The organism is Methanocorpusculum labreanum Z, from assembly GCF_000015765.1.
Lineage (GTDB): Archaea > Halobacteriota > Methanomicrobia > Methanomicrobiales > Methanocorpusculaceae > Methanocorpusculum > Methanocorpusculum labreanum.
Genome location: NC_008942.1, coordinates 449,429 through 560,775, shown reverse-complemented (window position 1 = coordinate 560,775; position 111,347 = coordinate 449,429). Strand labels below are relative to the sequence as shown.

The following is a 111,347-nucleotide window of genomic DNA, read 5'->3' as shown; positions in this document are numbered from 1 at the left end:
GAGCAGCTGCCGCCGCGGCAGAAAACGCGGACATTATGGTCATCATAGACGGCGTCTTTTTCCAGGACGAGGCAGTAGGTCACCGGGAACTTCTCGGCGTTATGAAATCCGGCGTGAAAGTCTACGGCTCCTCCTCGATGGGGGCGCTACGTGCCTCCGAACTGGATACACTTGGAATGATCGGTGTTGGCAAAATCTATCATCAGTACAAATCCGGGGAGATCATCGCCGATGACGAAGTCGGTCTCGTGTATGACACGGAAACGGGTATCGCCCTCTCCGAACCGATGGTGAACATGCGGGCGAGTTTTTCCAAAGCATTTGAAAAGAGTGTTATCACCGGCGAGGAGGAAAAATCGCTTCTCAAAGCATGCAAAGCGATCTATTATCCCGACCGGACATACCGGCGGGTCATCAAGGATGCAGACATCTCCGCAGAGACAAAAGAGACGCTTTTGTCCTGGATCAAAGATAATGCCGTTGACCAGAAACGGCTCGACGCTCTTGAATGTCTGAACACCGTGAGGGCTCTCTTATGAATGAACGATATGCCAGACAGGAAGCCCTTCTTGGAAAAATGGGGCAGGATAAACTTGAGGATACTACCGTTTTTATCGCCGGTGCCGGGGGACTTGGATCTCCCGCATCCATGTACCTTGCCGCGGCAGGGATCGGCAATATCCGAATCTGCGATATGGATGTGATCGAACTCTCGAATATGAACCGGCAGATCCTCCACACCGAAGAAAGAATTGGGACCTCCAAAGCGGAATCTGCGAAAAAAACCCTTGAACATCTCAATCCCGAGTGCAGCGTCACGGCGTTCTCGGAAAGAATCGATGACACTTCTGTTCTCCGGCTGATAGAGGATGCCGACATAATAGTCGACTGTATGGATAATTTCGATGCGAGATTCACGCTGAACAAAGCGGCTCTGGACTTAGATATCCCGCTGATGCACGGAGCGGTCGCCGGATTCACCGGGCAGGCGACCCTGGTCCTCCCGGGAAAAACCCCATGCCTCTCCTGTATATTTCAGAATGCCAAAACCACGACCAAAACGCCGGTGCTTGGGGCATGTGCCGGAGTGATCGGGAGTATAGAAGCCGCAGAGGTCGTAAAGTATCTCACCGGGACCGGCAGCACGCTTGCCGGAAAACTTCTCCTCTACGACGGGGCGGAAAACACGATGGAGATCTTTACCGTGAAAAAGAGTCCACGCTGCCCGATGTGCGCAACCTTATAGGTTCCCAGAAAAAACATATAGAGTAATGGTACTCGAAACATTTCATCGGTCCCAGACCGACAAACTTCTTGGCGGCGTCTGCGGAGGGGTTGCTGAATATATTAATGCCCCAACGTGGCTTGTCAGGCTGATCTGGGTAGTTCTGACGTTCATCCCGTACCTGACCGTCCCAAGTATTTTGATCTACATTCTGATGTGGATTTTTGTCCCGCTTGGTCCAAAAGCCCTTGATCCAAATGTGATCGACGCAGAGTTCGAAGTAAAGGAATAATCATGCGCCCGCCTGAGGATCCAGAGGATCTGACAGATCCGCCGTTTTATCTGCCGCAGTTCGAGGAGGCATATCAGTACATCATTAATGAATATTATATTGCTCCGCGGGATATCGCGGTTTTTATCCCTTGTGCGGTACGAAAACCCTACAGTACGAGTCCGAGCCATAAACTGTTTCACGCATTATTCAACGAAGTATTTCCCGATAAGGCAAAGTATCATGTGGTGATTTTCGGGACATGCGGGACGGTTCCTGCCGAACTTGAACTGATGTATCCGTTCGCACATTATCATTACATGCTTGGAAACGTAAAAGATCAGAAGATCAAAGACGACTTTCTGAGAATCGAGACGGCACGTCTCGCCGGTTATCTGGAAAAAACAAAGGATACCTATACACACAGAATAGCCTACTGTATCGGTCTGTTTCGAAAAGCGATGGAGGCGGCCGTTCTGCAGACCGGCATTCCCGTCGAGATCTATCCGACAAATCCCATGATCGACAAACTCTATGATGCCGACTGTCCGTTTCCGGAAGGAAGCCTTTCCATGCAGGAGTATCTGAACGAGTTCAGAACTGCGCTCTGCGAGATGCGGGATCGATAGATGGGCGTCCGCGAAGCTGCTGCCGTCAGACTGGATGAGAAGAAATCGAAGTTTTACGCACATCTTTACGAGATCGATTCAGTGGAGGATGTTTCAGTTATTCGGGATATCCATGAAAAACTCTACAAAAAAGCCGCCCATCACTGTTATGCGGTCGTCTGCGGAACGTATGCCGACAGCCGGGCGGACGGCGAGGTCGGATCTCCTGGAAGGGTCCTTGCCGAGATTTTAGAGAGAAATAATCTCTCCAATCATGTTCTGATCGTCTCGAGACTGTTCGGCGGGATCAAACTTGGTCCGGCAGGTGTTGCCCGGGCTTTTCGCGAGGCGGGAAACGGGGCCGTTACCGAGTATCTGGAGAGAAGAAAGGCATTATAATCCTGCAGTGACAAGTAATGGATTATGAGTAATGTGCGATTTTGTCCTTTGATCCGGGAGACCTGCATACGGGAAGCCTGCCAGTGGTGGGATGCGGAGTGGAAGGATTGTACGATGAATGTTATGGTGAAATATCTCCGGGCACAGGATATAAGAGCAACCTTCGAACATAATGTCCCGGCAGAGTTTCTGGATGGGGAACGGACCTGAAATACAATCCTATTTTTCACGAACCTTTTTGGAGCTTGCAAGCCCGCGTAAAAATTTCGAAAAAAGTTAGTTGGAATTTCCCCGAATAAATGCAACGATCTCATCCAGGTTTTCCGGCCTCACAAAGTCTCCGCCGATTCGAAGAACATCGATCACTTCCCGCTCGCCTTCATTTTTCGGTCCGGCTTTTTCCACGGTATTTGCGATCATGTTCAGGAGCTTTCGTTTGATAGCACTCAGTTTCTCGGGAGCGACACCTCCACGCAGGAAAAAGAGCGGGAGGTCTTTGATCTTGTTGTTCTCTCTCAGCTGGGGGATCGTAGTCTCATCCGGGAACATGATCCCAACGGCCGCCGTGCCTTTTACCGAATAGATTTTCGCGGCTTTCGCATACCCGCTGATCTTTCCTGCACACACCCATCCGAGGAAAAATATCTCATCTCCTTTATGGAGTTCATTCTTTGCATTCTCCAGAAGATATGCCGGAAGCCCGGTTTTTTCGCTCAGCATAAACGCATACTTCTGCGTAAATCCAGTGTTTGATTCGTAAACAATTGCTTTCATGATTCACCTTGCGTATCCGGCACCTCGAAATATCATCCAAAGGGGAATACGGATCTTACGTACATCTAACAATGTTGTCTAAGAGATTTATCTTTACGCTGCCTGCCCAGGACATTTCATGTACGAGATCATCTTAGAACTCGAAGAGCGTCTTCTGCTGTCTGATATCCTTAAGCAGGCCCATTTTCGGGATCCAAAAACCGGTCCCGAGTTTTTGCGAAGCCGAAGTCACGGCCTCACCGAGTGTGCCGACCCTGTCCGGGGGGTGGGAAAGGGATTCGTGGGCGGCTTCCCTGATGACCCAGGTTCCAAGCGGAGCCCAGTACTCACCGGAAATGTCCCGGATGCACAGAACGCGTGCACACCTCCCGATACTTTTCAGATACTCGAGAACGGCAAGTCTTGCCGAATAATAGGCCCCGGCGATCGGAGAATATTTGGATTTGTTTAGACCCTTCTCTCCGTCGACAACGATCGTTTCCTCGTCTCCTGACCAGAGAGAATGCTTCTGCCAGCGTTCGAGCATCTCGAATCTCCAGTCGTTTGACGGGATGAGAATGAAACAGATGGTATTTCCATACAGTGTCCCGCAGAAAACCTGATACTCGGGGAGGGGCGGCATTTTTACGACCTCGCGCTTGATCGAAGTGGAGATCATGTCATCCGTGGCGGTAATCGCCCAGCGGGTAGGGACCACCCGGCGGTTTACCCCAAGAAGGCCGGCGGTCAAAAGATTCGTGATCTTGTAAACATCCGTCCCGTTTTCGAACATTATCCGTGCGGCTTCGGTCGCCTTGAGATCGGTGTCGGAGGTACACCTATCAACGATCCGGGATACCGAGGCATTGTCGATGACATCCAGTTTTTTCATCGCACCCGACATGCCAACCGGTGTTACGGTCCCGTCAAAGTTGATATCGAACGAGACCGGTTTTTCAAACGCTACCTCCACATCGAGCGGTTTAGCCGAAAGGGCGATCTCCTGGACCTTGCCGATTTCCGGGATCTTTACATCCAGATCGGAACCTCCGCGTATCGTTCTGGAACGGACCGAAACGATATCGTCGATGGAAAAACCCTGTCTGACCCAGTCAAGGGGGTTGTCGGTATCGTTGATCATAAGCGGCCCGCCGACGACCCGCGGGTATCCGTAGCTGCCGACAAAAACCGAGGGGGACGCCCCCATGTATTCAGAAACGGGCCGCGTGTCTTTCAGTGCGTGGAATCGCCGGGTTATCGGACAGCTGGGAAGACCGCAGAGTCCTTTTCCTTTGCATACGGCACACTGGGAAGGCATTATATGTACATATATGTGCGGTGGAGATTAGGTATTTTGTGTCCGGGCAATCGATGAGATCCCATCCCAGGTATGGAAAAATTTGCGGAGGTGTTCAGCGTTTCCAGAAGGATTTGTTCTGGGAAGCACGAAGGAATTCTTCCAGGGCTGCGATCTGATCCCAGAGGGTGTGGACCTGCGCTTTTAATTCGGCAACTTCTGCAGAGACAGAAGACACCGCATCCAGAATGGCGGCGGTATCGTCAGCGGATTTTTCCCGGAAGGCGGAGAGGCGGTGTTCCATTGCGGCAATGCTTGACTCGGCGGATCGAACGGCGAGGATCAACTCTTCTTCCGTCTCGGAACGGGGAATGGGTTTTGGTGCTTCCTTTTTTGGTTCGTTAGAGATATCCACCCCCATCTTTTTCATATCCTCGATGGCCCGTTCCTGCAGGGATTTTCCTCCGCGGATCGCCGGGATGATCACTTCTTTGGGGAGTCCCTGTGCCTGAAGGTCGGCGATCTTTCTGAAACGGTCGACGGTATTGTCCTCATACACGTTGACTTTCCCTATTTTTTTGCAGGGAAGGATCTCATCATACTCTTTTGCGATCGTCCGGCAGGTTTGCTCGTCGATACCGAGAATAACTGCGATCTCGGCTATTTTTTTGGTATTTTCCGCCATAATGCTCTTCTCTGATTTTATTGCACCGATATAATAAAAGGTTTGGTACTCGCTGTCTTTCAAAAAAATAGTCTGTACAATCGATATGTCGATCCGTTGGACAGAGTAATTTTATATTGACAAATCCGTTTTTGTTGTACATCGATTTCGTGTACGGGATTCTTTGGGTGGTACCACTCATCACACGAAATGCACGAAAACACTACGAAAGCACGAAAAAGAAAAAGATGAGAAAGGGTGGATACCTATAGTATCTTCCCCCTTCTCTCGCAAGTATATCGACTTGCTCGGCTAAGATCTCCCGCTGCGCCGTCGATCCGCCTCAGCTAAGGGCGAGCCTGACGGCTCACCCCGCCCACACTAAACTATCGAAAATCAACGAAATTCACGAAAAGGGGGGGCTGGTTGAAGGGCAAATTGGCGGATCACTCTGCCGACCTGCCTGGACGGGCGATATCTCAATATTGATCGTTACATAAAAGAGAGAGCAGTACTTACTTCCAGGTGATGGGAGCTGCCGTATTATTTTGAATGACATAAACTCCAATACACTCACCTATTTTTGAAAAATAGAAGATCTCCTTTCTTCCGCCCCTGTCCCCCTTTTCGTGCATTTCGTTGGTTTTAGAAAATTTCGTGTGGGCGGGGTGAGCCGTCAGGCTCGCCCTTAGCCGAGCAAACCGAAGGTTTGCGTGGGGGACGGGGGAGGGTATTACATGGAAGCCATCCAACGAACTTTTCTCTTTTCGTGCTTTCGTAGTGTTTTCGTGCATTTCGTGTGATGAGTGGTACCACCCAAAGAATCCCGTACACGAAACCGATGTACACCCAAAAAGGTCAAAATATGATAAATGGAGAATGATGCATGTCACTGAATCCACAATTGGACAAACTCGAATAAACAAAAAAAGAAGAAATCAGTTCGTCACTTCGGACATGAATTTTTTGAACATGATTCCTTCGATCAAAGCGACAACGCCGCCGAGGATGAGGAAGATACCCACAAGGAGGATAAGTAATTCGGCACCGATTCCCGGCTTAAGGAGGAAGATCAGACCGATAATAAGAGTGATCACTCCTAAAATGAAGGTCAGAACACGGATACCTGCGGAGAGTCCCTTGCCGAATGCAAGGATGATATCGGTCAGACCCGAGAGAAGAGCGATGATTCCTACACAGATCGTGCCGAACGTGATCATAAACGCCGGGTTCAGGAAGGAGTAGGCGGCTATTATGATACCGATGATACCAAGCACGATCATCCACCACGTGGTCTTCGGCTCGCCGAATGCGGCAAACCCGGAGAACAATGCAGCGATCGATACAAACAACAGGATGAATGCTACCAGGTAGGCACCCAGGTTGAGAGACGAGAACGGAAAGACCAGACAGAAGATACCAAACAAAACAAAAATGACTGCTTTGAGGATCTGGAATTTCCAGGCATTTGGATTGAGCTCCTGCTCAATCAGAATTACACTTGTCATATTGAAGTAATATCGCACAAAAAGATGATAAAGGTATGCTTAAAATACAAGAGTTTGACCCAAAATCTCAAAATTCAGGTAATTGAATTAATTGAACATCAGGAACTGAAAAAGTGAAGAAAGATGTTATCTCCATACCTTCTGCATGGCGATAAACTTCTGCTGGGAACTCAGATTGCCGGGTTTTCGTTCCGGCGGATGGTAGCGGCCGTAGGCGTCGAGCGTATGGCCCTTCACCGAATCATACATGAACTCGGGGATGAGCTTTTGTATGAACACCTTCTTTATCCGTTTGTCAAGGATCGGGCAGAGAATCTCGATACGCCGGTGCAGGTTCCTCGGCATCATATCGGGACTGCCGATATACAATTCCGGATCGCCGCTGTTTTCAAAGTAATAGAATCTGGCGTGTTCCAGAAACCGGCCGACAACGGAGATAACGCGTATCGTTTCGGACAGACCGGGAACGCCGGGCCTGAGCATGCAGACCCCTCGTACCGCGAGATCGATCTGAACTCCCATCTCCGAAGCTGCATACAACGCATTGATGATCTCCCTGTCGGTGAGAGTATTCATCTTCATGATGATCCTGCCCTGTTTTCCGGAAACCTCTGCTTCACGCATGATTTTTGCGATAAGCTGCGCGTTCATCGAGTGGGGACTGACGATGAGACGCCGGTATGCGGGGGCAGGAACTGAGCCGGAAAACATCGAAAACAATGCTGCGGCATCGGTACAGATATCTTCGTCTGCAGTAAAGATCGAGATATCCGAGTAGATCTTTGCGGTCTTGGCGTTGTAGTTTCCCGTCGAGATGTTGGCATATCTGACGATCTGCCCGTTTTCGATTCTGGTCACCAGACAGCATTTTGCATGGACTTTGACACCCGGGTATCCCATAATGACATTGACCCCGCCTTCTTTGAGTTTTGTTGCCCACCGGAAGTTGGTCTCTTCATCAAAACTTGCTTTCAGTTCGACAACGGCGGTGACATCTTTTTTATTTTTTGCCGCAGCCAGCAAAGCATCGATCACCGGCGATTCTGAACCCAGCCGATACAACGTCATCTGGATCTTAATGACCGTGGGGTCCTCCGCCGCCGCGTTCATAAAACGGATCAGTCCGTCGAAACTGTTGTACGGCGTGAACATGAACCGGTCCCTGCGGGCGATCGCGGAAAATATCTTTCCCGAAAGACCGGAGGGAAGTGACGCCGTATAGGTTGGAAACTTCAGGGCCGGACGCTTGACCGGGAAATCTTTCAGATCGGCGAGACCAAGGGGTGCCTCCATATCATACACCAGTTCGGGAACCAGCGAGAGGGCATCCACCAGGGGGGCCATATAGCCAAACGGCATCGTATCGAGCGTTTCAAGTCTGCTCGGCAGCCGTTTCGCCAGGGTTTTCGGTGCATCGATGATGGCGCTGATCAGATCATCGGCATCATCGCCTTTGAGGTCCAGATCGGAATCACGCGTCAGACGGACCGTCATTACGGCATATACGGTCTCGTCGGGAAACAGAGACGGGATGTGTTTTCTCAGGATATCTTCGCGGAAGATGAAGGTATTTTTCCTCACGCCGACCGGAACGATCCTCCCCCGCTCATCGATGATCCGCTGAACCGGAATGACTGCTCTGCCCTTGTTTGTCTGAACCAGCATGGCAAATCCGCGAAGATACTCGTCGTGATGGATATCTGAGAACCGGTCGCCGCGGAGAATGGTGAACTCCTCGGCTTCGAACTCCTGTTTGAAGGCTTTCTTCTCTTCATCGGTACATTCCGAATACCGGATGAAAAATATCCCTTCGGCGGCAAGTTTCGGCAAAAGATCACTGTTCCAGACCTGCGCCATATGACGCATCAGAACGATCACACGGGAATAGATCATCTCGAGCTGCGTGCTGCTCCCGATCACTTCGCTGAATTCATCGGCCGAGTAGGTAGCACCTTTCTGATAGGCAGGCACCCTGACCATAAAAAATTCGTCCAGGTTTCCAGCAACGATCCCAAGAAATGTTACCCGTTCAAGAAGAGGATTGTCGGTATTTTCCGCTTCATATAATACCCTTTCATTGAATTTGAGCCAGGATAATTCTCTATTGAAATATCTGCCCGACTCTTTGGGAAAGCGTGTGGATTTTTTCAGATACTTGTTTTTGTCTGTTTTACCGGATTTCTGTATCTTTCCCATATGGATTCTCCCGTTCTAAAAGATAGTTGGAATACTATTTAATTATTTATCTGTGGGCAGATATAGTAAGGTATACATGGACGCAGAAACCGCCGAGTCGCTGAAGCTTCTCAAAAATATATCCCTCTATACGGAAACCTACGGGTGTACCTACAATGCGGGAGATACCGAGAAACTGATGGAGATCGCCAGAAATCAGGGATGTGTTCCGGCATCGTCCGCAGAGGAAGCGGACGCAATACTCATTAATACCTGCGTGGTGATCGACAAAACCGAGCAGCACATGTATGAACGTCTCGATTTATACGCGGGCAAACTCCTTTTCGTCACCGGGTGTCTGCCGCCGGTCGCCGCGGACGTGCTCCGCACACGGTACCCCAAGATCCATATCATCGACCCTGCCCTTATCCATTCCTGCTATATGGAGGTCGGAACGGCTCATGTTGGAACAAATGCCGTCCTCCAGATCGCCAGGGGATGCAATGGGCACTGTACGTACTGCATCACGCGGCTCGCACGGGGAAAGCTGGTAAGTTTTTCAGCCGAAGACATCGTTCGTCAGGCAAAAAGTATCGTTGAAGCGGGAGCAACCGAAATCCAGCTGACGGCACAGGATACATCGTCGTGGGGCCTCGACCGAAACGACGGTCTGAGACTCCCGGATCTTTTACGGCAGCTCTGCGCGATCCCCGGTAATTTCATGATCCGGATCGGGATGGCAAATCCCGATACGCTTCTCCCGATCCTCGATGATTTTCTTGACGCACTCAAAGACCCAAAGATATTTCTGTTTCTGCACATCCCGGTCCAGTCGGGATCGGATTCGGTCCTCAGGCTGATGGGGCGGCGCTACACCTCGGCCCAGTATGAAGAGATCTGTCAAAGGGCACGCAAAGCGTTCCCGGAGATCAGAATAAGTACCGATTATATCGCGGGATTTTCCGGCGAAACGGATGAAGACGCTGCAAAGTCCGCAGAACAGATCAGGCGGACAAGACCCGGAAAGGTGAACATCACGCGTTTTTCCGTTCGCCCGAACACGCCGGCCGCTAAGATGAAAAAAATCCCGGAACCGATCAAAAAGCAGAGGTCGCGGGAGCTTACCGATGCGGCAAACGAGGTGTATGACGCCAATAACGAAGCACTGATCGGCCATATCATGACGGCTGTCGTGACGGAAGTGGTAAAAGCAGGAAGTGTTACGGCGCGTGACAGGACCTATCAGAATATTGTTATCATGGAAAATCTCGAGATCGGAACCGAGATAACGGTAAAGATAACCGGACACCGCCGCCATTATCTGATCGGCGAACGGATCGTGCCCTGAGCTCTCTAACTATACTATTTTAGAGGAGTTACGCGGTGTTAGTCTCAATCGAATCCGGAAGGAGTCTGTTGAGTGTGGAGACAAGAGATTATTTTACCGCGAATCTCCGCGAATTCTCGCGAATCGCATTTTTCTTGCGCCGTCGTGCTCTGCTCCGGCTTATCGCCTACGCAGGAATCGCACGTCGTCTGGAAAAATGCTGGGAAAAACCGGCGTGCCGGTTTTTCTCTCCGTAAACATCTCTTTTTTGTGTAATCAAAAATATAATGAAACAACAGAAAAACCCGCACGCGGGTTTTTCCGATAGCATTTTTCAAGTGAGGGTGCGATTCCTGCGTAGGCGATAAGCCGGAGCAGAGCACCCGAACGTAAGGAAAATGCGATTGGCGTTTATTCGCGGAGATTCGCGGTTGGTTTTTCTCTTGTGTCTACACTAATGCCGTACACAAAATCGAAGTACGTCTCAAATTACGTCAGTTTTTTTCATTTGAGATCACACTGCGTAAGTCCTCTTTTAATTCTCGCAGCGGCTTGAAAAACACCCAAGATTTTGCCGAAAAGGAAAACTGTGAAATCAAAATTCGAAAAACAAACCTGATTTTACAAACAAGTGAAAAAGAATGACGCGGGATATTCCGCATCATGTATTGATGATTAAGAAAAATTGATGTGAAATGTTAACGCTTTGCTTTTGCTTTTGCGCCCATCATGGATTTCTTCGAGCGGCGGATCCGGCGGCGGATACGCTGATCGGCGATCTTTGGACCGCGTCCACGTCCACGTCCCTGCTGCGGATTGTTTGCCATGCGGCTCTCAATCTTTGAGACGATGCTTGCTCTCTTGAATCTCTGATTCGGTCCGGGCTTTTTGACCTCTCCCTCTTTCTGCGGGACAAGGCGAATCTGACCGTTGACACCTTTTACCTGGTGCCAGTTGATACTTCCTGTCTTACCCATATTGAACTCCGTATTTTGTTAGTGCCCTATTCACTTAAACATATCTCTACGCCTCACCCGTATATCCTCAGAGGATACGGCCGAGTTCCTCATCCAGTACTTCGGAAACTACTTTTCCATCGATCCGTCCGCGTACTTCCTTCATAACTACCCCCATAACGGGGCCGAGAGCGGCCTTCCCGCGGGTACGAATGAACTCCATACGATCATTCACGATACCGTGCACCAGATCCTGAAGTTCTTCGCGGGAGAATGCCGGGGCAACACGGCTGACGGCATCGGAGACGGACATTCCCTTGGCGCATGCCGTTAAAATATCCAATACGGCTTCTTTTGCCGCATTTCCTGCTTCAACGGTCTTCATCACCGAAATAATCGAGTCATCGGATAAAGCGTCGGGAGAGATTCCTGCCCGCGACAACTCCTTGAGCGAAGCAAGGATCGTTCTTGCCGCAAACACCGGCCGGATTCCTTCAGACACTGCGCGCTCGAAGAGCGGAAGTTTTTCAGAGAAAGCCATCTGTCTGGCCATGCCGGCATCAAGGCCGTACTCGCTGACGAAACGCTCCGCTTTCACCGACAAAAGTTCTGGGGTCGCGATACTCTCCCAATACTCTCTCGTGACCGGGACCGGCAGAATATCGGTCTCCGGATACATACGTGCAGCACCCGGAAGCGGACGCATGTACGCGGTCGAACCGCCCTCAAGCATCTTTCTGGTCTCTTCGGGAACACCTTCAAACGCCATCTTCGCACGGCGAATGATCATCTGCATGGCGCAGCGGCATTTCTGTTCCGTGGCGGCGACGATAACGACGGCATCATTCGGTCCTGCGCCGAGTGTTTCTTTCAGGACAAAGACCTCCTCTTCGGTAACACCGTAGGCAGGCAGCTCGTCGGTGTGGAAGAGTCCGCCGACACCGCATTTCTTTGCGTAATCGGACATCTCCGACCCCAGACGGCGGCCCGTCTGGATCTCAAGACCGACAAGACCGTTGAATCCGTGAAGAACGGTTCCAAGGATCACGCGGGCTTTTTTCAGGACCTGGGACTGGGTCTTGGCAAAGACGGAGGTGACATCATACACTTCTCCGTTCACCATGGCATTTCTTGCCAGCAGTTCATCCCGGATGGCAATAAGGGAGAGCTGTCTCTGGACCTCGCGGCGGACGACCTCTGCGATGAGATCAAGCTCCTGAACACCTTTAATCTCAACCCGGGCGCCGTCTCTGATCGAGACGTTGACATCCTGACGGATCGTGCCAAGCCCGCGTTTGACCCGGCCGGTCGACCGAAGCGTCATGCCGATATACTGGGCAATATCATGGACCTCCTCGGGAGTTTTCATGCATGGAGATGTGGTGATCTCAATCAGAGGAATTCCAAGTCTATCGACGGAGAAGATCGTGTCTTCGACACGCTGACATGCCTCCTCTTCTACTGCGACCGTCTCGACCCTGCATGCATGCTCGATCGCTCCGTTCAGCGCGACCAGGGCGGTTCTCTGGAAACCGCTGGTTGCCGAACCGTCGACGATCATCTTGCGCATCGTGTGGATCTCCGGAAGAGGGGTCATGTTGAACATCTTGGCGATCGTTAAGACAACATCGAGTGCATCCGGGTTGAGGGGGGCCGGCGGCTCTTCGTCGATCTCGACAAGACCTGTCGTATCGTATGTGTAATACGTGAAAAGACGCTGATTCATCAGCTCTTCTTTTGCCGCACGATCCACGTCGCCCATCTCGGAGGTCGCGATCCTGAGATATCTGCTTACCTCGCCGGTGTGTTCGGCTGAGTCGCAGACAACCGTCGGGGAGTGACAGAAGAGTTTTTCTTTGGTGTTGAGCTGCTGGTGGATCTCCAGGCCGGCCTTCAGACCAATCGCTTCATAATCCATTATGCATACCTCCAGAGATCATACGCAAGTTCACCCTTGAGATTCGTCTGCATAAGGCGCTTGATATCCTCTTTTCGGGTGGCATTTCCAAGGACCCACATCAGTTTTACGAGTGCGACTTCGGGAAGCATACTTCCTCCTTCGATGACTCCGGCATCCAGAAGATCACGTCCGGTCTCATACACGCGGTCGCAGACGCTGCCTGCCTGACACTGAGAAGTCATGACAACCGTCGTACCGGAGGTGGTAAGACCGGTGATACTCTTGATACAGTCGGTTCCAACATGCCCGAGACCCGTTCCTGCGATCACGAGACCTTTGTACCCCTTGAATGCATCGATGACGGCAGGATTCATTCCCGGATAATACTGAATCAGGCCGCAGTTCGATGCAAGATTGTCGGAGAGACGAAGCTCTTCTGTTCCGCGAAGGACCGCATCATTTGCAAGAACAACCGTTCCATCGGGATACCCGATCCCTCCGACCGGCTCACGTCCGATGCTTTGGAATGCATCACGGCGGGAGGTGTGGTTTTTGCGAACACGGGTCGCCCGGTGAAGAGCACAGGTCGTATCGCTTTCGGTCGCATGCATGCATACAACCACTTCGCCAAGATCGCTGACCGCGGCTTTTGCCGAGCAGATTGCATTCATCGCGTTATCACTGCTCGGACGGTCGGCACTCCGCTGAGCTCCGACAAATACGATCGGGACCGGCGTATTCAACATAAAGGAAACGGCGGCAGCGCTGTAGAGCATCGTATCCGTCCCGTGCGTGACAATGATTCCCTGTGCACCTTTGAGAATTTCATCGTGAATCGTCCGGGCAAGTTCCTGCCACATGGCCGGATTCATATTCTCGGAGAGGACCTGGAACGGCTGAAGCGTATGATATCGGGCAATTCCGGCAAGTTCCGGGATGCTGCGGAGAATATCTTCGGCCGTGAACTTGGAAGATACGGCGCCCGTCCGGTAATCGACCGTACTTGCAATTGTTCCGCCGGTCGAAATTATTGAAAGAAGCGGCAGGGATGCATCCTGCTTCAAAGGAGATACGACTGGTTTTTCTGCAGGGGCCGTCTTTTCCTTAGGCGAGCAGAAGGATTCGGGGACACAGATGTTGTAGCCGCTCGAAAGTTTTACGATCGCATGTTCGCCGGAACGGTTGATGTAAATACCGTCCATCTCGATCCCCGCAAACATTACGGATACCGGATCACTATTATTGAAAGTCATAAATCTAGTTCCTGTATAGCTGTTTTCATTTTTTCGTCGGCATCTCTCAGCTGATCCTGCAGGATATCTCCCGTCACCTGATCCTGGACCAGGCGGATATCGGCCACCTTTACGGCTTTTTTCATCATCTTCGGATTCGGCGAACCGAAACTCTGCTTCTGCCGGAGAATGGTTACCGGGTGAAGGACCTTCTTGATCGTTTCTTCGGTCAGTCCCTTTTCTTTGAGGGAAATGTTTGCAAGCTCTTTTGCCACACTGTCCACTATGTCAAGATCAAGGGATCCGAGTTTGACTGCCCTGCCGACTATGTTGTGGGCGGTTCTGAACGGAATATTATACTCCCGCACAAGGAAATCGGCAAGCTCGGTGGCGGTCGTATTGCCGACCACGGCCTGCTTTTTCATCACAGGCACATTGAACTCGGCAGTAGAAATGATTTCTGCTAGAAGAGGAAGAGACATATTTGTCTGACGGAACGCATTCCATAAATGCGGATTCAGATCCTGCAGATCGCGGTTATAGCTCATCGGAAGGGATTTGATCAGCGTAAGAGCTGCGGTAAGTTCACCGATCACGGCAGCGCTTTTTGCACGCATGATCTCGAGCGTGTCAGGATTTTTCTTCTGAGGCATGATGCTGCTCGTCGAGCAGTAGGCATCGTTCAGATTGACGAACTTAACAAACGAGGTAGACCAGAGGATCAGCTCTTCGCAGATACGGCTGATGTTGGTCATCAGGATCGCAAGATCGCTCAGAGTTTCGACAATAAAATCGCGATTCGCAACAGCGTCCATGCTGTTTTCCATCGGGTTGGCAAATCCGAGATATTCGGCGGTCAGACTGCGGTCGATGGGAAAACCCGTTCCGGCAAAAGCAGCCGACCCCAGCGGGGAAATATTCACACGCGTATATGCGTCGAAGAGACGGGACGTGTCACGGGCAAAGAGACTTTCGTAGGCAAGAAGATAATGGGCGAGCGTTGTCGGCTGGGCATGCTGAAGATGCGTAAAACCGGGCATTATTGTGGTTGTGTGCTCCTCTGCACGGGATATAAGCGACTGACGCAGTTCAAATAATGCCGTCAGGGTATCGATAAGCAGTTCGCGGGTCCGCATGCGAAGACAGGTCGCCACCTCGTCATTTCTGCTGCGGCCAAGGTGCATCCGCCCTCCGGCATCCGAACCGGCATCGGCGATGAGTTGTGCTTCGATCCCGGCATGGATATCCTCGCGGGTCATATCGAATGCATTCTCGGGAAGTCCGTTTTCCAGGTATCCCAGCAGAGCCGTCAGCAGTTTTTTGGCGGATGCTCCGTCGATCAAGTTCTGTTTTCGAAGCATCAGAATATGCGCGATGTCAACTCTGATGTCGCTTTCTGCTATCTGTTTGTCCGCTTCCATAGAGGATAGATACTGCTCGATCAAGGCAGATCTTTCCCCCTCCAGCCGTCCGTTACGTATCTGATCTTTTGCCATGTAAACGTTAAACCTGTTTATATATTTGGTTCGGAAGAGTTAAAATGGTTGAGTGCATGACGAAGAGTTGTGGAAAAGCCACACGCATTTCCTCTTCAAATTAGGATGAAAAAAAGGGATCTTTTCAAATCCGATCGAATGATCCGACCCGAAGGGTTCCTTTCGGATTTCGGTGTGCCATATCGCCTTTGAAAACCGTAAGTGTATGCCCATTGTCAGTAACTTTACCTGTCTCTACGAAGGTGGGGAGAAAATCCGTTACATGCCCGTACACCATAGCCTCTCCGTCGAACATGTCCCCGCAGGGCATCAGACAGTCACCTTCGATCAGAAGTTTTCCGCCTTTCATGTTGCATCCGGCGTGAATCCCTGCATTTCCTTTTACGTGGACCAATCCGCCAAAAAGACACTCGGCGCAGTAGTCTCCAACATCTCCCTCAACAAGGATCTCTCCCCCGCGGACGCCTTTTCTTCCTCCGCGATACCCGGAGCCGCAGTAATTTCCGGCATTTCCGTGACAGAGGATCTTTCCGCCGAGCATCTCGCGGCCGAGCCAGTGGCCGGCATTACCCATGATCTCGATAGTGCCGCCGCTCATAAAATCCCCGCAGTGCATACCTATGTCCCCCTCGACAATGATCTTCCCGTCGGTCATGTATTCACCAACGCGTTTGACCTGATGACAATCCCCTGCCAAAACGATTTCGGTTGCCGAAGGGCCGGCTGCCTCACCGTCGACTCTGATGTAAAACACATCCTTGAGCATCTTCTGCTCGTTACCCACATACACCGGCACATCGATCCTCTTCGACAGCGTCTCCGGACATATTGACTCGGCTTCGATCGGCAGATACGGATTGATCTCTTCACGTAAAAAAAGAGTTATCCGTCTCATAGCTTCGTCTCCGTTTCGATCTTCACGCTTTTTGTCAGATAAAACTCTTCGTCAACCGGATAATTTTCCATGCGGATCGAGTAGTTTTCATCGAAGGTCCGAACGAGTTCAGGATCATGCGACATGTCGTACTTCTTTGGGACTTTTGGACTGCACCAGAAGATCCGGTTCTGCTTATCCGCCAGAATCTCGTCATCCTTGGAAATCAAAACACCCTGCTTCATGGTGTATTTCGTCTGGGCAAATCCTCTGATCACTTCTACATACTGTTTTGACGGATCGATCTTATCCGGTCTGAACGGATAGATCGCAATATCCGCCTCTGCCCCCGGACCGAGGTGACCTTTTCCTCTTTCGATAAGGCCAAGAGCACGGGCCTGACCCGCACGCGTCATCACGGCGATCTCTTCGAACGTCAGCTCACGGTCAAGGGACGGAAGAACGACACGACTTTCGGTCTTCGGATGGACGGTGGCAAACTCCCAGTCACGGTATTCTTTGCTCATCAGAAGGCCGATGATCTCCGGATACTTGACGAACGGAGCGCCGTTTGGACTGTCGGTCGTCAGCATACATTGCCACGGATTTTTCACAAGGAGGGCAAGTTCCAGACCGATCGACCACATGATGCTGTTTACCAGATTCTTCCGCCGGTAAATCACCGGGATAACGCCGGAAGCGGTCTCCATTTCGACATCATGATTACTCCATTTATCCTGATGGAGACGATACAGGTTGAACTCCATAGGACCGTCTGCCGTCATGGTCGTGGTCCGGCCAAACATTACCTGGCCCATGTCGATCGTGATCTGCGGACGCAGATTCACCATATTTGCAACCGGCTCGGCCTTTGAGCAGAAATCGTTCCAGCCGGTCCCGCCGTACGAGTGGAACTGGACGTGGGTGAGATAGCATGTCTGTCTCTTTTCGTTCAGATCGGGGACAAGGCCCATCGTGCCGATCGTACAGGTAAAGTTCCCGGGTTTCCCCAGATTATTACAGTGAAGATGCACGGAGTGCGGAAGACCCAGCATCTCGTTTGCTTCGATAACTCCCTTGATATACTCGGCAGAACTGAGGTCGAACTCGGGGATCGGTTTTCGGATGCACTCAACGTTCTTTCCCCAGCTCCACATCTCGGCGCCGAGGGGATTGGTCAGCTTCACGCCGTATCCTTTCACTGCATCGAGACGCCAGGCGATCAATGCTGCGGCCCGCTTTATGTCGCCTGCCGCAACGGCACGCATTACTCCCCAGTCACCATCGAAAAGCGTGAGAATGAGACCATCCTGCAGAGGCGTATGTTTAAACTCCTCGTGTGTGTGACGTGCTTCAAGCGGGGCCATGGCCCCTTCGGTGAGGGTGGTGTAGCCCATCTGGGCATACCGATAACTGTTTCCAAAGGTCGTCGGAATACTGTATCCGGAAACGGCACGCATACCTCTTCTTCTGGGGGCCCTGCCTGCCCGCATATCCTCCGGACTCATGTATCTGCCGAAGTTGACCTTTGTCCCGCAGATATGCGTGTGGGAATCTATTCCTCCGGGAAGAGTCAGAAATCCCCCAGCGTCGATGACTTCGGCTCCTTTTGGCTCCTCGTCGGTGATCCTGCCGCCTGAAACAAAGAGGTCCATCTTTTCACCGGATATTCTGTTGATCGGATCGACAACAAAGGCGTTTTTGATGATGTAATCCATTTATGTTTCCTCCTGAAGAGCGACGACATTCCGGATCACGTGGATCGCACCGTTCGGGCAGGTTTCCATACAGACTTTGCAGCCTTTACAGCGCTCATTGTGCATAACTTTGTTTTTCCCAAACTCGACACGGATAACGCCCTCTACGGAGTTCGAAGTCCCCCCGGCACTGATCTGCGGATCGAACTCATGGTTGGCCGGACACGCCGTCGAGCAGTTCCCGCAGCCGGTACAGAGATTCGTATCGATTTTGATGATGTATTCATGCGTAAATACGAGACCCTGATCTTTTTTTCTCGCCAGAAGATCCCCGCTGGTCAGAACATCTTCCGGACAGGCTTCCACGCAGTATCCGCATCGAACACAGTGTCCCTGCGTGATTTGGGGATTCCAGACGCCATCCGTCTGGACAACGTCGATCGCACCCGGACAGGGACAGATCATTTTACAGGCAAGACAGTGCGTGCATTCTTTTCCGGTAAGTTCGGGGAAGTCCCGAAAGTAGGACGGTTTTGTCAGCGGAGGTGTTTTCACGGTGAAAAACGCCTTAAGCCAGGAAAGACGGCAGAATTCCCTGAGATACGTGAAGACCGTCATTCTACCGCTCCGCACAGGCAATACAGGGATCCGCGCTGATGAACGTCGATGTTACGTCAGCCGCAGACGCCAGATTTTTCATCATCGCATGGGTCGCCACTTCGATGTTGGGAATCGAAGGTGTCTGGATTGAGACGAACACCACCTGACCGGCATCGTCGATTTCGATATCGTAGGTGAGGTCTCCCCTCGGTGCTTCGATAGTGTGTTTGATGCGGCCCGCTTTCATTCTCCCGCCGTTCCGGATTTTTCCCGGCTCAAGGGCCGCGATACCGTTTCTGATAAGAGTCAAAGACTGGAAAAGCTCCTCGAATCTGAGCATGATCCTGGCATAGTTATCGCTTTCCGTCCTGGTAATCATATGCCAGCCCATCTCCAGATACAGAGGATCATCCTTTCTGGCGTCGCGGGGAAGACCTGTCGCACGGGCGGTTGGACCAACCACGCCCGACGCCAAAGCATCTTCCATGGAGAGAACACCAATACCTCTCGACCGAAGACCGATCATCGGCCCGGTCTCGAACATCTTTACGAAACGTTTCAGTTCAGTCTCGATATGGTAGGTTGCTTCAAGGATCTTGGCGGCGTCATCCGCGGATAAATCTTCACGGACGCCGCCGGGAACCACATACGCCGACATGACCCGGGTCCCGGTCATCATTTCGATCGAATCCATGGCGGTTTCACGAAGGTTCAGCAGATACATGCCGAGCGTTTCATGCTCTATCGTGTAGCAGTACGAATAGTTTGCAAGGAGATGACTCTGGATACGGTCAAGTTCGTTTAAGATCAGACGGAGAAGTTCGGCCCTTCGGGGAACCGTTATTCCGCTGATTTTTTCGAGAGCCTCGACGATCACCGTGTTGTGAACGACGGAACATATGCCGCAGACCCTTTCTGCGAGGAAGATCGTCTCCTGCCAGGGCCGTCCGATCATGATCTTTTCGATTCCCTTTTTCACGTATCCAAGTTCCACTTCGGTGGTCACGACCCGTTCACCCCGCGTTTCACATTTGATCCTGCAGGGTTCTTTGAAACACGGATGGATCGGTCCGACCGGCAGGGATACATCGACGACTTTTTTCATTTCTTCACGCCCCCTTCTTTCTCGTTCTGATGGACCTCATAGTCCTTGAAGAGGATATCGGCTGCACCGAGAATTGCTGAGATGATCTCCGACGGACGCGGAGGGCACCCGGGAACCGCCGCCGTGACCGGAATATATTTGCTGACCGGCGGATCGATCAGTTTTCCCGGCCGGTTGAACACGCACCCGGAGATCGGACAGTTGCCGATCGTCACGACCGCTTTCGGTTCGGGAACCCGGTCCCACAGATCTGGTAATTTATCCAGCCACTGGGGAGACATGCCTCCAGTCACAAGGATCACGTCGGCTTCTCTTGGGTTGTTGTGAACATAGATACCGTACTGTTCTATATCGTACTTCGGGGCGAGACAGGCAAGAATCTCAATATCGCACCCGTTACAGGACCCGGTATTTACATAGCACACGTGGATCGAACGCTGCCGAACGGCATTTTTAAACTGCTGTAAAATGCTCATGATATCTCCTCCAGAATTGCCCGGCGTATGTCGGAAAGATCGGCGTCCTTTTCCAGGGCCAGGGAACGGTAATGATCGGCCCGTTCCTTTGAAAGGATCCCTGTAGCTGTTGAAAGATGGGGCAGGGAAAGAGCGTTCCCGATCTCGTCTGACTCGGCCTGTATCTCGGCCGCGTCATAACGGGGTCCGAGATTTTCCAGTGTCATCAGATCACACTTTTCGATCAGGATCTTCCGCATCTGCTGGCGGGAAATGCCAAGCCGTTTCGAAAGCGCAAGTGTTGCGGCGTTCTGCCGGACCCCGTTAAGCGACGTGAGTTTCATGGGAGCGAGATCCCGTTCATAGATAAGTTTCATAAGACCCCCCAGAAGCGAAGAATCCCGTAAATGATGAAACAGAAGATCATCACCCAGATAAGGACCATTTCGCCCGTATGTTTTGCATGATCGCTCTTCCAGACGAACAATGACGCCAGAGCGCCCAGAAGGAGAGAACCAACCAGAGCTGCCGGCAGAACCACAGGATGGAGAGCTGATTCTATCAGCATCAGAATGATATAGAATGCCGCTCCAGCGGCGGCAGTAAGCGGAATATAATTCATGATATCATCACCAGCCAAACGATTACGCCGTAAATACAGACAACTCCTGTCCAGATCGTCTGGATAAGAACCGTGTTGTATGGAGTGAGCATAGGAGTTGTTGCGCAGATAAACGAGACAGAGATCATCACGAGGATCATGACAATGAGGAAAAGCCACCAAGGCAGAACGCCAATGAACACGACGATGAAGACGGAAATCAGCACAAATGTTTTCAGGGAGAGAGCGATGTTCAGAAGAGCACGCCACCCGCCGAAGTGTTCGGTCCAGTATCCCGAGACAAGCTCTTTTGCCTCGATCACGGAGAAGGGACCGTAGTGAGCCTTCGAAAGAATGATGAGGTAGAGAGAGATCGCCGCGGGCAAAGCGATGCCAATAAGCGGAACGTTTGCAGCTTCCCATCCGGCTATTCCCGAAATCGACAGGGTGCCGGTGAAAAGATAGACAACCGAAACGGTAACAAGGAGCGGCAGTTCCGCAGCGGCAGACATGACCGACCGGATCGCGCCGAACTTGGTGTAGGGAGATCCGGACGAAAGACCGGTCCCGTGCTCCACGATCTTATGGAGCATGTAGAAGGCAAAGATCAGAAGCAGACTTCCGCCGATCCAGAGAACGTACAAGGCGGCTGTCCAAATCCCGATCGCGATCAGGACGATCGCTACATACATGACCTGACTCGCGGTCCTCGGGATCCATGTCTGTTTGAAGGAGAACTTCAGGGTATGAAGGATCTCCTGCCAGATCGGCGGTCCCGGACGTTTCTGGATCCGTGCGATGACTTTTCGGTGGATCCCGTGCAGAAGAAGACCGAAGAAGACCGCAAAGATCAGGAGAAGAAGAAATTCTATCATGTCAGTACCCCACAAACGGAATATCTCCGTCTTTTGAACCGGCGGTACATGCAAGAATCACGGAGATCAAAAACCCAGGCACCGATATGATCAACAGAAGGACCCAGTAAGGATTTCCGTCAGCGAGCACTGCCGAGATGACTGCAGCGCAGGCAAAGAGGACTGCAAGTAGGATGTATGCTGGTTTTTTCATAATCACACCGTCAAGAGGATCTCCACGACCCGCAGGAAGAGCAGGAGAGAGCTTACATGGATCATCAGGATATACGGGGCTCCGGAAGCCCGTGTTATCTCGGCTTTACCAATATAGAATGGCGCCATTCCTTCGCCGAGGACACCGATCAGCAGAAGGAGTTTGGCGATGACGGGAACGCCGCCTGTAGCCGCAAGTTCCCAGATGGAAAGCGTGCCGGTCGTTGCGGCGATAATTGCCGCTCCGGCAAAGAGAGGCACCGTTCCCATCATCACGACCAGTCCGTAGGAGAACGCGGCCGAAAGAACATGCTTGTTTTTCACGGCGGCAACGATCCCGATATTCAGAACTCCAATGAAAGCGGCAAACAACGTGAAGTTGAAGATATCACCGGTCACGATCGCACCGATCGTTGCGATCCCGCAGGCTATGGCCATGAATCTCTGGAACCTTGCAAGATCCACTGGTGTTTCTTTCAGGGAGTAGCCATCGGTCCCGAATACGATCTCGACCGGCTTTTCCGGGAGAGAAATGACTGCAAGGAGAACAAAGATCGCGGCAAATCCAAACAGGACGCCGGTGTATCCCGAGAGATAATGGATCATATCGCCAAACGGTATCGTTACCAGAATCGACTCCATCATGATCCGTCACCCCGCATGGTTCCAACGAGAGCTATCTTTGCCATTACTTTGATCATGATTCCAACCGCGGCCGCCATTAGGGCAAGGAACCACTGGCTCGGGAAGAGAATAAAGATCAGAAATGCCAGGACCCAGAGGACCCAGGCATACCCGGAGGCATTCTCCGACGAGAGGAAATTTTCCGTCGTCGCTTTTCCAAGGAAGAACAAGGCAAGACCGAGACCCGCAATAAGACCGCCGGTAAATCCTGTCAGGAAAATTCCATATGCAGTGAGAAGTGCGCCGATGATCGGCGGGGCGGTATGCAGGACTTCGATGTCGAGACGGCGTACTGGCCGGACATTCTGGAGCCCTTCTTTTACGAGCCATAATTCCGAGACCGCCATGATCTCGGCAACCCCTACAACAAGTCCCGGCAGAATGAGCGCTTCGGCAAGATCGGTCGCAAGAAGTGCGATCACTACAAGTCCGGTTATTTCTATTAAGTCAATGATGATAAGGAGACTTATCTCGTCTCTTTCCCTGACGACCGCCGAAAACGCGACTATGATCGCGATGAAGGCGACGGCAAGCCCGATTTTATAGATAAGATCCATGTCTGCAAAGAATTCGATCATTCTTTCGACCTCCGGTAAAGAAACGCCGCGATCGCGAAGGCACAGAAGAGAATACTGGCTTCGACGATGGTGTCAAAGCCCCGGGTATAGTAGAGAATCTCATCCAGAATACCGCCGGGGTGGGATACGATCGTTGTCCCGAGATGGAGCGTGTAGTCTGCAAGGAGCTGGCTCGCCGGAGTGAGATACGCGGTCACATAGCCGAGGATCGGCTCGTTTTCCGGATACTGGGAAATGATGTCGGCCGGTTCCGTGAACGGAATGCCGCCGCGGTCATACGGATTGAGAGAACTTGTCGGATCAAGCGATTTTGGATAAAGCTGATTCTCTTCATAAGCAATGAAGGGAACGGAGCATAGACCAAAAACGATGATAAGGCATACACAGATCGCATAAAGCTTCGGCAGATTCTCTATCGTCGAGAGGTAACAGGAAAGTTTCTGGAACGGCGCAAACGCTCCGCGTGCTTTTTTTGCCGGACAGTCCTTAGAATCCTGTGCTTCCTTCATGCTCCCTCCTTTTTCTCGATCACGCGAACAAAGATCAGCGTGGTCACGACATTGACCGCGACGAACGTGACAAGAGCGAGAGTCTCGTTGAAACTAAGCATGATAAAAACCAGCCCGAACTCGGCTACTTCCATATTGATGAGCCGGGTAAGATAGGTTTTTTCACGTGGATACGCAGTGAAGATAACACCGGCCAGCAGGAGAATACATCCGACGATGAACTCGGGTTGAACGATCATTTGGCCGCCTCCTGTTTTTTGCCGAGAAGAAGCAGAATGAAGATCGTGCCGACAGGCATCAGGAGAGAGACCACGATCGCGACATCCAGATATCCTTTTTCCACAAGAAAGAGAACTACGCCGGCGGTCAGGATGCCGAGACAGATGAGTTTGTCAAACGCGGACTTCACCACAAGAGCGGCTATGCCGCCAAAGAGAGCGAGGAAGATTGCCAGGATCAGAATCAGGTCGGTCATTGTTCCTCCAGCCGGGCAAAGGTACTTGCTATGGCGTTCGATTCAAGAGTCGAGCCGATGAAATACGCAATTGCGGCGCCTATCGTTATGGGATACGGCATCAGAAGGACGATCGCTCCGGCCACGGCAAAGTTCATCACGTTGAGATACGGCAGTTTTTTCAGCGTTTTCGGCTCGAAAACCGCACGACTCGCACAGTATGCTGCGATGACCACACATATTCCCTCAACGATCATGAGACCTTCCTCCAGATTTTTCCAAGCAGACGGCTGGCATACTTGGCAGAGATGCCTTCAACGAAGAAAATAGCAATTACGCAGCCGGCGATAAACGATTCCGGCGGGAATCCCGCAAAGGACGTGAGCACCCAGATGATAAGTGCGGCACAGACGGCTCCGCTCGTCCCCGCAAAACCTTTGTCCGCACATATGCGTGCTCCTACATACACTAAAACAATCGAGATTACCGCACCCCAGATTCCCCATACATAATATCCGCATGCGGCAAGAAGGGTCCCAGCAGATGCATCCGGCGAAGAGATGATGTTCCCGATCATCCAGCCGCCGTTCAGATCGCCGCCGCTTTTTTCCAGTTCTTTTCCGATCATGTCGGCTCCGGAAACCCCGCCCTGCTTTGGGAGTTTCCAGAAGATATCAAGTGTCGTAAAAAGCACGAGGCAGATCACAGCAGCAATGGGGATGGCGGCGAGTATATCGATCATAATATTTCATCCAAACCTCCCGGAAGAAGGAGGGGGTAGTGCTAGTTAGTTAGGTATTGGCATTAGGTTAAATAAAGGTGTTGCATTTGGTCATCTCTCAGGATTCGGCAGAACCGAAAAAACACAAGAGACAGGGTAAAAAAGAAGTTAATACTGGATTTCTCCAACAAAGACCGTGGCGGCGGGCCCGGTCATCTGCGGGATGTCTCCAACGGTGATGTCGAGCGGACCGCCGACGGTCTTTACGTGAACAACACTTCCGTGGGTCTTTCCGGTCTTGGCGGCGATAAGTGCCGACGCCGTAGAACCGGTACCGCAGGAAAGTGTCTCGCCCTCGACACCGCGTTCAAAGGTCCGAATGACGATCTCGGACGAGCCGGTGATCTGGACAAAGTTTACATTGGTTCCTTTGGGGAAGGATGGGTGGTGACGGATCTTGGGTGCGACTTCATTGATCGCGATGCCGTCAACATTGCCGACAAAAATCACCGCATGCGGTACGCCGGTGTTTACCGAATACACAGTCATACCGTCGATCTCGCGGCTCTCGTCATAAACCGCAGTTCCCATGTCGATGGTTGCCATGAAATCCCCGTCGGAATCATAACCGACACGGACCTGCATCACGCCAGCGAGGGTCTCGACCGAGAAAGCCTTCTTCTTGGCATACTCTTTATCGAAGGCATACTTGGAAAGACAGCGGATACCATTGCCGCACATCTCTGCCTCGCTTGCATCCGGCTGGAATAATCTCATGCGGATGTCGGCCTTGTCGGACTTAGAGATAAAGAGGACACCGTCCCCTCCGATACCGAATCTCCGGTCACAGTACACAACAGCAAACTGAGCCTTCATATCATCCGGAATAATGACCTGATCCATTTCATCGATCAGAATGAAGTCATTTCCGTTTCCGTGAAGTTTCGTGAATGCTATCGACCTAAGGTCATGCTTCGGGAACTTAATGGTCATAATATATTATAGGAGTTTGGAGATTTAAAAGAAATTGGCCGACATTTTCCAGAATTGAATAACTGCCTGATGGTTCGTTATAAGAGAGGGAGCTTATCACAGCAGATTATGAAATAACGAGCGGATATTTCCAACAAAAAATAAGAGAGATTTAAGGGGTATATACTTCGCTGTTTTGGAAAAACAGATCTACCAGCGGTACGATCTCCTCTTTCATTTCATAAGGAACACTGTGGTCAGCCCCGATGAAAGGAGTAAACCATGCTCCGTTAATTGCTCCGGCTACGGTGTAGGCATCTTCTATAGGCGTTAAAGGATCCGTTGTTCCGCCGATAACCAGCGTGCTGATATTGACCGAGGAAAGATTTGCAAGCGTGCTGTTCATGGAAAGAACGGCTAACGATTCCAGATATACGCCCATATCGGTATTGGGATTTGCAATATTGTTTTCAACCATCTGCCGGAGTACGGCTGTTTCATTGGTGTCTACACTGTATGTTGTTGAACAGAGGGCCGCTTTTGTTACATTCTCGGGATAATAGATCAACAAATGCTGCGTGATCATCGATCCCATGGAATGGCCGAAAACATACATCTTTTCATATCCAAGAGCCCCGATCAATGAATCGGCGTCATCAACCAGCTGCATGAACGGATAGGGTTCAACATCCCTCGTGGTATGCCCCATGCCGCGGTGATCGTAGAGATAGACATGATAATTTTCGGCAAACAAACCAATCAGATCCGGATCAACATCATCCATAAGGGTGGTATATCCGATGATGATCAGAAGAGGCTCGGCATTTTCATTCCCAAACTCACGATACCCGATAGTTATATTATTCACATCCACATACTGAACGGGAGTGTCCAGCACCAGATTCCCGGAATCTGTCGGAGTGTCGGAAGAGATGCAGCCTGCCATCGAAACGGTTGCTGCAAGCATTATTCCAAGCAGAAACAGGATTTTCACATGAGATTTCATACCCGATATTGAACGCAGATAAATATATATTCAGAGGATGAACGAAAAACGAGAAAAACCGGCTGAATACATAGTCTGAAGTTCGGAAAAGATTCTAAAAAGAGGATTTTTGAGATAAAGCGGGTCAGGCTGAACCCCATTTCTCCAGTGCTTTTCGAAGCTCGGCATGCGTCTTGGCATACTCTTCGGCACTCACGCCGAGAAGAGCCGCATCCACTGCCTGCCGCATCGCACGGGCCCCGGCAGCCGTTCCGTCAGGATGACCGTGGATCCCGCCGCCCGCCTGAAGAACGATCTCGTTTCCAAGCGTAGTGATCTCGGCGTGGACTTTTCCCGGGTGAAGACCGCCTGAGGCCACCGGGAAGACCGGAAGAAGATCTCCCGCAGGCCGGGTCAGAGCCGCGTTGTCTCCAAGGATCTCGGCAGCTTTTCCACCCATTTTGCCGGAAACCGTACCTGTGTGAAGCTGATCTCCGCCGCAGACACGGACCAGTTTTGCAATCGGCCGCATCGCAATACCGTGGACGGGATTTCTCGTCAGCGCACCATGCATCGTCCGGTGGACATGGATAGGAACCGTGATCGAGGGATCGGATGCAAGGCACTGGACCGCGGAAAAACCGGCTGTCAGAACATCGACCATAATCATGTTTGCTCCCATCCTCACGGCGTTGGAAGCGGCCTCGAGGATCCGGTCCCCGCCCGTCGTCACGTTCAGCGCATACAAAACCTGCCGGCCGGTCTCGTCCTTTGCCTTATCGAGCGCTTCCATGACCATCTCCAGTCTTTCCATGCGCGGACAGAACTTCTGATCGGTCAGCGTCTCGTCGTCTTTGATCAGATCGACACCGCCGATCGCTGCCTGATAAGCAACGGCGGCAGTGTCCTTCGGGGTCAGGCCGACCTTCGGTTTGATGATCGTCCCGACATGCGGGCGGCGGGTCGTTTCGGTACCGGTGAGTTTGCGGACCCCCTCGATCCCGAACTTTGGCCCGGTTCCGTCAAGACCCTTGGGGATATCGATGTCGAGAAGGCGCACGGCCTCGAGTTTGCCGAGACCGAACAGGTTCCCTGCAATGACCGAGAGATACTGGGGGATGTTTCCCGGCTCAAAAATTTCATATGGGTAACGTAGTTTCGTTTCGAAACCTTCGCCCGACGGAACGATCTCGAGAACCTCGCCGTCGAAGGCGTGAACGTAAGCGGTCTTCTCGTTCACGGTCGAAATATCGGTCCAGGTCCCGGTCGTCTGCTCCTCGCTGATCGCCTGGGCTGCAAATTCAGGAGTCACTCCCGATTTTGGTTTGAAGTAATACGTGGCAATTAAATCATTCATGTTAGTCTTTCTCCAGACTCAGAAACTGGTTCTGTAACTCGTCAAGTCCCCATCCAAGGTACTCGCGCATGATCGTAAATGCAAGATGCGGGGGAATCGCGCCTGCTTCGGTAATTATGAGATCAATATATTCGGCCGGCGTAACATCAAACACCGGGTTTTTAATGCGGACAAACGGCAGTCCGGCGGCAATATCATCAGGAAGAACTTCGTCAGTCGGGCGTTCCTCGATCTGGATGCGTTCGCCGAGGATCGTCCGGGGAGCAAACTTGTAGGTCTCGGCGGTCACGATCACGTTTTTGCGGGCCTCGTGAGCGCAGAGGGCGATCTGGGACGTGCCGATTTTATTTACAACAGCTCCGTTCACGGTGATCGCGTCGGCCCCGACAATAACAAGATCGACCTCTTTCATCATCGTCCGGGCTGCAGAATCCACGATATAGGTTGTCGGGATCTCGTGCTCGTTGAGGGTTTTGATCGTGATCCTTCCCTGATTCCACGGGCGGACCTCGGTTGCATAGACCTCGATGTCTTTTCCCTGACGTTTGGCTTCGATGATACTGCCAAGAGCCGCACTGGAATTACAGTGCGTCATGATCACACTGCCGTCAGGAATATGATTTGCCCCCATCACGGAGATCCGGTCGAGAGCGGTCCTGGAAGACCAGATGAACTCATTTGCTTTTTCCCGCAGGTTCCGCCGTGCCGCTTCCTCGTTTTTGGAAGAGCGGACGTCCCGCATAACGATCTGAATGGCATTAGGAAGAGAGACGGCGGTCGGGCGGGTGGCGAGCAGAATACCTGCGGCCTGTTCCATTTCACGGATGAAGATCGATACATCTCCCGTCCGCGGAAGCGTCTCGGCATGATCACGAAGCGCAGAAACTGCTTCCCGGGCAATCTTTCCGGCGCCGCGAATCTCCATCGAGATGATTTTGTCGGCTGTGTCGTTGATGCTCATTTATATTACTGATAGGAGTCTAAGATTAAATAACTGAGTGTCGGGCCACGTCCCCCTCAAAAACGAAGAAAAATATGACTGTTGGGATAGTTTTTGATAGTGCCGGAACGCTTCTGAAAACGAATCGTGCCGTCAAAAATATTAAAAGTGAAACACTGCTGAACGACAGCCCGGAAACAACCATGCTGACCTTCGAGGATCCCGACCGGATCCTTGTCCTTTTGAATGTCAGCTCAAGCGGCATGATGAAAATCCCGCCGGAAAAAAACCTTTCAACATATCTGAAAGAGGCGGATGTGGTATTCGGCATAAGCTGCGGAAGAAAAATCATCGATGCCGAATGCGTGGGAACGATTCTTTTTTCCGATCCCGTCTGCCGGGTTGCCGACCTGCAGGATGTCATCAAAGCCTGCTGGCATATCGTGTCCAAAGAAGCCGAATCGTTTGCAATGAATACCGGCGTCATCGTCAATCTCCGGACAAACGAGATCGAGTTCACGCTTGCAGCCGCCGGCTATCCGTTCCCGGGAGTCCGGGAAATGATCTCCATGCTTCACCAGAAAGGAGTTGCGGTCTACATCGCTTCAGGCGACCGGACCTCGAAACTGGAACTGATCGCGGACAAGATCGGGATCCCGCGGGAACGTGTCTACGGCGTAGCAACGCCGGTGACGAAAGCCCGGATCGTGACCAGCCTCAAAAATGACTACGACATTGTCGTCATGGTCGGGGATGGGATCAACGACCTCTCGGCTATGCGGGCTGCCGATGTTTCGATCCTGACATTACAGCAGAAAGGGGAGCGGCCCGAAGCCCTCCTTAAACAGGCGGAATACATAATAGACGACATTCGGGACGTAACCGGCATCGTGGCCAAATTCAATACCGATGATGAATAAGAGCCGGAGACAAAACTCCAAACCGCACTAATATAGTATCTCTCCAGCGGTCGGTCTGAGGAGGCCTGCAAACGAAAAAATATTCGAAAATTTGCAGCCCTCCCAACCCGCTTCTAAAAACTAATAACTCCGTAAAACAAACACATACCATTATAGAAGGAAGAACATATGAAAACCCCGTTTATTACGATAAAGGATCTCATCATGGATTTTCCCGTCTCAACCGAAGATTGCGACGAAAAATCGACCGAGATGGTTCGGGTCCTGGATAACATCAACCTCGAACTCTCTGAGGGAGAGATCGTTGGTGTAATCGGCAGAAGCGGCTGTGGTAAAACCGTACTCATCCATCTTATCCGCGGAATCGATCAGCCTCCGACCTCCGGAAAGATCATCTATCACATATCCCGCTGTCCAAAATGCGGCAAAATCGAGTTCCAGAGCGATGCAGGAAAACCCTGTCCGGCCTGCGGGGACACGCTTGTTGCAGAGGATGTCGATTTCTGGGACCCGGAAAACGGGAAACTTAAAACACAGATAATGGCAAGGACCTCGCTGATGTTCCAGCGGACCTTTGCTCTTTACGGGGACGATCGGGTCATTGAAAACGTGCTTCGCGCCCTCGACGATATCAACTACCCGTCAGAAAAAGCCATCAGCCGGGCTGCCGATCTGCTCGACGAGGTTAGGCTTACCCACAGAATGATGCATATATCCCGGGATCTTTCCGGCGGAGAAAAACAGCGTGTCGTGCTCGCCCGTCAGCTTGCCCGCGAGCCGCTCTTTCTTTGTGCGGATGAGCCGACGGGAACCCTTGATCCGAAAACGGCAAGGATCGTTCATGATCTGCTGAAGAAAGCGGCCAAAGAAAACAATATGGGAATGATCGTCACCTCCCACTTTTCTCAGGTTCTTGAAGATGTCTGCGATCGTGCGGTCCTTTTGGATGACGGAAAGATCACCAAGATCGGCACGCCCGATGAGATCGTCACGGAGTTCATGAAGGGATATCACGACGACCGCGTGTACACCGACCAGATCTTCGGTGATCCGATCGTCCGGGCCGAACATCTGCTCAAAAAATTCATCGCCGTCGACCGGGGAGTCATAAATGCAGTAAATGATATTACCTTCGAGATCAACGAACGGGAGATTTTCGGGATCATCGGCGTTTCCGGCGGAGGGAAGACCACCCTTTCGAAGATGATCGCCGGCCTCTATGAACCGACATCCGGCAAACTCGAAGTCAGGATCGGCGACGAATGGGTCGATATGTCAAAACCCGGATATCTCTACCGTGGCAGGGCCAAACAGTATATCGGACTTCTGCATCAGGAATACGACCTTTATCCCCACAGAACGATCATCGACAACTTGACCAATGCGATCGGTTTAGAGTTCCCAAAAGAGCTTGCGACCAGAAAAGCGCTCATCACCCTTCGAATGGCGGGATTCACCGATAAGAAGGCAAAAGACGTTCTGCACAGACTGCCTTCCAGCTTGTCCGAAGGAGAGAAACACAGGGTCGCTCTCGCACAGATCCTTATCCGCGAGCCGCGTATCATTCTCCTCGACGAACCGACGGGAACGATGGACCCGATCACCAAAGTCGACGTCAAGCACTCGATCATGCATGCCAGAGAAGAGATGGAGGAGACGTTCGTCATCGTTTCCCATGACATGGAGTTCGTGCGTGATGTCTGCGACCGGTGTATGTTCATGCGTGCCGGAAAAATCATCGCGATCGGGCCGACCCACGAGGTGCTCGAAAACCTTTCCGAGGATGAAAAGATCGTTATGAGAAATGCGATTGAAAAGGAACGGGCACGTGCCGAAACGGGGGCCCCGAAAAAGGCGACCCTTGCAGGAGGGGCTCCCGAGGCGGAAGCAACCGAAGGTGCTCTCCATGAAAAGACCGATGAAATGTTCGAGATGTAGGTCAGGATCATGACCAAGATCCATGTGTTTCTCAACGGCGAGCAGAAAACCGTTGAAGAAACGACAACCATCAAAGATCTCCTTCCAAATCAGCCGGAAGGGACCTCTGTTGTTCTCCTTCTACCCGGAAGCGTTTCCCGGGAAAAAACCCCGCACCTTCGTCTGACGACGACCGCCGGGGATATTGTCATCGAGCTTGCCAAAAAAACGACCTTCCCTTTGCCCACGGGAGAAGTGAAGGAGAATCTGCGTGTCCACTTCGACGACAGAAATTCAGTATCCTTCGGCCCGTTCCCTCAGAAGTTTACGCCCGATAAAAACTCCTACCGATACGAACGGGGAATGGTCTGTCTGGGATCGGGCGGATACGACTCAAAAAATGCCTATCTGACCTTTTCCCGCAGAGAACATATGGCAGATCACGGGGCAGCCAAAGGCGGAGCTGTATTAGGCAAAGTCATCTACGGCCTTGGGATCATGAACCGCTGGAAAAACGGCGACATGATAACCAGGATCGAAGAGGTCTTTTCCAGCACGGATTCGACCAATGCGAAGGTGACCTCGGACCTCTCGGGTGTTGTGAAGGAAGGGATGCAGATCTTTTCCGAACTGGTGGTCACCGCGGAAGGGTATCAGGAGGATCATGCGGAAATCGACTGCGGATGCACGGAATCGGTCGAACATATGCTCTTCTGCCTGCGTGAAAACAGGCTCAAAATCGACCGTACCGCGTCTACCTACATCAGGGATCATACCGAAGGAAAACTCTTTGTCCCTCAGGAACGCCAGAAACCGAGAAGAGAAGGGACCGTGACGATACGAACGGCCGGAAAAGGATCGGGGGCCTTGTATATTTACACACGCGATGTGCCGAGCAATCAGCATCACACGCGAACCGGCTCGGTCACGCGGGGAATAGAACTCGCCAAGTTCTCCACGGAAAAAAATGTCCTTTCGGTAAGACCGGTGCCGGAACTCCTTGACCTGCGGGGCCTGCCCCTCGGCGAAGCGGTCAGTCTTGCGAAAAAACGCGGACTGAAAGTGATGGCCGACAACAAAGATGTAAACAACAGGGTCGTCATCAACCAGAAACCGGAGACGACCCTTGAAGTCTTAAAAGAAGGAAAGGTCTTCCTCTATACGATGGATCTCAAAGATGTCATCGACATCTCGCTGGATTACAAAAAAGCCCCGCTCTCTGTCGACCTGTTCCGCCGGGTCACCGGACTGAAGAGATATGCGATTGGGACGATGCCTTTCATTTACAATGTGGATGACGAGATGTACCTCTTCAAACCGCCGTTCTCAACCGGGACGAACATCATCCCTGAAAACACCCCGAAAAAACCGGTCAAGACCGACACTCTCGCACTGACCAACGACTCGCGGCACGCAGTCGGTATGGTCGGGGTCAGAGTGGTCGAGAATACGGAGTACGGACCTACCGGAGAACCTTTTGGAGGAACGAACATTATCGGGAAGGTTCTCGATATGGATAAATTATCCATGATGAAAGAGGGCGGGACCGTCTACATCAGGGAGGTGAAAGAGTGAAACCCTATGTTCCAGAGTATGTCGGGACCGTAACGAAGTACGTTTTCGTTGACTCTCCAAACACAACGCCTCAGGACATCGCGACCGCCGCATACGAGATCGCTCAGGGTGTGATGATCAAAGAGACCTGTTTCGGATGTCAGATCACCGGATCTCCCGAGGATGTCGACCGGATCATCTCGCATCTGCGTGTTCTCGATCCCTACCGGATCTTCATAAAAGACCGGGGATTTCCCCCGGGAGATTCCCGGAGATGCAGGGCGGATCTTGGCGGCGCCAGACCCGGGTATCTCGGGCACGAATATGAAATGAGTTTTATCAGATATATCTCCCACGGACTGGAAGAGACCGAAGGGATGAACAAAACCTCACTCAAAAAAGCCGCAGGGGAAACTCTGCCGCTTGAAGAACCGCTCGACGCGGATCTGCTCGAGAAACTTTTTTCGGAGGAAACATAATGGCAAAAGTATTCATCTACCCGGCAACCAGCCTCATCTTATCCGACCTTGTAGCGAGGTTCGGCCACGAACCGCTCGGCTCGGCTCTTTCGATCCGCGAACATGTCCAGACACCGGGATTCGATTCACCGCCTATCCAGATGACCTCGGAGGACCCGCAGAAAGGACTGAAATGGGCGGCGGTCGAGGTCCCGTCAGGCATCCGGGGACGAATGGCCCTCTACGGCCCCTTAGTCGAAGAGGCGGAGGCGGCCATTATCATCGACGAGCCGGATCTTGCATTCGGATGCATGGGATGCGCACGAACGAACGAGCTTTTAGTGTTCATGCTCAGGGAAAAGGAGATGCCCAAACTGGAACTGAGATATCCGGCATCCAAAGAAGAGGGCGTGACGTTCGTTGCAAAAATCAAACAGTTCTTAAACGAGCTGGAGGTCAAAAAATGAGCGCAAAAGAACAACCCGTACGGATCGCCCAGATCACCTGCGGCGCAGAATACAGTGGAATCCAAAACGAAATCACTTCGGCGGCGGAGACCGTCGGCGCAAAGATGTTTTACCCGGACGTTGCCTTAAAGGACGTCAAACGGGCCTACAAGGACTTCGGCCTTCCGGTGAAAAGCCCGGATCTGAAACTCGCCATCGCCCGTGCCCAGGCGATCGTTGAAGGAAGAATCGAGGCGGACGGAATCTTCATCGCAAGCTGCTTCAGGTGTGCCGAGGCGGCAATCGTCCGTAACGAACTCCGCAGATACATCGTGGAAAACTCGAAGATACCGGTCGTCTCCTACTCGTTCAACGAGCGGACCGGCGCATCCACTCTTCTGACAAGGCTCGAAGCCTTATCCACGATCGCAAAACGCCGGGCACTGATGGCCCGCGAGGTCCAGGTCGGGACTACGATGGGTGTCGACTCCGGATCATCGACCACCAAATGCATAATCATGCAGGACAACGAGATCATCGGAACCGGCTGGAGACCGACCACCGATGTTCTGAAAAGTGCTGACGACGTCGTGTCCCTGGCATTAAAGGAGTCTGGACTCAAACTCTCCGACATTGAGGCAATTGGAACAACCGGATACGGAAGGTTCCTGGTCGGCAAACACATCAAAGCCGATCTTATCCAGGAAGAACTCACCGTCAACTCCAAAGGAGCGGTATATCTTGCAAACGCCCAGAAAGGATTTGCCACCGTGATTGATATCGGCGGTATGGATAACAAGGCCATCAGCGTAAAAGACGGAATCCCCGGTTCCTTTACGATGGGGGGTATCTGCGCCGGAGCATCGGGACGGTTCCTCGAAATGACGTCCAAACGCCTTGGAATCGACATCACCGAACTCGGCGCACTCTCGATGGAAAGCGAAGGCGGCGAGAATGTCCCGATGAACAGTTATTGTATCGTCTTTGGAACGCAGTCTCTCGTCAATGCTTTGGCGGCTGGATACAAACCCGCAGATGTTGCCGCGGCGGCGTGTCACAGTGTAGCTCAGCAGGTGTACGAACAGCAGCTCCAGGAAGTCGATATCAAAGAGCCGGTCATCATGGTCGGGGGATCATCGCTTATTCAGGGACTTGTCCGGGCAATGGGCCGGATGCTCAGAACCGAGGTCGTCGTGCCCCATCACGCCCAGTACATCGGGGCGGTCGGCGGGGCACTGCTTTCCTCGGGATTCGTCGATAAAAAGGTGAAGGAGGCGTAAATGGCTGGTTTGGACTACTTCGAGGTGGAATGCACCGAAGACGGGTCGGACAACTATATCAAAATCGCCACAACCGTACTGCAGGATCACAACCTCCTCAGTATCGTGGAAGGACTGCACATCTACATCGATCCGAAGTATCCCCTGTTCGTGGCAACGGGATTCATCCGCCCGCCGCGTTCCGTGATAAAGGTCTCGGATGTGGGCAATGTACTGCTTCAGGACGATCAGGCAACGATCGCGGTTGGAGATGAGACCTATCTTGCCGCGATGCTGAAGATGCTTTGGGCCAAACTCGGACACGACAATGTCGATCAACCCGACCGGTTCACGGTGATCATCAAAAATACGGAGATCCCAAAGGATCTGAGAGACTGGGTGGTTATCGACCCGTCCCAGTCGCTCTTTAAGGATCTGATCTACGCGATCCAGGTGATCGCTCCCGAAGGCTTCAAAGTCCGGCGCGAAAACTACGGAAAGAACCGGTTTTCCTATGCGGCAAGCGAAAACACCCTTCCGGCGAAAGATATCGAGAAGATCATCGCCGAAAGATTCGAGCAGATGGAGGAGGCACTGAAATGATCCTTGTCCCGATCACCTATAAAGGCGGAGTGTACCGTCTCGACGAGGTCGTCGATTATATCGAGGATCTTGGCGGCTACATCGTCCAGAGACATAATATTGCAAGCGAAGTCGTCCTTCAGGTCCTTATGCCGAAGGAGGACATCAAAAGACTCGCTACGTTTTCCCGGCCGCTCGCGGGAGAGATCCAGGAGTCCCCTCTCGTTGGAACCGAGATCGCAGTGGTCATACCGAGTCTTGAGATCCATCATCTTCCCCATTCGGCATGCGATGTTGCAGAGTATCTGCGAAGCCACGGCTCGAAATCGAACATGCTTGGGATGGCACGCGGATTTGGAAAACGCATCGCTCAGATGAACGACGAGGAGCGGGATCTGATCAACGAACACGATCTGGCGATCTTCGTTCTCGGCAACTTCGCCTCCTGTATCGAAACGAAGTTCGTAAAGTTTCGGCCTGGGATCACCGTTCCAATCATCCTGACCGGGGGGCCGGACAGGGAGATCCTCGAAAAACAGACCGATCCGCCGGTTGCAGGATATGTAGGAGGTCTTGGACGTTTTATGCACAGGACACAGACCGAGGCGGATATTCACCGGCTCGACCTTGTGATCGAAGAGGTGAAAAAAGTCATCGAGGAACGCAGGCAGGAGATCGCAAACGATCCCCTCTCGGTCTCGTCCGCACGACTCCAGGCGCTGATCAAACAGGAACTGCCGGAGATCGAAGAGGTCTACTCTCCCTCCCCGATCGCAGTTCAGCTCAACGGTCTGCGGCTAAAACTTTCCTACCCTTCCTATGCACAAAAGGTTCGCGATCTGGTAATCGAGGATGAAATAAAAGTCGGCGATGTCGCAGATGTTCTTCCGTCACGCATGCGGGATTATATTCTGATCCGCATTAAGCCGCTTTCGGAAACAAACATTGTGGTATAAATCATGGTAGAGATCGACAAGAATTTTGAGGAGGCAATCGCCGAAGTACAAACAAACGGGGCGAAACAGACAGCTGCCGACTGGCTCGCAAAGATCGAAGAAGAGTATGGACGGTCTCCTCTGATCTATCAGAAACTTGAGGACAATCCCGAAGCGCTGATCTCGCACCTTCTCTATAAAAATGCGGTGACACGGGCCGGAGCACTGCCGCCGAAGACGGTCGAACTCATCAGTCTTGCCGTCGGTGCGGCATTACGCTGCGATCACTGTACAACGTATCATATGCAGGTCGCAAAAAAGATGGGTATCACCAAAGAAGAAATCTTAGAGGCGGTACTGATTGCTGGTCTTCTTGCAAACTCCTCGGTTCTTGCAAATGCCTACCGTCTGGTCGTGCCGGAAAAGGAACCCTGCGCAGGGACCTGCGCTATGCAATAACACACATTCAGCGGCCCCCACATCCTTTTTTTATTATTTTGAGTTTCGTGTAACGGATTCTTTGCGTGAGAATATTCTTCTTACCGGACAACGCATGAATAAGTATGTCAAGGAGACCGGTTATTTCTGTTATCGGCGATGCGGCGATTGAACCCGGATGTGCGAAAGAACAGTTTGCATTTTCGCTTGGAAACGCGCTGGTTTCAAACGGATACCGGGTGTTGTCCGGTGGTCTTGGCGGCGTCATGGAAGCCGTGTCCCGGGGGGCGCATGCATCTCCAGCATACCGTGAAGGGGATGTTATCGCGGTTCTTCCTGGCAACGATCCGGCCCAGGCAAACCCCTATACGGATATCGTGATCGCGACCGGACTCGACCACGCACGAAACTTCATCGTGGCAAACACGGACGCGGTCGTCGCGGTCGGCGGTGGATCGGGAACGCTCTCGGAACTGTCGTATGCATGGGTGATGCACCGGCTGATCATGGCTTACCGTGTCCCCGGCGTCGTGAAAAAAGAGGGAGTGTTCTCCGACTGGGGGGCTTTGATCGCGGACAATAAAATCGACGACAAGCCGCGGTATCCGGACATTCCCGATGACTGTGTTTTTGGGGTCGACACGGCTGATGATGTCATCAGGATCCTTGCAGAGCGGATGCCAAAATATACGAGCCGCCCTCTCTTAGCCGGAAAAAGAAATTAAGTCAGCAGTTTTTTGACTCGTTCTGGCAGCATTTACTGCTTTTATCGCATTCCCCACCGGCAAACGGACAGACCGTCAGCGAAAAGTCTGCCATCGGATGCCCTTTGCTTTTTATTTCAAACTCTTTATACCACCCGAATGCCGCCCGTTTCGTCTCGATTCCCTCTTCAATAAGTCTGCTCTGGATCGATTTCAAAATCCACTGGGACACGCCGGGACACCCAAGATCGCTTGCAAGATGAGCATAGGGAAAAAGCATCACTCTGGTTGCCCCGAGGCGGGACAAACGGAGTTTGACGCTTTCCACCGTTGAAGAGACGGTCAGTTCGGGCGTGACCTCATCAGACTTCTCAACAGTGGCAAAAAGGAGAACGCAGTTATCCATCTCGTCTTCTCTTACGGGTTCCGGCTCGGCCATTTTTGTTTTTTTGGTGACTTTATACCACACCCGGTCCGCATGAATTCCAAGGATCCTCATTGGAGCACCTCAGAAAGAGAAAGCGTTTCGCTTGTAAGCATGCCTAGAACATGATTCGAATCGTCAACGACCGGAAGGGCGGAGATGGCATGCTTCTCCATCAGCGAAGCAGCCAGCCGCAGCGAATCGGAGCGCTGAATCGTGATCACGTCTTTGGTCATGATCTCGGCAAGGTCTTGGAAATCGCCGGCGACAGATTTTGCAATATCCCACGACGTCACGATCCCGGAGAGCGTCCCGTTTCCTGAAACCACCGGCAGATGATTGATCTCGTGCCCGATCATCAATTCGGCTGCCTCGCGGATCGACGAGGTCTCCTGAATCGACGGCGGATTATTCGTCATCAGATCTTCCACGGTCATAGGTGTCAGGAACTGACCTACAATGTAGTTCAGCTGGGCATTCTCCAGAAGGAAACCGTCATGCCCATGGGGAGATACGATTTCCGCATACCTGGCTTCTCTGTTGTTTGTCGTCAGAGCAAGCATAATCTCCTGAGAAAGATAGGGAGGATAGAGCCAGTCGGAAGAGACGGAGATGATCAGGAACTTTGCCTGCGTTGCGGCAAGACCCTCGGTCAGGCTGCCGTTTTTCGTAAGATCATAGTAGTCGACTGCCCGGGTGATGTAGAGATAGGAGTTTGGATCGAACCGTTCCACAAACGTCTCTCCCTGATGCTGAAGATAACTTTCGACCGAGAACTCCGTATCGAATCCGTATCCGAAGGCGTCCTGTTTCTGCAGTCTCCGCCCGAATTTGGTACGCATGGACTCGTCCGAGAGATAGGTGATGTGGGCCATCATTCGCGCAAGTGAAAGTCCGTGATTTGGTTTTTTCTCTGCCGGATAGTTCCCGCCGTTCCATTCCGGATCGCTCATGATCGCTGCTCTGCCGACGGCGCCAAAAGCGATATGCATCGGCGTCGTATAGCCGGCGGAGGCAATGCAGATAATCCGGCGAACAAATGACGGGAACTCCACGCTCCACTGCATGGCCTGCATTCCGCCCATCGAACCCCCGATCACGGCATAGAGTTCACTAATCCCCAAATCTTCAAGCAGCTGGTGTTCGGCATGGACCATGTCCCGGATCGTGATCACGGGGAATGTAGTTCCGTAGGGTTTTCCAGTCGCCGGATCCTCTGATGAGGGGCCGGTCGAACCTTTACATCCGCCGAGTACATTCGCCGCGATCACACAGTATCGGTTTGTATCGAGTGCTTTACCGGGACCGATGATCCCATCCCACCACCCGGGTTTCGTATCGCCTTTATGGAAACCTGCCGCATGAGCGTCTCCGGTTAAGGGATGACAGACGAGAATAACATTTTTTCCGTCGGCCCTTCCGTAACGTTCATAGGCGATCCTAACGCCGGACAAAGAGACGCCGCACTCCAGACTCAGCGGAACGGAAAGTGCGTGATATTTCGTGGTGACTTCACCAACTGAATCCTGTAACATGGTTCTATCTAGATGTATGAGAGGGCATGGTCCAGATCGGCGATGATGTCGATCGGATTTTCAAGACCGACCGAGAGGCGGATCGTATCGGGTCTGACCCCTGTGGAAATCTGTTCTTCTTCGGTAAGCTGCTGATGGGTCGTCGAGGCTGGATGGATGATGAGGGTTTTTGCATCGCCGATGTTTGCCAGAAGCGAGATGAGCTGGACATTATTCTGTACGGTGACGGCCGCCTCATATCCTCCTTTGACGCCGAAGGTGAGAAGGGGACCGCCGGATCCGCCGAAGTATTTTTCCCGGTTCTTTTCCGAGGGATGCCCTGGAAGACCCGGATAGTTGACCCATGCGACCTTTTCGTGGGATGCGAGATGCTTCGCAACAATAAGGGCATTCTCCGCATGGCGGGCGACACGGAGGTAGAGCGTTTCAAGACCGATCGAAGTGAGCCAGGCGTTGAACGGTGAAAGGGTCGCCCCAAGATCCCGCATCAGGGAGATTCGAATACTGGCCGATACGGTTGCCGGACCGAATGCTTTGTAGTGCACGAGACCTTTGTATGCCGGATCAGGTTCGGTGAACTTGGGGAATTTGCCGTTGTCCCAGGGGAATCTGCCGTTTTCGACGATCACGCCTGCAAGGGAATTCCCATGTCCGTTGGCATATTTTGTTGCCGACATAACAACAAGATCCGCTCCATGCTCGAGAGGACGGACCGTTCCGATCCCTACCGTGTTGTCCACAATAAAAGGAACTCCGGCTTCGTGAGCTATTTTTCCGATCTCCTCGAAATCCGGGATGTCAAGTTTGGGGTTGCCGAGCGATTCAAAGTAGACGGCCCGTGTCTTTTCATTGATGGCGGCCTTTAAGGCTTCGAGATCGTTCGAGGGAACAAACCGGACCGTCCGTCCGAAGTTCGGGAGGGTCAGGCTGAAAAGCTCGAATGTCCCTCCGTACAGATTATCGGCCGAAACAATCTCGTCACCCGGGTTGGTAAGGGCAAGGACAAGGGTGCTTATTGCCGCCATCCCCGAGGCAGTACTGATTGCGGCTGTCCCTCCCTCGATCGCGGAGATCCGTTTTTCAAACGAGGTGTTGTTTGGATTCGTAAGCCTGGTGTAGATGTTTCCGTCCAGCGAGAGATCGAATCGTGCAGCCGCTTCCTTTGCGTCTTTGAAGACATATGCCGTGGTCATGTAGATCGGTTCGGTTCGTGCCCCTGTCGCTTCATCCGGTTTTTGTCCGGCATGAATGCTGAGTGTTTCCTTTTGATATTCAGAGACCATGGTTGTTCACGCTGTGAATTCTTATTGGCGGGCATATGATATATAGATTCGCGTAAAAATATGCGGGCAGGCCTTTGTATACTTATGAAAGACCCAACCCGATTTTGGAGAGAAAAGAGGAGGTTACTCCACGTTTTTCAGCATCTTTCTATCGTAACGCGAGATGGTCGCATTTTTCTGGTTCTGATATTTTGCATCCGGTTTTTTATCGTACGGGCATTCGCAGCGTTTGGTCACGTAGAAGACGAGCTGGCCGATCGGCATCCCTGCATATACGCGGACGGGACGGCAGTTCGAGTTACACATCTCAAGGGTGATGGTTCCTGAAAACCCTGCATCGATCCAGCCGCCGGTCTGATGGAGGGCAATGCCGAGGCGTGCCACGCTGCTCTTTCCTTCGATCGAAGAGACGATATTATCAGGAAGCGTCACCGTTTCCAGAGTTTCCGCAAGGACGAACTGTCCCGGCTGAATGTCAAAATAGGATCCTTTTCTCTCTTGTGTATGGGTGTGAAGCGTTTCCTTTTGATAAGGGTCGATCACATCATCGCATGGTTCATACCAGACAAAATGGTTACCAAGGCGAATATCAAGGGAGTTGGGCTGAACAAGCGCCGGATCGAATGGATCGATGCCGATGTACCCCCGTTTGATATGGTCTGCAATTTCCCAGTCTACCAGAATCATATCCTACTATTCGTCGGGGTAAGGTAAAATAATATTCAGTATGTATATCGAAAAAAAGAGATTTATTCTTCCGTGCTTCCTTCAGCCGCAAGAGCCGACTCAGCCGCATTATAATAATAATACTCCCCTGCCGCCTTCTGCTCCCGATCCAGATACGAACCCGGATTATTGATCCGCGGCCGGCCCGTCTTATCTCTCCTGAACGTGATCCCCAGATTCGAAAGGAACATATTCATACCGTCCTTCATCTCGAACGGGCCGCGGGCAGTACCTTCCTTACCCGGCACGCCGTCGAACACCAGCAGCCGCTCGCTGATCATATCGATCGTATACATATCGTGATCGATAACCATGATCCCGGCTCCCTTATCCTCTGCCGCACGCTTGATCACCTTCGTCGTCACAAGCCGCTGCTCCACATCCAGATGCGCCGACGGCTCATCCAGAATATACAGATCCGCCTCACGCGAAAGACACAAAGCGATCGCCACCCGCTGAAGCTCTCCGCCGGACAGATTCTTCACTTCCGACTGCAGGATCGGCATAAGACCGAGCGGCTCCAAGATCTCGTGCTGGTAATACGACGTATCGAACCGGCGGGTCGCCGACCGGAGCGTAAACTCCACCGAATCCGACGAATCCGCCGTCACATACTGCGGCTTATACGAAACACGCACCGTATCGAACTTCTTCCCGCCGTCCGGGGTTTCAACTCCGGCAAGCAGCTTTGCAAACGTCGACTTGCCAATACCGTTCGCCCCCACGATACCAAGAACCTCGCCGCGGCGGACCTCGCCGCCGTCCACCGTCAGATCGAATCCCGGGAACGACTTCGTCATCTTCGGGATCGTCATCAGCGTCTCGCGGTCCACATCGCTCTCATGACTCCGCGTCTCGAAAAGCACCGGATAATCGCGGATACGCACGTTCTCTTCCGCCACGAATCCTTCGAGATACTGGTTCACACCGACACGCACACCCTTCGGCCGGGAAATGATACCAAACGCCGACGGCTTTCCGTATCCGATATGCACCGTTTCTGCGACCATATCGAGGATAGCGATATCGTGCTCCACCAAAATCACCGGATGCTCCGATGCGAGTTCGCGGATCAGCCGTGCCGCCGTCATCCTCTGATAGATATCCAGGAAAGGCGTCACCTCATCGAGGAAATAGAAGTTCGCTTCCTTCGAAAGAGCCACCGTCAGGGCGACCCGCTGGAGTTCTCCGCCCGAAAGATAGGTCAGATCCTTATCGAGGATCGTATCGAGAGCCAGCTCTTTCGCGTAGTAGTCGAGCTTTTTCCTCTCGTCGTTCTGCTCCAGAAGGGAGCGGACCGTTCCCTTGAAGGCTTTCGGGATAAAGTCGATATACTGCGGCTTGATCGACGCCTTGATCGTCTTTGCCGCGACCTGCTTGAGATAATCCAGAAGCTCGGTTCCCGCATAATGCTTCAGGATCTCGGCCCATTCGACCTCGTGATCGAAGATACCGAGATTCGGCTTCATCTGCCCGGAAAGGATCTTCACCGCGGTGGATTTTCCAATACCGTTTGGACCGAGCATGCCGGTGACTTTGCCCGCCACAGGCTGGGGAAGTCCGTAGAGGACGAACGCGTTCGGCCCGTAGCGGGTCACCGGCGTATCGAGTTCCTCCGGGAGCTGGATGATATCCAGCGCCTCGAACGGGCATTTCTTCACGCAGATACCGCATCCCACGCAGAGCTCTTCGGAGATCTCCGCTCTGCCGCTCTCTCCGATTATGATGGTCTCATCACCGGTACGGACCCGGGGGCAGTACGCGATGCACTCTTTGCCGCATTTTTTGGCATGGCATCGGTCTTTATGAACGATGGCGAGTCTCATTTATGCGGAGAGGAGGGAGGTCGAAAGCATAAGGGTCCAGGAGAGGTACCAGGTAGCGAAGGTCAGGAACCCCTGGTAGAACCAGTCCTTCTTGCCGAGTTTGGAGGTGTCGATCTTGATGATCATAAACAGGGACTTCTGGATCACGATCGCCACAAGTAAGACGAGAATGCCGATGATCGGATTTGCCTGCACGCCTGCAAGGCCTGCTTCGATCGTAGCTGTGGTGATCGGGTTCGGCGTCCCTGCAAGGTAGTAGGAGACAAGACCCGCGACCATACCAAGACCGCAGGCGATCGCCGTACGAATGATCCGCTCGGAGTGCTGGGCCTTTTTGCGAACGACCTTCTCTTCGGGGGTTTCCTTCTTCTTTGGCGGAGCGGTCTGTTTGCTGACGTCTTCGGTCTTTGCCTCGGTCTGTGCTTCGATCTCCTCGATCTTCTCATCGATCTCGGCGTCGAGAGGTTTTCTGTCCGGCCGGGTGACCATCTCGATAGCTTTTTCGGGGCAGATCTTCACGCACTTTCCGCAGCCGTTGCACAGCTCTTCTACGACTGTCGCTTTCTTATTGCGTCCGATGAAAATAACCGGCTGGTTTTTGCGTGACGCCGGGCAAAACTTCACGCAGCGGTTACACATCGCCGTGTTGCATTTTTCTTTTTTGATATAGGCTACCTGCATATGATATCTCCGCGATTTTTCAGTCTGATTATATTAGTATTCAGGTCTTATCTATGTTATCTGTTCTGTCCCGCCAATGATGCGGCGCGCCTGACCTCTCTTTTTCAAAAGGGAAGCCCTGCCTGATCTGAAAAACCCGCAGTTTCGGGAACGAAATGCAGGGTCGGTTTATAGTTCTGTACATCCTATGTATGTTAGCAAAGAATGGCGACGATACAAGGGATGAGCGGAGCGGACGTAAAAGCGATGACAGCGGAGCTTGCCGCGCTTTTGCCGCTCTGGATCGGGAAAATATATCAGTACGACAATGCCTCGCTTGGGTTCCGGCTGAATGGTGAGGAGAAGGCACGCCATCTTCTGTATGTGGTGAGAGGCATTCGGGCGCATCTCGTATCCGAACTGCCGCCGGCGCCGAAAAACCCGTCCGGGTTTTCGATGTATCTTAGGAAATACATCGAGGGGGGCAAGGTCCTCAATATCGAGCAGAAGGCGATCGAGCGGGTCATCATAATAACGATCGGCAAAGGGCCGTCGGAGTATAAGCTGATCATCGAACTCTTCGACGAAGGAAACCTTATCCTGACAGACGAAAAGTTCACGATCATCAATGCCCTTGCCCAGCGGCGGTTCCGGGACCGGGATATCGTCGGCGGCGCAGAGTATGCGATCGAAGCCGTCTGGCCCGAGAGGCTGACGTTCGAGGAGTTCAAAGAGAAGATCACCGCAGACGAGAACGATATCGTGCGGGCTCTCGCAACGAAACTGCAGCTCGGCGGCATCCCCTCGGAAGAGATATGTCAGCTTGCGGGCGTCTCGAAGTCGATGCCCTGTAAGTTCGCGACCGATGTCCAGCTTCGCCCGGTGTATGAGGCGATGAAAAGCTGGATCGCCAAACTGACCTATGCACGCGATCCGGTGATCGATGCGAAGGGAGCGTTCCCGTTCCCCTCACTGGTCCGCGAGCCAAAAGAGCACTTCGCGACGTTTTCGCAGGCGCTCGAGGCGTTCTATCCAAAACCGGTGGCCGAGAAGGTCATCGAACAGAAGATCAAACTCTCCAAAGAGGAGCGGATCCGAAAACAGCAGGAAGCAGCCGTCGTCAACTTCGACAAAAAGATCGCCGAGGCGACCGAGATCTCGGAGATCATCTACTCGCATTACGGCGAGGTGCAGGAGACGATCGACGTTCTTGCGGCCGCAAGCCAGAAGCTTTCCTGGCAGGATATCGCGGCCGTGATCAAAAAGAGCGACCTGCCCGCCGCAAAACGGATCATCTCGGTGGACCCGAAGAATGCGTCCGTCGTGATCGATCTGCAGGAAAAGCACAAGGTCACGATCTTCGTGCACGAAAGTCTGGAGGCAAACGTCGGCAGATACTTCGCCGTCGTGAAAAAGTTCCGGGCGAAAAAGGCGGGAGCGCTTCGGGCGATGGAAGCAGGCATCGTGCATGCGGAGAAGAAAAAGGCGGCCGGACCCGGCCGACTCAAGCCGAAATGGTATCACCGTTTCCGGTGGATGGAGACCTCCGACGGCGTGCTTGTGATCGGCGGCCGAAATGCCGACCAGAACGAGGAGCTTGTCAAGAAGTATATGGAAGGCAAAGACACCTTCCTCCACGCAGATGTCTTCGGAGCGTCCGCGGTGATCGTGAAAGGCGTAACGGAACGCATGGATCAGGCGGTCCAGTTTGCCGCGTCCTACTCGCGGGCATGGGCCGGCGGTGGGGCATCCGTCGATGTGATCGCAGCAAGCCCCAACCAGGTAAGTAAGACGCCCGAGTCGGGAGAGTATGTGGCTCACGGTTCGTTCGTCATCCGGGGCGAGCGTAAGATCTACAAGGACGTGCCGCTCGAGATCGCGATCGGGGTCAGGACCGAACCGGTCCTTGCGGTGATCGGCGGAACGCCTTCCGCGATCGAACCGCTGGCTTCGCATTCCGTTCGTCTGGTTCCGGGGACATTCGAAGGAAACGACGTTGCTAAGAAAGTTCTTCGAAAACTCAAAGAGGCGGTGCCTGAAAGCGAGCAGAAAGCGCTCAAAGCGATCCTGAACACCGAGGGCGTAGCCGCGTTCGTGCCGCCGGGCGGGTCCGATCTCAAAGAGCCGGCCCGAGAGGGAGCGGACCGCGAATGAAGGCGGAGCTGCCCGAACCGCTGAAAAAAGACGGATTCGGCGAGTATAAACTCATGCCCGAATCGATCGACGATCTCTGGCATCTTTCGCATCTGATAAGTCCCGGAAACACCGTGTATGCCGTCACGCTGAGGACAGTGGACGGCCCGTCCGACAAACTCCGTTCCGAAAAGCTCGAGAAGCGGCCGGTGCGGATCGGGGTGAAATGCGAGAAGGCGGAGTTCGTCCCGGAATCGTCCCGCCTCAGAGTGTTTGGGGTCATCAGTTACGGGCCGGACATGGGCCAGCACCACACGCTCAATATCGAAGCAGGCTATGAAATAAGCGTTGTTCGGCAGTGGCGGCAGATCGATCTTGCCCGTCTGGAACGGGCGGTCTCCTCTTCGGTCCACGGTGTGGTTCACATCGCGGCGATTGAGGATGGGGAGGCGGAACTCTATCGGGTCAGGCAGTACGGACCCGAGCGGATCACTACGCTGACGGTCGGCAGCGGAAAAACCGCCGAGCTGGACTCAAGGCAGGCCCTGTTTGCCGAGCTCCTCACATTTCTCGAGAAGGTCACCGGCTCGATCGTTATCGCCGGCCCGGGATTCGTAAAAGAAGACTTCGTCAAGTTCGCAAAAACCAAAGCTCCCGAGATCGCCGAACGCATGCTCATCGCCGACACAAGGCGCTGCGGCTACGGGGCGGTTCAGGAGGCGATCGGAAACGGCGTCCTTACCCGCGTGGCAGAGGATCTCCAGCTCGCAAAAGAGGTCTCGTTCATGGACGAGGTGTTTCTCCGGATCGGGCAGAACGGCGCCGTCGCCTACGGAAAAAGCGAGGTACGCCAGGCGATCGATTACGGAGCAGCCGAGACGATCCTTGTGGCCGACTCGTTTGTAAAAGACGGCGGCATCGAAAAAATGATCGAAGGGGCAGAGCGGCTCGGCGCGAACGTCGTCGTCCTCTCGACCGAGTTCGAACCGGGCACCCGGCTTGTTGGTCTCGGCGGGGTCGCCGCTCTGTTGAGGTATAAGATCTGATTCTTCCGGCACTCCAAAATGACTTCCCATGTGTATATACAATCACAAATAATACAGGACATTTGATACCAATGCCACGAAAACGACCAGTATCCAAAACCCCGAAAACCTGCCTTCACCGGCAGGGATACAACTTCATAGCTGAAGGAGCATCCGCCGCCGTCAAGCCGTGCATGTGGTGCAAACGTGCTCTTCGCGGCGGCGAATCCTGCTATAAACACCAGTTCTACGGGATCGACACCTGGAAATGCGTCCAGATGACCCCGACGCTGCGCTGCAATCAGCGGTGTCTTTTTTGCTGGAGATCCATGGAGCACGAGATCCTGTCCGAGACTGAACTATCTCCGGAAGAAATCGTCGCCGCCATTCCAAAGATGCAGAAAAAAGGCTTGTCCGGCGACAAACCTTATACCGAGCCGGAGAGGTGGGAAGAGGCGACCGATCACCCGACCCAGTATGCGCTCTCTTTGTCCGGCGAGCCGACCCTTTACTCGAAACTGCCCGAACTCATCGACCTTCTCCGGGAAAATCCCAACAACAGCGTGTTCGTTGTTTCAAACGGAACGATGCCTTCCGTGATCCGGCGGATACGCCCGACCCAGTTGTATCTGTCTCTGGATGCCGTGGACGAATCCTCTTATGAAAGGATATGCCGTCCGATCGGCGATCCGGCTGCCATGTGGGGGAATATCCAAACGTCTCTTTCGCTTCTCAAACAAAAAGAGGAGGAGGGCGTCAGAACGGCGGTCCGGATCACCCTCGTCAACGAGTATAATGACACCTATGAGGCAGGTTTTGCCAAAATTATCGAAGAGGCACAGCCCCTCTTTGTTGAAGTAAAGGGATACATGTATTTGGGATACAGTCGAATGAGATTAACAGAAATGCATGTCCCCGACATGGAAACCATTCGTCGTTTCGCCGCAGGAGTTGCCCAACTCTGCAATTATGAGATTATGGATGAAAACGTGCCGAGCCGCGTTGTTTGTCTGAAGAGAAAATCATGAAATTCGATATTGAGGAATTCAAGGAACGCAGAAAAACCGATTTCGAGGGTGCCTGGCATGCCGGCCCATCGGTCATAACCCCGCCGGAATCATCAAAAATTTATCCGCGTTATGCGTATCGCCGAGCAAAAGTGCACCCGATCTTCGACACGATCGCCCGTCTTAGGGCCGCCTATATGTCGATGGGATTCGATGAGGCAATGGTACCGGTGTTTATCGACGAACAGGACGTCTACCGTCAGTTCGGTCCGGAAGCCGCCGCGGTTTTGGATCGCGTCTACTATGTGGGCGGCCTTCCCCGTCCGAATGTAGGGATATCCCGGGAACGGCTGGATGCAATCGCCGAAATCATCGAAAAGCCTCTCGCCGAAGGCACGGAAGAGAAGCTGATGAAGTGTCTGCATGCCTACAAGAAAGGCAAATTCGACGGTGACGATCTCACGCACGAAATGTCGGTCGCTTTAGGCGTGGACGATGGTGTGGTCGTTCACATTCTCGATACGGTCTTTCCCGAATTCAAGGAGCTCGCCCCTGAGTCTTCCAGAACGACGCTTCGTTCCCATATGACCAGCGGCTGGTTCATCTCTCTTGCCCAGATGTGGGATAAAAAGCCGATGCCGATTCGAATGTTTTCGGTCGACCGGTGTTTCCGCCGCGAGCAGGAGGAGGATGCGACCCATCTTCGGACCTATCACTCGGCATCCTGTATCGTCGCCGGAGAAGATGTGACGGTCGAAGAAGGAAAGGCGGTCGCCGAAGGTCTTCTTTCCGCGTTCGGTTTCACCGAGTTCAGATTCCAGCCCGACGAGAAACGCTCGAAGTACTACATGCCCGAGACGCAGACCGAAGTATACGGCAAACACCCGGTCCACGGATGGGTCGAGGTCGCTACGTTCGGGATCTACTCACCGGCAGCCCTCGCCGAATACGGCGTAGGCGTTCCCGTTATGAACCTCGGCATGGGTGTCGAGCGTCTTGCGATGGTCTTAACCCAGGCGGAGGATGTTAGGAAACTCTCGTTTGCCCAACTGTATCCTCCGGTGTATTCGGACACGGATCTTACCAAAGGCATCGGATTAAGAGAGGAGCCGCAGACGGCCGAGGGCCGCCGGGCAGTGCGTGCTGTGATGGAAACGGCCGCTGCCCATGCGGCTGAACGTTCGCCGTGTTCGTTCCCTGCATGGAAAGGCGAGCTCTACGGTCATCAGGTGGAGATCGTCGTTGAGGAGCCCGAAGAGAATACGAGTCTTCTCGGTCCTGCCGCTTTGAATGAGGTATATGTCAGAAAAGGAGCAGTTCTCGGTGTTCCGGATACCGAAAAGTTCGCCGACGTCAAAGCCGAAGGGGTTCCGGTTGGAATCTCTTTCCTTTACTCGACGGCAAATCTGGCACTCGCCCGCATCGAGGAGGCGGCGAGGGTCGGCGAAGGGACGAGCATTCAGGTGAAAATGTCGAAGCATCCAAGCGACGTGAACCTGAAAATCGAGGAGTACGTTATGCGGTACATCACCGACAATAAAAAGAAACTCGATCTTCGCGGCCCGGTCTTTATGACGATTACGTCGAAGATCCTGTAAAATACTTTTATCCTTATTTTTTGAGTTTTATCTGGTTCAACTTCGGTAGGATCATTTTTTTTCGAGATCTCTGAGAAGAACGGCAAAGTCGATCACGAACTGCATATCCTTTTTTCCAAGTTTGGCATGGTAATACCGTCCGTCTGCATTGACGGCGGACAGCTGCCCGAGGAGGTTTACGGCATCTGCAGAGGCGATGTCACTTATGTTTTTGTAGCCTGCTTCAAACATCGCCCTCGCGGCAGCTGCCCCCACGCCGTTGATCCTGACCAGATCGGACAGGCAGCATACTTCTTCAAGCTCGTTTCGGCTGATGCCTGATATTTCCATGAGTGATTTTTCGGCCGCTTCATTTTGAAACGCGGTGTAGACGTCTTTCGATGTTTTGATTCCGTGTTTTGCTAATATCTGGACGGTTTGTCCGCTCAGTCCCGGGAAATCGGAGATTTGGACCGGTTTTTGCTCAAGGCTGCCGAGTTCTCTTTTCAGAATGGTCAGATACTCCTTTGAAATATGCGTTTGCGCTGCAAACTTTGCAAGTTTCTCCGGAGAAGATACTGCTTTTTTCAATGCCGACATATTGCCGATGCCGGCATCGGCTATCCGCTGAAAGTTTGTCTCAAGATCATCCAGAAGGATCCTGCGGCTCGGCAGCAGGTTCTGTTTTTTTAGTATCTCCTGATAGCTTTGCAGGGATATCCCGGTTAAATCGATCGAGTAACTCATAGTAGATAATCTGCGTTTTTTCGGATGTTTACTCGGCCGGGAAATTAAACTCCTTACTCCAGTCAAATCCTTCGTTTGCTTCGATACAGTCAGGCCAGTGTCTGCACCAGGCTGGCATCACTACGTCTCTCACTTTATCTTCGGACGGGTGATACGGTTTGATATCCAGCACGGGTGTGCCGTCTTCCGCGTCGATATAGCCAAGTTCAAGCCGGTGTTTCTGTTTGTCAACAGCAGCGAGACGGGATACCGTGACGGCTATCGGATTTGGCCGGATCGGGGACCTGCTGGCCAGCACGCCCACCTTCTCCGGGCCTTTTTTGTACGGTTTGTCCATAACAAAGTAGTTTCTGGATTCCTCGCTGTCATACAAATTGAACCACCATATCACCTGAATATGGCTGAACTCATCCAGTCCCAGAGTCGCTTCAAAGAATTTTTCTTTCAGCTCGATATAATACCAGCCGTCTTCGATTTTTACCGTGCCGATGGGGTTAAATGTTACTAACATATGCTTCTCTCACTACAAATGATTCGATACTCGTTAATTGATCTGAGCGGTTATTATATTTCTCCAAAGAATACGGCCCCCCCTCCTCGATAAAATTCACATCCTCTCATACGGCATTTCCATTGGACCGCTCTCCCGCCGTCTTTTTTAATGAAAACCATTAATCCCTATCTCATCTAAACAGATATACCATGGACCCCCTCTACAACCGTCTTGCATCCGCCGTGGAAGAGGCAATTCACCAGGCCGAGACGATCCTTCCGCCCGACGTGGAGGAAGCACTGCATACTGCATACAATAAAGAAACCAACCCGACCGCACGCGGCGAGTTTGAAAATATCTTCGCCAATCTCCAGGTCGCCCGGGAGAAAAACGTGCCCATCTGTCAGGACACCGGGATTTTCGTCATCTACCTGACCATTCCAGAAACCGTTCCGCTGACCACAAAGCTCTACGACGCCGTAAGCGAAGGGATCCGTCTCGCAACAAAATCCGTCCCTCTCCGGCCAAACGCGGTCCATCCCCTCACCCGGAAAAACTCGGGCGACAACACCGGGGCGGGGATCCCGGCAGTCCATATCCTTCCGGGCGATACGCTCCGGGTCACCGTATTCCCCAAAGGAGCAGGTTCGGAAAACATGTCCCAGATCAGAATGATGCTCCCTTCCGAGATCTCCAGGATCCCGGAGTTTGTGACCTCGGTCGTCAAAGATGCGGGCTCCCGTCCGTGTCCCCCGATAGTCGTAGGGGTCGGTATCGGCGGAACCTTCGACTCGGCCGCATCCTTTGCAAAAGAAGCGCTCCTCTCGCCGATAAACAGCATGACCGCCTTCGAACAGAAGATATGCGATTCGATCAACCAGCTCGGCATCGGCGTTATGGGACTTGGCGGCGACACGACCTGTCTCGCCGTCAAGGTAAAAGAAGGGGCATGCCACACGGCTTCGCTTCCCGTCGCCGTAAATATTCAGTGCTGGTGTTCTAGACGCGGTGTTGTTGAGGTGGAACTATGATCCGGCTGACGACCCCCCTCGGAGAGGAAGTTCTCGATCTCCATGCGGGAGACCGGGTCCTTCTTTCCGGGACCATTTACACTGCACGCGACGAAGCCCACCTGAAAATACGTGAAGAGGGCTTCCCCTTCGATCCGAAAGGCGCGGTGATTTATCACTGCGGCCCGGTCATCGACGAAGCACAGAATAAAGTCGTCGCCGCCGGCCCCACAACCTCCGCACGGATGAATAATCTCACAAAATTCATGCTCGATGCAGGTGTTCGGGGCCTGATTGGAAAAGGCGGAATGTCGGAGATCGTTCGTGAAGAACTTCGGGGAAGAGCGGTCTATTTTGCCTTCACCGGAGGATGCGCCGCTCTCGCCGCTTCATGCATGGAGCTTGCCGGTTGTCATTATCCGGAACTTGGCATGGCAGAAGGAATCTGGGAAATCAAACTGACCGATCTTCCGGTAGTCGTCGGAATAGATGCTCACGGCGGCGATCTTTTCGTAAGATAACTCAGATGAGCCCTGCCGTGACCAAAGCCAGGCAGATGAGAAGAGCCAAAATCCCGCCCGATAATGTGGCGAGGAGATTGGTTCCCGAATTCCCGATAAAACCCTTGTTTTCGATCAGAGCGCCGTAAAGACTGTCAAGATTCGTTCCGATAAAGCCTGCCGCAACGCCGATCAGGCAGACATACCACGGTGCCACGCCGAGGATGAATGCCAGCAGACAGATGACGGACGCCCCAAAAAGGCAGGCAAGCTCTCCAATTCCGGTAACTCCGCCGTTTGTTCCCGGCGGAACCGGGCGCAGCGTCGTGATCATCCTTGGAGTACCCCCGGTCACGCCGATCTCGCTTGCAAGCGTGTCGCCGGTCGCCGTCGCAATGGAACCGATAAACATGGCGATGAAAATAACATCCCCGGTGATCCCGTACAGTACGGCGCCGCCGACCCCGACCCCGGCATTCGCGAATGCATTCATGTATCCTCTCCGGCCTTTCTTACCCTCGGCCACTCCTAAAAACTCCTTTTCCGCATACCGGAACTTGGTGAAGAGTGATCCGAGAATGAAAAACAGCATCACGATGAAAAACCAGTTCACGCCGGCAAAGGTGATGAGGATCACGCCGAACAGCACCGCCGTAAAGACGCCGCTCATGTCGATCGTCTTTGCCCGATAGGCAAAGTAGCCGAACGCCGCACACAAAACGACCGCAAAGGCGAGCGTCTGGTAATCGACGAAGAACTCCAGATCCTCAAACAGCGTGATGGTCATCGCGACCCCGAGAAGGCCGATCATCGAGCCGTCCTCGCGATCTTTCAAGATGCTTCGAAGCATCAAAAGAACGATCACGGCGATGATGCCCACAAGCGGCTGATACTCGTTTGTGTAGAGCATCGTCGCTAAAAGAGCTGCAGAGGAGCCTATCGTATAAAGAACTCCCTGATGACCGACGTTTTTGAAAATCTTAAGCAGGTATTCTCCCCAGACGATCATCATCAGAGGGCCGATCAGGGCCGACACGGGTATCAGACCGGCTTGATATAATACGGCGAGGACACCTACGCCGATCGCAAAATACCGGCTTTTATCCACAAAATAGAGAACTGCCGCAAAGCCGAGGACCACCAGACCCAAATAGGGAATATACGGCCATCCAAGCAGCAGTGCCGTAACGACAAGGGCGAAAATGAGACGTCGGATCCGGGTATCCATAGGTATTTTTAAGGTTTATTTTTGATGCAGATAAGATTATGTGTAAAAATCACCGCAGTTAATTACGCGAAAAAAAGAATTAAATCTCGACCAGACGGTAATCAGCCCGTCCAAGACCCATCTCCTCTGCATAGGATATCTGCAGCATTGGGCTGGTTCCCGGCCAGACGCGGGTAAACTTCTCCTCTCCGGGCTGATGGTGATCTGGCAGAAGGCTCCCAAAGACCCCCTCCTCGCCGTTCACGAGATCGAAACAGGCTTTGTCCAGCGCGACAGGATCGGTAGATGCAAGAATGCCGATGTCGGGAACGAACGGGATGTCGTTCCACGGCGTACAATCGCAGTGCGGCGTGATGTTGGTTAAGAAATTGATGTATAAGGCCTTCCCGGTTTTATTGCCGACCGCTCCTGCCGCATACTCGATCATCCGTTCGACGAACACGACGCCGTCATCCTTCCAGTCGAGGTCGATCGCATGTTCCGGACAGGTGTTCATGCACATCAGACAGCCTATACAGTGGTCAAGATCGATTGAGACCGCTTTCCCGGCAATGCTGATGCAGAACTCGGGACAGGCATTCATGCATGCTCCGCAGACAATACACTTGTCTTCCAGGATCATTGGCCGGGTCGTGTGCTGCTCACGTTTTCCCTCGTTTGAGGCGCAGCCCATGCCGAGATTTTTCAACGCTCCTCCAAATCCCGCAGCCTCATGGCCTTTGAAATGGGAAACGACCACCATGCTGTCTGCCGAAACGATATCGGATGCGATCTTGACCGAATCGAAGTGTTTTCCATACACCTCCACAGGGGTGAAGCTCTGCCCGCGAAGTCCGTCGGCGATGATCACCGGACAGTCGAAAACCGGATAGCAGAATCCGTGCATCGCCGCGGTTTTTGCATGATCGACGGAGTTCCTTCGACCGCCAAGGTAGAGGGTATTGGTATCGGTAAGAAAAGGTTTCGCGCCGACCGCCTCGATCTCTTTGACTATCGATGCGACATGGAGCGGATTTACGAATGCGTCGTTTCCTCGTTCGCCGAAGTGGACCTTGACTGCGGTCAGATCCCCCCGGTTCACCATGTTCTCAAGGCCTGCCGCCATACACAGTGCCTTGATCTTGTTTGCGGTGTTCCGATCCTGTGACTGTGCCCCGGCCCGGGCGATATAGACGTCTTCCATTCATGGTACATCGACCGCTGAACAAAATATCTTTTCGTGCAGGGGGCAGGCACAAGATGCGTGTGTCCTAAAAGAGACTGCTCTGACTGCGCAAAATACATCATCTCGTTCAACCAAATGGTAATGTACTATGTTTGAAGGTGTAATCCCTGCACTCATCACACCGTTCAATGACGACGCGTCCCAGTCGCTCGATATTGAAGGTCTGAGAAACTGCATCGAGTATGTCATACGCGGAGGCGTTCACGGACTTCTCGCATGCGGTTCGACAGGAGAATCGGCAACAATGACACACGCCGAGCACATTCGTGTCATTGAGGAAACCGTTTCTGCTGCGAGCAACCGCATTCCTGCCATCGCAGGAACCGGTTCGAACAATACGGAAGAAGCTCTTCTGATGACCCGTGCTGCAAAGATGTCCGGAGCAGACGGTGTACTTCTGATCAGCCCGTATTACAACAAGCCGAACAGATCGGGTCTGCTGAAGCATTACCGCAAGGTCGCCGACATCGGTCTTCCGGTCATTGTGTACAACATCCCGGGACGTACCGGTCAGAACCTGCCTGCCGATCTGATCATCGAGATGGTGGAGACGATTCCAAATCTGGTCGCCGTTAAGGAAGCCAGCGGAAATCTCGACCAGATGATGGCGATCATCCAGGGCACCCAGGATCTCGACCGCGAGTATCCGTTCATCCTTACGTCAGGCGACGACTCGCTGACGCTTCCGGTCCTTTCGGTCGGCGGCCACGGCTGTATTTCCGTTACGGCAAACATCGAGCCAAAGCGCTTGGTCGAGATGTACGATCTCTTTAGAAGATCCGACGTCAAGGCGGCGATGAAGAAGCATTACGAGCTGATGGATCTGTCCAAGGCGCTCTTTATGGAAGTGAACCCGGTGCCGGTCAAGCGTGCCGCAGAGATCCGCGGTCTGATCAACTCAGGCAACGTCAGACTTCCATTGGATTCGCTTGGCGAGCAGAACACGGCGATCCTTCGCGGGGTGCTTTCCCGCTATGATTAAGGTCATCATCTGCGGCGCACTCGGCAGGATGGGAACCATGATCGCGAACATGGTGATCGAGAACCCGGAGCTGGAGTTCGTCGGCGGCGTGGATATCCGGGACGGGACGGTCCTTGGAAAACCGGTCGTTCCTTCCGAGAAGCTTGCCGCGTTCATCGACGAGGTCAAACCCGATGTGATGATCGACTTCACCGTGGCGGCGGCGACGATGATCAATGCAAAGATCGCTGCGAAAAAAGGCGTGGCTTTAGTGATCGGCACGACCGGTTTCACGCCGGAGCAGGATGCCGAGCTGCTTGACGCGATAAAGAATGTCCCGGTCGTTAAAACGACCAACTTCAGCGTCGGCGTGAACATTTTCTGGGAACTTGTCCGCGATGCGGCATCGCGTCTGGGCGATTACGATATCGAAGTGATCGAGGCCCACCACCGGTACAAGAAGGACGCTCCGAGCGGAACGGCGAAGACGATCCTGAAAGTGATCCAGGAAGAGGTCGGCAAACGCGAGGAGATGTACGGACGCGAGGGTATGACCGAGCGGAAAAACGAGATCGGCGTGCATGTGATCCGCGGCGGCGATGTGGTCGGCGACCACACGGTCCAGTTCCATCAGAACTACGAGACGATCGAGCTGACGCACCGTGCCTACGATAGAGCGGTATTCGCACGAGGCGCTATCCGTGCGGCGGCATGGGTGCCCAAAGCGAAACCGGGAGTATATACTATGAAAGAGGTTCTCGGGTTATAACCCGGGCCTTCTTTTTTCGATATCCATATCTTTCCCAATCCAAATCATTTTTTATTTCAGTTACTTTGAACACCGACTGGAAAAGAGCAGCCCTTCACCAACTCGAAATGTATTTCCCCTTAGGATAAGAAATACAGTAATTATACGAGGTAAATCCAAAAATGCCAGCAGTAGTTAATAAAGAAAAATGTACCGGATGTGCGACCTGTGTGGACATCTGCCCGTCAGCAGCGATCGAACTTGTCGATGACAAGGCGGTAATCAGCGTCGATGACTGCGTTGACTGCGAAACCTGTGTGGACGAGTGCCCAGAAAGCGCTATCCACATGGAGTAATCCTTTTTTTTCTTTTCGAATTTCAAACCCGATTTTGCCGTATCCCAGCTGAAAAAAAGAGTGGGACGGATAGCTCTCGATCAAAATGCTGATATGTGCATGAAGCATTTTGACTTCGTGTACGGCATTTGTGTAAGATAATGAGATAGTTAACCGCGAATTCCCGCGAATCGCATTTTCCTTACGTTCGGGTGCTCTGCTTCGGCTTATCGCCTACGCAGGAATCGCACCCTCACTTGAAAAATGCTATCGGAAAAACCCGCGTGCGGGTTTTTCTGTTGTTTCATTATTTTTTCAATTACACGCAAAGAGAAATTTTACGGAGAGAAAAACCGGCACGCCGGTTTTTCCCCAGCATTTTTCCAGACGGCGTGCGATTCCTGCGTAGGCGATAAGCCGGAGCAGAGCACGCAGGCGCAAGAAAAATGCGATTCGCGTTAATTCGCGGAGATTCGCGGTTAAATAATCTCTTGTCTCCACACCCAACAATACTCTTCCCGAATTAGATGGAGAATAACACCGCGTAACCTATTATAAATATCATTGACTCTATTATTTGGATAGGAACATTAGAATGTCACAATTTTACTCTCCTCTGATAAATGAAAATGGCAATTTTCTCTCAATAGACGAGATTGAATATGAGCATTTATCCCAACTCGCAGATAGGGGGATACAAGAGGGATATAAAGTAGAATACAAGAAACAATGGGACGATAATTTTAAGATAAAACATCTCTGCCAGACAATAACCTCTTTTGCAAATTCAGAAGGGGGCTGGCTTTTTATTGGAATAAATGATCGTGGAGGTATCGTCAACATTCATGGAGAAAAAGCAGACTTTAGCCAAACAATAGCTAACAAAATCCAATCTGATGTATCACCAACACCTGTTTTTGAATGCCGCTTTATTCGTAATCCTTCCGAAATAGAAACAGGGGTTTTGGTCATATTCGTTGATGAGGGGATTGATCCTCCATACATCTGTAAAGGTACTGTCTACATACGAAGTGGTAGTAGCAAACTTCCAGTTGCACCCGATCGTTCAACAATTGATAGATTGATTGAAAAACGAAATGAATATAAAAATGAGATGGAGAAATTCAAAATTGATACTATATATGAATTTGAGCCTAAATCGCCATTCTGTATGATAACATTATATAACAAAAAACAACAAAACCGGTTAACTTTTAATGATTTTGAAGATATCAAATCCCATTTTATCAAAAAAGGTGGATTCGGAAGGAGTATGTTATCACACGACTCGATAATATTATTTGGGTCAGACATAATTGAACCAAAATCTGCCACTGGTATTCTCGAAATATTTAAAAACGGCAGTGTGAAATTCTCTTTCCCTCTCATGCCGTGTATATCGGAGAATTGTGAAGATATTGCTTTGAATCTGCGCAAATGTAATCCACATTATGATTTGACAGGATTCAAGTTTCTAGATTTTTTTCTAATTTTTTATTATATAACAGCGACATTGAATTCCGTTTTAGAATATCTCCTGACAAAATATTTCGATAAAAAAGAGTATGTTCTTTCGTTCAAATACAGAAATATACGTAATTGTCTGATGTATTTTGATACGGGGGATAATACATTTTATGATACGGTAAAAAAGTATGGAATTTGCTACTCTATAAAAAAAGAACAAGAGATTATATTCAACGATCCCTTCGAACATGCAACCGAAGAAATGCCCATCCTAATGTCTGGCTGGATACTCAATGGCTTATGTGTCCCATTTGGTTATTCCCCGAAGATATTAAGTGATATAAAATCTAGTCATGATTATTCGGGTAAGGGGTTAATCTCACGAGAAAATCCGTGGTAGAGATGATAAAGAGAAAAATACTCATTCTTCCTTATACAGCCCGACCACTTCGCCGATCACGATGATCGCCGGCGGCTTCATCCCGACCTTCTTTGAGACCTCTCCTATATCCGCGAGCGTGGCACAGGTCACCCGCTGATCCGGGCGGAATCCCCGTTCGATCACCGCGATCTTCGTTTGCGGATCCCTGCCGTTTTCAATCAAGAGTTCCGCGATCCTGCCGAGATTTTTCACGCCCATATAGATCACGATCGTTCCGGGACTTCCGGCCAGCCACTTCCAGTCGATCGACGAAACCTCCTTTTCCGGATTTTCATGGCCCGTAACAAAGGTCACCTGGCTTGCAAAATCCCGGTGAGTGACCGGGATCCCGACGCATTCAGGCACCGCGATACCGCTCGTGACCCCCGGAATTGCTTCACAGGGGATGTTGTGCTCGCGCAGAACCTCCATCTCCTCGCCGCCGCGGCCGAACAAAAACGGATCGCCGCCTTTCAGCCGGACGATGATCCCGCCTGCCTGTGCTTTTTCGACGAGCAGTTTTTCGATATCCTCCTGCTTCATCGTGTGATGACCGCCGTATTTTCCAACATCGATCTTCTCCGCACGTGCAGGAAGTGAAGCAATGATCTCGTCACCCGGCAGCTGATCATACATGATCACATCCGCCAAATCGATCACCTCGCGGGCACGGAACGTCAAAAGCCCAAGGCCTCCCGGACCCGAGCCCACGAGATACACCTTCCCGTTTTTTTTGGCCGGCTCGCCGAGAGCAAGCTTTGCCTCGGCGATCAGTTCGGCACCGACGTTCTTCAATCTGATCCCGGCCACCCTCGCCCCCTCAAGATCCCCGATCTCCGCAGTGATCCGCTCGGCACGGGTCCCGTCGAGTGAAAGCACCTCCGCGGTCAGGTGCTGATTCTCGCAGAAGATCCCCATAGGGGTAAAACATCCCCCGCCGACCTGTTCCATCACGATCCGCTCGATCGCGCAGTCCAGAGCCGACTGCGGATCATTCAGAGGGGCAAAAGCCGCCCGAAGCTCGGGCGTGTCCCGGCTGACGATCGCGATCGTCCCCTGATTTGCCGCTGGAACGAACATATCCGGCGAGAGTCTGACCCCGTTTCGCTTGTAGTCCAGCCGCATGAGTCCCGCCTCAGCGACCATGATCCCGTCATACAGCCCGTCGTCCAGCTTTCCAAGCCGCGTGTCCAGATTTCCCCGCAGCATCTCAACCCTGACCGCAGGACAGTTGTGAAAATACCGGAGAAGCTGGGCTTTTCTGCGCAGACTCGAGGTCCCGATCACCATCAGATCCTCTACTTTGCCGTTCATCACCAGAAAATCATACGGCGGATCGCGCTTCAAAACCGCGACCGTGAGAAGGCCTTTGGGCCGTTCTGCAGGGATGTCTTTCATACTGTGGACAGCGCAGTCGATCTCTCCCCGGAGAATCGCATTGTCGAGTTCGCGCACGAACATCCCGAACCCGCCGATCTGATGAAGACCCCGGTCGGTGACCTTGTCGCCGGTCGTTTTGATGATCACATACTCGGCGTCGATACCGTTCTCCGCAAGAAGACCGATGACCTTTTTCGTTTGGGCAAGAGCAAGTTTACTGCCGCGTGTGCCGATCCGTATTTTAGACATGCTGATATACCGAGATGATTTTCTCCATAGAGGATGCGTCGTGGGCAGTCGAGAGGAAGTTGGTCTCGAACTGCGAAGGCGGGATAAACACGCCGTCTTTGAGCGCTTTCTCGAAGAATACGCGGAAAGCGGCGGTGTCCGATTCCTTTGCCTCGAGATAGTTTCTTGGAGCCGTGCTTCTGAAGAAGTACTTGAAGAGTGAACCGAGTCTCACAAACGAGCCGGAAGCCTTTGCCGGCAGCGACTCTTCGATCGCCCGGGTCTTTTCGTCGAGCTCTGCATACAGACTCTCGTTTTCGTGGAGGTAGACGTTGGTCGCGATGCCTGCCGCCATCGAAAGGGGATTGCCGTTGAACGTTCCGGCGTTGTAGACGCCGCCCGAGGGCGAAACGAGCTCCATAATGTCTCGTCTGCCGCCGAACACGCCGATCGGGAGACCACCACCGGTGATCTTTCCAAGCGTGGTGAGATCGGGTTTTATGCCGTATTTTTTCTGTGCTCCGCCGATACCGACCCGGTATCCGGTGATGACCTCGTCGAAGATGAGGAGAACGTCATGAGCTTTCGTGATCTCGCGGACCGCGGAGAGATAGCCGTCGTCCGGGAGGACCGGCCCGACGTTTCCCATCACCGGTTCGAGGATGAATGCGGCGATCTCTTTGTCCTTTGAAAGCAGCTCTTCGAGTGCTTCGGGATCATTGTACGGGACCTGACGGGTCTGGGCGGCAAAGGACGGGGGAACGCCGAGCGAGTCGGGCGTTCCGTGCGTGGTTGCCCCGCTTCCTGCGGCAATCAAAACCGCGTCATGGGCTCCGTGGAACCCGCCTTCGAGCTTCACGATCCCGCATTTTCCGGTAAAACCCCGGGCAAGCCGGATCGCGGCAAGCGTGGCCTCAAGACCGGTCGAAACGCATCTGAGCATCTCGATCGAGGGGTGATCGCGGCATATCCTCTGCGCAAGATCAATCTCGAGCTTCGTCGGCGTGCCGTAGAGCCAGCCGGCGTCGAGCTGTGCCTCGATCGCCTTTTGAATGGCCGGATGTGCGTGACCGAGAAGCAGAGGACCGTATCCCATGCAGCAGTCGACGAGTGATTCCCCGTCTTCTGTCTCGAGCGTTGCGCCTCTGGCGGATTTTACATAAAACGGATACGGTTTGATTGCACGCACCGGACTTGAGACCCCGCCCGGAAGGCAGGTCTTTGCTGTGGTAAATAACTCTTCACTTTTCATGGCAGCATCTCCGCGGCCTCTTTTGCAAAATAGGTGATGATCAAGTCGGCCCCTGCACGTTTGATTGCAAGAAGCGACTCCATCATGATCTTCTTTTCATCGATCCAGCCGTTCATGCCGGCGGCTTTGATCATCGAATACTCGCCTGATACCTGATAGGCGGCGACCGGCAGATCCGTGGACTCCCGCACATCCCGCAGAATGTCGAGGTAAAATCCTGCGGGTTTCACCATCAGGATGTCGGCTCCTTCCATCTCGTCGAGATAGGATTCACGGATCGCTTCCCTGCGGTTTGCCGGGCTCATCTGATAACTGGTCCGGTCTCCAAACGAGAATCCCGAGTCGGCCGCTTCACGGAACGGGCCGTACAGGGCTGACGCGAATTTGGTCGAGTAGGACATGATCGGGGTGTTCGAAAAACCCGCTTCGTCCAAAGCTTCGCGGATCGCCGTGACCTGGCCGTCCAGCATGCATGACGGGGCGACCATGTCGGCGCCGGCCGCGGCCTGACTGACCGCGATCTTCTCCATCAAGAGAAGGGACGCGTCGTTGTCCAGCTCTTTTCCGCACAAAATCCCGCAGTGTCCATGCGAGGTGTATTCGCAGGCGCAGGTGTCTGTGATGACGATGAGATCCGGCACGGCGGCTTTGATCCGCCGTGTTGCTTCCTGAACGATGCCGTTTTCGGCAAATGCACCGGAAGCTTCGGTGTCCTTGCATTTCGGGATCCCGAACAGAAGAACGGCGCGAAGACCTGCGGCCTTCATCTCTTCTGCGACCTCTTCGGCACAGGAAAGAGGGTGCCGGAACTGGCCGGGCATGGAGGCGATCGGAACCGGCTTTACCGCGTTCTCGTCGAAAAAGAGCGGCATGATCAGTTCATCTTTTACGAGTCTCGTTTCCTTGAACATCGGCTGAAGGATATTCTGCCGGAGTCTTCTCATTCTGATCTGCGGATACATGATACTTCACCTGAAATTATTGCTTTGAGGAGGATTTCTGCGGTCTGTGTGTCGGTACATTCTGCGCTCGCCCGAATGCTTTTCGCCGCATCCTCGAGCAGTTTTTTCGTAAGAGCGCTTGTTAAGTCGTCGATCACCGATTCAAGATAGGGGTCGGCGTCCCGGAGGCGGGAAAGCGCCTTGTTTTTTTCACGCTGACGGATCTCCTCTGCCCACGTGTAGAGGTTCTTCGTCAGATCGCCGGATGCCGCACGGTTGAAGGCCTTGATGAACTCCGGGAGAGCGGCTTTGACAAGAACGTCCGCATGTTCGCACTCGGTCTTTCGTGCGGCCAGATTCTTTTCCGAGATGCTTTTCAGATCGTCGAGCGTTTTCAGCGAGACGCCGGGAACGTCCCGGCAGGCGTCGTCGATGTCCCGCGGCTGGGCAATGTCGATCAAAAGAAGATGCCGCGGCTCGAGATCGAGCGGCCAGAACCTCTCGTTCATCGTTTCGGCAAGTTCGTCTGCGTGGATGATCAAATGCGGAGCTCCCGTGCAGGAGATGACGACGTCTGAAAGAGCTATGCAGGGATACAGCTGGTCGAGCCGCATCGCCCGGCCTTTGATCTCTTCTGCGAGAAGGACGGCCCGGTCAAAGGACCTGTTTGTAACATAGATTGCCCGGAGATTTTTCTCGCAGAGGGCCCGGGCAACGAGTGTTCCCATCTCGCCGCCGCCGACGACCAGGATGTTTTTTCCGTCGAGATCGCCCATCAGCTCCTCGGCAAGAAGAACCGCGGCCGAACCGATGGATACTGCTCCTTTGTTGATGGAGGTCTTCTGCCGAATCGACACGCCTTCCCGGATCGCGGTGTTCAGACAGACATCGGTGATGACGTCGTTGGTGTCGTGCGACTCGGCAAGGAGGAGAGCACGCCGCATCTGTCCGAGGATCTGATCCTCGCCGATGATCATCGACTTCGTCCCGGCGGCGAGTTCCAGGAGATGCATGAGGGCAGCTTCGCCTTCGAGGATATCGAACCCGAACCTCTGTTCGCCGTGGAGGAAGTCCCTCAGCTGCTTGGCGCTCCCGTGTACCAGGATCTCGACCCTGTTGCAGGTCTCAAGAAGAACCACGCCGGGAAATATCTTCGAAGCTTTCTCGAAAAAGGCCGTCTCGTCCTTAAACCTGAAAAGGCCGAGAACCTCCTCGCCGTATTTACTGTGATCTGCGGTCGCCACCGCGATGTCGGTAAGAAGTGTGCGGGTCATAGATATTTTTTACAGATTTCGGTTGAGGGAACGCCGGCTATGCAGGCGTTTTGTATCTCCGCATCGTCGATCACGGCCCGAAGGATCTCTGCCCTTCGTGCCTGGTCGGGGATCGTCGTTTTCAGCTCTTCGCGAAGCGTATTCTGGAGGAGCACCATGTTGTCCAGCCAGGGAAGGTTTTCCTCAAGAAAGGACCGGATAAATGCCGGGACCGCCGGGGCCGATTTTTCGGTCGTGACGGCGATCTGATACTCGGCCCCACAGACAACCGACGGGATCCGGATGTTTCCCTCTCCGGTCGCATTGTTGTATAATTTTCCGGCTGCTTTTGCGAGACTGCACAACCGCTCATTCTCCTTTTCATCCGAAAGGGCGGCAATCACGATGTCGTGTCGGTCGATCAGCTTCTCGAGATCCTCGCTCTCCATATCTTCGATCGCCTGCTGTTTGATGGATGCGTTTTTAAAGGAAAAGACCTCGGGAGAGAGATCTTCGGCAACGATGGTCATTCTGGCGGCCGAGGTAAAATGGCGGGCTTTTCGAATACCCACGCTTCCTGCGCCGAACACGAGGACACGGGATGCCGACAGGTCGAGGAAGAGAGGAATCATACTATAACGTCTGCGGGGAATCTGCTTTAATGTACTGTTTTCCACGCTCTTCTCCGAATATCTCCGCTAAGATGCCTTCTGCCGAGACCGGCATAAGATGGGTGTAGGAACCAAGCGCATTGTTGAAAACGACGCCGTCCTTTCCGTCGATTATGCCGGTTCCCCGCGAGAGCGTGTAAAGAAAACGGCTGTCTGCATCCATCGAAACGCCGCTGTAATGGAACTCGTGTCCTTTGAAAGGATAGGATTTTCCGGCAAGAACGGCGGTTCCTTCCACATATCGAAGGGTTTTTCCGGCAGGCATCACGGTGTCGCCGGCAAAAATCCCGCACATGGGATAGACTGCGTCTCCTTCTCTTCCCAGCCAGCCGTTTTTCAGGGTGATCGACCGGGTGAGGTACATCAGACCGCCGCACTCCGCATAGATGGGGACTCCGTCCTTAGCTTTTGCATGGACCGCTTCCCGCATCAAAACATTCTTTGAAAGCTCCTCTGCAAACATCTCGGGGTATCCGCCGCCGAAGATATACCCGTCGGCCTCCGGCAACGTGTCATGGAGCGGGCTGAATCTCACGACATCGCATCCCTGACTTTTCAACACCGCCTCGAGTTCCCCGTAGTAGAAGGTGAACGCCTCGTCAAACGCGATCGCGACCGTTCGCGATGCCGCCGGCCGGGAGGCAAGGGACGCGGTGATGTTGTTTGGCTGCGGCGTCACGTCTTCTGCGAGGGCCTTTATCGCGTCGAGATCCACGTGGGCCCCGACATGCCGGATGATGCCGTCGATCGTCTTTGCAAAACCCGGATCCCGCATACCCTCCACGAACGGAACGAGACCAAGATGCCGCATGGACAGATCCATCTCCGGGCTTCGGGGGACTGCGCCGAGAACGGGGATCCCGCAGTAATGTTCGATCGCCTCGGTCGCCTTGGTCACGTGGTGCCCGCCGCCGGTGTTGTTGAGGATCACGCCTTTGATTCTGACATCGGGATCGAACGCCTGGAATCCCTTTACGAGAGCGGCCGCAGACCGGGTGATGCTGCGTGCATCGATCACGAGGATTGTTGGGAGGGAGAAGCGTTTGGCGATCGCGGCGGTACTGCCGACGTCAGTGAACGAATCGCGGCCCTCGTAGAGTCCGCGGACTCCTTCAACGATCCCGATGTCGGCACCTTCAGCCCCGTAGGAAAAGAGGCCGGCGAGTTCCTCATCGGTCTGGACGAAGGTGTCCAGATTGTAGGACGGACGACCGGTGACGCCTGAAAGATAGGAGGTGTCGATGTAATCCATCGCCACTTTGTAGGTCTGGACGACCGCGTCCTTTGCAAGAAGGCCGGCAAGGCCGAGCGTGATGCTGGTTTTTCCGGCTCCGGAACGGTCTCCCGAGATCAAAAACGACTTCATCACATGCTCCGCAGAACGGCTCCGAACTCGCTTTCGACGATGTTGTGGACGCCAAGCGTCTTTGGATGAAGATCAACCTCGACCATGACATGGGCATGCCCCTGCTCTTTTAAGGGCAGGACCTGCCGCGGTCCGTTTGTGACGGAGAATACTTTGATCCCGGCAAGAGCTTCGGGCGAGACCGCGTGGGGGACACCGACGAGCAGGAGGAATTCCGGTTTGACTTCCGCGATCCTTTCTGCGATCCGCGGGCCGTTTCCGCCGTATTCGTCAAGAGCTCCGATGAGTTCGGGGTGGATGCCGCGTTCATTGAGTTCGGCAAGGATCATGGCGGCGTCCCCTCTCACTTTCGGCAGACCGCGGGCTTCGAGGTTTGCGACAAAGGTGACATTCGCGTCCGGCGCACATTCATGCACGGCGCAGAGATGATCGGCGAACATATACGCCGTCTCCTTCTTTGCGTTCATGATCGCCATGCCTTTTTTGCCGGAACGAAGTAGCTCTGCGAGTTCGGCGGCGGCAACGTGCTTCAGATCGCCGCGGGACGGGGCAATGTAGGTTTTACAGGCAGCTCCGCGTTCCCGCTCGGTTTTGTTCGCCGAGGCAAGGACCAGTTTCTGCCGCTCGAACTCCTCTTCGGAGATCCAGCCGATCTTTGCCGCCGGCTCGAGGGTGGCGATGACCCCGTCGATGTTCTCGCGAAATCCTGCGTGGATCGATACCCCTATCGCAGGGGTCGTGATGCCGGAGGCTTCGATCGCGGCATCGAGATCCTCGCCGATGATCATCGAAACACAGGTCCCGACAACGGCGATGCGGCGGGGAGAAAACTCCTTTTCAGCATATTGGAGGACATCTTCGAGGATCTTCTGCCCGCCGAAGATGAACTCCTCATCGCCAAGCGAGGTCGTCAGAACGCGGATCCCGTCCTCTTCCAAGAGTCGGGCGTGCTTGAATGAACAGCCTGACGGGCCGTGAAGTATCGCGAGATCGACGTTCAGATCCCGAAGGGTATAGAGGGCGGCAACAATCGAGCTTGGACGCGGCTGAACGTAGCGCATTTTTACCTCCAGGTTTTTACGGCGAGCAGAACCGCCGCGTTGTGTTCTTTTGCAAGCGAAAGAGCCTGCGCCTTCGAGGCCGCGAAGTTCAGACCGCCTTTTTTGCTCACGGAAATCGTCTGGATCGGGGCGATATCTTCGATCGTCTGGCGGATCGCGTCATCCTGGAATCCTTCGCAGACGGCTTTATGCTCCTCGCCGATCACAAGAACGATCTCTTTGTCCGGAACAAGCCGGCGAAGATATGCGGCCGCATCGAGCGTGGTCTCCCTGGTCGTTCCGCTGTTTGCGTTGTCGAGGAACGGCACGCCGTCTTCGAGATAATACTGCATCCTTCCTTCGATCGCGGTAAATCCGGCAAGCCGGCTTGGGTCCAGACCGAGCAGAAGACCGGCGGCCGCGGCGCATTTGAGCGGCTCGCGGTATCCGGCAAGTGTAAGAAGGGGATTTTTGAACGACCCGCCGTCAAAGGAAAGCACGTCCCCCTCGACGGAGACGAGATCGTCGATGACGTGCCACCCCTCCTTTAGCGTGACGCCACGCGGGACGAGCACGGTTTTGCATTTTGCAAGCGACTCGAGTTTTGCGGCAAGGGCGCTCTTCTTTCCTGCGGCGATCGAATAATCGTCGGCCGAGGTCAGAATGCCGAGTGTCCCGATCCCGGTAACGCCGGCGGAGACTTCAGCAACGAGCCATTTTGCGTCGTGCGTCTTCGCTCCTCCGGCGGCGAGCAGAACCGACGCCGGCGTGATGCTTTTCTTCCAGAGGAAGGTCCCTTCCGGATAAACATAGGTCCCTCTGCTGGTGTGGAGCACGCCTTTCGTCGTGAAAAGAGAAGCGACCGCAAAAGAGGTGGTGGTCTTTCCTTTGGCGCCGGTCACTTCAATGACGGTCTCCGGAAGGTCGCCTGCAAGGCGGCGGGTCATTTCATGGTGGGAGATTACCGGGGTCTTTGTATTGAGGAGGGGATATGCCGGATCGAGATGGACCGGGGATGTGATCAGATCATACTGACGGGACGCCGCTTCTTCGGGCGTGAGGCCGACGCCGCGGTAGACATCCAAAGCGTCCACGTCATCGCCGTTTCGAAGAAGGGCTTCTGCGAGGATCGTTCCGCCGTGGATCGTATCGAGAACCAAGACCTTCATGCATCCTCCGGAAGAGTGAGGGCATTGGCCGCATTCTTGAGCATCAGTTCTGCTAACAGCGGATCGATCCCGATCGGTTCAGCGTAGACGAGGGGGACCACGCGGCCGTCGGCAAGCGTAAAGGTTCCGCGTTTCTTTCCGGCTTCGAGCCCGAGAATCTTTGGAATGTCGCGCAGTATATGGATCCCTTTTGCGAGAAACAGCGGGACGACGATCAAAATCTCCAGATCCTCGCTACGCATCAGGTCGAGGCCTTCGGCAACGGTAGGATTACTGTATTCGAGGAAACAGGATTTGATCAGATAATCCCCCCCGCTTTCCTTCATCATCTCGGCGGTGGTCGTGATCAGCTCCTTATTGTACTGGAGCCGACTTCCGTGACCGACCAGCAGGAGACCTTTTGCACTCATATGTTTTTGGTTGGTCATGTATCCTCATAAAGTAGTATGACTAATTGCTCTCACTCGTAATATTAGTGCAGTTGACGGATGTACGTTCGTATGATAAAAATCGAAAGTATGAAATATGACCTGATTTGTACAATCTACGTATGACATCAATACCTCCAGAGTATCTCATCCTTCTCCGTTCAAAGGAAAAGGAAGACCGGCGTCTCGCCGCAGAAAAACTCGGGGAGCTTGGTCCGGCAGCGATCGAAGCGGTCCGCCCACTGTTGAACGATCCCGAATGGAGGCTCAGATATCGGGCGGCGGAGATCATCGGATTCACGTCCGATCCGTCAGGAATTCCGCTTTTGACGCCCCTTCTTTCCGACGAAAAGGATCACGTCCGGTATATGGCGGTCAAATCGCTTGGACGCTGCGGCACAATAGAACTCGAGCCGATCATTTCGCCGATGCTCAATGATGAAAATCCGTTCGTCCGGCGGATCACGGTCGGCGTGCTGTCCGGCTGGAAGATATGAATACCGACAAAGAGCTTTTCCGGAAGGGTCTCGTTTTGTTTGCGGCCCGGGATTTTTCCGGGGCGGCCGGATGCTTTACGGATGCGCTCTTGGAAAATCCGGAGAATGTGAACTATTATTATTACCGCGGCGTCTGCTATCAGGAGACCGGCGCCGCAGGCGAGGCAATATCCGATTATACGAGTGCTCTTTCCCGCAGCCCGTCCGCATATCCGATCCGGTATAACCGGGCAGATCTTTTTCTGCAGGCCGGCGATCTCGAAAAAGCACGAAAGGATTTCGAGGAGATCCTCAGCGACGCGGGAAAGGATGATCCCCACTGGTCGGCGCTTGCCTATCTCGGCCGCGGTCTGATCAGGCTCGAAGAGGGGGAGATCGAGGAGGCGATCATCGACCTCACGGCCGCGGAGGATCTTGCACGACTTGACGGGGATAAACTGCTGCTCGCAAGAATCGGCGACGAGCTGGAGAAAAGCGGGTTTTAAATTTTTTTTAGTTCATGCCTGATCTGACGATCCGGGCAAGCAGGGCGTCCATCTGGATGTCGGCGTCGGCCCCTTCGCTCATCCGGAAGTCGGCTTCGCCGAGGTGATCGATCAGATCGACTTTGAGCCGGCGGTCGAGGGTCTCGGAACGCGAGATTTCGCGGTAAAGCTGGTTCAAGAGTTCGTTCGGCGCGATGCCTTTGTCGTACATCAGTGCGTGGAGCATACGTTCGGCGGTCTCGAAGTCACCCTCGAGGCAGCGGGCGAGGAGGTCGGTGATCTCCTGGGGTTTTGCGTTGGAGGTGATGGCGTAGATGTTTTCGGCGGTGACGTGATCCGAGACGATGGCGGCACCCTGAAGAGCATTGATCGCTTTTCTCATATCTCCAAGCGAGACGTAGGTTATCGCGACATAGGCTCCTTCATCGATGGTGATGCCCTCTTTTTTTGCGATCCGTGCGATCTCTTCGGAGATTGCCTCGTCGGTGAGCGGTCTGAACCGGTAGATCGCACAGCGGGACTGGATGGGGTCGATTATTTTCGAGGAGTAGTTGCATGAGAGGATAAAACGGCAGGTCTCGGCGTAGTTTTCCATAGTCCGGCGAAGGGCGGCCTGGGCATCCTGGGTAAGAGCGTCCGCTTCGTCTAAAAAGAGGATCTTGAACGTTGCATCGCCAAGGGGAGCGGTTCTTGCAAACTGTTTGATCTGGTTTCTGACGACGTCGATACCCCGTTCATCCGAGGCGTTGAGTTCGCGGAAGTTCATATTCCAGGTATCGCCGAACATTTCGCGGGCCAACGCTACGGCACAGGTGGTCTTCCCGACGCCTGCCGAACCGGTAAATAGGAGGTGGGGAAGGGCCTTGGTCGCGACGTAGGAACGGAGCCTTTCGACGACATCCTGCTGACCGACGACCTCGGCGAGATTTTTGGGCCGGTATTTTTCTATCCAGATTTCGGGGGAGACATCCATGATGAATGATTGTTGGACGTTACAACCAATTAATCATTCGACAGGCGGGGACCTTTAGGTCCCTTAGCCGAGCAAATCTTTGATTTGCGAATGGTAGGGTGGATAATGAGGCGGCGACTAAATCTTTTCGTATTCGTGTATTTTTTTGGGTGTACTCTTAGCATTGGTGTACGGGAGTATTTGGGTGGTATCACTCATCACACGAAATGCACGAAAAAAGGGACAGGAACGGAGGGAGGGAGGAAGGAGGTTGAATATGAAGTTCTGGAAGGATACTGTTGGGTGAGGAAACATGAGAAATCCCCACAAAAAACATGTGCAAAAATCGATGAGTTTCCACTCGCAGAGAGGTATTTCGATTCCATTTTGGGTCTTCGGCGATCAGTTTTGATCAAATTTTTGTGATTATTTTCGGTGGTGAAAAATTGAAATCGGAAGTATTCGGCGTATTTTCAGTCAGGTGTGTTCATAGTATATAAATTATGCACGTGGACGTCCAGGAAAAACGATGACTCCCTTTCGACTACGTCCTTACGGTCGGAAAAGCTTAAATATCACATATTTTTGTTTTTGTTTTTGGTTCGATCTCTCTCTCTCTCTCTCTCTCTCTCTCGTCTGTACTGTACATAAAATAATAATAATACAACTAGACGTCTAAAAAAAAAGTGATTGATGAGGATTTTTTTCCGTCCGTATTTACTTACGGACGGACGTAGTCTCTCCGGGGTTATCGTTTTTGCTGGACGTCCAGGTTATTATTTAATATAGGATGAGTGTGTTTGGGGGGAAATACGGCAGGAATGGTCTTCTTTTGTGTTTGGGATGTGGTTTTTGTGCGTGTGGAGAGGGTCGATTTTGATGGGTGAAGGGTCATTTTGGAATCGAAATGGTGGTTTTCGCGTGGAAGTTGTGGAGATTTTGAGGTGTAGGTGGGTGAATTGAATAAGTGAGAAAGGTAAGTGCTCCAACTTTTCAAGAACCTCTTCAAAATCTGGGACATATCCACCGCGGGACGCTCCGCGCCGACTCGCAAGTTCTCACTTCGTTCGAACTTGCTCAGAGCTTAGGGCGAGCCTATTGGCTCACCCCGCAATCACTTCCCCGCACCCCGAAATCAGATAAGAGATATTCGCTATCTTCTTTTGAAAACAGAATATCTCCTCTCCTCCGCCCCTGTCCCCCTTTTCGTGCATTTCGTTGATTTGCGGGTCGGACGCTGAAAGCGGCAGACCTCGGCTGAGCAAATCTTTGATTTGCGTTTTCGCAAATTTCGTGCGGGGGGCTGGGGAGGGGACGATTTGCATTCACCAAATAACTGATCATTCTCTTTTTCGTGTTTTCGTATTTTTTTCGTGCATTTCGTGTGATGAATTGTACCACCCGAATAATCCCGTACACCAAATCGAAACCCTCAGGCGCAAATCAAAGATTTGACTCGCAAGTTTCCTTCGAAAACTTGCTCAGCTGAGGCCGCCCCTAAGGGGCAGCCCGCCAAAAAAAACATCCCCCTCGGTCGGTTTAATGCTCCCTCAAACCAAATGAGTTAAGGAATGGATACCCAAAATACCGGACTTCTCCCGGCATCCCGTATATTCGCCGGCGAACTTATGCACGCAGTGGATACGGAGACCGGATTTAAAACGCCGTTCGGCATCTTCTCCCCCAAAATATTTCTGATAGGTACCCTCACCGAAAAGATTCAGAGGGATGGAAAAATCTCTTCGCTTCGCATCAGTGATCCGACCGGCGTGTTCTCCTGCTCCATGAACTGGCAGAACACCGCACTTCTCAAAACCGCCGACGAGATCGATGCTCCCTCGTTCGTCGCCGTATTCGGCATGGTCAGGTTCCGCAAATATGCCGGCAGAACGTTTCTCGAGATCGTCCCGGAGACCATCACGCCCTCGACACGCGAGGCACGGGACGCCTGGATCCTGAGCACCGCCGAGTCGGCGATCTCGCGGCTGGAAAAGTCCCCGGTCTCGGATATCAGGAAAGAACTTGCCGGACGGATCAGTGCGGCACTCTCCTCAGTCAGACCCGCAGGTCCGAAAGAGGAGATCGCGAACGAAAAAATACTTGAGATCATCTCTTCCCTCTCCGAGAAAAAAGGAGCGAGAATACTTGACGTCATCTCCTGCCTGAAAAGCCTCGGTCTTGACGAATCTTCGGCGAAGATGCGTCTTGGAATCCTTATGGAAGAAGGGGAATGCTACACCCCGACGACCGAATTCATCAAAATCGCCTGACCATGCAGCCGGAATTTTATGCAGAAGGACCCGCCGTCCTCATCGAAAGGCAGGAGCGTTCCCTGATAATAGCCGATCCCCACTTCGGCGTCGAGGCCGACCTCCACCGGCATGGTCTGCATTTCCAGAGTGCCACCGACTCACGTCTCGCAAGACTGCTTGCCGTCATCGAACAGGCCGATCCCGACTATTTGATCGTGCTTGGCGACCTCAAGCACATGATCCCGTACGTCACCTACCAGGAACGAACCGAGATGCCCGAGGTCCTCAGAAAGATCCGGAGAGAAACCGAATTCCGGCTCGCTCCAGGGAATCACGACACCGGGCTTGAACATTATCTCGAAAAGGGCGAGCTTCTTCCGATGAACGGGGCTTTGATCGACGGAACCGGCTATTTTCACGGCCACACGATCCCGGATCCAGCTCTCCTCGGTCATTTGATTTTGTGCGGCCATCATCATCCGGTCGTGAACATCTACGACACCGTCGGATGTGCTCTTCGCGGAACGCCGGGGTATCTTCTTGCCGAGATCGACCCCTCCGTATGGGGCCCGGTACCGGCCGACCCGACCCGGGTTCTACTGGTCCCGGCGTTTTATGAACTGGCAGGGGGGATGGATGTCCGGCTGATCCCGGGCAACAAAATCTCTCCGATCGCAAAAGCGATTTTGACCGAAACGGGTGAGGTGTTCTTAAAAGACGGGACTTACGTTGCTCCGTTCACAGAACTCCGCCCCGATCCTCTGGAGGGAGTATGACATCCGCGATTCAGGAACTCAAAGACTCGCTTCACCCAAAGCTTCGGGCGGTTCTGGAAAAGCGAGGCTTCGACGAGTTTTCAGAAATCCAGATGCGTGCTGTCCCAAAACTCATCTCCGGGATCAACGCGATTTTGATCGCACCGACCGGAACGGGAAAAACCGAGAGTGCACTGCTACCCGTCTTCCATCATATGCTCACCGACCCGCTGCCCGAAGGATTTTCGGCCCTCTACATCACGCCGCTTCGGTCCCTCAACCGGGACATGATGAACAGGCTCGAGTGGTGGGGGGCTGAGCTCGGGCTGAAGATCTCGGTCCGACACGGGGACACGAGTCAGACCGACCGGCGAAAACAGGCGACTCACCCGCCGGATCTTTTGATCACGACGCCTGAGAGCCTGCAGGCGATGATGATGGGAAAGGTGCTTCGAAAACATCTTGCGGCCGTTCGCTACGTGATCGTCGATGAAATCCACGAGTTGGCCGACGGAAAACGCGGCGCCCAGCTCTCCGTTGCGCTTGAGAGGGTCGCTGAACTTGCCGGCGAGTTTCAGCGGATCGGAATCTCGGCCACGGTTGGAAACCCCGAACTCGTCGGCAGATTCCTCTGCGGGAAACGTCCCTGCACGATCGTGCAGGTCCCGGTCGCAAAAACCCTTGATCTGTCCGTGAAGTTTGCCGGTGAGTCCTTCGGAGACCAGACGAAGATGATCGGCAAATGCATCGACGCCCACACCTCGACCCTCGTTTTTACGAACACCCGGAGCGTGGCCGAGGCGATTGGCCATGCCCTTCTCCCCCGCGGGGATACGGACGTTCACCACGGATCTTTGTCCCGCGAGGTCAGGATCGATGCCGAAGACAAGTTCCGTGCGGGAATGACGCGGGGCATGATCTGTACCTCCTCGATGGAGCTCGGCATCGACATCGGGCAGATCGATCACGTCATCCAGTTCAACTCGCCGCGTGAAGTCGCCCGCCTCATGCAGAGAACGGGGAGAGCCGGCCACCAGATCCATGCCACTTCGAAAGGCATGATCCTCGCGACCGGGTTCGACGATATCCTCGAGTCGATGGTGATCGTCAACAAGGCGATGAGCAATCAGCCGGAAAACATCCGCCCGCACATCAATGCCGCGGACGTGATCGCCAATCAGATCGCGGCACTTGCGGTGGAACGCGGCGAGATCGCGATCGAAAAGATCGAGCAGATCTTTTCGCGAACGTTCTGCTTTGAAAATGCCGGCCCCCTGATCCGCGAAGTGATCGCCGGCATGGAAAAACACTACCTGATTCGGACCGAAGGCGGGATGGTGATCACGAAAGCCCGGGCAAGAAAGTATCTTTCGCTGAATCTTTCGATGATCGCGGATGAGAAGAAGAGCATGATCTTCGACGTGGTCTCGAGAAAACCGGTCGGGACCCTGGATGAGTCTTTTGTGATCAGCTGGATCTCGTCGGGCGCCGTATTCGTTGCGAGAGGGCAGGTCTGGCGGGTCCTCGATATCGACGAGGACCGGATCATGGTGGAGCCGGCAAAGAATGCGAAGGGAGAACTGCCGTCCTGGGAAGGTGAGCAGATCCCGGTGCCTTTCACCGTGGCAATGGAAGTCGGGAGGCTGCGCCGTTTGCAGAACTTTGCCGATTATCGGGCGGATGAGCGGTCCGTCCGCTTTGCCGAGAAGGTCCTCTCCGAGATGAAAAAGAACCGGTCGATTACGGCGACGGACCGGCTGATCGTTCTGGAAGATTCTGACGAGGGTGTCGTGGTGAATCTCTGCGGAGGGCACAAGGTGAACGAGACGATCGGCCGCGTTCTTTCGATCCTGCTCTCCGCCCGGTACGGGACCTCGGTCGGGATCGAGACGAATGCCTACCGGATCCTTCTCCGGCTCCCGAAGTTTCTCAGAGCCCCGGACGTGGAGGAGGTCCTTCTCTCGCTCGAACCTGACCATGTCGAGGGGATTCTGATGCTTGCCCTTAAGAAGACGGCGCTCTACAAATGGAAACTTGTGCAGATCGCGAAGAAGTTCGGGGCGATCGACGCCGACGCGGATTATGAAAAGATCAGTATGAACCGTCTTCTCGATCTCTTTGACGGGACGGTGATCGAGAAAGAAGCATTCCGGGAATTGTTCTTCTCGAGTATGGATGTAGCGTCTGCAAAAAATGTCGTCACGATGCTGAAGAACCACGGGATGGAGACGAAGACGAGCCGTTTGTCGATCATCGGGGCGGAAGGACTCTTTACCGGCCGCGATGTGGTTGTGCCCCCGGGGGAGGATCAGGCGATTTTAGAGAGCGTGAAGCACCGAATCGACGAGCAGGATGTTATCCTTGCCTGTATGCACTGCCGGAAATGGAAGTCGAAAACGAAGGTCGCACGAGTTCCCGATCAGCCTCAGTGTCCGGTCTGCGGAGCACGGCTTATCGCGGCACTGAAACCTTATGAAGAGCCGATGTTTGCCGCCCTGAAAAAAAAGACCCTTTCAACCGAGGAGCGGGAGGCGGAGACGCGGATGATGCGGAATGCAAATATGGTTCTATCCAGCGGAAAAAAGGCAGTTGTGGCTTTGGCGGGACGCGGGGTTGGCCCGGAAGCGGCGGCCAGGATCCTGAATACGTTTGCGACCGGCGATAACTTCTATCGGGAGATCTTAAAAGCGGAACGCACGTTCGTGCAGACGCACCGGTACTGGGGATAAAAGCGAGGTAAATCTGTCTAACAAATGTAAAAAAGGAGAGGGGACTTTTCAGGTTTGTCGCTTAGGTCGTATTACTCGCGTTTGCGGTCATCAGATAATTGGCCGGGTCGAATATACTGTAGAAGAGGTGCATGAACTCTTTGATGATATCGATAGGGCCAGGAATGCTGAGTTCACCTAACGTCAATGTGGTACCCGTGGTAGTCAGAGCGGTCGTCTGAGTTGGGGTGGGGGTGGATGTACTTGCCGGAGCATTCACATAAATAGCCCGAGAATACGAATCCGTTGCTCCCGTGCTGTCGATGACCGTCAGCTTAACGATATAGGTTCCTGCCGTGGTAAAGGTGTAGGAAGGATTCTTCGTCGCCGATGAGCCAAGCCCGCCGAAGTCCCATATCCATTGGGTAGGAGAACCAGCAGACGTATCAACGAACAAAACGGTCAGAGGCGCAGTTCCGGAACTGGATGATGCCGTGAAAGATGCATCGAGTCCTACTTTATTTACCGTGATCACGACCGTTTTGTACACCGTCCCGTTGGCATTGGTGGCTGTAAGATTTGCCGTATAGTTTCCGACGGTCGTGTAGGTGTGATTGAGTGTTCCGCTGTATGAGGGAAGAGAGAGAGAAGATCCATCACCGTAGACCCACGAGGTCGATGTGGCATTGGCTACCGTATAAGTGAATTTGACCGGCAACGGCACGGTACCTGTAGTGACATTTGCGGAGAGCGTGATGGTTGGGAGAATCTTTGATTCGGTTTTCGGGAAGGTGTAGGTAAAGGTAAGCCGCTGCGTTGCGGTATCCAGCGTAACGTATGCTGGAGAAATAAAAGCATTGTTAAGGAAGACAGTAGGTTCGGTTGAAAATACGTATCCTGTGGCATTCTTTATGGTGACGGTCGCGGTGTACTGCGTGTTTTCACCGAAGGTTGAAGTCCCGGCATTCCAGGATACACTTACCGGCGTCCCCCCCCCTGAAACGAAGAAGGTAGTGTCTGGTGCTGCGCCAAATACCGGGGGTGTCAATCCAGTGATGTAGAGGGTGGTGATGTCGATTAGTGTTGGGGTTGTTGTGGCCGTTTCCGTTGGTGTTGGGGTTGTTGTGGCCGTTTCCGTTGGTGTTGGGGTTGTCGTGGCCGTTTCCGTTGGTGTTGGGGTTGTCGTGGCCGTTTCCGTTGGTGTTGGGGTTGTCGTGGCCGTTTCCGTTGGTGTTGGGGTTGTCGTGGCCGTTTCCGTTGGTGTTAGGGTTGTCGTGGCCGTTTCCGTTGGTGTTGGGGTTGTCGTGGCCGTTTCCGTTGGTGTTAGGGTTGTCGTGGCCGTTTCCGTTGGTGTTGGCGTGTCAGCATTCACCGCCCCCACGCATCCAATTATCAAAAATGCCACGAGAAGTACCAATATCAATCGTTTCAGTATCATTTTTACCTCCATTAAATCGATCCGACCGCAAACATCAGCACATACACAAGGATCATACCAAGAAATGCCGAGACAGCTGCCTGACCGGCCCGCATATTCTGACCTGCTGCAAGACCTTTCCACGTTACCGCAGCAGACCAGATACTTGCCGCAAACTGACCCAGAATCGGGATCCAGCCGATCACCGCATAGGAAAGCGTACTTCGCATAACGATCGCTGTAATCTCGGAAAACCGTACTTCCGGTTCACAGACCCGTGCCGTGATTCCGGTAACCAATGCCTGAATCAGCACCGCGATCAGCCAGATTACATACAGGACCAGAATGAAAAGGACCAGCAACATCAGATCGGTCTGCAGAGCGGAAAAGATCGGATAGTCCGTAACGGATATCCGCAAAACGATCGGAGCCACATACGTGATCATCAAAACCGTAAGAACCGCCCACAACGCTCCAGACAACAAAAACATCCCGAGAGCATCCCGCGGTCTTTCGCGCATATAATAGGAATACGCATCCGACGGTCTGGTCAGAAACCCGATCACGCCGCCGTTATACGGCATTTTTTCCGGCTTCTCCCGCCGGTCCCGTTTTGCGGGTTTTTCCCGTCCCGCTGATCTCTCAGCCTTCGTCCGCTTCTCTCGGCGTGCAGGACTCCGTGACGACTCCGCGGACATCAAACCCGGATGCAGAAGAGATCCGCACAAAGCGCACACCTCATCATCCACATGGTTTCGCGCTCCGCACGCCGGACAATACATATCCTGAGAATTTCTCTGGGACGGCGGACTTACCGTCGTCACAGTATACTGCGCCGACTCCGGCGCATACACCGACTGATCCTCTTCGGGGATAATCTCGGAAAGCTTCTGGATCCACAGTTCGCGGTCCGGCATGCCGGAAAACAGCAGATGCAGCTCCTTCTCTCCCTCTCTTCCGACGATCTGCAGAGCAATACCCGGTTCGCCCACCTCTCCTGCGAGACGGATCGCCCTGGCAAGCGTGTTCAGCGCGAACTCGCCGAGGATCGAGGATTTCCCCTCGATCACCAGCCGCGTGTTCGTCAGATGCAGCGTAACGTAATTGCGCTTGATCCGAACGCCTCCTGTCGACAGAGCAACCCGCTCTCCCGCATCCGGTGAAAATAACCCGGTACAGGTCACCACCATCGGTTCGGGAGCGGCCGAAATCAGCGTCTGTCTGACCGGCAGCTTCGCTTTCAGCTCCTGCATCCAGGCGACCCTTGCCGACTCTGTTGGAAACGACATCACCATCTGTTTCGCGCCGGTCTGCGATCCGACGGAAAGTGCGATCGCCGGTTCTCCCGCCTCGGTCTCGAACGATGCCGCATCCATCAGCTCCGCAATTGCAAATTCACGCCCGATCTTGCCGGCCGTATTCTGCAGGATCAGCCTGATATTCGTCAGATATATGGTATAAAATGTCCGCTTTACCCGGACCCCCGCCGTTTCGATCGCAACCGATTCGCCGGAAACAAAATCCGGCCGGATCCTGATTGCCGGGATCTCCGGTTCGGGAACGGCGGGCTTCCTCTCCTGAGTTTGGCGACGGGGGACGGGGGCATTCTGCGGCCCGGCGCCCTCGCTTTTTCCCTCGGCAAACGGTTTTTCGCCGCCGGCCCGGGCGATCTGATCCGCCCATGCTTCCTGCTCTCCGGCCTTGAATTTAGCATCTACCGGAAATCCCCAGATCATCTCCTTTTGCCCTTCGGGTGTCGAGATGATAAGCTTGAGACCTGGTTCTCCGGTTTCCAGTTTACAGGGATGTGCCGAGAGGATACTGCTTACCTTAAACTCCCTTGGCGAAGGCCCTCCTTCGATGATCAGCCGCTCACTTGTAAGAGTGGCAAAAAACTGCCGGTTTTTTACGAGAATCGGCGATGCGTAATGCTGGACTTCATTTGCGTGCATCTCAACGGGAGGCATAGGCTAAGTAAGTTAACTATTTTGTATTTGAACTATTTATACATGTCAACCCGTTATACGATGATTTAATACGTTTGCGGGTGTATTTTCATTATATGACTGAAAATTCCTGTCCTATGTGCGGAAGTACCTTCGGGTCGCTTTTGGCAAAAGGCATATTGATGATCATTCTCGGTATCCTGATGATGGTTTTCACTCTGGCATCCCTGTTTGCCAGCGAGATCCTGCTTGCGGTCCTGCTGATCTTCGTGGGTATCACTCTTCTGACCGCAGGAACAACGTTTTTCGGTGAAGTAAAACGCACCTGGTGGGTCGTTCTTCTCGGTATCCTTGTGATTCTCTTCGGCATCCTGGCTCTGATCTTCCCAGCTATCATGCTTGTGTACGCGATGTATGTTCTCGCAGCAGCCGCATTGATCGGCGGAGTCACCGACCTTGCCCTTGCCCTGATGGGGACCTCAGCTCAGGTCAACCGCGGTCTTCTCGCCGTTTCCGGTATCCTCGGCATCATTCTCGGTATCCTGTTCCTGATCAATCCGATCATCTCGGCATTCACGATCGTCGAGATCGCGGGTATCTTCTTCTTTGCTTTCGGTATCGTTGCGATCATCGAAGCATTCATGGCAAAATCCGCGACCGCATAAACGCTGAGAAACCTCAGCTTTTTTTTGCGGGGACCTTTAGGTCCCTCAGCCGAGCAAATCTTTGATTTGCGAGTGTGCAGTGCTTTTCGAGCACTGTTATATTTCACCGGTCATTTCCGATCCGCGTTCATGTCTGTGGAAGATATCCTTATCACTCATGTGCGCAAAAGCTAAACATATGAGGCAGAAACAACCCGGTTCCCAGATCGACCGAATAACGATCCGCGGATTTCGTTCGATTCGGTCCTGCGATCTCAAGCTTCGCGACATAAATATTCTGATTGGAGCGAACGGTGCGGGAAAATCGAATTTTCTCGCGGTATTCTGCATGATGGAACAGATGTTTGCCAAACGTCTGCAGAAGTACGTTACCTATAACGGCGGTCCTGACTCCCTCCTCTGGTTTGGGAGACAGGAAACCGAGAAGATAAGTGTCGGCATATACTTCGGAAATAACGGATACGGGTTCGATCTCAAACCAACCAAAGACAATCGGCTGATGTTCGAGGATGAATGGTTCTCCTGGAACCTCCTCAAAGAGAATAGATCGCTTGGCTCAGGACATCTGGAGTCTCTGTATGATGCCGGAACCGGGACATTCATCGATAAATACGTGTTGAAACACGTGCATCAGTGGATCGTCTACCACTTCCACGACACCGGAGACAATGCAAAAGTCAAACAGATCCATGCGATCAATGATAACATTTGTCTCAGACCGGATGCAGGAAATCTTGCCGCATATCTCTATCTGATAAAACTGACTGCTCCAAACAATTATCAGAGGATCAGAAAAGTGATCCAGCTTGCGGCTCCCTTCTTTGATGACTTCATCCTGCGGCCAAAACCAGACAATCCCGAAATGATCGAGCTCGAATGGTGTTCGACCCATGGGAAAACGCCGTTCAAAGCCGCCGACTTCTCCGACGGGACTCTGCGGTTCATCTGCCTTGCAACCCTGCTTCTTCAGCCGGTCGAGAACATCCCGGAAACCGTGCTGCTCGAGGAGCCTGAGTTAGGTCTGCACCCGTATGCCCTCTCGCTGCTTGCAGCCCTGATAAGATCAGCCGGGCTTGTCAAACAGATCATCGTCTCGACACAGTCGGCTCTGCTCCTCAGCGAGTTTGAGCCAAAGGATATCATCGTTGTCGACTGGCAAAATGACGCCTCCACATTCCGCAGACTCGAGGACGATGAAGATCTCCAGAACTGGATCGCACAGGATTATTCGCTTGGGGAACTCTGGGAAAAGAACATCTTTGGCGGGAGACCGCAGTAGGCATGGTCACCCTGTTCATCTCCTGCGAAGGGTATACCGAAGAGGTTTTTATCAAACGCCTGATGGCAAAGGAACTGGCGCATCTGGGAATCACGATTATTCCTATCATCGTGATGACATCGAAAAGCAAATCCGGGGTCGTGCGCCGCGGTGGCTGCTCGTCGTATGAAAAGATCAGAAAGGATGTCCTGAACCTCTGCAGACGGCCTGGTTCGTATGTTACGACGATGTACGATTTCTATAAATTTCCGGCGATCCCGGGATACACGGTATCTTATGATCTGGCGTCTCCTCTAGAACGGGTAACCGAGATGGAAGCGGCGTTTTTTGAGGATATCGATCGGGAAAATTTTCATGCGAACATCCAGCTGCATGAGTTCGAGACCCTGCTGTTTTCCGATCCCTCGGCTTTTTCCGTCTGCGGGATGAGTAAAAAACAGGTAAAAAAACTCGCCGCGGTCCGCAGGGATTTTCTTCCCGAAGAGATCGACGGCGGGGAAATGACCGCACCTTCCAAAAGGATCCTGCGGGTCAATCCCGGATATCAAAAACCGACCGACGGCCTCACGGTCGCACGGGAGATTGGTCTTGATAAGATGTGTGCCGAGTGCCCGCATTTTGGAAAATGGGTTTCCTGGATCAAAACGCTCCCTGAAACGGCAAAACAAACCGAACGTGAGAAGTAAGAAAAATGGAGAAAATAGATTATAAAAAAGCATTTCCTGATCTGTATAAGCCGAAGACGAGCCCGTCCGCGGTGGATGTTCCGCCCATGACCTTCATTATGGTCGACGGGAAAGGAAATCCGAACGATCCAAACGGTGAGTATCCCTGTGCGGTCGAGCTGCTCTACGGTCTTTCATACACGATCAAAATGAACAAAAAAGGGGAGACGAGGCCGAACGGCTACTTTGAGTATGTCGTGCCTCCGCTTGAAGGGTTGTGGAGTCTGGACGACTCTGCCGACTTCAAAAACAAAGATACGTTCCTCTGGACATCCATGATCCGCCAGCCGGAGTTCGTGACGGCTGAGGTGTTTGCAGAAACATGCCCCATGGTCGAAGAAAAGAAGCATCTGGATACGGCAAAGGCGCGGCTCGAGATCTTTTCCGAAGGTCTTTGTGTCCAGTGCATGCATATAGGGCCCTTCGACGATGAACCGGCGACGCTTGACAAGATGGATGCCTTCATCCGCGAAAACGGTTTTGTCCATGACTTCGCCGGCCGCCGGCATCATGAGATTTATCTTTCGGATCCGCGAAAAACCGAACCAGCGAAGATGAAGACCATCCTTCGGGTGCCGGTAAAAAAAGCGTGAGTGTTTATCCGTTTTTCCGGATGAACAGTTCCGTTCTACTGCGGATCTCTTCGGGGGAGAGAGGGATATTGGGGGACGCCGAGTTTTCCGGGCGTATCAGCAGATGAACGAATGAAGTTCCTTTGGCCACGGCACGTGAGATATCTTCCGGAGATACGGCGCGTTCGACCGAGCCGATTCCGGCTGCACGTGCGAGCATGCCGATATCGGCGGTTTCATACGCCGGACTGATCTGGTTTCCTGTGCTGCCGAATGTGCCGTTGTCCAGCGCCATAATATGCAGATTTTCGCATTTCTGTGCCGCGATCACCGGAAGAACTGCGGATCCAAGCAGACTTCCGTCCCCATCTATCACATAGACGGGCGTTTTCGGTGAAGAAAACGCACAACCGAGCCCGATCGCGGACGCCTGCATGTAGCTGCCGAGCATGTAGAAGTTTCCTGGCCGGTCTCCTGAGGCATACAGTTCCTTGGACGGGACCCCGATGTTGGAGATGATGACCGCGTTTTCTGGAACCGCTGAAACGATTTTTTCGATCGCCTTGAGTCTTGTGAGTTTTGGCTCAGAGTATCCGGGAAGGAAAAACGTCCGGTCCGGAAGCGAACGTTTCGGATACGTAATGGGCGATTCCTGCTGCGGGTCCCAGCAGGAGGGAAGGATCAGAGCGACATAGGGCGTCTGCTGTGTAAACGCCCCCTTTATGACCTCTCGGATCCCTTCCAGATCCTCCGCGGATCTGCAGATCCGGTAAGGGATGTTGTACACATCCAGAAGTTTCGGCAGCGGGGCATTGAACGGGATCTGGGCACAGATCTTCTCATCGCAGACGCCTCGCCAGCTTGCCAGGATCGGCAGAGGGAAGTGATACACGCAGGAAAGCGACAGAAGAGCGTTGAGCATATTCCCAAGGCCCGAGCTCTGGATCGAGACGAGCGGACGTTTTCCGGCGAGAACCACTCCAGCCCCGATCCCGACCCCATCCTCTTCGCGGGCAAGGTCGATGACCGAAAACTCCGTCTCTAAAAGCGCAGTAAACCGCTTGTTTTTATCGCACGGCAGGGAAGCGACCATGTCGATCCCCTCTTCATGCATGATCCGAAGAACCGTTTCTTCGTTCATAATACCGGCACCTCTCCGGTATCGACTGTTTCGTAAACGCCTATTTTTGCGGTTTCGCAGTCCTTTTTCACCCGCTGGTATCCCCCGCCGGTGATGTTCAGCAAAATGTCCGCGTTTGTCCTGATGGAGCCTTCTTCGGCTGCAGAGATGAGGGACGCAAAGGCAACGGCGGCGGCAGGATCGATGTCGATTCCGTTTTCCGCTTCGGCGAAGAGGGACGCCGCACTCGCCGCATCTTTGTTTTCCACGGTATACATTTGACCCCCGCAGGATTTCATCGCATCATACACCCCGCCGCAAATCCCGTAAGGGGGTGTACGGTTGGTCAGGACATGGGCGGATACTGCAGAAATCGAAGCCTGCGCATCCGGCATATCCTCATCTATGATATGATCCCTGCCGGCGTTCCATGCACGGACCATCGGAACGAATGGAAGGTTCTGCGAGAGGTGAAGTTCCGGAAATTTACTGCCGAATCGCCCATCCCCGATCAGACGGATCGCAGCCTCCCATGCGGCGATCCCTCCGGTGCCCGACCCGACCGCCTGGAAGTAATACTCGGGCAGTTTTCCTATCGTGACGGCACCATCGAGCATCACACAGCCCATCCCGTCCCGGCGGGCGATGTTTTTGCCGCCGCCTTCCGGGAAAAATCCGGGGGCTTCGCAGATTTTATCGGCCGTTTTGATCGCATCGGTGTAATCTCCGCGGACCGTGACGAGCCGAATGCTGCTGTGATCGAAGTATCCTGCGGTCCAAAGCTTGTCGGCCGAACTTTCCGGTACGACTAATACGACAGGTGTCCCAAACTCCGCGGACATCTGGGCAAACGCCCGGCCCGTGTTTCCGGCGGACGCTACAACCAGCGTTCCGCCTCCCGCCTCATTCAGTCGGACGATCGTCGGCAAAGCTTCCAGTTCCTTGAACGAACCAGTCGGGACATAACAGCCGCGCTCCGGATAATAGCCGGTAAACGTAATCCAGAGATTCGGCTGTCCGAGCTCGCGGCAGAGTTCCCGGTTTTGAAAGGTCACGGGTCTTGATCGTGTCGGGACCGAGCCGCGGACCGGGAGCCAGTCACTGAACCGGAATACGCCCGGCAGATTCTCCCGGACGGTCAATTGTTTGGCTGTATACTCTGCCCGGACAAAACCCGGATGATGCGGGCAGGCAAGCGTATAATGATCTTCGAGAACTTCCCCACCGGTAAGACAGCGCAAAACGTAATCGCCCATCTAAAACCTCCATGCGCCGGAAGAGATCCGGTCGCGGACCAGGGCAGCGGCCCGGTTTCCCCGAACGCGGTCGGACTGGCGAAGACCGATTCGAATATCCGCATCGGGAATATGCAGTGTTCCCGCGTTTGCGGAAAACACCTGATGTCTGCAGACGGTTATGCAGGTCAGACATCCCATGCATGCTTTGCCGATCGAGAGGTCGGGTCTTATAGCCGCGACCGGGCAGAGATCTTTTGCGCATTCCGTGCATTCGTTTACGCAGCGCGAAGCATCGACGCGGACTCTTCCGTCGGTGTTCTGCCAGACATCCGCGTAGGTCGCGGCGGCAAAGGGTGTCCTGTTTTGGATGTCGGCGACCGGGAGGGGGATATCCTCGTCGAGAATGCGGAGAGCGTCCATCGTTTCGTCATCCAGTACAGGGATCGCGGTCCCAATTGAAGTCAGGCATTCGGCGCCGAGCGCGGTCACAAAACCGCCCATCATGTCGGGATGCATACCCTGCATGTCCGCAGACAACGAAAGGTTCGGTTTCTCCGGCGACGATCTCGTCCCGCACCCGAGAATCAGAGCGGGACTGCCGTTCACGAGTGCCGATGCCCCGGGGACGTGATAGCGTAACTTCGGGTCATTTTCGAGCGGATTGATCTCCCCGCATCCGGAAACGGACGCGCTCTGCATCTTTGGCTTCATCGGGAACGTGGAAAAAATCGTGGAGATCTCTTCTTCACTCCGGTTCACAAACCCCATGTAGTTTTTGAATCCTCCGCGGGTGACGATCAGCCTGGCTGCGGACATATCATCCACACTGACCAGACGGCGGATCGTTCCCGTGTCGGTGATGATCTCGGCAGTGACCGGCTTTCCTGCGGCAAGATCCGAAAAAAGGTGTCCGCCGCCGTATGAGGGATTCTGCTCCGCACGGGACGTTCCGTATATAATACAGTCTACATGTCCGTTGCTTTCATTCGGGCAGGGGCCGATGAACGCCGGAACTCCGTTCAGCGTCATGGAGACGACATGCCGGAAGGTTCCAGGCGTCCCGGCTTGGAATGCGAGAAACGCGGATGTTCCAGACATCACCCCGAATGTTCCGCAGGTCACCACGTCAACATCATCCGGGGTGATTATCTCCCCTTTTCGGATACGTTCCTTGAGGCTTTTGGCCGTTATGACGACTGCGGTTTTGTCGGCAATTTTCCGGTTGATTTCTGCAAGAGTTTTCATAATATCACGATCCCCTCCACTCTAACGTGGAGACCGTAGGACTTCTCGAGGATCATATTGACGATGCCGGTGTGCGTCCGGTCCATCATACAAAATCCCGGCAGGAACGGATGCCGGATCCCAAACTGCGGCGGCCGGGCGACGACCCTGGCCACTCCCTCGAATCCGATCATATGATACATTTTCAGATCAACGATATCAGTGTTGTCCCGGGAAAATGCCGGACCAACTACATGTCCGGTGATCAGCCCGGTGATATGATCAGCTTCGAGGACGCGGATGACATGCTGAACAGGGCATCCCGCACCCGCCGGTCTGCCAAGAACGATATCACCTTTTTTGATTTCCTCGCGTTCGACCAGATCAGGCCGAAACGGCAGAAGGATTTTCCGTGCGGAAGGCTCGTTCGGCAGAGCGGAAAGCACGAAGTCGTACGGAGCATTGCAGACATCCGTGCCGGAGTATGATGCGGGAAGCTCTCTGCAGCTGCATGCCGGCACATCCTTATGATAATACGGGCAGGCGGTAAGGTTTTTCATGCCGGATTCTGCCAGGATCATGAATGCATCGCAGCTTTCCGCTCCGCAGGCTCCGCAGTCTTTTCCCGGGGGCGTCCAGACCATCAGTCACCCCGGTAGATACTGTCGGGAGCGTCGATTTGCCGGATCACGCCGAAATGTTCCTGCCACCCGATCTCTTTTTTCCCGATGCAGATCGTGCAGACGCCAAGCGGCGGGACCCCCCGAAGCATATCCTTCTCTAACGGAGCGGGCGGCATATCCGCGATCACTTTGTTGAGATACCGCATACCGGTTCCCTGGACGGCGTTGGTTTCGATGATGTCGATATCCGGCGCGACCTCTTTTATCCGCTCGCGGAAGACCTCTTTTTCCGCCTGGGAAACAAGATCGATCTTTGTTACGACGGCCACGTCCGCGAGGGCGATCATCGGGGCCATTTTAAGCGGAGCATGTGTCCCCGATACGGCCGAGATAACGCAGAGGCCAAGCGAATTTTTGGTATAGGGCGTACAGCGCAGACAAAGACCCGCGCTTTCGTAAAGAAGATACTCGGCGCCGATCTGCTCTGCCCATTCCATCGCGTCCCGGATAACCATGATCCCCATATGATCCGGGCACATATCCCCGGAATACACTTTTTTCGTTGGAATGCCGAACTCGGCGGCGAGCTCCTCGTCTTCCCATGCCTGCACCACATCAATCTTTAGGTATGCGGCTTTTTTCGGGTCGGGAAGACTGCGGATGATCTGTTTGACAACCGCGGTTTTTCCTGCGCTCGGCGGTCCGGCGATGGCGATCAGCTTTACGTTCATGCCTCGACTCCTTCGAGCCCGCACAGGAGTTCGCCGGCACGGATGCGTTCTCGAAGATTCGTGATCTTAGCATCCATTCGTGCGATCTCCGCAAGCGTCTCCTCCTCTTCTCTTCCTGGGGTCAGGATCTTCGTTACGGCGCCGTTTTCCATCACGATCCGTGTCCCGGTAAGGAGAGCGACGTAAGGGTCGTGGGTCACGAAGATAATGGCCTTCTTTTCTTCACGCAGAACTTCGATGACCCGGTCCTTGAAGATGCCGGCATTCTCCACTTCATCCAGCAGAATGATCGGCGTGTCGGAGATTATGATTGCGTCGGCAATAAAAAGAGACCTGGTCTGCCCGCCGGAAAGAGCGCTCATCCGCATATGCGGCCGAATTTTTTCCCCGGTAAACTCGTTTGCAATGCGGATGGTCTTCTCGACAATACCATCTCCGTCCAGTTTCCGTGAACGGATATGCATCTCCAGAAACTCGGAAACGACCAGGTCAGCAAGGCATTTGGTATTCTGCGTGATCATGGCGATGGGTTTTCTGGATGGATCACGGACCAGAGCCTCGTCCGGTTCCCTGCCGTTGATCAAAATCCGGCGGTTCGTAACCGTGTCTCCTTGGGCGAACACTTCGATATCGTTGATGAACGCGGTTTTTCCCGACCCGGTCGGACCGACGATGGAGAACGTGTCGCCCGGGCGGATAACGATCTCATCAAATCCCTCCTTTGTTCCATCCCGGGTGGTTCCGGGAAGAATGGTGAGGGACTCTATCTTTGTGCGTGAAGAAGACATACCTGATACTATCAACTTCACGCGTAATAATACTTTATCTATAGTATATAATTATTAGTCTGTTAAGATATTTTATAATTAAAATTTATCTTTAATGTAATATTAGTAATCGGATGAATGTAATTCATCGAAGTTACGATGAATTGATCAAACCATTTTCAATCAGCATTTGCCGATCGACCTAGTATTTATGAGATTTCATATAGATTATACGAAATTTATGATAAAAGCCGGATTTCGGTCACAACGTCAGCGGACCAATCGAAGAAAAAAAAAGATTTTCTGGAAAAAAGCAGGTTAGAAAAAGTCCAGCGTCGCCTGCTTTGGGGCGAGCTTTTTTTCTTCCTGAGGTTCTTCGAGCGGTTGTTCTTCTGCTGCCGGCGGCGTTTCCGGGACTGGGGGTTCCTGCATGCGCAGAGCTTCCAGCTGCTCCTCGAGTTTTCGCATCTCCGCCTTCTTGGAAGCCGCCATCTTTTTCACCTTCATGTCCCGTTCTTTTGCGGCCTGCTGGACTGTCTTTACCGCGGCGGCAGCGGCTGCTTTGTCATGCAGGATGATTCCCATCTGATCGACGTCGAGGTTGTGGCGTTCGCAGAATGCTGCAGGGTCTTTTTCGGCAAACCGGGAAAGCAGGTCCAGATACTCGCTCTGGATCTGTCTCTCCGGAATGCTGTATCCTTCTGCAAGCGATGCAGCGAGGGTTCGTCTGACCGTCTTCTGCTTTTTTGCGGTACTCATCCGTTTCCAGCGGGACGGGGGCATGATCCGCGTCCGAAATCCTGCGCCGGCGTTTTCCGAAGCCACGCCGAGCGTCATCATCGATGTGGCATACCGCCAGAGGGTGAAATACTGGCGCCGCATCGTTCGTCCAAGATACACATCGGCCCGGGAGATCCTGCCGTATGCTCGGATCCGCCGTTTGGGATCATGCATCAGCGGGATCGATTCCTCGATCCACTGCATAACAGAGTCAGGTTTTTCGTCGCATTCGAACGAAAGTTTCTGCAGTTCCCGGTCCGGTGCTCCGGCAAAAACGCCGCCTACTAAATCAAAAATCGTCGCACGTTCATCCTTCTGGGCGGTATTGATGTCTCCGACAGAGATGCTCGTCTTGCCGGTCGAGGAGCCGAACAGCATATTTACGGCAGTACGCATATCCCCTGCCGAACTTTCCGCGATTGCTGAAAGTGCATCTTCTCCGCAGGCGATGTCTTCGAAACGGCAGATCTCCTTCATCCGTTTCTGGAGCGTAGAGACACCGATCGCTCTGAACGGGACCGGATCACAGAGCCGGCGAATCGAATCGGAGACCCCGTATGCGTCGTTTGCGATCAGAACGATCGGTTGTTTTGCCTCTTTGAGAATATCAGCGATTGCCCGGGCTCCCCCTCTGTCCGCATTTCCTTCGAGGTTATCCACCTCGTCGATGATGATGAGTTTTCGGCCGGCGCCAAATAGACTAGTCGTTGTTGACGAGTTTCCGGCGACCCGCTCGATGATCGTTTTCGTGCGGGCATCCGAAGCGTTCAGTTCCAGAACTTCCCAGTCCATATCGCGGGCGAGAGCAAGGGCTGCAGATGTCTTTCCAATACCCGGTTTTCCCGTGAAAAGCAGCGGACGGGAGTCCGGCGTCCAGGTTTTGGCCCAGTCAACAATCTGTCTGACCGCCGATCCATTGCCTAAAATATCGGCAAGGTGCATCGGGCGGTACTTCTCTGCCCAGTCCATATTCGTAACTGTAGTTATGGATGTCTGGAGATAATAACGGTTGGGAAAAGTCCTGGAACGGGGCCGATGCTGCTTTTGAAAAAGAAATTATTGAGAGAGCCTGACCTGATTTTTCATAACAGTACGGGTTATGAAATCGGCGTAGATGTTGTTTCGCGTGAAAACAGCCTCTTTCTTTCCTTCACGCACATATACTGCAAGTACTTCCTTTCTGTCCGCATAGATGATCACTTTCGTCGGCAGGGACATTTTTCTGAGGATCGGGGGCTGGAACAAAGACTCTTTTGTGTCTTTGTCGGCAAGATAACAGGGGAATGGTATTTTCTTCGCTGTTTTTTTATTACTGACGACACTGTTGACACTTACGCGTTTTACCGCCTGGGAAAGCTCCTCTGCAAAATACTGATAAAATGCGGGATCGTCGGAGATGATGAGAAGTTCGTTCTTTGCTGTTTTCAAAAGAAAACGGATATGATTCTCTATTCCCCACTCAGACTGGATGGTGTAGGTCTGACCAAGCTGATCGGTACAGGCAAGAGCGGCAAAGGTTTCAAGCGCCATGCCAAGCGTATCATAGCGTATAACTGCCTCCCGCTTCAGTCTTTCGACGGTGTGGGGGATGTCGGCGACCCGATAGCGAACCGGGGATTGTCTGTTCGAGATGATAAAACCCTTCTTTTCCAGAGTGGTGAGCGTCTCGTATACCCTTCCCCGGGGAATATTGGTTGTCTCGTGAAGTTCCCGGGGACTTGCGGAATTAATACAGATAAGTGTGAGATAAACCTTTGATTCATACTCACTCATACCTATTCCCTTGAGCTGAACTATCATATTTTCTTCAAACATACACCACCGTCAATGTGATTATGTTTTCCATACGTAACGATATAATTTACCCCGTGTCCAGCCGGCTGAAACATAGATATTATCATTACAGAAGGGGAATAAATAGACAAGACACATATTAAAGGGACTAAAAAATTCCGGCCCCTTTCATTCCCAAGAGGTGATCAAAAAAACATGTCTGCAGATACATATACCCCTGAATCCGTTTCAGACGCCGTTCGAAAATATGACGGCGTTCGACGTAAAAAAGCGATTGGCAATCTAGTAAAAACGCTCCACATCGACAACATTGATGTTGTTGCATCGTACGGAGAGGATGCTGCGGTAATTCAGAACGGTCGTTCGGCTCTCCTCCTGGCTGCAGACGGGATATGGAACCAGCTGATGGAACTCGATCCGTATTGGGCAGGATACTGCTCGATCCTTGTAAATGTTCATGATATAGCGGCGATGGGCGGGCGGCCGGTTGCAATGGTTGATGTTCTTTCTGCCGCAGACGACGAACTTATGAACATGGTCACCCGAGGCATGTGCGATGCGGCCAGAGCTTTCGACGTGCCGGTGGTCGGCGGCCATCTCCACCCCGATGCGCCCCACAATGTCATCGATGTTTCGATCCTCGGGATCGCCGAGCTGGACAGTGTGATCTACAGCACCAAAGCGGAGCCGGGAGATGCGATCATCGTTGCGATGGATCTTAACGGAAGAATCCATCCAAACGCCCGGATGAACTGGGACTCTGTAACGATGAAGGATCCAAAACTGCTCAGATCCCAGATTGCCGTGATGAAAACCCTTGGCGAACGTCATCTCCTTACCGCAGGAAAAGACATCTCGAATCCCGGCATCATCGGAACGCTTGGTATGCTTCTTGAGTCCAGTAATGTCGGAGGTCTGATCGATCTTGATGCGATCCCGCGGCCGGATCTGGATAAGCTTGGGATCGGATTCGAACAGTGGGTTCGCATGTATCCCGGGATGGGATTCATCGTAACAGCAAATCAGGGCTCTGTCGATCAGGTATGTCAGCTGTTTAGAAAAGTCAACATGGCAGCTCAGGTCATCGGGACGGTAAATGATACACGCAAACTCGTCCTTCAGAAAGGAAGCGAGAAAGCCACGCTCTTCAACTTCTGTGTTGAGGGCATTACCAATATTAGTTCAGTATGATAACGCTTGGAATCGGCTGCGGCGCCGACGCCGAAAAAGTTTTGGCAAGTGCAGAGCTGGCAGCTTCAGAGGATCTCCGCATCCTCTGTTACTCATCAACCCCGTTGAATGAAACGGATTCAGCATTTGTCGAGATGGTCATCTCGGATCAACCTCACATTGCTATGATTGATGATCTCCGTTCTGGAAAAATTCAGGGAGCCGTAAGGGGGACTCTGCCGGCAAATGAGACTCTCAGATATCTGAAGACAGCCTACGGCGTCTCCCGTCTGGAACGAATCGCCCTGCTGGAAACAGCCCGAGGCGAACGGTTTTTCCTTGCCCCCGTCGGTGTTGACGAAGGATGGGCCGTTGATGAGAAGATAGAGCTTGTTGCCCGCGGCCGGGACCTTGCACGGAGTTTTGGGTTGAATGAGAAAACCGCAATTCTTTCTGGAGGAAGGATCGGAGATGTCGGCAGGCACCCGGTCGTTGATAAATCCATCAGCGATGCTATTCAGGTTGCGGAAAAAACCGGTGCTGTCCATGGGGAGATTTTGATCGAAGATATGGTCAAAGAGTGCGGTGTCATTATTGCTCCGGACGGCATTTCCGGGAATCTGATATTTCGTACACTAACGTTTCTTGGAGCTGGAATCGGGCATGGTGCGCCAGTTATGAATATTCCCGGCGTATTTATTGATAGTTCGCGCGCCTCGTCAGGATACGTTCCCGCCCTCAATTTGACGGCAACAGTTGTGAAAAAAAATAACCCACAATTAAGCCCAGATTTCTAATCAGGATGAAAATAAAACCCAAATCGAAAATTAAGCCACAATCAAAGAGCAGAATAAAAAATAGCCGCGAAATATCATCAGTCTGCTGAAAATGTCCATAACCGGCATAGTTTTATATATTATTTTGAACCATTTTTTGTTTGAGAATAATTATGGCAGACTTACCAAAAGCAGCAGTCGTCAGACTTGCAAAGAAAGCTGGCGCCGTTCGTGTAGGCGAAGATGCAGCAGATGCATTAGTAGCAAAAGCAGAAGCGTATATTGAAGCTATCGCAAAGCAGGCATTCGAACTTGCCCAGCATGCAGGTCGCAAGACCATCAAGGCAGAGGATATTGACCTCGCCACTAAGGAATAACCTGATTTTGTGTGGTGTGCGGGTCGATGGTGCCCGTGCATAAAAAACAAGCCCAGGCTTGTATTTTTTCATACGGGCGGTTTCGTATGAGGCCTCCCGGATTTTTCTCAAAGAGATTTCTCTTTTAAAAATAGAATTATTATAGTGTTCCTTTCGTGCTTGGAACCGCAGTATTTCCAGGACGGATGGAAAGTGCCTCCCCAAGAGCTATACCGAATGCCTTGAAGATCGCTTCACATTTGTGATGATCGTTTACACCAGAAAATATCACATGGGCAGTGATGCCTGCATTGATGCAGAGACTGTAGAAAAAGTGTTCGAACACGTCGTTTGGAATACTTCCCGTAGAGATACCGGTGAAGGAACCTTCCATGACGAGGTATCCTCTGCCGGAGATATCCAGTGCCGCGGTGGCCCGTGATTCGTCCATCGGGATTATGGCATGAGCGAAACGCCGGATGCCGCGACCTTCGCCTACCGCTTCTTTGATGGCGGTCCCAAGAACGATCCCGATGTCTTCAATTGTGTGATGACAATCGACCTCAAGATCGCCTTTTGCCTCAACGGTCAGAGAAAAGCCGCCGTGGCGGGCAAATGCGTTCAGCATGTGGTCCATAAATGCGACGCCCGTGGATATCTCGATCGTTCCGGGTGTATCCGGATCGAAGACGACACGAATATTGGTTTCTTTTGTCTCTCTGGTTTTTGCCACTGATCTCATACTGCTGCCTCCAGTGCTTCTTTAAGAGTGATTCGTCCGCTGTAGAGTGCCGATCCGAGAACACAGCCCGATGCACCGAGCTGCTTAAGAGCGGTCACATCCTGAGATGTTGTCACGCCTCCTGCCACGATGACCGGAATGTCGACTGCATCCAGAAGTTTCTGCACAGGTTCGATATCGATTCCGGCTTGCTGTCCTTCCACATCTACATTTGTGTAGAGCAGAGATCCTGCACCCAGTTCTTCGAACTTTTGGGCCCAGACGATGAAGTCGCCTGCCAGTTCCTGCCATCCGGAAACGGCGATCTCACCCCGGCGTGCATCCACTCCTGCCATGATGCGTTCGCTGCCGAACTCTTTACTTAAGGTTCGGATAACAGCAGGTTCCCGGGTCGCAAATGTACTCAGAATGATCCGGGCAACGCCGCAGTTCAGCCAGCCGCGTGCATCCTCAAGACTGCGAATACCTCCGCCTACCTGAACAAAAACGTCTGTTTTTTCGACCACTTCGCGGATCATCTCCGCGTTGGTGGTGCTCGCTGTAAATGCTCCGTCAAGATTCACGACATGGAGATTGGATGCTCCTTCGCTGATCCAGCGACGGGCATTGTCCATCGGGGATCCATATACCGTGGCCGTCAGCCGATCGCCGCCGACAAGCTGGACACAGTTCCCGGAAAGTATGTCGACCGCCGGGAAGACTTCCATCCTATCTCACCATCCTCATGATGTCCAGAACAAGGATATCCCGTGCTCCGGCACGTTTCAGCTGATTGATCAGCTGATATACCTTGTTGGTCGATACGACGGCATGGAGGGCAACGGATCCGGAGCCGGCAATGTCCATGATCGTCGGACCCCCAAGACCGGGGATCAGCGCTTTGATCTCCTCGAGTTTCTCCCGTTTCACATTCAGCATCAGATAACACTGACCTTTGGCAGCGATAACGCTCTCAAAGGCAAGAAGGATCTCTTCGATCTTTTCATGCTTTTCGACGAGAGAGGTTTTGTTGGCGATGACGTTGGTCGTGCTTGCAAGGATCTCTTCGACAATCCGGAGTTTGTTGACCTCGAGTGTCGTCCCGGATGAGGTCAGGTCGGCAATTCCGTCGGCTATGCCGAGATGCGGGGCCGCTTCGCATGCCCCGGAAACCTCGATAATATTCACTTCGACGGATCTTTCAGCGAAGAAATCTTTACAGATGCTTGGAAATTCGGTGGCGATCCGGCAGCCGTTCATCGTCTCGACAGACGTGATAGGAGATTCCTGAGGGACGGCGATTACGAGTTTTGCCGAGCCGAACTTCAGATCCAGAAGACGGGCAACGTCCGCCCGGCGTTCAGCGACCATATCGAGCCCGGTGATGCCGAGATCGGCAACACCCTTCGCCACATATTCTGGTATGTCAATCGGCCTGACGAACAGGACCTCGATCTCCGGATCGATCGTCTTTGCGATAAGCTGACGGGAGCCGGTCATATTGATATGGATACCGGCTTTGTCCATCAGATCGTTGATCGGCTCTGCTATACGACCCTTATTTGGAATCGCCAGACGTATTTTTGCCATACTTAGAAGGTCTTTAATTTACCGTCGATGACGAGTCTGGTGATATCGGTGATGTTCTCCAGACGTTTGTTGACGATCTCTTCAACTTCAGGTGCAAAGTCCTTGAAGTTGTATCCGCGTTTGGTTATGCACTGGACACTGGCAATGTGCGGGTAGTCGATTGGATGACCGATCTGGGAAAGGAGTCTGACGTACATTTCCTCGATGCCGTCGACCTTCTGGCATGCTTCCTTTGCGATTTCAGTAGAAAGCAGGTTGTAGATCTTACCGATATGGTTGATGGGGTTCTTACCGGAAGTTGCTTCCATGGACATTGGTCTGTTCGGGGTGATAAGCCCATTGCAGCGGTTTCCGCGTCCGACGGACCCGTCGTCGCCCATCTCTGCCGAGGTGCCATTCACGGTCAGGAAAACTGAGGTCGCCTTTTTGCGGATGATATCTGCAGTGTTGATCTCAACTTTTACTTTCCTGTCGGTGTATTGTCTGGCTACCTGCGTAAAAGATTCAACCATCTTTTCCTTCATCTCTACATATTCGTCGATACCGGAACAATACCGGTCGACCATCGCGGAAGCGACGGTGATAGTGATAGTATTGATGTCTCTCAGTCCCATGAGCTTGAGATCGTAACCGACCATCGGGTTTTTCGGGCGGAACTCTTTGGAGATGTACTCGTCAAGTCCAAGGATGATCTGTTCAACCTGAGAGAACGGGGCGTGGCCTACACCAAAGGAGGTGTCGTTTGCACGAGGAACTGCAGTGTGGCCTTTCTTCGTGTGGAAAACATCACGAAGGTCGGTAGAACCGGTTCCCATACGGCAGTCGACGATGACGTCGGTGTCCATATTAAAGGTGGGTATTGTTTCGCTCAGGTAGGCACGTGCTGCTTCTATTGCGATGGCGTCGGTGGCGAATACTTTGTTGCCGAACTGGCGGGTTGCTCTTCCGGTTAAGAGGAAGTAGATCGGTTTAATGATTTTTCCGCCGCCGAACTGAGGAAGGGATTCCCCTGCTACAACTTCGCCCTGATCGGTGTTGTGGTGGAGGACCGCACCATCGCACTCCTCCATATATTCTCTGCAGAGTGCACGGGAAATCGCCTCGGCGACTCCATCGGCAATACTGTCGGGGTGACCGATACATTTGCGTTCGACCAGTTCGACTTTCTGCTTTTCCATTGGAGTTTGAGAAAGATGAGTGATGCTGATATTTCTCTTCATTTTTGAATCACTTCAGAATAATCTGATGTTTGAATATAAAAAAGCTCGCATTGCAAATCGGGAAATTTTGGAACTAATAATAATTAAACAGAGAATAATATGGAAGTATTCATATCCATTTACCGCATCAACTCACCGGAAAACGAAGTACAGGATTCATCGCGCCGGTTTAAAGAACTAATTTAATATCAGTACGGATCTGGGCAACGGACTTCCCGCCGACAAAAACGCGGATGACTCCGCCTGACTCCGACACGACGATCCCGACCGCATGTACGACCTTGGTGATCGCTGCGGTGGCCAGATGGCGGCCGCCGAGTCCGCTCTGCAGATTCGCATCGCGGCTGTCTGCATCGAGGTATCTGCCGGATGCTGCGATGATCCCGTTTTTATCGATGATAAAGACACCGTCGAGCTGGGCAAACTCTTTCACGCTTTCCCAGTTTTCCTCGATTTTCACGTCCCTGACCTCTTCCGGATGTCCCTCGTAAGGATTTAAGACACCCTGATGGGACCAGCGTTTCAGTTCATCGATATCGCCAACAATGAAGGCAGTACCGACTGATCGCCCTTCACGTCCGTCGTGGGCAAGTTCAAGGGCAAGCATCAGTACAGAATGCAGAGCTTCCGGATCGACAATGTGTGCATAATCTCCGACCGAGAAGGAGTTGTCCTGACTTTCCACATCATAAATGAGGATCGCATAGGGAAATGCGGCAACCACGGTTCCGCTGTCCACGTTTGCAAGTATCTTGTATTGAAGAACGGCATCGATGATCTGGTTCGAACAGTAATCCACAAGGGCAACCATACTGTGGTCACGCAGGATCTCGGGCTGAATATCGACCACGTGGACCGTCGGCGTGTCGATGACGATATCCTCCTCTTTTGGAAGAAAGGAGATTACGGCGAGGGCATTTACCGTTTTTGCCAGATTGTCCGCCGCTGTAAGAAGAAGCCGGTTCTTCTCACTCATAACAACCGCCGTATAAGATCCGGGATCTCGGACGGGCGGGTTGCAACAGGGATATCGAGTGCCCGCAGACGCTCGATCTTGGATGCAGCATCTCCTTCTCCTCCTTCGACGATTGCACCGGCGTGTCCCATCCTTTTCTCTTTCGGGGCGGAAACACCGGCGATATACGAGACGATCGGCATGCCGATATCCAGCGCACGGCGTGCTCCCTCGATCTCCAGACTGCCGCCCACCTCGCCGATCAGAACGACTGTTTTAGTCCGTCCGTCTGCGTGGAACTCGTCCATAACTTCAGAGAAGGTCTGACCGATAACTGCGTCCCCGCCGATGCCTATGATTCCCGACTGACCAAAACCTGCCGATGTCAGTTCTGAGATGACCTGATAGGTCAGTGTGCCGCTTCGCGAGATAACGCCGACATCCCCTTTTCTGCAGAGATTTGCCGGAATGATACCCAGCTTGCACTCGTCCGGAACAAGCATTCCCGGGCAGTTTGGACCAATAACCCGGGATCCGCGGGAACCGGCATAAGCCACCGCCCGCATAATATCATGAACCGGGACATGTTCCGTGATCGTGACGATAGTTGGGATGCGTGCATCGGCGGCTTCCATAATAGCGTCGCCGCATCCGCCAGCCGGGACAAAGATGACGGATGCTCCAATCTCGTGTTCATCCATGGCATCCACGACGGAGTTATAAACCGGAACGCCGAAGACGTCCTGGCCGGCTTTTCCGGGAGTCATGCCGGCAACAATGCCGGTGCCGCCCACCTGTCGTGCATAAGCGTTCATCAGATTGATATGGAATTTTCCCTGGGATCCTGTTGCTCCCTGAACTAGAATGCCCGTGTTCTTTCCTGCGTAGATCATTGTACTACCTCCACTGCGGCACGAATCGCCGCATCCATAGTGTCAGACATGACATATCCGCATTCCTGAAGAAGTCTTCGGCCTTCCTCCTCGTTTGTACCGGCGATCCGAACGATCACCGGCTGCGGGACTCCTGCCTCAATGATTCCTTTGGCAACCTCGTCGCAGCGTGTGATCCCGCCGAGAAGATTGACCACGATCACTTTGACGCCGGGCATGGAAGCAACCAGCTGGACTGCATACATAACCCGGTCCGAAGCAGCTCCGCCGCCGACATCCAGGAAGTTCGCGGCTTTTCCGTGATAATGGGAGATGATATCGAGGGTTGCCATGGTTAGACCCGCGCCGTTTCCGATCACGCCGATGTTTCCTTCCAGTTCGACATAGGAAAAACCGTGTTTCTCGGCCTCAGCTTCGCGGGGTGTGAGGTCTCTGTTCTCGGAGATTCCCTGACGGATCAGAGAGTTGTCATCCAGAATGATCTTGCCGTCTGCTGCGAGAATGCCTTTCGGCGTCATAACCAGAGGATTGATCTCTGCAAGAACGGCGTCCCTGGACCTGAAAACGGCAAAAAGATCCCTGACAATTGTTCCGATCTCTTTTGGATTCGTTCCGATGACGTTTCGGACGATGAAATCCGGGAGCGTGACAAAGGACGGATCAACATAGACGCGGCGGAGCGCCTCCGGCCTTTCCTTTGCGAGGGTCTCGATCTCAACTCCTCCTTCGCTGGAAAAGAGGATCAGCGGCATCTTTTTCGCACGGTCAATCGTGATGCTCAGATAATATTCGTGTGAGATCTCGAGCGCTTCTTCGACCAGGATCTTTTCGACGGGAAGTCCCTTGATGGTCTTCGCAAACAGATCGCGGGCGACGTCTGAGATGTTTTCCGCGTTTGCCGGAAGGATGCCGCCGGCTTTACCTCTGCCGCCGACATCGACCTGAGCTTTGAGGACAACCTTTTCCGCGACTTTTTTCTGGGCCGCGTTTGCCTCGTCGGCGGAGGTGATCAGAACACTGTTTGGCACCGGGATTCCTGCTTCCCGGAAGATCTGTTTTGCTTCATATTCGCGGAATTTCATAATTGACTCCTGACGAGTTCCTGCCCGATTGCAAGCGCCCGTTTGTTATTCTCTTCTGTACCTTTTGGAACGCTGTCCAGAACTGCGTGTTCGAGTGCATCGTAGGAAACGATCCCGGTTGCTTCAAGGATGCCTCCAAGCATGATCACATTGGCAAAAACCGTTTTTCCAAGTTGGGCCTTTGCTTCTGCCGTTGCCGGGACTTCAAAAAATCTGCATGACGGCCGGCTGGTGACATAGCCGGGATCAAGAAGCATTACGGCATCCTCCCTGACATTCGAGCCGTATTTATTGTATGCTTCCTGGGACATGATCGCGTATACGTCCGGGTCCGTTACCTTTGGATAATAGATCGGGTCGTCCGAGATGATCACCGCAGAGGCCGAGGCCCCGCCGCGTGCTTCGGGTCCGTAGCTCTGAGTCTGAACGACGTGTTTACTGCCATACAATGCGGCCGCTCTGCCGAGGATGACCGCGGCGGTGATGATCCCCTGACCGCCGAGGCCGGAGAATCGAATCTCGGATTTCATTTTGCGGCCTCCACGCCTAGGGGAGGATTGTTTCTCCGAACAAACTGACCTACAACGAACTTTTCAGGAGAAAGTTGGATACCTTTTGTCGCATCGCGGTCGGCTTTCGCCTTTAATACGACATTGTCCCGGAACATATCGAGCATCTGCGTGACCTGCCGCATCTTGTTCTTGCTGCCGAACGAGGTGGGGCACTGGGTCATAACTTCGATGAATGAAAGGCCCGGCGTCTCAAGACCGACGCGGATCGCCTCGGTCAACTCTTTTACATGGAACGAGGTCCAGCGTGCAACATAATTCGCTCCCGAAGCTTCGGCTACTTTGCAGAGATCGAACGGCTGCTCCTGCATGCCGTAAGGTGTCGTGGTGCTGATGGCCCCATACGGTGTACAGGGACTTCCCTGACCGCCGGTCATGCCGTAGATATTGTTGTTCATACAGATCACGGTGATGTCGATGTTTCGTCTGCATGCATGGATGAAGTGGTTTCCGCCAATCGCAGAACAATCCCCGTCCCCGGTGAAAACGATCACATGCTGGCGGGGTTTCACGAGTTTCAGACCGGTCGCAAAGGCGAGGGCACGGCCGTGGGTCGTGTGGAGCGAGTCGGACGAGGTGTATCCCGAAGCACGGGAAGAACAACCAATTCCAGATACGAAGGTCGTCTCCTCCTGTTTGTAGTCCAGTTCCTCAACGGCCCGAAGAGTACAGTTGAGGATCGTTCCGTTGCCGCACCCGGCACAATAAATGTGAGGCAGCCGGTCCTGACGGTACCAGTCTTCCAGATTCATAAACGCACCTCGGTCACCGGTTTTTTCACGGTTTTTGCAACTTCGACTGCTTTAAGAAGTTCAGCCGGTGTATGGAGGGCGCCTCCGAGTTTCGGCACGACGACTATCGGGGTGTTGGTGTGCTGGCGGACCTCTTTGGCTATCTGTCCGAGATTCATCTCCGGGATGATGAACGCTTTGGCGTTTTTGAATGCAAGCAGGGATTCATCGGGGAACGGCCAGACGATACGCAGATTCAGATGACCGTAGGTATCGGGAATATCGTTAAGAAGCTGGCGGACCGTACGGGTCGGAGCGCCGTACGAGATGAAGACCAGCTCGGCTTCCGGGTTGACGATGTCGACATCGGCGATCTCATTTCTGAAATCCTCGATTTTTCGGACCTGACGGCGGACCAGATTCTCATGGACTTCTGCGGAATCGGTCGACGGATAGCCCTTTTCATTATGGGTCAGTCCGGTGATGTGGACGTTATGGCCCATACCGAAGGTCGCAAATCCCGGAACTCCATTCTCGTCCGGAGCACAGGGAAGTTCGCCCTCCTTTAATTCGCGACGGGGCACGATCTCGACATTGCTGTGCAAAGTGATCTTTTCCCGCATATGTCCGATAGTTTCGTCCGTCATCAGGAATACCGGAGTTCTGAACCGGTCGGCAAGATTGAACGCTTTGACCGTCAGATCGTACATCTCCTGAACGGAGGAGGGGGACAGAGCGATCACGCTGTAATCCCCGTGTGACCCGTATCTGCACTGAAGCATATCACCCTGAGCAGCCATCGTCGGCTGGCCGGTGGAAGGTCCTCCGCGTTGAACATTCACGATCACGATCGGGGTTTCGGTGAAGGCGGCGTATCCTATATTTTCCATCATCAGGGAAAAGCCGGGTCCCGACGTTGCGGTCATCGTCCTGGCACCTGCCCAGGATCCCCCGATAATCGCGGCGGCACTTGCCAGTTCATCTTCCATCTGGATGAAAATCCCGCCGACTTTGGGCAGACGAACTGCCATCCGCTCGGCGACCTCCGTCGAGGGGGTGATAGGATATCCGGCGAAAAATCTGCATCCGGCAGCCAAAGCCCCTTCAGCACAGGCCACATTACCGTTCAGGAAATCAGTTTTGTCCGTCAATATTCAATCACCACTTTCTGAGGCTCGAATGGTTTTTCATCAATCCAGGATATTGCCTGGTCCGGACATATCATCTGACACATCCCGCAGAGTTGACGCCCATAGAGCTTCTGCAAACGGCAGTTTGTACATCTCTCTGGATGGTCCAAAACCGGGATGATGTAGCCGCGTGAACCTGGTCTCTTTCCTTCCTGGAAAATCCCGTAAGGACAGACTTTTGTACACATATTGCAGCCTTTACACCGGCGTTCATTGACTACGAGCTTCATTATTAATACTATCAATATTATGAGTCTTTAACAGGCTAAAAGTTCTTCCGTTGAGTATGCCGTATATCCCGAAAATATCAGGAAAAGAAACCAGCCAACTTATCCAAATAGATGTGAAAAGAAAAATCATCTCTGGGTACAGCGATGAACTTCACACCGTCATGCGGAAATTATAGGGGCATGTGTGGAGGCTCACCTTGTCATACAGTGACATACATACGCCTATGGGAATCCTTATCCATTTCAAAAAGAAGAAATAATAGGAATCAGAGGGATACGCTTGCAGAAAAATGTCCGAACCTCGCTAAGACTAGAACTCAAAGACAAACCTGGGCAGTTACTTGCCGCAATAGAACCAATATCAAAAAGCGGAGCAAATATCATAACTATCTCCCATCAGCGCGACACCAAGTCCGTGAACGGAGCCTTAATTGTAGATATCGTCATCTCTCTTCCAGAGACCCGGCTCGTTGAACTGATGGATGCTCTCCGTGCAAACGGCGTGGCCATCGTACGAATTGGAACCGAACATCTCACCTGTACAAAAACTTTCATCCTGATTGGCCATATCCTTCACACCGATCTGACAGATACGGTGAACCGGATCGATAAGAAGAATATTGCTGAAGTAACCGAACTCGACATCGTAATGCCTGGTATGGACGAACCCTCCACCGCGAAACTCACGATAAAAGCCGTAAGTGAACAGGAGATGACTCAGGCAGTGATAACGCTTAAAGAAATCGCCGTGGAAAAACATCTTCTCATCATCAACCAGATAGGAGGCGGCTTATGAAAACATGGAATGTCGCGCTGATCGGCCTTGGTTCGGTCGGACGCGGTGTCGCAGAAGTCCTCGCAGGAGATGAGCGGTTCCGGATCGTTGCCGCCGCGGATTCAAAAAGCGGCGTAATTGATCCTGCCGGCCTCAATATAGAAGAGATTCTTGCAAAGAAAAAGAAGACCGGACGCTGCGGGGACCCCGCCTGGCCCGCGGCACGAATCTCGGCCGAAGCTGAATACGATATCCTTGTCGAGGTTACTCCTACAAACGCCGAGACTGGCGAACCAGCACTTTCTATCATCAAAACCGCGATCATGCGGGGAAAGCATGTCGTCACTTCGAACAAAGGACCTGTCTCTCTCGCTTCAGCCGAACTGCTCAGACTGGCGGAAGAAAATAACGTTGGATTCCTTTTCGAAGGAACCGTGGCAGGCGCCGTACCAATTCTTCGCGGGATAAAATACGGACTTGCCGGCAACAAAATCAAAGCACTCTACGGCGTTTTAAACGGAACCTGCAATTATATTCTGACCAGAATGGAGGAAGAGGGTTTGACGTATGTCCAGGCACTCGCCGAAGCACGCGATCTTGGATATGCCGAGGCAGATCCCACTTACGATATTAACGGGACCGATGCCGCGATCAAACTCGTCATCCTTGCAAATACCATGCTCGGGATGGATGTGAAACTTGACGATGTTCAACGTACCGGCATATCGGATTTGACCGTTGATGCTCTCTTGATGGCCGAAGAAACAGGACACTCGATACGGCTGATTGCAACCCTTCACCCGGAAAAGAATCTTCTGGAGGTCTCGCCGCGGCTTATCTCCAAAACCAATCCGCTTGTCGTTACCGGCACGTTGAACGCAGTGACCGTTGAAACCGAGTATGCCGGCGCGATCACCTTCATCGGCCGGGGCGCAGGATCTGTTGAAACGGCCAGTGCGATCCTGGCGGATCTTCTCTTTATCACAGACAAATATGACCGGTAAGGAAAAATCCGGCGGCGTCCTCGAACGCCGCGGAGCATTTCTCACAGCCATGAGGCAGATGACCTTCGAAGCAGGGCACTTCACCACTGCTGATCTGGCATCTGCCGCCAATGTCCCCCGTTCAACGGCCCAGGACTGGATTAACCGGATGATAAAAGAGGGCTGCATCTTCGTGAAAGAAGAGCCTCACGGAAGAAATCCCGCACATTACGCCTCGAGAAGTGCCCTTCCTCAGACCACCTGCAAACGTATTTTTACAACTCTTGACGGCAGGGACGTGGAAATTTTTCACGAGTGTCTCTCGAGCGGCTGTGCGGGATTCTGCGAATTTCATCACCGGAAAGCCGGCGGAGCGGCAATCTCCGTTACCCGCGACGGGATGATCTTTCGCGAACGATCAAGGATCGGCGAGGAGAATGAACTCAGACTTGATTTTGCCGCAGTAGGTCTTGCTGCGGTCAAAAAAGACGGAGCCGACATCATACAGACGATCCATTCGATCCCCGGAGGGCCCGCATACTCGTTATCGGCGATGATGGGGCATGCAAAAGGAGTAAAGGGCGTACAGATTACGGTTGGAAACGGCGTAGTCACCGGTGAAGTTCGAACCCCGGCACTTACCCCCGTAACGATCGGCGTCGATGATACCGACCGGAAAGGATGCGGCGGCGCGACCTTTGCCCTGTCCCAGGCTCTGATGAAGTATCTGACGGATCCTGGAAGTGTGATCGGGATAAGACATCAGGTCGCCGCCCTCTGTCAGGACATCGAAGAAAAAACCGCAGGAAACTCCTGCAGCTTCATCGAACTTGCCGTTGATCCGAGCGTTCTCCCAACGCTTGCCGCAAAGGTCTGCAGATTTGTCGATGAGGAAAGCGTCTCCGATGAATGGGGTGTCGCCATCATGACGAGCATCACCGTGCCGGAAGGTCTTCTCAGGCTTGGCGAAAAGATCCGTCGTGAACGCGTTTCCATGGAAGAAGTCCTAGAGACTGCGAAAAGGTCGGGCGTTCAGGTCTACGGGAAAAAAGGCATCATCGGGGCGGTCGGGGCGGTCAGTCTGAAATCACAGCCGCAGGAAATCCTTCTGGATCCGGCATGTCCGATTGTCTTCTGAATTATTTTTAACAAAAATAGCGAGGGTTAGTGTACCCACTCTCCCCGGGCATTTCCTGAGAGTTCCTGTTTCCAGATCGGCACTTTTTCCTTCAGTTTTTCGATGATAAAGCGGGAGCCCTCGTATGCCTCGGGGCGATGACCGGCGCCGACTAAAATAACAACGATCGTTTCTCCCAGAGCAAGACGGCCGTATCGGTGAACGATGTCGACCGAGTTCAAACTGAACCGTTCCATCGCCTCCGCGGCGATATCGGCAAGATCTTTTTCTGCGACCGGAACGAACGCTTCGATCTCAAGAGCATCCATATTCCCGTCGTCTCTGACGCAGCCGATAAAAACGATCTGGGCCCCGTCATTATTCGTTCGCGAGGCACTGATCAGAGCTCCAATATCTATATCCTCTTTCTGCAATGCGAGAACCATCTTTTATCCTCCGGAAACCGGCGGATAGATGACGAGTTCGTCACCCTCTGCCATATGAATGGTCTTTGCATCGTCGGAGTCGATCCTTTCCCGGTTATACATAAGAATGATGTGCGATCCAAGTTTGCCGCCGGCAAAGAGTTCATCCATCCCGTCTTTCTGCGTCTTGGCAAAAGCCAGAAGGGCACCTAGAATGGAGGTGCCTTCCGGAACGCTTACCGTGTTCACTTCACCGAAGAGTTCTCTGAACTTGGCAAATGAGCGTATGGTTATCTGTGGCATGTTCGCTGATATGGTGTTTGATCTAAAGATATGAATAATTACGCGTCGGGTTCAGCGGCGCAGATCTCGGCAAGCGTTATCGTAAACACGAGTGTTTTGCCTGCAAGAGGGTGATTTGCATCAAGCGTCACCGTGTTCTCGTCGATCTTCGTGATAGTGACCGGGATCTGGTTTCCATCCCCAAGCTGGATCATAAGCTGCTCGCCGGGATTAGCGGTGAAATCCTCCCCGAACTCTGCACGCGGAATATCCACCGTCATCTCATCGGTCTTTTCACCGTATGCATCGACCGGAAGGATTGTGACTGATTTTGTCTCGCCGATCTCCATTCCAAGAACTGCGGCATCGAAACCTGGGACTACCATACCGGAACCAACAGTAAACTGAAGGGGGTCGCGGCCCTCCGATGAGTCGAAACGTGTGCCGTCGGTTAATTCTCCAATGTAGTGTACGCGTATTGTATCGCCGTTTTGTACTGACATACCGTGATTGTGGGATGTAACGGTATAAGTATTTGGCGGGGCCGGGATATCCTGAAAAATCACCCTGCATGAACCCTCGTTTTTTCCGACACTATCACCGAAATAAACGCATGAACGCCGGATTTTATCATGCATAGACCAAAATCCTATATCATACCACATCACATATTATTTATCATGTTAGTTTACATAAACGGGAAATTTGTGCCTGAAGAACAGGCAACCGTGTCAATTTTCGACCACGGATTCCTTTACGGAGACGGTGTGTTTGAAGGAATCAGAGCATACAATGGTCGTGTGTTCCGCCTCAAAGAACACGTTGACCGTCTCTTCGACTCGGCTAAAGCCTTAGATCTTGATCCCGGGATCACCCGCGCCGAGATGGCCGAGATCATCAAAGAGACTCTGCGCCAGAACAACCTGAAGGATGCCTACATCCGTCCGATCATTACGCGTGGTGTCGGAACTATGGGACTCGACCCGCGTCACTGCGCAAACCCCTCGATCATCTGTGCTGCTTCAGCCTGGGGAGCAATGTACGGCGACCTCTATGAAACCGGTCTTACCGCGGTGACGGTCTGTGTGAGAAGAAACCCGCCGGACACTCTCCCGCCGAACATCAAATCCCTCAACTACCTGAACAACATTCTTGGTAAGATCGAGGCAAACTACAAGGGCGGCGACGAAGCCATCTTCCTTGATCGAACCGGAAAACTTGCAGAAGGTTCCGGCGACAACATCTATCTCATAAAAGACGGCGTTCTCTACACTCCTCCGACCATCAACAACCTCAAAGGCATCACCCGCCTTGTCCTTCTCGACATCTGCGCGAAAATCGGGATCCGCTACGAGATCTGCGAGCTCGGACTCTTTGATCTTTACACCGCCGACGAAGTCATGGTCACAGGAACGGCCGCAGAAATCTGCGCAATCACCAAAATAGACGGCAGAACGATCGGAACCGGCGTTCCAGGCCCAGTCTACAAAAAACTTCTTGCATCATTCCAGACGGAGACTCAGAACTCCGGCGATGCATACTGATCCTGAAATCAAAAGGGATCAATCAAAATCTTTTTATAAATCAGCGTAGACTATTATAGGCAGTTTGAGCTGATATAGTGTAGAGGCCAATCATGCCGGCCTTTCACGCCGGCGACTCGGGTTCGAATCCCGATATCAGCATTTATCGGCGGCACGGGTGTGCTGCCAAGTCAAACATGACCACGAGTCATGAGTATTTTCCTGCAGTTTTATTATGACATTTCACCCCACAAACAACCCTGTCTTCTGGAAGACTACCGCAGACAATCTTCTCGCAGATGAGCGCTATGAAAAAGCAGCGGAAGCCTACCTGAGATTAACGGAACTTCTGCCGAATGATGCTGAAGCCTGGAAAGGAAGAGGCACAGCCCTGATCGGTCTTGAAAAATACGGAGATGCCGTCAGCGCTTTGGAAAGAGCCCTGATTCTTCTGCCCGATGACAAACCCACCCTTGAATTACTTGCCGAATGCTTTGACAAGCTTGGTGCTGTTGAGAAAAAAACGGCCTGCATTCTCCGAATCAACGATCTGTAGAGCGTATCGGGAAGATATCCTTATCCTCTAAGACACCAAGAAAAATATATGCCCGATTTTCAGTGTCCAAAGTGCGGCGCAGCACTTCAGGTCAAACCAGGCACACAGATGGCGACCTGCTCATTCTGTGGCACGGTCACTTATATCGATCGAAGTTCTGCGCTGTTCTTTTATCTGCTCCCCTTCTCCATAAACGAGGGTGCAGCAAAAGGGATTTTTAAACGCTGGACTGCCGGCCCGGCGCAGGCAAAAGATCTCGAGTCAGCAGCCAGGATTACGAAACTCACCAAAGAGTTCTTCCCGGTGTTCCGGTTCCGCCGGACAATAAACGGCAGGGAAACCGTTTTTGCAAAACCTGCGAAAGGGACACTCCTTCCTGGAATGCAGGACCTCACGATTCCTCCGGGAAACGTTGTCGTCTATGATGCGAAAGCCTCGACCGGGGACGCAGACGTGATCCAGCCGGATATTGCAATCGATTCGTATCTTCCGGAACTCGCCGGAACCCCCATCGACCAGGCACTCGTGTATTTCCCGATTTACGAAATCTCCTATGAATATCAGGGAGCTTCCTACCAGGCAGTCATCGACGGATCATCCGGAGCAGTCTATACTACCTCGTCTCCCACCCGCAGTTCCAGTGCATACATCGCGGTCATGGGACTTGCCTTCACCTTAGGCCTTCTTGGAAGTATTCTCGGCGTAATGGTGAATCCGATATTTTTCGTTCTGATCATTGCCGGATTTTTCGCAGGAAAACTTCTTGCAGGCAAAGTGGTCGAACGGCAGAAACCCGCTAAGGAGGTGAAGGCAGAATGAGCGAAGCACAGAAGATCCTTGTTTCAATGACCTGTCCGTCATGCGGAGGTCAGGTTCAGTGCGAAGAAGGAGAGGATCTAGTCCTCTGCAAGTTCTGTGAATCCGTGTTCGCACTGACAACAGACGAAGGGGCAAATAAGGTCATGTACAAAATGACCGTCGATAAGGACAAGGCCCTTGCGAAAGTCAATGCATGGTTTGGAACAGGACCGAAGGCAAAAGATCTGCAGAAGACAGCGGCGATTACCGAAGCATACCCCATGTATCTTCCGTTCTGGCGTCTGATCGCCAGAGGAAAGGCCTGTGTCTGCGGTATCGAAGAACAGAGAACCGGAAAGGATAATCAGAAGGTCGAGATCCCTCGCGAGGCACTCATCAACCGCGAGTACATCTACTCGGAAATTGCCTGCGAAGCAGGAGATCTTGGTATCCAAAGCATCGTGATTCCGGACAGAGCCGAGGCAATCTCCTATGATGATCAGGAGATCGTCACATTCGGCGTGACCTCCTCTCGTGATGCCGCATTTGATGAAGGCGGCAGAGCGATCCGGAAGACGGCAGTCGAAGACGGCAGTGCCCGGATGGACAAGGTCCACTTCTCGCAGTCGTTCTGTTTCCCCAAAGCCTTCACCTTAGTCTACTATCCGTTTTGGATTGTGAGGTATACATATGAAGGCAGAACCTACTTTGCCACCGTCGACGGCATCACGGCACGGGTCGTTTCAGGCAGAGCGCCGGGAGATGCGGGCAGTCAAAGTACGGCAGCAGGTATCGGCGGAGCGCTTTCCGGCGGAGCAGTGGGTCTTGGAATTGGACTCGCCATCGTTACCGAAGGTACGGACATCGGGATTGGTGTTCTCGTGGTCGGATTCATCGCGGCCGTCGCACTCCTTGGATACTTCTACAACAGATTCAGATATGGAGACGAAATCTTAGAAGGAGCGCTGAACGGAAAAGGCCTCAAATCAGGCAGAACCCAGAAAAAAGTACAGCCCATCTACAATGAAACATATGACTACTTCAAATGAAGGTGATCCAAGATGCTGTTAAAAGAACTTAAATGCCCAGGATGCGGTGCACCTCTCAAATCCAAGGAACGCGACATGATGCTGGCCTGCAGTCACTGCGGACGCATCAGTCTGTATGCTGATGGAAAAGTGGGCGATGTTGCC

The 111,347-nt window shown here is 52.8% G+C and carries 122 protein-coding genes and 1 tRNA gene (2 of these 123 running past the window's edge); 49 read left to right on the top strand and 74 right to left on the bottom strand.

What is annotated here, in order from left to right:
• The 6 genes in view from MLAB_RS03110 to MLAB_RS03085 are tightly spaced (at most 25 nt apart) and all read left to right on the top strand, a layout consistent with a single transcriptional unit that may run on beyond the window.
• On the top strand, positions 1–539 hold the 3' portion of the coding sequence (locus tag MLAB_RS03110) for a TfuA-related McrA-glycine thioamidation protein (RefSeq protein ID WP_011832965.1). The gene continues 103 nt to the left of window position 1, outside the view; only the last 539 of its 642 coding nucleotides appear in the window; its start codon lies beyond the left edge, outside the window; the stop codon is at positions 537–539.
• Entirely contained in the window at positions 536–1,246 is a 711-nt protein-coding gene (locus MLAB_RS03105; protein ID WP_011832964.1) for a HesA/MoeB/ThiF family protein, read from the top strand. Before MLAB_RS03110 ends, MLAB_RS03105 begins: the two co-directional genes overlap by 4 nt.
• Before the next feature lie 25 nt (positions 1,247–1,271).
• Positions 1,272–1,517: a PspC domain-containing protein gene (locus tag MLAB_RS03100; RefSeq protein WP_011832963.1), complete on the top strand. Its 246-nt coding sequence runs from the start codon at positions 1,272–1,274 to the stop codon at positions 1,515–1,517.
• A 2-nt stretch (positions 1,518–1,519) separates the two neighbouring features.
• Entirely contained in the window at positions 1,520–2,125 is a 606-nt protein-coding gene (locus MLAB_RS03095; RefSeq protein WP_011832962.1) for a DUF5591 domain-containing protein, read from the top strand.
• Complete coding sequence (locus tag MLAB_RS03090; RefSeq protein WP_011832961.1) at positions 2,126–2,503, top strand: YigZ family protein; 378 nt, start codon at positions 2,126–2,128, stop codon at positions 2,501–2,503.
• Between the two features lie 24 nt (positions 2,504–2,527).
• On the top strand, positions 2,528–2,713 hold the full coding sequence (locus MLAB_RS03085) for a hypothetical protein (protein WP_048061994.1): 186 nt from the start codon (positions 2,528–2,530) through the stop codon (positions 2,711–2,713).
• Positions 2,714–2,779: 66 nt separating this feature from the next.
• Here MLAB_RS03085 and MLAB_RS03080 read toward each other — a convergent pair whose 3' ends face one another.
• From MLAB_RS03080 to ppk1, 5 genes are all read right to left on the bottom strand, one after another.
• The gene (locus MLAB_RS03080) at positions 2,780–3,277 is read right to left on the bottom strand and encodes a hypothetical protein (protein ID WP_011832960.1); all 498 of its coding nucleotides are present in this window, start codon (positions 3,275–3,277) and stop codon (positions 2,780–2,782) included.
• 133 nt (positions 3,278–3,410) lie between these two features.
• On the bottom strand, positions 3,411–4,574 hold the full coding sequence (locus MLAB_RS03075; RefSeq protein WP_011832959.1) for a hypothetical protein: 1,164 nt from the start codon (positions 4,572–4,574) through the stop codon (positions 3,411–3,413).
• A 94-nt stretch (positions 4,575–4,668) separates the two neighbouring features.
• Positions 4,669–5,238, bottom strand: a complete 570-nt coding sequence (locus MLAB_RS03070; protein WP_011832958.1) for a MerR family transcriptional regulator — start codon at positions 5,236–5,238, stop codon at positions 4,669–4,671.
• A 917-nt stretch (positions 5,239–6,155) separates the two neighbouring features.
• Positions 6,156–6,725, bottom strand: coding sequence for an HdeD family acid-resistance protein (locus tag MLAB_RS03060; protein ID WP_011832957.1), 570 nt, complete (start codon positions 6,723–6,725; stop codon positions 6,156–6,158).
• A 126-nt stretch (positions 6,726–6,851) separates the two neighbouring features.
• The gene (ppk1, locus tag MLAB_RS03055) at positions 6,852–8,921 is read right to left on the bottom strand and encodes a polyphosphate kinase 1 (protein WP_011832956.1); all 2,070 of its coding nucleotides are present in this window, start codon (positions 8,919–8,921) and stop codon (positions 6,852–6,854) included.
• A 76-nt stretch (positions 8,922–8,997) separates the two neighbouring features.
• On the opposite strand from ppk1, the gene MLAB_RS03050 reads away from it, so the two are divergent.
• Both MLAB_RS03050 and MLAB_RS09800 read left to right on the top strand, forming a co-directional pair.
• Complete coding sequence (locus tag MLAB_RS03050; RefSeq protein WP_011832955.1) at positions 8,998–10,248, top strand: tRNA (N(6)-L-threonylcarbamoyladenosine(37)-C(2))-methylthiotransferase; 1,251 nt, start codon at positions 8,998–9,000, stop codon at positions 10,246–10,248.
• 74 nt (positions 10,249–10,322) lie between these two features.
• Positions 10,323–10,484: a hypothetical protein gene (locus MLAB_RS09800; RefSeq protein WP_187146132.1), complete on the top strand. Its 162-nt coding sequence runs from the start codon at positions 10,323–10,325 to the stop codon at positions 10,482–10,484.
• Positions 10,485–10,925: 441 nt separating this feature from the next.
• Here MLAB_RS09800 and MLAB_RS03045 read toward each other — a convergent pair whose 3' ends face one another.
• From MLAB_RS03045 to MLAB_RS02930, 24 genes are all read right to left on the bottom strand, one after another.
• Positions 10,926–11,204: a DUF5350 domain-containing protein gene (locus tag MLAB_RS03045; protein WP_011832954.1), complete on the bottom strand. Its 279-nt coding sequence runs from the start codon at positions 11,202–11,204 to the stop codon at positions 10,926–10,928.
• Between the two features lie 67 nt (positions 11,205–11,271).
• Positions 11,272–13,101 (bottom strand): Glu-tRNA(Gln) amidotransferase subunit GatE, encoded by a 1,830-nt coding sequence (gene gatE, locus MLAB_RS03040; RefSeq protein WP_011832953.1) that lies wholly within the window; start codon positions 13,099–13,101, stop codon positions 11,272–11,274.
• Positions 13,101–14,336, bottom strand: coding sequence for a Glu-tRNA(Gln) amidotransferase subunit GatD (gatD, locus tag MLAB_RS03035; protein ID WP_011832952.1), 1,236 nt, complete (start codon positions 14,334–14,336; stop codon positions 13,101–13,103). The genes gatE and gatD overlap by 1 nt, the downstream gene beginning before the upstream one ends.
• The gene (gene argH, locus MLAB_RS03030) at positions 14,333–15,811 is read right to left on the bottom strand and encodes an argininosuccinate lyase (protein ID WP_011832951.1); all 1,479 of its coding nucleotides are present in this window, start codon (positions 15,809–15,811) and stop codon (positions 14,333–14,335) included. The genes gatD and argH overlap by 4 nt, the downstream gene beginning before the upstream one ends.
• A gap of 124 nt (positions 15,812–15,935) precedes the next feature.
• On the bottom strand, positions 15,936–16,706 hold the full coding sequence (locus MLAB_RS03025) for a formylmethanofuran dehydrogenase subunit C (RefSeq protein WP_011832950.1): 771 nt from the start codon (positions 16,704–16,706) through the stop codon (positions 15,936–15,938).
• Positions 16,703–18,403 (bottom strand): formylmethanofuran dehydrogenase subunit A, encoded by a 1,701-nt coding sequence (locus MLAB_RS03020; RefSeq protein ID WP_011832949.1) that lies wholly within the window; start codon positions 18,401–18,403, stop codon positions 16,703–16,705. The genes MLAB_RS03025 and MLAB_RS03020 overlap by 4 nt, the downstream gene beginning before the upstream one ends.
• Positions 18,404–19,000 (bottom strand): 4Fe-4S binding protein, encoded by a 597-nt coding sequence (locus MLAB_RS03015; protein WP_011832948.1) that lies wholly within the window; start codon positions 18,998–19,000, stop codon positions 18,404–18,406. It abuts the gene before it with no gap.
• 1 nt (position 19,001) lies between these two features.
• Positions 19,002–20,087 (bottom strand): hydrogenase large subunit, encoded by a 1,086-nt coding sequence (locus MLAB_RS03010; protein ID WP_011832947.1) that lies wholly within the window; start codon positions 20,085–20,087, stop codon positions 19,002–19,004.
• Entirely contained in the window at positions 20,084–20,563 is a 480-nt protein-coding gene (locus MLAB_RS03005; RefSeq protein ID WP_011832946.1) for an NADH-quinone oxidoreductase subunit B family protein, read from the bottom strand. Before MLAB_RS03005 ends, MLAB_RS03010 begins: the two co-directional genes overlap by 4 nt.
• On the bottom strand, positions 20,560–20,919 hold the full coding sequence (locus MLAB_RS03000) for a DUF1959 family protein (RefSeq protein WP_011832945.1): 360 nt from the start codon (positions 20,917–20,919) through the stop codon (positions 20,560–20,562). Before MLAB_RS03000 ends, MLAB_RS03005 begins: the two co-directional genes overlap by 4 nt.
• On the bottom strand, positions 20,916–21,164 hold the full coding sequence (locus MLAB_RS02995) for a hypothetical protein (protein ID WP_011832944.1): 249 nt from the start codon (positions 21,162–21,164) through the stop codon (positions 20,916–20,918). Before MLAB_RS02995 ends, MLAB_RS03000 begins: the two co-directional genes overlap by 4 nt.
• The gene (locus tag MLAB_RS02990; RefSeq protein WP_011832943.1) at positions 21,161–22,018 is read right to left on the bottom strand and encodes a respiratory chain complex I subunit 1 family protein; all 858 of its coding nucleotides are present in this window, start codon (positions 22,016–22,018) and stop codon (positions 21,161–21,163) included. The genes MLAB_RS02995 and MLAB_RS02990 overlap by 4 nt, the downstream gene beginning before the upstream one ends.
• A gap of 1 nt (position 22,019) precedes the next feature.
• Entirely contained in the window at positions 22,020–22,211 is a 192-nt protein-coding gene (locus tag MLAB_RS02985) for a hypothetical protein (RefSeq protein ID WP_048061991.1), read from the bottom strand.
• Between the two features lie 2 nt (positions 22,212–22,213).
• The gene (locus tag MLAB_RS02980) at positions 22,214–22,855 is read right to left on the bottom strand and encodes a membrane protein (protein ID WP_011832942.1); all 642 of its coding nucleotides are present in this window, start codon (positions 22,853–22,855) and stop codon (positions 22,214–22,216) included.
• A complete protein-coding gene (locus tag MLAB_RS02975; RefSeq protein ID WP_011832941.1) occupies positions 22,852–23,472 on the bottom strand; it encodes an EhaG family protein in 621 nt (206 codons plus the stop codon). Before MLAB_RS02975 ends, MLAB_RS02980 begins: the two co-directional genes overlap by 4 nt.
• Positions 23,469–23,981 (bottom strand): EhaF family protein, encoded by a 513-nt coding sequence (locus tag MLAB_RS02970; RefSeq protein WP_011832940.1) that lies wholly within the window; start codon positions 23,979–23,981, stop codon positions 23,469–23,471. Before MLAB_RS02970 ends, MLAB_RS02975 begins: the two co-directional genes overlap by 4 nt.
• Positions 23,978–24,220 carry an EhaE family protein gene (locus tag MLAB_RS02965; RefSeq protein ID WP_011832939.1) on the bottom strand — a complete coding sequence of 81 codons (243 nt, stop codon included), beginning with the start codon at positions 24,218–24,220 and terminating at the stop codon, positions 23,978–23,980. Before MLAB_RS02965 ends, MLAB_RS02970 begins: the two co-directional genes overlap by 4 nt.
• Complete coding sequence (locus tag MLAB_RS02960) at positions 24,217–24,456, bottom strand: DUF2108 domain-containing protein (RefSeq protein ID WP_011832938.1); 240 nt, start codon at positions 24,454–24,456, stop codon at positions 24,217–24,219. The genes MLAB_RS02965 and MLAB_RS02960 overlap by 4 nt, the downstream gene beginning before the upstream one ends.
• The gene (locus MLAB_RS02955) at positions 24,453–24,692 is read right to left on the bottom strand and encodes a DUF2109 domain-containing protein (protein WP_011832937.1); all 240 of its coding nucleotides are present in this window, start codon (positions 24,690–24,692) and stop codon (positions 24,453–24,455) included. Before MLAB_RS02955 ends, MLAB_RS02960 begins: the two co-directional genes overlap by 4 nt.
• Positions 24,689–25,177: a hypothetical protein gene (locus MLAB_RS02950; protein ID WP_011832936.1), complete on the bottom strand. Its 489-nt coding sequence runs from the start codon at positions 25,175–25,177 to the stop codon at positions 24,689–24,691. Before MLAB_RS02950 ends, MLAB_RS02955 begins: the two co-directional genes overlap by 4 nt.
• 147 nt (positions 25,178–25,324) lie before the next feature.
• Complete coding sequence (dapF, locus tag MLAB_RS02945) at positions 25,325–26,149, bottom strand: diaminopimelate epimerase (RefSeq protein WP_011832935.1); 825 nt, start codon at positions 26,147–26,149, stop codon at positions 25,325–25,327.
• Positions 26,150–26,300: 151 nt separating this feature from the next.
• Positions 26,301–27,134 (bottom strand): alpha/beta fold hydrolase, encoded by an 834-nt coding sequence (locus MLAB_RS02940; protein ID WP_011832934.1) that lies wholly within the window; start codon positions 27,132–27,134, stop codon positions 26,301–26,303.
• Positions 27,135–27,258: 124 nt separating this feature from the next.
• A complete protein-coding gene (locus MLAB_RS02935; protein ID WP_011832933.1) occupies positions 27,259–28,470 on the bottom strand; it encodes a RuBisCO large subunit C-terminal-like domain-containing protein in 1,212 nt (403 codons plus the stop codon).
• Position 28,471: 1 nt separating this feature from the next.
• The gene (locus tag MLAB_RS02930) at positions 28,472–29,431 is read right to left on the bottom strand and encodes a ribose 1,5-bisphosphate isomerase (RefSeq protein WP_011832932.1); all 960 of its coding nucleotides are present in this window, start codon (positions 29,429–29,431) and stop codon (positions 28,472–28,474) included.
• Between the two features lie 74 nt (positions 29,432–29,505).
• Between MLAB_RS02930 and MLAB_RS02925 the strand changes: the two genes are divergently transcribed.
• The 10 genes from MLAB_RS02925 (at position 29,506) to MLAB_RS02880 (ending at position 38,644) form a co-directional block, all read left to right on the top strand.
• Entirely contained in the window at positions 29,506–30,330 is an 825-nt protein-coding gene (locus MLAB_RS02925) for an HAD-IC family P-type ATPase (protein ID WP_011832931.1), read from the top strand.
• Positions 30,331–30,498: 168 nt separating this feature from the next.
• Positions 30,499–32,268, top strand: coding sequence for a methyl coenzyme M reductase system, component A2 (gene atwA / locus MLAB_RS02920; RefSeq protein ID WP_011832930.1), 1,770 nt, complete (start codon positions 30,499–30,501; stop codon positions 32,266–32,268).
• A 9-nt stretch (positions 32,269–32,277) separates the two neighbouring features.
• Complete coding sequence (gene mmp3, locus MLAB_RS02915; protein ID WP_011832929.1) at positions 32,278–33,822, top strand: methyl-coenzyme M reductase-associated protein Mmp3; 1,545 nt, start codon at positions 32,278–32,280, stop codon at positions 33,820–33,822.
• Positions 33,819–34,280, top strand: a complete 462-nt coding sequence (locus tag MLAB_RS02910; protein WP_011832928.1) for a methanogenesis marker 6 protein — start codon at positions 33,819–33,821, stop codon at positions 34,278–34,280. The genes mmp3 and MLAB_RS02910 overlap by 4 nt, the downstream gene beginning before the upstream one ends.
• Positions 34,280–34,726, top strand: coding sequence for a methanogenesis marker 5 protein (locus MLAB_RS02905; protein ID WP_011832927.1), 447 nt, complete (start codon positions 34,280–34,282; stop codon positions 34,724–34,726). The genes MLAB_RS02910 and MLAB_RS02905 overlap by 1 nt, the downstream gene beginning before the upstream one ends.
• Positions 34,723–35,985, top strand: a complete 1,263-nt coding sequence (locus tag MLAB_RS02900; RefSeq protein ID WP_011832926.1) for a methanogenesis marker 15 protein — start codon at positions 34,723–34,725, stop codon at positions 35,983–35,985. The genes MLAB_RS02905 and MLAB_RS02900 overlap by 4 nt, the downstream gene beginning before the upstream one ends.
• Positions 35,986–36,567, top strand: coding sequence for a methanogenesis marker 17 protein (locus MLAB_RS02895; RefSeq protein WP_011832925.1), 582 nt, complete (start codon positions 35,986–35,988; stop codon positions 36,565–36,567). It begins immediately after the preceding gene.
• A complete protein-coding gene (locus MLAB_RS02890; protein ID WP_011832924.1) occupies positions 36,564–37,502 on the top strand; it encodes a methanogenesis marker 7 protein in 939 nt (312 codons plus the stop codon). The genes MLAB_RS02895 and MLAB_RS02890 overlap by 4 nt, the downstream gene beginning before the upstream one ends.
• Before the next feature lie 3 nt (positions 37,503–37,505).
• Positions 37,506–37,940 (top strand): carboxymuconolactone decarboxylase family protein, encoded by a 435-nt coding sequence (locus tag MLAB_RS02885; protein WP_011832923.1) that lies wholly within the window; start codon positions 37,506–37,508, stop codon positions 37,938–37,940.
• 104 nt (positions 37,941–38,044) lie between these two features.
• Complete coding sequence (locus tag MLAB_RS02880) at positions 38,045–38,644, top strand: SLOG cluster 4 domain-containing protein (protein WP_011832922.1); 600 nt, start codon at positions 38,045–38,047, stop codon at positions 38,642–38,644.
• Between the two features lies 1 nt (position 38,645).
• Here the strand turns inward: MLAB_RS02880 and MLAB_RS02875 are convergent, their stop codons facing one another.
• From MLAB_RS02875 to MLAB_RS09375, 6 genes are all read right to left on the bottom strand, one after another.
• Positions 38,646–39,122 (bottom strand): threonyl-tRNA synthetase editing domain-containing protein, encoded by a 477-nt coding sequence (locus tag MLAB_RS02875; protein WP_011832921.1) that lies wholly within the window; start codon positions 39,120–39,122, stop codon positions 38,646–38,648.
• The gene (gene metX / locus MLAB_RS02870) at positions 39,119–40,582 is read right to left on the bottom strand and encodes a homoserine O-acetyltransferase MetX (protein ID WP_011832920.1); all 1,464 of its coding nucleotides are present in this window, start codon (positions 40,580–40,582) and stop codon (positions 39,119–39,121) included. Before metX ends, MLAB_RS02875 begins: the two co-directional genes overlap by 4 nt.
• A gap of 8 nt (positions 40,583–40,590) precedes the next feature.
• On the bottom strand, positions 40,591–41,865 hold the full coding sequence (locus MLAB_RS02865; RefSeq protein WP_011832919.1) for an O-acetylhomoserine aminocarboxypropyltransferase/cysteine synthase family protein: 1,275 nt from the start codon (positions 41,863–41,865) through the stop codon (positions 40,591–40,593).
• Between the two features lie 123 nt (positions 41,866–41,988).
• A complete protein-coding gene (gene dcd / locus MLAB_RS02860) occupies positions 41,989–42,552 on the bottom strand; it encodes a dCTP deaminase (RefSeq protein WP_011832918.1) in 564 nt (187 codons plus the stop codon).
• A gap of 62 nt (positions 42,553–42,614) precedes the next feature.
• Positions 42,615–44,417 carry a ribosome biogenesis/translation initiation ATPase RLI gene (locus tag MLAB_RS02855; RefSeq protein ID WP_011832917.1) on the bottom strand — a complete coding sequence of 601 codons (1,803 nt, stop codon included), beginning with the start codon at positions 44,415–44,417 and terminating at the stop codon, positions 42,615–42,617.
• Complete coding sequence (locus tag MLAB_RS09375; RefSeq protein WP_011832916.1) at positions 44,418–45,098, bottom strand: EMC6-like membrane protein; 681 nt, start codon at positions 45,096–45,098, stop codon at positions 44,418–44,420.
• Positions 45,099–45,302: 204 nt separating this feature from the next.
• On the opposite strand from MLAB_RS09375, the gene rqcH reads away from it, so the two are divergent.
• From rqcH to sepS, 4 genes are all read left to right on the top strand, one after another.
• On the top strand, positions 45,303–47,231 hold the full coding sequence (rqcH, locus tag MLAB_RS02845) for a ribosome rescue protein RqcH (RefSeq protein ID WP_011832915.1): 1,929 nt from the start codon (positions 45,303–45,305) through the stop codon (positions 47,229–47,231).
• Positions 47,228–48,256 carry an mRNA surveillance protein pelota gene (locus tag MLAB_RS02840; RefSeq protein ID WP_011832914.1) on the top strand — a complete coding sequence of 343 codons (1,029 nt, stop codon included), beginning with the start codon at positions 47,228–47,230 and terminating at the stop codon, positions 48,254–48,256. The genes rqcH and MLAB_RS02840 overlap by 4 nt, the downstream gene beginning before the upstream one ends.
• 71 nt (positions 48,257–48,327) lie before the next feature.
• Complete coding sequence (gene twy1, locus MLAB_RS02835) at positions 48,328–49,263, top strand: 4-demethylwyosine synthase TYW1 (RefSeq protein WP_011832913.1); 936 nt, start codon at positions 48,328–48,330, stop codon at positions 49,261–49,263.
• Complete coding sequence (gene sepS, locus MLAB_RS02830) at positions 49,260–50,840, top strand: O-phosphoserine--tRNA ligase (RefSeq protein WP_011832912.1); 1,581 nt, start codon at positions 49,260–49,262, stop codon at positions 50,838–50,840. Before twy1 ends, sepS begins: the two co-directional genes overlap by 4 nt.
• Before the next feature lie 51 nt (positions 50,841–50,891).
• Here sepS and MLAB_RS02825 read toward each other — a convergent pair whose 3' ends face one another.
• Both MLAB_RS02825 and MLAB_RS02820 read right to left on the bottom strand, forming a co-directional pair.
• Entirely contained in the window at positions 50,892–51,566 is a 675-nt protein-coding gene (locus tag MLAB_RS02825; protein WP_011832911.1) for a DUF4332 domain-containing protein, read from the bottom strand.
• Between the two features lie 28 nt (positions 51,567–51,594).
• Entirely contained in the window at positions 51,595–52,077 is a 483-nt protein-coding gene (locus MLAB_RS02820; protein ID WP_011832910.1) for an SAM-dependent methyltransferase, read from the bottom strand.
• A gap of 191 nt (positions 52,078–52,268) precedes the next feature.
• Here MLAB_RS02820 and MLAB_RS02815 point away from each other — a divergent pair, with 191 nt between their 5' ends.
• Together MLAB_RS02815 and MLAB_RS02810 are read left to right on the top strand one after the other, a co-directional pair.
• A complete protein-coding gene (locus MLAB_RS02815) occupies positions 52,269–53,090 on the top strand; it encodes a fumarate hydratase (protein ID WP_011832909.1) in 822 nt (273 codons plus the stop codon).
• A complete protein-coding gene (locus MLAB_RS02810) occupies positions 53,087–53,590 on the top strand; it encodes a FumA C-terminus/TtdB family hydratase beta subunit (RefSeq protein WP_011832908.1) in 504 nt (167 codons plus the stop codon). The genes MLAB_RS02815 and MLAB_RS02810 overlap by 4 nt, the downstream gene beginning before the upstream one ends.
• Before the next feature lies 1 nt (position 53,591).
• Here MLAB_RS02810 and MLAB_RS02805 read toward each other — a convergent pair whose 3' ends face one another.
• Together MLAB_RS02805 and MLAB_RS02800 are read right to left on the bottom strand one after the other, a co-directional pair.
• A complete protein-coding gene (locus tag MLAB_RS02805) occupies positions 53,592–54,797 on the bottom strand; it encodes a TIGR00297 family protein (protein WP_011832907.1) in 1,206 nt (401 codons plus the stop codon).
• Positions 54,798–54,876: 79 nt separating this feature from the next.
• Positions 54,877–55,980 carry a DUF362 domain-containing protein gene (locus MLAB_RS02800; protein ID WP_011832906.1) on the bottom strand — a complete coding sequence of 368 codons (1,104 nt, stop codon included), beginning with the start codon at positions 55,978–55,980 and terminating at the stop codon, positions 54,877–54,879.
• 130 nt (positions 55,981–56,110) lie between these two features.
• Between MLAB_RS02800 and dapA the strand changes: the two genes are divergently transcribed.
• The 3 genes from dapA to MLAB_RS09550 all read left to right on the top strand — a co-directional run bounded on the left by dapA (position 56,111) and on the right by MLAB_RS09550 (position 58,087).
• The gene (gene dapA, locus MLAB_RS02795; RefSeq protein ID WP_011832905.1) at positions 56,111–57,004 is read left to right on the top strand and encodes a 4-hydroxy-tetrahydrodipicolinate synthase; all 894 of its coding nucleotides are present in this window, start codon (positions 56,111–56,113) and stop codon (positions 57,002–57,004) included.
• Positions 56,997–57,752: a 4-hydroxy-tetrahydrodipicolinate reductase gene (dapB, locus tag MLAB_RS02790; RefSeq protein WP_011832904.1), complete on the top strand. Its 756-nt coding sequence runs from the start codon at positions 56,997–56,999 to the stop codon at positions 57,750–57,752. The genes dapA and dapB overlap by 8 nt, the downstream gene beginning before the upstream one ends.
• A 161-nt stretch (positions 57,753–57,913) precedes the next feature.
• On the top strand, positions 57,914–58,087 hold the full coding sequence (locus tag MLAB_RS09550; protein WP_011832903.1) for an indolepyruvate ferredoxin oxidoreductase subunit alpha: 174 nt from the start codon (positions 57,914–57,916) through the stop codon (positions 58,085–58,087).
• A gap of 294 nt (positions 58,088–58,381) precedes the next feature.
• Here MLAB_RS09550 and MLAB_RS09680 read toward each other — a convergent pair whose 3' ends face one another.
• Complete coding sequence (locus tag MLAB_RS09680; protein ID WP_048061989.1) at positions 58,382–58,567, bottom strand: hypothetical protein; 186 nt, start codon at positions 58,565–58,567, stop codon at positions 58,382–58,384.
• 94 nt (positions 58,568–58,661) lie between these two features.
• Between MLAB_RS09680 and MLAB_RS02775 the strand changes: the two genes are divergently transcribed.
• Complete coding sequence (locus tag MLAB_RS02775) at positions 58,662–59,933, top strand: ATP-binding protein (protein WP_048061988.1); 1,272 nt, start codon at positions 58,662–58,664, stop codon at positions 59,931–59,933.
• Positions 59,934–59,954: 21 nt separating this feature from the next.
• On the opposite strand, the gene cobA is transcribed toward MLAB_RS02775, so the two are convergent.
• Genes cobA through cfbA form a run of 9 tightly spaced genes read right to left on the bottom strand, consistent with a single transcriptional unit; the run spans position 59,955 to position 69,664 of the window.
• Positions 59,955–61,583, bottom strand: a complete 1,629-nt coding sequence (gene cobA / locus MLAB_RS10035) for a uroporphyrinogen-III C-methyltransferase (protein WP_011832901.1) — start codon at positions 61,581–61,583, stop codon at positions 59,955–59,957.
• Positions 61,576–62,814 carry a glutamate-1-semialdehyde 2,1-aminomutase gene (gene hemL, locus MLAB_RS02765; RefSeq protein ID WP_011832900.1) on the bottom strand — a complete coding sequence of 413 codons (1,239 nt, stop codon included), beginning with the start codon at positions 62,812–62,814 and terminating at the stop codon, positions 61,576–61,578. The genes cobA and hemL overlap by 8 nt, the downstream gene beginning before the upstream one ends.
• Positions 62,811–63,776 carry a porphobilinogen synthase gene (gene hemB, locus MLAB_RS02760; RefSeq protein WP_048061987.1) on the bottom strand — a complete coding sequence of 322 codons (966 nt, stop codon included), beginning with the start codon at positions 63,774–63,776 and terminating at the stop codon, positions 62,811–62,813. Before hemB ends, hemL begins: the two co-directional genes overlap by 4 nt.
• Positions 63,755–65,029: a glutamyl-tRNA reductase gene (gene hemA / locus MLAB_RS02755; RefSeq protein ID WP_011832898.1), complete on the bottom strand. Its 1,275-nt coding sequence runs from the start codon at positions 65,027–65,029 to the stop codon at positions 63,755–63,757. The genes hemB and hemA overlap by 22 nt, the downstream gene beginning before the upstream one ends.
• Positions 65,026–65,640: a precorrin-2 dehydrogenase/sirohydrochlorin ferrochelatase family protein gene (locus MLAB_RS02750; protein ID WP_011832897.1), complete on the bottom strand. Its 615-nt coding sequence runs from the start codon at positions 65,638–65,640 to the stop codon at positions 65,026–65,028. Before MLAB_RS02750 ends, hemA begins: the two co-directional genes overlap by 4 nt.
• A gap of 1 nt (position 65,641) precedes the next feature.
• Entirely contained in the window at positions 65,642–67,045 is a 1,404-nt protein-coding gene (gene cfbB, locus MLAB_RS02745; RefSeq protein WP_011832896.1) for a Ni-sirohydrochlorin a,c-diamide synthase, read from the bottom strand.
• On the bottom strand, positions 67,045–68,106 hold the full coding sequence (gene cfbD, locus MLAB_RS02740; RefSeq protein ID WP_011832895.1) for a Ni-sirohydrochlorin a,c-diamide reductive cyclase catalytic subunit: 1,062 nt from the start codon (positions 68,104–68,106) through the stop codon (positions 67,045–67,047). The genes cfbB and cfbD overlap by 1 nt, the downstream gene beginning before the upstream one ends.
• 2 nt (positions 68,107–68,108) lie before the next feature.
• Positions 68,109–69,254 carry a coenzyme F430 synthase gene (gene cfbE / locus MLAB_RS02735; protein ID WP_011832894.1) on the bottom strand — a complete coding sequence of 382 codons (1,146 nt, stop codon included), beginning with the start codon at positions 69,252–69,254 and terminating at the stop codon, positions 68,109–68,111.
• Positions 69,251–69,664, bottom strand: a complete 414-nt coding sequence (gene cfbA / locus MLAB_RS02730) for a sirohydrochlorin nickelochelatase (protein ID WP_048061986.1) — start codon at positions 69,662–69,664, stop codon at positions 69,251–69,253. Before cfbA ends, cfbE begins: the two co-directional genes overlap by 4 nt.
• Before the next feature lie 140 nt (positions 69,665–69,804).
• Between cfbA and MLAB_RS02725 the strand changes: the two genes are divergently transcribed.
• Both MLAB_RS02725 and MLAB_RS02720 read left to right on the top strand, forming a co-directional pair.
• Positions 69,805–70,179, top strand: coding sequence for a HEAT repeat domain-containing protein (locus MLAB_RS02725; RefSeq protein ID WP_011832892.1), 375 nt, complete (start codon positions 69,805–69,807; stop codon positions 70,177–70,179).
• The gene (locus MLAB_RS02720) at positions 70,176–70,664 is read left to right on the top strand and encodes a tetratricopeptide repeat protein (RefSeq protein WP_011832891.1); all 489 of its coding nucleotides are present in this window, start codon (positions 70,176–70,178) and stop codon (positions 70,662–70,664) included. The genes MLAB_RS02725 and MLAB_RS02720 overlap by 4 nt, the downstream gene beginning before the upstream one ends.
• 7 nt (positions 70,665–70,671) lie before the next feature.
• Here MLAB_RS02720 and MLAB_RS02715 read toward each other — a convergent pair whose 3' ends face one another.
• Entirely contained in the window at positions 70,672–71,637 is a 966-nt protein-coding gene (locus MLAB_RS02715; protein WP_011832890.1) for a replication factor C small subunit, read from the bottom strand.
• A gap of 1,550 nt (positions 71,638–73,187) precedes the next feature.
• Between MLAB_RS02715 and MLAB_RS09370 the strand changes: the two genes are divergently transcribed.
• From MLAB_RS09370 to MLAB_RS02690, 3 genes are read left to right on the top strand one after another with little or no spacing between them, the layout of a single operon-like run.
• The gene (locus MLAB_RS09370) at positions 73,188–73,886 is read left to right on the top strand and encodes a hypothetical protein (RefSeq protein ID WP_011832888.1); all 699 of its coding nucleotides are present in this window, start codon (positions 73,188–73,190) and stop codon (positions 73,884–73,886) included.
• 2 nt (positions 73,887–73,888) lie between these two features.
• Positions 73,889–74,644 (top strand): metallophosphoesterase, encoded by a 756-nt coding sequence (locus tag MLAB_RS02695; RefSeq protein WP_011832887.1) that lies wholly within the window; start codon positions 73,889–73,891, stop codon positions 74,642–74,644.
• Positions 74,641–77,352, top strand: coding sequence for a DEAD/DEAH box helicase (locus tag MLAB_RS02690; protein WP_011832886.1), 2,712 nt, complete (start codon positions 74,641–74,643; stop codon positions 77,350–77,352). The genes MLAB_RS02695 and MLAB_RS02690 overlap by 4 nt, the downstream gene beginning before the upstream one ends.
• A gap of 61 nt (positions 77,353–77,413) precedes the next feature.
• Here the strand turns inward: MLAB_RS02690 and MLAB_RS09365 are convergent, their stop codons facing one another.
• Together MLAB_RS09365 and MLAB_RS02680 are read right to left on the bottom strand one after the other, a co-directional pair.
• On the bottom strand, positions 77,414–78,769 hold the full coding sequence (locus tag MLAB_RS09365; RefSeq protein ID WP_011832885.1) for a PKD domain-containing protein: 1,356 nt from the start codon (positions 78,767–78,769) through the stop codon (positions 77,414–77,416).
• Between the two features lie 11 nt (positions 78,770–78,780).
• Positions 78,781–80,700 (bottom strand): Yip1 family protein, encoded by a 1,920-nt coding sequence (locus MLAB_RS02680; RefSeq protein ID WP_187146131.1) that lies wholly within the window; start codon positions 80,698–80,700, stop codon positions 78,781–78,783.
• 110 nt (positions 80,701–80,810) lie between these two features.
• On the opposite strand from MLAB_RS02680, the gene MLAB_RS02675 reads away from it, so the two are divergent.
• The 4 genes from MLAB_RS02675 (at position 80,811) to MLAB_RS02660 (ending at position 83,956) form a co-directional block, all read left to right on the top strand.
• Entirely contained in the window at positions 80,811–81,359 is a 549-nt protein-coding gene (locus tag MLAB_RS02675) for an HdeD family acid-resistance protein (protein ID WP_011832883.1), read from the top strand.
• A 178-nt stretch (positions 81,360–81,537) separates the two neighbouring features.
• Positions 81,538–82,638 (top strand): AAA family ATPase, encoded by a 1,101-nt coding sequence (locus MLAB_RS02670; RefSeq protein ID WP_048062193.1) that lies wholly within the window; start codon positions 81,538–81,540, stop codon positions 82,636–82,638.
• 2 nt (positions 82,639–82,640) lie between these two features.
• Positions 82,641–83,324, top strand: a complete 684-nt coding sequence (locus MLAB_RS02665) for a DUF4276 family protein (RefSeq protein ID WP_011832881.1) — start codon at positions 82,641–82,643, stop codon at positions 83,322–83,324.
• A 5-nt stretch (positions 83,325–83,329) separates the two neighbouring features.
• Positions 83,330–83,956, top strand: a complete 627-nt coding sequence (locus MLAB_RS02660) for a GyrI-like domain-containing protein (RefSeq protein ID WP_011832880.1) — start codon at positions 83,330–83,332, stop codon at positions 83,954–83,956.
• 4 nt (positions 83,957–83,960) lie between these two features.
• On the opposite strand, the gene comE is transcribed toward MLAB_RS02660, so the two are convergent.
• From comE to MLAB_RS02620, 8 genes are all read right to left on the bottom strand, one after another.
• The gene (comE, locus tag MLAB_RS02655; protein WP_011832879.1) at positions 83,961–85,076 is read right to left on the bottom strand and encodes a sulfopyruvate decarboxylase subunit beta; all 1,116 of its coding nucleotides are present in this window, start codon (positions 85,074–85,076) and stop codon (positions 83,961–83,963) included.
• Positions 85,073–86,311 carry a cysteate synthase gene (locus MLAB_RS02650; RefSeq protein WP_011832878.1) on the bottom strand — a complete coding sequence of 413 codons (1,239 nt, stop codon included), beginning with the start codon at positions 86,309–86,311 and terminating at the stop codon, positions 85,073–85,075. The genes comE and MLAB_RS02650 overlap by 4 nt, the downstream gene beginning before the upstream one ends.
• Positions 86,312–87,538: a methanogenesis marker 16 metalloprotein gene (locus MLAB_RS02645; protein ID WP_011832877.1), complete on the bottom strand. Its 1,227-nt coding sequence runs from the start codon at positions 87,536–87,538 to the stop codon at positions 86,312–86,314.
• Positions 87,535–88,161 carry a (Fe-S)-binding protein gene (locus MLAB_RS02640; protein ID WP_011832876.1) on the bottom strand — a complete coding sequence of 209 codons (627 nt, stop codon included), beginning with the start codon at positions 88,159–88,161 and terminating at the stop codon, positions 87,535–87,537. Before MLAB_RS02640 ends, MLAB_RS02645 begins: the two co-directional genes overlap by 4 nt.
• Positions 88,161–88,871: a GTP-binding protein gene (locus MLAB_RS02635; RefSeq protein WP_011832875.1), complete on the bottom strand. Its 711-nt coding sequence runs from the start codon at positions 88,869–88,871 to the stop codon at positions 88,161–88,163. The genes MLAB_RS02640 and MLAB_RS02635 overlap by 1 nt, the downstream gene beginning before the upstream one ends.
• On the bottom strand, positions 88,868–89,659 hold the full coding sequence (locus MLAB_RS02630) for an ATP-binding cassette domain-containing protein (protein ID WP_011832874.1): 792 nt from the start codon (positions 89,657–89,659) through the stop codon (positions 88,868–88,870). The genes MLAB_RS02635 and MLAB_RS02630 overlap by 4 nt, the downstream gene beginning before the upstream one ends.
• 297 nt (positions 89,660–89,956) lie before the next feature.
• Entirely contained in the window at positions 89,957–91,387 is a 1,431-nt protein-coding gene (locus MLAB_RS02625) for a replication factor C large subunit (protein ID WP_011832873.1), read from the bottom strand.
• A gap of 87 nt (positions 91,388–91,474) precedes the next feature.
• Positions 91,475–92,233 (bottom strand): TrmB family transcriptional regulator, encoded by a 759-nt coding sequence (locus tag MLAB_RS02620; protein WP_011832872.1) that lies wholly within the window; start codon positions 92,231–92,233, stop codon positions 91,475–91,477.
• Between the two features lie 174 nt (positions 92,234–92,407).
• Here MLAB_RS02620 and MLAB_RS02615 point away from each other — a divergent pair, with 174 nt between their 5' ends.
• The 3 genes from MLAB_RS02615 to MLAB_RS02605 all read left to right on the top strand — a co-directional run bounded on the left by MLAB_RS02615 (position 92,408) and on the right by MLAB_RS02605 (position 94,535).
• Positions 92,408–93,403, top strand: coding sequence for a methanogenesis marker 2 protein (locus MLAB_RS02615; protein WP_011832871.1), 996 nt, complete (start codon positions 92,408–92,410; stop codon positions 93,401–93,403).
• Positions 93,400–94,179: a methanogenesis marker protein Mmp4/MtxX gene (gene mtxX, locus MLAB_RS02610; RefSeq protein ID WP_011832870.1), complete on the top strand. Its 780-nt coding sequence runs from the start codon at positions 93,400–93,402 to the stop codon at positions 94,177–94,179. Before MLAB_RS02615 ends, mtxX begins: the two co-directional genes overlap by 4 nt.
• Before the next feature lie 152 nt (positions 94,180–94,331).
• Positions 94,332–94,535, top strand: a complete 204-nt coding sequence (locus tag MLAB_RS02605; RefSeq protein WP_011832869.1) for a histone family protein — start codon at positions 94,332–94,334, stop codon at positions 94,533–94,535.
• Positions 94,536–94,674: 139 nt separating this feature from the next.
• On the opposite strand, the gene hisB is transcribed toward MLAB_RS02605, so the two are convergent.
• The 11 genes from hisB to MLAB_RS02550 form a co-directional block, all read right to left on the bottom strand.
• On the bottom strand, positions 94,675–95,256 hold the full coding sequence (gene hisB, locus MLAB_RS02600) for an imidazoleglycerol-phosphate dehydratase HisB (protein ID WP_011832868.1): 582 nt from the start codon (positions 95,254–95,256) through the stop codon (positions 94,675–94,677).
• A complete protein-coding gene (gene hisA / locus MLAB_RS02595; RefSeq protein ID WP_011832867.1) occupies positions 95,253–95,963 on the bottom strand; it encodes a 1-(5-phosphoribosyl)-5-[(5-phosphoribosylamino)methylideneamino]imidazole-4-carboxamide isomerase in 711 nt (236 codons plus the stop codon). The genes hisB and hisA overlap by 4 nt, the downstream gene beginning before the upstream one ends.
• A gap of 1 nt (position 95,964) precedes the next feature.
• Positions 95,965–96,825, bottom strand: coding sequence for an ATP phosphoribosyltransferase (hisG, locus tag MLAB_RS02590; RefSeq protein ID WP_011832866.1), 861 nt, complete (start codon positions 96,823–96,825; stop codon positions 95,965–95,967).
• A 2-nt stretch (positions 96,826–96,827) separates the two neighbouring features.
• Positions 96,828–98,045, bottom strand: coding sequence for a methionine adenosyltransferase (locus MLAB_RS02585; RefSeq protein WP_011832865.1), 1,218 nt, complete (start codon positions 98,043–98,045; stop codon positions 96,828–96,830).
• 169 nt (positions 98,046–98,214) lie between these two features.
• Positions 98,215–99,021 (bottom strand): DNA integrity scanning protein DisA nucleotide-binding domain protein, encoded by an 807-nt coding sequence (locus tag MLAB_RS02580; RefSeq protein ID WP_011832864.1) that lies wholly within the window; start codon positions 99,019–99,021, stop codon positions 98,215–98,217.
• The gene (gene sucD, locus MLAB_RS02575; protein ID WP_011832863.1) at positions 99,018–99,893 is read right to left on the bottom strand and encodes a succinate--CoA ligase subunit alpha; all 876 of its coding nucleotides are present in this window, start codon (positions 99,891–99,893) and stop codon (positions 99,018–99,020) included. The genes MLAB_RS02580 and sucD overlap by 4 nt, the downstream gene beginning before the upstream one ends.
• Positions 99,890–100,975, bottom strand: coding sequence for an ADP-forming succinate--CoA ligase subunit beta (gene sucC, locus MLAB_RS02570; protein WP_011832862.1), 1,086 nt, complete (start codon positions 100,973–100,975; stop codon positions 99,890–99,892). The genes sucD and sucC overlap by 4 nt, the downstream gene beginning before the upstream one ends.
• On the bottom strand, positions 100,972–101,505 hold the full coding sequence (locus MLAB_RS02565; RefSeq protein ID WP_011832861.1) for a 2-oxoacid:acceptor oxidoreductase family protein: 534 nt from the start codon (positions 101,503–101,505) through the stop codon (positions 100,972–100,974). Before MLAB_RS02565 ends, sucC begins: the two co-directional genes overlap by 4 nt.
• Entirely contained in the window at positions 101,502–102,296 is a 795-nt protein-coding gene (locus MLAB_RS02560) for a thiamine pyrophosphate-dependent enzyme (RefSeq protein ID WP_011832860.1), read from the bottom strand. The genes MLAB_RS02565 and MLAB_RS02560 overlap by 4 nt, the downstream gene beginning before the upstream one ends.
• Complete coding sequence (locus tag MLAB_RS02555; RefSeq protein WP_011832859.1) at positions 102,293–103,426, bottom strand: 2-oxoacid:acceptor oxidoreductase subunit alpha; 1,134 nt, start codon at positions 103,424–103,426, stop codon at positions 102,293–102,295. The genes MLAB_RS02560 and MLAB_RS02555 overlap by 4 nt, the downstream gene beginning before the upstream one ends.
• The gene (locus MLAB_RS02550; protein WP_048061982.1) at positions 103,423–103,695 is read right to left on the bottom strand and encodes a 4Fe-4S dicluster domain-containing protein; all 273 of its coding nucleotides are present in this window, start codon (positions 103,693–103,695) and stop codon (positions 103,423–103,425) included. Before MLAB_RS02550 ends, MLAB_RS02555 begins: the two co-directional genes overlap by 4 nt.
• A gap of 280 nt (positions 103,696–103,975) precedes the next feature.
• Here MLAB_RS02550 and MLAB_RS02545 point away from each other — a divergent pair, with 280 nt between their 5' ends.
• From MLAB_RS02545 to MLAB_RS02535, 3 genes are read left to right on the top strand one after another with little or no spacing between them, the layout of a single operon-like run.
• Positions 103,976–104,491, top strand: a complete 516-nt coding sequence (locus MLAB_RS02545) for an ACT domain-containing protein (protein WP_011832857.1) — start codon at positions 103,976–103,978, stop codon at positions 104,489–104,491.
• Positions 104,488–105,474, top strand: coding sequence for a homoserine dehydrogenase (locus tag MLAB_RS02540; RefSeq protein WP_011832856.1), 987 nt, complete (start codon positions 104,488–104,490; stop codon positions 105,472–105,474). The genes MLAB_RS02545 and MLAB_RS02540 overlap by 4 nt, the downstream gene beginning before the upstream one ends.
• A complete protein-coding gene (locus MLAB_RS02535; protein WP_011832855.1) occupies positions 105,464–106,591 on the top strand; it encodes a 50S ribosomal protein L15 in 1,128 nt (375 codons plus the stop codon). Before MLAB_RS02540 ends, MLAB_RS02535 begins: the two co-directional genes overlap by 11 nt.
• 26 nt (positions 106,592–106,617) lie before the next feature.
• Here the strand turns inward: MLAB_RS02535 and MLAB_RS02530 are convergent, their stop codons facing one another.
• From MLAB_RS02530 to MLAB_RS02520, 3 genes are read right to left on the bottom strand one after another with little or no spacing between them, the layout of a single operon-like run.
• Positions 106,618–107,016, bottom strand: a complete 399-nt coding sequence (locus MLAB_RS02530; protein WP_011832854.1) for a molybdenum cofactor biosynthesis protein MoaE — start codon at positions 107,014–107,016, stop codon at positions 106,618–106,620.
• Between the two features lie 3 nt (positions 107,017–107,019).
• Positions 107,020–107,298, bottom strand: a complete 279-nt coding sequence (locus MLAB_RS02525; protein WP_011832853.1) for a MoaD/ThiS family protein — start codon at positions 107,296–107,298, stop codon at positions 107,020–107,022.
• A 38-nt stretch (positions 107,299–107,336) separates the two neighbouring features.
• A complete protein-coding gene (locus tag MLAB_RS02520) occupies positions 107,337–107,780 on the bottom strand; it encodes an FKBP-type peptidyl-prolyl cis-trans isomerase (protein WP_011832852.1) in 444 nt (147 codons plus the stop codon).
• A gap of 177 nt (positions 107,781–107,957) precedes the next feature.
• Here MLAB_RS02520 and ilvE point away from each other — a divergent pair, with 177 nt between their 5' ends.
• The 6 genes from ilvE to MLAB_RS02490 all read left to right on the top strand — a co-directional run.
• Complete coding sequence (ilvE, locus tag MLAB_RS02515) at positions 107,958–108,821, top strand: branched-chain-amino-acid transaminase (protein ID WP_048061981.1); 864 nt, start codon at positions 107,958–107,960, stop codon at positions 108,819–108,821.
• 68 nt (positions 108,822–108,889) lie between these two features.
• A tRNA-Glu gene (locus tag MLAB_RS02510) sits at positions 108,890–108,962 on the top strand.
• A 73-nt stretch (positions 108,963–109,035) separates the two neighbouring features.
• On the top strand, positions 109,036–109,356 hold the full coding sequence (locus MLAB_RS02505; RefSeq protein ID WP_011832850.1) for a tetratricopeptide repeat protein: 321 nt from the start codon (positions 109,036–109,038) through the stop codon (positions 109,354–109,356).
• A 48-nt stretch (positions 109,357–109,404) separates the two neighbouring features.
• Positions 109,405–110,175 (top strand): hypothetical protein, encoded by a 771-nt coding sequence (locus tag MLAB_RS02500; RefSeq protein WP_011832849.1) that lies wholly within the window; start codon positions 109,405–109,407, stop codon positions 110,173–110,175.
• Positions 110,172–111,203: a hypothetical protein gene (locus MLAB_RS02495; RefSeq protein ID WP_011832848.1), complete on the top strand. Its 1,032-nt coding sequence runs from the start codon at positions 110,172–110,174 to the stop codon at positions 111,201–111,203. Before MLAB_RS02500 ends, MLAB_RS02495 begins: the two co-directional genes overlap by 4 nt.
• A gap of 12 nt (positions 111,204–111,215) precedes the next feature.
• A protein-coding gene (locus tag MLAB_RS02490; RefSeq protein ID WP_011832847.1) for a thymidylate synthase crosses the window boundary here: on the top strand, positions 111,216–111,347 show its 5' end (the start). It continues 462 nt past the right edge of the window; the window shows 132 of its 594 coding nt (coding positions 1–132); it begins with the start codon at positions 111,216–111,218; its stop codon lies beyond the right edge, outside the window.

Excerpts from the sequence above, each read along its gene's own strand:
- MLAB_RS03105 (WP_011832964.1), top strand. The coding sequence starts at position 536 with ATGAATGAACGATATGCCAGACAGGAAGCCCTTCTTGGAAAAATGGGG.
- MLAB_RS03100 (WP_011832963.1), top strand. The coding sequence starts at position 1,272 with ATGGTACTCGAAACATTTCATCGGTCCCAGACCGACAAACTTCTTGGC.
- MLAB_RS03095 (WP_011832962.1), top strand. The coding sequence starts at position 1,520 with ATGCGCCCGCCTGAGGATCCAGAGGATCTGACAGATCCGCCGTTTTAT.
- MLAB_RS03090 (WP_011832961.1), top strand. The coding sequence starts at position 2,126 with ATGGGCGTCCGCGAAGCTGCTGCCGTCAGACTGGATGAGAAGAAATCG.
- MLAB_RS03085 (WP_048061994.1), top strand. The coding sequence starts at position 2,528 with ATGAGTAATGTGCGATTTTGTCCTTTGATCCGGGAGACCTGCATACGG.
- MLAB_RS03080 (WP_011832960.1), bottom strand. The coding sequence starts at position 3,277 with ATGAAAGCAATTGTTTACGAATCAAACACTGGATTTACGCAGAAGTAT.
- MLAB_RS03075 (WP_011832959.1), bottom strand. The coding sequence starts at position 4,574 with ATGCCTTCCCAGTGTGCCGTATGCAAAGGAAAAGGACTCTGCGGTCTT.
- MLAB_RS03070 (WP_011832958.1), bottom strand. The coding sequence starts at position 5,238 with ATGGCGGAAAATACCAAAAAAATAGCCGAGATCGCAGTTATTCTCGGT.
- MLAB_RS03060 (WP_011832957.1), bottom strand. The coding sequence starts at position 6,725 with ATGACAAGTGTAATTCTGATTGAGCAGGAGCTCAATCCAAATGCCTGG.
- ppk1 (WP_011832956.1), bottom strand. The coding sequence starts at position 8,921 with ATGGGAAAGATACAGAAATCCGGTAAAACAGACAAAAACAAGTATCTG.
- MLAB_RS03050 (WP_011832955.1), top strand. The coding sequence starts at position 8,998 with ATGGACGCAGAAACCGCCGAGTCGCTGAAGCTTCTCAAAAATATATCC.
- MLAB_RS03045 (WP_011832954.1), bottom strand. The coding sequence starts at position 11,204 with ATGGGTAAGACAGGAAGTATCAACTGGCACCAGGTAAAAGGTGTCAAC.
- gatE (WP_011832953.1), bottom strand. The coding sequence starts at position 13,101 with ATGGATTATGAAGCGATTGGTCTGAAGGCCGGCCTGGAGATCCACCAG.
- gatD (WP_011832952.1), bottom strand. The coding sequence starts at position 14,336 with ATGACTTTCAATAATAGTGATCCGGTATCCGTAATGTTTGCGGGGATC.
- argH (WP_011832951.1), bottom strand. The coding sequence starts at position 15,811 with ATGGCAAAAGATCAGATACGTAACGGACGGCTGGAGGGGGAAAGATCT.
- MLAB_RS03025 (WP_011832950.1), bottom strand. The coding sequence starts at position 16,706 with ATGAGACGGATAACTCTTTTTTTACGTGAAGAGATCAATCCGTATCTG.
- MLAB_RS03020 (WP_011832949.1), bottom strand. The coding sequence starts at position 18,403 with ATGGATTACATCATCAAAAACGCCTTTGTTGTCGATCCGATCAACAGA.
- MLAB_RS03015 (WP_011832948.1), bottom strand. The coding sequence starts at position 19,000 with ATGACGGTCTTCACGTATCTCAGGGAATTCTGCCGTCTTTCCTGGCTT.
- MLAB_RS03010 (WP_011832947.1), bottom strand. The coding sequence starts at position 20,087 with ATGAAAAAAGTCGTCGATGTATCCCTGCCGGTCGGACCGATCCATCCG.
- MLAB_RS03005 (WP_011832946.1), bottom strand. The coding sequence starts at position 20,563 with ATGAGCATTTTACAGCAGTTTAAAAATGCCGTTCGGCAGCGTTCGATC.
- MLAB_RS03000 (WP_011832945.1), bottom strand. The coding sequence starts at position 20,919 with ATGAAACTTATCTATGAACGGGATCTCGCTCCCATGAAACTCACGTCG.
- MLAB_RS02995 (WP_011832944.1), bottom strand. The coding sequence starts at position 21,164 with ATGAATTATATTCCGCTTACTGCCGCCGCTGGAGCGGCATTCTATATC.
- MLAB_RS02990 (WP_011832943.1), bottom strand. The coding sequence starts at position 22,018 with ATGATAGAATTTCTTCTTCTCCTGATCTTTGCGGTCTTCTTCGGTCTT.
- MLAB_RS02985 (WP_048061991.1), bottom strand. The coding sequence starts at position 22,211 with ATGAAAAAACCAGCATACATCCTACTTGCAGTCCTCTTTGCCTGCGCT.
- MLAB_RS02980 (WP_011832942.1), bottom strand. The coding sequence starts at position 22,855 with ATGATGGAGTCGATTCTGGTAACGATACCGTTTGGCGATATGATCCAT.
- MLAB_RS02975 (WP_011832941.1), bottom strand. The coding sequence starts at position 23,472 with ATGATCGAATTCTTTGCAGACATGGATCTTATCTATAAAATCGGGCTT.
- MLAB_RS02970 (WP_011832940.1), bottom strand. The coding sequence starts at position 23,981 with ATGAAGGAAGCACAGGATTCTAAGGACTGTCCGGCAAAAAAAGCACGC.
- MLAB_RS02965 (WP_011832939.1), bottom strand. The coding sequence starts at position 24,220 with ATGATCGTTCAACCCGAGTTCATCGTCGGATGTATTCTCCTGCTGGCC.
- MLAB_RS02960 (WP_011832938.1), bottom strand. The coding sequence starts at position 24,456 with ATGACCGACCTGATTCTGATCCTGGCAATCTTCCTCGCTCTCTTTGGC.
- MLAB_RS02955 (WP_011832937.1), bottom strand. The coding sequence starts at position 24,692 with ATGATCGTTGAGGGAATATGTGTGGTCATCGCAGCATACTGTGCGAGT.
- MLAB_RS02950 (WP_011832936.1), bottom strand. The coding sequence starts at position 25,177 with ATGATCGATATACTCGCCGCCATCCCCATTGCTGCTGTGATCTGCCTC.
- dapF (WP_011832935.1), bottom strand. The coding sequence starts at position 26,149 with ATGACCATTAAGTTCCCGAAGCATGACCTTAGGTCGATAGCATTCACG.
- MLAB_RS02940 (WP_011832934.1), bottom strand. The coding sequence starts at position 27,134 with ATGAAATCTCATGTGAAAATCCTGTTTCTGCTTGGAATAATGCTTGCA.
- MLAB_RS02935 (WP_011832933.1), bottom strand. The coding sequence starts at position 28,470 with ATGAATGATTTAATTGCCACGTATTACTTCAAACCAAAATCGGGAGTG.
- MLAB_RS02930 (WP_011832932.1), bottom strand. The coding sequence starts at position 29,431 with ATGAGCATCAACGACACAGCCGACAAAATCATCTCGATGGAGATTCGC.
- MLAB_RS02925 (WP_011832931.1), top strand. The coding sequence starts at position 29,506 with ATGACTGTTGGGATAGTTTTTGATAGTGCCGGAACGCTTCTGAAAACG.
- atwA (WP_011832930.1), top strand. The coding sequence starts at position 30,499 with ATGAAAACCCCGTTTATTACGATAAAGGATCTCATCATGGATTTTCCC.
- mmp3 (WP_011832929.1), top strand. The coding sequence starts at position 32,278 with ATGACCAAGATCCATGTGTTTCTCAACGGCGAGCAGAAAACCGTTGAA.
- MLAB_RS02905 (WP_011832927.1), top strand. The coding sequence starts at position 34,280 with ATGGCAAAAGTATTCATCTACCCGGCAACCAGCCTCATCTTATCCGAC.
- MLAB_RS02900 (WP_011832926.1), top strand. The coding sequence starts at position 34,723 with ATGAGCGCAAAAGAACAACCCGTACGGATCGCCCAGATCACCTGCGGC.
- MLAB_RS02895 (WP_011832925.1), top strand. The coding sequence starts at position 35,986 with ATGGCTGGTTTGGACTACTTCGAGGTGGAATGCACCGAAGACGGGTCG.
- MLAB_RS02890 (WP_011832924.1), top strand. The coding sequence starts at position 36,564 with ATGATCCTTGTCCCGATCACCTATAAAGGCGGAGTGTACCGTCTCGAC.
- MLAB_RS02885 (WP_011832923.1), top strand. The coding sequence starts at position 37,506 with ATGGTAGAGATCGACAAGAATTTTGAGGAGGCAATCGCCGAAGTACAA.
- MLAB_RS02880 (WP_011832922.1), top strand. The coding sequence starts at position 38,045 with ATGTCAAGGAGACCGGTTATTTCTGTTATCGGCGATGCGGCGATTGAA.
- MLAB_RS02875 (WP_011832921.1), bottom strand. The coding sequence starts at position 39,122 with ATGAGGATCCTTGGAATTCATGCGGACCGGGTGTGGTATAAAGTCACC.
- metX (WP_011832920.1), bottom strand. The coding sequence starts at position 40,582 with ATGTTACAGGATTCAGTTGGTGAAGTCACCACGAAATATCACGCACTT.
- MLAB_RS02865 (WP_011832919.1), bottom strand. The coding sequence starts at position 41,865 with ATGGTCTCTGAATATCAAAAGGAAACACTCAGCATTCATGCCGGACAA.
- dcd (WP_011832918.1), bottom strand. The coding sequence starts at position 42,552 with ATGATTCTGGTAGACTGGGAAATTGCAGACCATATCAAACGGGGGTAC.
- MLAB_RS02855 (WP_011832917.1), bottom strand. The coding sequence starts at position 44,417 with ATGAGACTCGCCATCGTTCATAAAGACCGATGCCATGCCAAAAAATGC.
- MLAB_RS09375 (WP_011832916.1), bottom strand. The coding sequence starts at position 45,098 with ATGCAGGTAGCCTATATCAAAAAAGAAAAATGCAACACGGCGATGTGT.
- rqcH (WP_011832915.1), top strand. The coding sequence starts at position 45,303 with ATGGCGACGATACAAGGGATGAGCGGAGCGGACGTAAAAGCGATGACA.
- MLAB_RS02840 (WP_011832914.1), top strand. The coding sequence starts at position 47,228 with ATGAAGGCGGAGCTGCCCGAACCGCTGAAAAAAGACGGATTCGGCGAG.
- twy1 (WP_011832913.1), top strand. The coding sequence starts at position 48,328 with ATGCCACGAAAACGACCAGTATCCAAAACCCCGAAAACCTGCCTTCAC.
- sepS (WP_011832912.1), top strand. The coding sequence starts at position 49,260 with ATGAAATTCGATATTGAGGAATTCAAGGAACGCAGAAAAACCGATTTC.
- MLAB_RS02825 (WP_011832911.1), bottom strand. The coding sequence starts at position 51,566 with ATGAGTTACTCGATCGATTTAACCGGGATATCCCTGCAAAGCTATCAG.
- MLAB_RS02820 (WP_011832910.1), bottom strand. The coding sequence starts at position 52,077 with ATGTTAGTAACATTTAACCCCATCGGCACGGTAAAAATCGAAGACGGC.
- MLAB_RS02815 (WP_011832909.1), top strand. The coding sequence starts at position 52,269 with ATGGACCCCCTCTACAACCGTCTTGCATCCGCCGTGGAAGAGGCAATT.
- MLAB_RS02810 (WP_011832908.1), top strand. The coding sequence starts at position 53,087 with ATGATCCGGCTGACGACCCCCCTCGGAGAGGAAGTTCTCGATCTCCAT.
- MLAB_RS02805 (WP_011832907.1), bottom strand. The coding sequence starts at position 54,797 with ATGGATACCCGGATCCGACGTCTCATTTTCGCCCTTGTCGTTACGGCA.
- MLAB_RS02800 (WP_011832906.1), bottom strand. The coding sequence starts at position 55,980 with ATGGAAGACGTCTATATCGCCCGGGCCGGGGCACAGTCACAGGATCGG.
- dapA (WP_011832905.1), top strand. The coding sequence starts at position 56,111 with ATGTTTGAAGGTGTAATCCCTGCACTCATCACACCGTTCAATGACGAC.
- dapB (WP_011832904.1), top strand. The coding sequence starts at position 56,997 with ATGATTAAGGTCATCATCTGCGGCGCACTCGGCAGGATGGGAACCATG.
- MLAB_RS09550 (WP_011832903.1), top strand. The coding sequence starts at position 57,914 with ATGCCAGCAGTAGTTAATAAAGAAAAATGTACCGGATGTGCGACCTGT.
- MLAB_RS02775 (WP_048061988.1), top strand. The coding sequence starts at position 58,662 with ATGTCACAATTTTACTCTCCTCTGATAAATGAAAATGGCAATTTTCTC.
- cobA (WP_011832901.1), bottom strand. The coding sequence starts at position 61,583 with ATGTCTAAAATACGGATCGGCACACGCGGCAGTAAACTTGCTCTTGCC.
- hemL (WP_011832900.1), bottom strand. The coding sequence starts at position 62,814 with ATGAAAAGTGAAGAGTTATTTACCACAGCAAAGACCTGCCTTCCGGGC.
- hemB (WP_048061987.1), bottom strand. The coding sequence starts at position 63,776 with ATGTATCCGCAGATCAGAATGAGAAGACTCCGGCAGAATATCCTTCAG.
- hemA (WP_011832898.1), bottom strand. The coding sequence starts at position 65,029 with ATGACCCGCACACTTCTTACCGACATCGCGGTGGCGACCGCAGATCAC.
- MLAB_RS02750 (WP_011832897.1), bottom strand. The coding sequence starts at position 65,640 with ATGATTCCTCTCTTCCTCGACCTGTCGGCATCCCGTGTCCTCGTGTTC.
- cfbB (WP_011832896.1), bottom strand. The coding sequence starts at position 67,045 with ATGAAGTCGTTTTTGATCTCGGGAGACCGTTCCGGAGCCGGAAAAACC.
- cfbD (WP_011832895.1), bottom strand. The coding sequence starts at position 68,106 with ATGCGCTACGTTCAGCCGCGTCCAAGCTCGATTGTTGCCGCCCTCTAT.
- cfbE (WP_011832894.1), bottom strand. The coding sequence starts at position 69,254 with ATGAAGGTCTTGGTTCTCGATACGATCCACGGCGGAACGATCCTCGCA.
- cfbA (WP_048061986.1), bottom strand. The coding sequence starts at position 69,664 with ATGAGTGCAAAAGGTCTCCTGCTGGTCGGTCACGGAAGTCGGCTCCAG.
- MLAB_RS02725 (WP_011832892.1), top strand. The coding sequence starts at position 69,805 with ATGACATCAATACCTCCAGAGTATCTCATCCTTCTCCGTTCAAAGGAA.
- MLAB_RS02720 (WP_011832891.1), top strand. The coding sequence starts at position 70,176 with ATGAATACCGACAAAGAGCTTTTCCGGAAGGGTCTCGTTTTGTTTGCG.
- MLAB_RS02715 (WP_011832890.1), bottom strand. The coding sequence starts at position 71,637 with ATGGATGTCTCCCCCGAAATCTGGATAGAAAAATACCGGCCCAAAAAT.
- MLAB_RS09370 (WP_011832888.1), top strand. The coding sequence starts at position 73,188 with ATGGATACCCAAAATACCGGACTTCTCCCGGCATCCCGTATATTCGCC.
- MLAB_RS02695 (WP_011832887.1), top strand. The coding sequence starts at position 73,889 with ATGCAGCCGGAATTTTATGCAGAAGGACCCGCCGTCCTCATCGAAAGG.
- MLAB_RS02690 (WP_011832886.1), top strand. The coding sequence starts at position 74,641 with ATGACATCCGCGATTCAGGAACTCAAAGACTCGCTTCACCCAAAGCTT.
- MLAB_RS09365 (WP_011832885.1), bottom strand. The coding sequence starts at position 78,769 with ATGATACTGAAACGATTGATATTGGTACTTCTCGTGGCATTTTTGATA.
- MLAB_RS02680 (WP_187146131.1), bottom strand. The coding sequence starts at position 80,700 with ATGCACGCAAATGAAGTCCAGCATTACGCATCGCCGATTCTCGTAAAA.
- MLAB_RS02675 (WP_011832883.1), top strand. The coding sequence starts at position 80,811 with ATGACTGAAAATTCCTGTCCTATGTGCGGAAGTACCTTCGGGTCGCTT.
- MLAB_RS02670 (WP_048062193.1), top strand. The coding sequence starts at position 81,538 with ATGAGGCAGAAACAACCCGGTTCCCAGATCGACCGAATAACGATCCGC.
- MLAB_RS02665 (WP_011832881.1), top strand. The coding sequence starts at position 82,641 with ATGGTCACCCTGTTCATCTCCTGCGAAGGGTATACCGAAGAGGTTTTT.
- MLAB_RS02660 (WP_011832880.1), top strand. The coding sequence starts at position 83,330 with ATGGAGAAAATAGATTATAAAAAAGCATTTCCTGATCTGTATAAGCCG.
- comE (WP_011832879.1), bottom strand. The coding sequence starts at position 85,076 with ATGAACGAAGAAACGGTTCTTCGGATCATGCATGAAGAGGGGATCGAC.
- MLAB_RS02650 (WP_011832878.1), bottom strand. The coding sequence starts at position 86,311 with ATGGGCGATTACGTTTTGCGCTGTCTTACCGGTGGGGAAGTTCTCGAA.
- MLAB_RS02645 (WP_011832877.1), bottom strand. The coding sequence starts at position 87,538 with ATGAAAACTCTTGCAGAAATCAACCGGAAAATTGCCGACAAAACCGCA.
- MLAB_RS02640 (WP_011832876.1), bottom strand. The coding sequence starts at position 88,161 with ATGGTCTGGACGCCCCCGGGAAAAGACTGCGGAGCCTGCGGAGCGGAA.
- MLAB_RS02635 (WP_011832875.1), bottom strand. The coding sequence starts at position 88,871 with ATGAACGTAAAGCTGATCGCCATCGCCGGACCGCCGAGCGCAGGAAAA.
- MLAB_RS02630 (WP_011832874.1), bottom strand. The coding sequence starts at position 89,659 with ATGTCTTCTTCACGCACAAAGATAGAGTCCCTCACCATTCTTCCCGGA.
- MLAB_RS02625 (WP_011832873.1), bottom strand. The coding sequence starts at position 91,387 with ATGGACTGGGCAGAGAAGTACCGCCCGATGCACCTTGCCGATATTTTA.
- MLAB_RS02620 (WP_011832872.1), bottom strand. The coding sequence starts at position 92,233 with ATGTTTGAAGAAAATATGATAGTTCAGCTCAAGGGAATAGGTATGAGT.
- MLAB_RS02615 (WP_011832871.1), top strand. The coding sequence starts at position 92,408 with ATGTCTGCAGATACATATACCCCTGAATCCGTTTCAGACGCCGTTCGA.
- mtxX (WP_011832870.1), top strand. The coding sequence starts at position 93,400 with ATGATAACGCTTGGAATCGGCTGCGGCGCCGACGCCGAAAAAGTTTTG.
- MLAB_RS02605 (WP_011832869.1), top strand. The coding sequence starts at position 94,332 with ATGGCAGACTTACCAAAAGCAGCAGTCGTCAGACTTGCAAAGAAAGCT.
- hisB (WP_011832868.1), bottom strand. The coding sequence starts at position 95,256 with ATGAGATCAGTGGCAAAAACCAGAGAGACAAAAGAAACCAATATTCGT.
- hisA (WP_011832867.1), bottom strand. The coding sequence starts at position 95,963 with ATGGAAGTCTTCCCGGCGGTCGACATACTTTCCGGGAACTGTGTCCAG.
- hisG (WP_011832866.1), bottom strand. The coding sequence starts at position 96,825 with ATGGCAAAAATACGTCTGGCGATTCCAAATAAGGGTCGTATAGCAGAG.
- MLAB_RS02585 (WP_011832865.1), bottom strand. The coding sequence starts at position 98,045 with ATGAAGAGAAATATCAGCATCACTCATCTTTCTCAAACTCCAATGGAA.
- MLAB_RS02580 (WP_011832864.1), bottom strand. The coding sequence starts at position 99,021 with ATGAGTGAGAAGAACCGGCTTCTTCTTACAGCGGCGGACAATCTGGCA.
- sucD (WP_011832863.1), bottom strand. The coding sequence starts at position 99,893 with ATGATCTACGCAGGAAAGAACACGGGCATTCTAGTTCAGGGAGCAACA.
- sucC (WP_011832862.1), bottom strand. The coding sequence starts at position 100,975 with ATGAAATTCCGCGAATATGAAGCAAAACAGATCTTCCGGGAAGCAGGA.
- MLAB_RS02565 (WP_011832861.1), bottom strand. The coding sequence starts at position 101,505 with ATGAAATCCGAGATTCGATTCTCCGGCCTCGGCGGTCAGGGGATCATC.
- MLAB_RS02560 (WP_011832860.1), bottom strand. The coding sequence starts at position 102,296 with ATGAATCTGGAAGACTGGTACCGTCAGGACCGGCTGCCTCACATTTAT.
- MLAB_RS02550 (WP_048061982.1), bottom strand. The coding sequence starts at position 103,695 with ATGAAGCTCGTAGTCAATGAACGCCGGTGTAAAGGCTGCAATATGTGT.
- MLAB_RS02540 (WP_011832856.1), top strand. The coding sequence starts at position 104,488 with ATGAAAACATGGAATGTCGCGCTGATCGGCCTTGGTTCGGTCGGACGC.
- MLAB_RS02535 (WP_011832855.1), top strand. The coding sequence starts at position 105,464 with ATGACCGGTAAGGAAAAATCCGGCGGCGTCCTCGAACGCCGCGGAGCA.
- MLAB_RS02530 (WP_011832854.1), bottom strand. The coding sequence starts at position 107,016 with ATGGTTCTCGCATTGCAGAAAGAGGATATAGATATTGGAGCTCTGATC.
- MLAB_RS02525 (WP_011832853.1), bottom strand. The coding sequence starts at position 107,298 with ATGCCACAGATAACCATACGCTCATTTGCCAAGTTCAGAGAACTCTTC.
- MLAB_RS02520 (WP_011832852.1), bottom strand. The coding sequence starts at position 107,780 with ATGTCAGTACAAAACGGCGATACAATACGCGTACACTACATTGGAGAA.
- ilvE (WP_048061981.1), top strand. The coding sequence starts at position 107,958 with ATGTTAGTTTACATAAACGGGAAATTTGTGCCTGAAGAACAGGCAACC.
- MLAB_RS02505 (WP_011832850.1), top strand. The coding sequence starts at position 109,036 with ATGACATTTCACCCCACAAACAACCCTGTCTTCTGGAAGACTACCGCA.
- MLAB_RS02500 (WP_011832849.1), top strand. The coding sequence starts at position 109,405 with ATGCCCGATTTTCAGTGTCCAAAGTGCGGCGCAGCACTTCAGGTCAAA.
- MLAB_RS02495 (WP_011832848.1), top strand. The coding sequence starts at position 110,172 with ATGAGCGAAGCACAGAAGATCCTTGTTTCAATGACCTGTCCGTCATGC.